The 110,043-nt window shown below is 60.3% G+C and carries 112 protein-coding genes, 1 tRNA gene, 1 other RNA gene and 1 riboswitch (2 of these 115 running past the window's edge); of the genes, 54 read left to right on the top strand and 60 right to left on the bottom strand.

The features are described from left to right. Positions 1-87, bottom strand: partial view of an AraC family transcriptional regulator gene (locus ACP3TA_RS02840; protein WP_033644472.1) — the 5' portion only. Its footprint begins 696 nt before the window's first position; the window shows 87 of its 783 coding nt (coding positions 1-87); it begins with the start codon at positions 85-87; its stop codon lies beyond the left edge, outside the window. A gap of 282 nt (positions 88-369) precedes the next feature. On the opposite strand from ACP3TA_RS02840, the gene ACP3TA_RS02835 reads away from it, so the two are divergent. Genes ACP3TA_RS02835 through ACP3TA_RS02825 form a run of 3 tightly spaced genes read left to right on the top strand, consistent with a single transcriptional unit; the run spans position 370 to position 3,483 of the window. Continuing rightward, positions 370-1,824: an FAD/NAD(P)-binding protein gene (locus ACP3TA_RS02835; RefSeq protein WP_089195224.1), complete on the top strand. Its 1,455-nt coding sequence runs from the start codon at positions 370-372 to the stop codon at positions 1,822-1,824. Next, a complete protein-coding gene (locus ACP3TA_RS02830) occupies positions 1,821-2,702 on the top strand; it encodes a formyltransferase family protein (RefSeq protein WP_206196496.1) in 882 nt (293 codons plus the stop codon). The genes ACP3TA_RS02835 and ACP3TA_RS02830 overlap by 4 nt, the downstream gene beginning before the upstream one ends. Next, a complete protein-coding gene (locus ACP3TA_RS02825; RefSeq protein ID WP_033644477.1) occupies positions 2,695-3,483 on the top strand; it encodes a sulfite exporter TauE/SafE family protein in 789 nt (262 codons plus the stop codon). The genes ACP3TA_RS02830 and ACP3TA_RS02825 overlap by 8 nt, the downstream gene beginning before the upstream one ends. 37 nt (positions 3,484-3,520) lie before the next feature. Here the strand turns inward: ACP3TA_RS02825 and rnk are convergent, their stop codons facing one another. Then, positions 3,521-3,931, bottom strand: coding sequence for a nucleoside diphosphate kinase regulator (gene rnk / locus ACP3TA_RS02820; RefSeq protein WP_004936993.1), 411 nt, complete (start codon positions 3,929-3,931; stop codon positions 3,521-3,523). Positions 3,932-4,375: 444 nt separating this feature from the next. Between rnk and ACP3TA_RS02815 the strand changes: the two genes are divergently transcribed. From ACP3TA_RS02815 to ACP3TA_RS02770, 10 genes are all read left to right on the top strand, one after another. Continuing rightward, positions 4,376-4,702, top strand: coding sequence for a glycine dehydrogenase (locus ACP3TA_RS02815; protein WP_089192640.1), 327 nt, complete (start codon positions 4,376-4,378; stop codon positions 4,700-4,702). Positions 4,703-4,738: 36 nt separating this feature from the next. Beyond that, positions 4,739-5,104 (top strand): glycine-rich SFCGS family protein, encoded by a 366-nt coding sequence (locus ACP3TA_RS02810; protein ID WP_004937000.1) that lies wholly within the window; start codon positions 4,739-4,741, stop codon positions 5,102-5,104. After that, complete coding sequence (locus tag ACP3TA_RS02805; protein ID WP_004937003.1) at positions 5,104-5,400, top strand: DUF4312 family protein; 297 nt, start codon at positions 5,104-5,106, stop codon at positions 5,398-5,400. The genes ACP3TA_RS02810 and ACP3TA_RS02805 overlap by 1 nt, the downstream gene beginning before the upstream one ends. 30 nt (positions 5,401-5,430) lie before the next feature. Beyond that, complete coding sequence (locus ACP3TA_RS02800; protein WP_004937006.1) at positions 5,431-6,207, top strand: DUF4311 domain-containing protein; 777 nt, start codon at positions 5,431-5,433, stop codon at positions 6,205-6,207. A gap of 11 nt (positions 6,208-6,218) precedes the next feature. After that, a complete protein-coding gene (locus tag ACP3TA_RS02795; RefSeq protein WP_197790845.1) occupies positions 6,219-6,869 on the top strand; it encodes a DUF4310 family protein in 651 nt (216 codons plus the stop codon). Between the two features lie 63 nt (positions 6,870-6,932). Then, entirely contained in the window at positions 6,933-8,072 is a 1,140-nt protein-coding gene (locus ACP3TA_RS02790) for an amidohydrolase/deacetylase family metallohydrolase (RefSeq protein WP_206196497.1), read from the top strand. Continuing rightward, the gene (locus ACP3TA_RS02785; protein ID WP_042785440.1) at positions 8,056-9,174 is read left to right on the top strand and encodes a DgaE family pyridoxal phosphate-dependent ammonia lyase; all 1,119 of its coding nucleotides are present in this window, start codon (positions 8,056-8,058) and stop codon (positions 9,172-9,174) included. The genes ACP3TA_RS02790 and ACP3TA_RS02785 overlap by 17 nt, the downstream gene beginning before the upstream one ends. After that, positions 9,171-9,911 (top strand): 2-dehydro-3-deoxy-phosphogluconate aldolase, encoded by a 741-nt coding sequence (gene dagF / locus ACP3TA_RS02780; protein WP_206196498.1) that lies wholly within the window; start codon positions 9,171-9,173, stop codon positions 9,909-9,911. Before ACP3TA_RS02785 ends, dagF begins: the two co-directional genes overlap by 4 nt. 87 nt (positions 9,912-9,998) lie before the next feature. Continuing rightward, on the top strand, positions 9,999-11,213 hold the full coding sequence (locus tag ACP3TA_RS02775; RefSeq protein WP_206196499.1) for a lactonase family protein: 1,215 nt from the start codon (positions 9,999-10,001) through the stop codon (positions 11,211-11,213). Positions 11,214-11,264: 51 nt separating this feature from the next. Beyond that, a complete protein-coding gene (locus ACP3TA_RS02770; protein WP_033644486.1) occupies positions 11,265-13,181 on the top strand; it encodes a BglG family transcription antiterminator in 1,917 nt (638 codons plus the stop codon). Positions 13,182-13,187: 6 nt separating this feature from the next. On the opposite strand, the gene ACP3TA_RS02765 is transcribed toward ACP3TA_RS02770, so the two are convergent. The 13 genes from ACP3TA_RS02765 to ACP3TA_RS02705 all read right to left on the bottom strand — a co-directional run bounded on the left by ACP3TA_RS02765 (position 13,188) and on the right by ACP3TA_RS02705 (position 22,245). Further along, entirely contained in the window at positions 13,188-13,610 is a 423-nt protein-coding gene (locus ACP3TA_RS02765; protein ID WP_033644489.1) for a helix-turn-helix domain-containing protein, read from the bottom strand. Then, entirely contained in the window at positions 13,607-13,918 is a 312-nt protein-coding gene (locus ACP3TA_RS02760) for a type II toxin-antitoxin system HigB family toxin (RefSeq protein WP_004937033.1), read from the bottom strand. Before ACP3TA_RS02760 ends, ACP3TA_RS02765 begins: the two co-directional genes overlap by 4 nt. Positions 13,919-14,212: 294 nt before the next feature. Beyond that, complete coding sequence (gene npr, locus ACP3TA_RS02755) at positions 14,213-14,485, bottom strand: PTS phosphocarrier protein NPr (RefSeq protein ID WP_004937034.1); 273 nt, start codon at positions 14,483-14,485, stop codon at positions 14,213-14,215. Next, positions 14,482-15,336, bottom strand: a complete 855-nt coding sequence (rapZ, locus tag ACP3TA_RS02750) for an RNase adapter RapZ (RefSeq protein WP_015379177.1) — start codon at positions 15,334-15,336, stop codon at positions 14,482-14,484. The genes npr and rapZ overlap by 4 nt, the downstream gene beginning before the upstream one ends. Positions 15,337-15,463: 127 nt before the next feature. Continuing rightward, on the bottom strand, positions 15,464-15,925 hold the full coding sequence (gene ptsN, locus ACP3TA_RS02745) for a PTS IIA-like nitrogen regulatory protein PtsN (protein WP_016930212.1): 462 nt from the start codon (positions 15,923-15,925) through the stop codon (positions 15,464-15,466). A gap of 155 nt (positions 15,926-16,080) precedes the next feature. After that, a complete protein-coding gene (gene hpf, locus ACP3TA_RS02740) occupies positions 16,081-16,368 on the bottom strand; it encodes a ribosome hibernation promoting factor (RefSeq protein ID WP_004937038.1) in 288 nt (95 codons plus the stop codon). A 23-nt stretch (positions 16,369-16,391) separates the two neighbouring features. Beyond that, entirely contained in the window at positions 16,392-17,825 is a 1,434-nt protein-coding gene (rpoN, locus tag ACP3TA_RS02735) for an RNA polymerase factor sigma-54 (RefSeq protein ID WP_206196076.1), read from the bottom strand. A gap of 52 nt (positions 17,826-17,877) precedes the next feature. Further along, complete coding sequence (gene lptB, locus ACP3TA_RS02730) at positions 17,878-18,603, bottom strand: LPS export ABC transporter ATP-binding protein (protein ID WP_004937040.1); 726 nt, start codon at positions 18,601-18,603, stop codon at positions 17,878-17,880. Positions 18,604-18,609: 6 nt separating this feature from the next. Further along, on the bottom strand, positions 18,610-19,149 hold the full coding sequence (lptA, locus tag ACP3TA_RS02725; RefSeq protein WP_025160121.1) for a lipopolysaccharide ABC transporter substrate-binding protein LptA: 540 nt from the start codon (positions 19,147-19,149) through the stop codon (positions 18,610-18,612). After that, the gene (lptC, locus tag ACP3TA_RS02720) at positions 19,118-19,696 is read right to left on the bottom strand and encodes an LPS export ABC transporter periplasmic protein LptC (RefSeq protein ID WP_033644491.1); all 579 of its coding nucleotides are present in this window, start codon (positions 19,694-19,696) and stop codon (positions 19,118-19,120) included. Before lptC ends, lptA begins: the two co-directional genes overlap by 32 nt. Then, positions 19,693-20,247, bottom strand: coding sequence for a 3-deoxy-manno-octulosonate-8-phosphatase KdsC (kdsC, locus tag ACP3TA_RS02715; RefSeq protein WP_004937049.1), 555 nt, complete (start codon positions 20,245-20,247; stop codon positions 19,693-19,695). Before kdsC ends, lptC begins: the two co-directional genes overlap by 4 nt. Before the next feature lie 17 nt (positions 20,248-20,264). After that, positions 20,265-21,251, bottom strand: coding sequence for an arabinose-5-phosphate isomerase KdsD (gene kdsD / locus ACP3TA_RS02710; RefSeq protein ID WP_033644492.1), 987 nt, complete (start codon positions 21,249-21,251; stop codon positions 20,265-20,267). 16 nt (positions 21,252-21,267) lie between these two features. Further along, complete coding sequence (locus tag ACP3TA_RS02705; protein WP_033644493.1) at positions 21,268-22,245, bottom strand: calcium/sodium antiporter; 978 nt, start codon at positions 22,243-22,245, stop codon at positions 21,268-21,270. Between the two features lie 302 nt (positions 22,246-22,547). Between ACP3TA_RS02705 and mlaF the strand changes: the two genes are divergently transcribed. The 7 genes from mlaF to murA all read left to right on the top strand — a co-directional run bounded on the left by mlaF (position 22,548) and on the right by murA (position 27,359). Next, entirely contained in the window at positions 22,548-23,363 is an 816-nt protein-coding gene (gene mlaF / locus ACP3TA_RS02700) for a phospholipid ABC transporter ATP-binding protein MlaF (protein ID WP_206196077.1), read from the top strand. 4 nt (positions 23,364-23,367) lie between these two features. Further along, positions 23,368-24,150 carry a lipid asymmetry maintenance ABC transporter permease subunit MlaE gene (mlaE, locus tag ACP3TA_RS02695; protein WP_033644495.1) on the top strand — a complete coding sequence of 261 codons (783 nt, stop codon included), beginning with the start codon at positions 23,368-23,370 and terminating at the stop codon, positions 24,148-24,150. Positions 24,151-24,154: 4 nt separating this feature from the next. Continuing rightward, entirely contained in the window at positions 24,155-24,703 is a 549-nt protein-coding gene (gene mlaD / locus ACP3TA_RS02690; protein WP_033644497.1) for an outer membrane lipid asymmetry maintenance protein MlaD, read from the top strand. Between the two features lie 14 nt (positions 24,704-24,717). Then, positions 24,718-25,347: a phospholipid-binding protein MlaC gene (mlaC, locus tag ACP3TA_RS02685; protein ID WP_033644498.1), complete on the top strand. Its 630-nt coding sequence runs from the start codon at positions 24,718-24,720 to the stop codon at positions 25,345-25,347. Further along, a complete protein-coding gene (gene mlaB, locus ACP3TA_RS02680) occupies positions 25,347-25,649 on the top strand; it encodes a lipid asymmetry maintenance protein MlaB (RefSeq protein WP_033644499.1) in 303 nt (100 codons plus the stop codon). The genes mlaC and mlaB overlap by 1 nt, the downstream gene beginning before the upstream one ends. Positions 25,650-25,789: 140 nt before the next feature. Continuing rightward, the gene (gene ibaG / locus ACP3TA_RS02675) at positions 25,790-26,044 is read left to right on the top strand and encodes a BolA family iron metabolism protein IbaG (RefSeq protein ID WP_025304370.1); all 255 of its coding nucleotides are present in this window, start codon (positions 25,790-25,792) and stop codon (positions 26,042-26,044) included. 55 nt (positions 26,045-26,099) lie between these two features. Further along, the gene (gene murA / locus ACP3TA_RS02670) at positions 26,100-27,359 is read left to right on the top strand and encodes a UDP-N-acetylglucosamine 1-carboxyvinyltransferase (protein WP_019453131.1); all 1,260 of its coding nucleotides are present in this window, start codon (positions 26,100-26,102) and stop codon (positions 27,357-27,359) included. A gap of 71 nt (positions 27,360-27,430) precedes the next feature. Here the strand turns inward: murA and degS are convergent, their stop codons facing one another. The 3 genes from degS to zapG form a co-directional block, all read right to left on the bottom strand. After that, positions 27,431-28,489 (bottom strand): outer membrane-stress sensor serine endopeptidase DegS, encoded by a 1,059-nt coding sequence (gene degS / locus ACP3TA_RS02665; protein WP_016930201.1) that lies wholly within the window; start codon positions 28,487-28,489, stop codon positions 27,431-27,433. An 88-nt stretch (positions 28,490-28,577) separates the two neighbouring features. After that, the gene (degQ, locus tag ACP3TA_RS02660; RefSeq protein WP_025304368.1) at positions 28,578-29,948 is read right to left on the bottom strand and encodes a serine endoprotease DegQ; all 1,371 of its coding nucleotides are present in this window, start codon (positions 29,946-29,948) and stop codon (positions 28,578-28,580) included. A gap of 173 nt (positions 29,949-30,121) precedes the next feature. Next, complete coding sequence (zapG, locus tag ACP3TA_RS02655; RefSeq protein ID WP_004937074.1) at positions 30,122-30,523, bottom strand: Z-ring associated protein ZapG; 402 nt, start codon at positions 30,521-30,523, stop codon at positions 30,122-30,124. Between the two features lie 231 nt (positions 30,524-30,754). Between zapG and zapE the strand changes: the two genes are divergently transcribed. From zapE to sspB, 5 genes are all read left to right on the top strand, one after another. Next, on the top strand, positions 30,755-31,882 hold the full coding sequence (zapE, locus tag ACP3TA_RS02650; protein WP_033644501.1) for a cell division protein ZapE: 1,128 nt from the start codon (positions 30,755-30,757) through the stop codon (positions 31,880-31,882). Positions 31,883-32,157: 275 nt separating this feature from the next. Next, positions 32,158-32,586, top strand: a complete 429-nt coding sequence (gene rplM, locus ACP3TA_RS02645) for a 50S ribosomal protein L13 (protein WP_004937079.1) — start codon at positions 32,158-32,160, stop codon at positions 32,584-32,586. Between the two features lie 15 nt (positions 32,587-32,601). After that, positions 32,602-32,994, top strand: coding sequence for a 30S ribosomal protein S9 (rpsI, locus tag ACP3TA_RS02640; RefSeq protein ID WP_004937080.1), 393 nt, complete (start codon positions 32,602-32,604; stop codon positions 32,992-32,994). A gap of 325 nt (positions 32,995-33,319) precedes the next feature. Beyond that, positions 33,320-33,961 (top strand): stringent starvation protein SspA, encoded by a 642-nt coding sequence (gene sspA / locus ACP3TA_RS02635; protein ID WP_004937082.1) that lies wholly within the window; start codon positions 33,320-33,322, stop codon positions 33,959-33,961. Between the two features lie 5 nt (positions 33,962-33,966). Further along, the gene (gene sspB / locus ACP3TA_RS02630) at positions 33,967-34,467 is read left to right on the top strand and encodes a ClpXP protease specificity-enhancing factor (RefSeq protein ID WP_033644502.1); all 501 of its coding nucleotides are present in this window, start codon (positions 33,967-33,969) and stop codon (positions 34,465-34,467) included. 61 nt (positions 34,468-34,528) lie between these two features. Here the strand turns inward: sspB and ACP3TA_RS02625 are convergent, their stop codons facing one another. The 3 genes from ACP3TA_RS02625 to gltB form a co-directional block, all read right to left on the bottom strand. Continuing rightward, positions 34,529-35,008 carry a hypothetical protein gene (locus ACP3TA_RS02625; protein WP_206196078.1) on the bottom strand — a complete coding sequence of 160 codons (480 nt, stop codon included), beginning with the start codon at positions 35,006-35,008 and terminating at the stop codon, positions 34,529-34,531. A 164-nt stretch (positions 35,009-35,172) separates the two neighbouring features. Then, positions 35,173-36,591: a glutamate synthase small subunit gene (locus tag ACP3TA_RS02620; protein ID WP_096242621.1), complete on the bottom strand. Its 1,419-nt coding sequence runs from the start codon at positions 36,589-36,591 to the stop codon at positions 35,173-35,175. 14 nt (positions 36,592-36,605) lie between these two features. Further along, positions 36,606-41,066, bottom strand: coding sequence for a glutamate synthase large subunit (gene gltB / locus ACP3TA_RS02615; RefSeq protein WP_089195220.1), 4,461 nt, complete (start codon positions 41,064-41,066; stop codon positions 36,606-36,608). A 691-nt stretch (positions 41,067-41,757) separates the two neighbouring features. On the opposite strand from gltB, the gene ACP3TA_RS02610 reads away from it, so the two are divergent. The 4 genes from ACP3TA_RS02610 to mtgA all read left to right on the top strand — a co-directional run bounded on the left by ACP3TA_RS02610 (position 41,758) and on the right by mtgA (position 46,747). Further along, entirely contained in the window at positions 41,758-42,696 is a 939-nt protein-coding gene (locus ACP3TA_RS02610) for a TIGR01212 family radical SAM protein (protein WP_123061987.1), read from the top strand. 92 nt (positions 42,697-42,788) lie between these two features. Next, the gene (arcB, locus tag ACP3TA_RS02605; protein WP_033644509.1) at positions 42,789-45,128 is read left to right on the top strand and encodes an aerobic respiration two-component sensor histidine kinase ArcB; all 2,340 of its coding nucleotides are present in this window, start codon (positions 42,789-42,791) and stop codon (positions 45,126-45,128) included. 237 nt (positions 45,129-45,365) lie between these two features. Continuing rightward, complete coding sequence (elbB, locus tag ACP3TA_RS02600) at positions 45,366-46,019, top strand: isoprenoid biosynthesis glyoxalase ElbB (RefSeq protein ID WP_089197491.1); 654 nt, start codon at positions 45,366-45,368, stop codon at positions 46,017-46,019. Continuing rightward, complete coding sequence (gene mtgA / locus ACP3TA_RS02595) at positions 46,016-46,747, top strand: monofunctional biosynthetic peptidoglycan transglycosylase (RefSeq protein WP_123061986.1); 732 nt, start codon at positions 46,016-46,018, stop codon at positions 46,745-46,747. Before elbB ends, mtgA begins: the two co-directional genes overlap by 4 nt. Positions 46,748-46,804: 57 nt before the next feature. Here the strand turns inward: mtgA and ACP3TA_RS02590 are convergent, their stop codons facing one another. The 5 genes from ACP3TA_RS02590 to ACP3TA_RS02570 all read right to left on the bottom strand — a co-directional run bounded on the left by ACP3TA_RS02590 (position 46,805) and on the right by ACP3TA_RS02570 (position 52,100). Then, positions 46,805-48,367 (bottom strand): S10 family peptidase, encoded by a 1,563-nt coding sequence (locus ACP3TA_RS02590; RefSeq protein ID WP_123061985.1) that lies wholly within the window; start codon positions 48,365-48,367, stop codon positions 46,805-46,807. 116 nt (positions 48,368-48,483) lie between these two features. Then, positions 48,484-49,059: a division/outer membrane stress-associated lipid-binding lipoprotein gene (gene dolP / locus ACP3TA_RS02585; RefSeq protein WP_021505102.1), complete on the bottom strand. Its 576-nt coding sequence runs from the start codon at positions 49,057-49,059 to the stop codon at positions 48,484-48,486. A 9-nt stretch (positions 49,060-49,068) separates the two neighbouring features. Beyond that, complete coding sequence (gene diaA, locus ACP3TA_RS02580) at positions 49,069-49,659, bottom strand: DnaA initiator-associating protein DiaA (RefSeq protein ID WP_004937103.1); 591 nt, start codon at positions 49,657-49,659, stop codon at positions 49,069-49,071. Between the two features lie 51 nt (positions 49,660-49,710). Next, complete coding sequence (locus ACP3TA_RS02575) at positions 49,711-50,064, bottom strand: YraN family protein (protein WP_089192279.1); 354 nt, start codon at positions 50,062-50,064, stop codon at positions 49,711-49,713. Beyond that, entirely contained in the window at positions 50,061-52,100 is a 2,040-nt protein-coding gene (locus tag ACP3TA_RS02570) for a penicillin-binding protein activator (protein ID WP_426784494.1), read from the bottom strand. The genes ACP3TA_RS02575 and ACP3TA_RS02570 overlap by 4 nt, the downstream gene beginning before the upstream one ends. 62 nt (positions 52,101-52,162) lie before the next feature. Here ACP3TA_RS02570 and rsmI point away from each other — a divergent pair, with 62 nt between their 5' ends. After that, positions 52,163-53,026 carry a 16S rRNA (cytidine(1402)-2'-O)-methyltransferase gene (gene rsmI / locus ACP3TA_RS02565; protein WP_004937108.1) on the top strand — a complete coding sequence of 288 codons (864 nt, stop codon included), beginning with the start codon at positions 52,163-52,165 and terminating at the stop codon, positions 53,024-53,026. Between the two features lie 41 nt (positions 53,027-53,067). Continuing rightward, positions 53,068-53,445, top strand: an RNA gene (rnpB, locus tag ACP3TA_RS02560) — RNase P RNA component class A. A 57-nt stretch (positions 53,446-53,502) separates the two neighbouring features. Here rnpB and ACP3TA_RS02555 read toward each other — a convergent pair. Continuing rightward, positions 53,503-54,204, bottom strand: a complete 702-nt coding sequence (locus ACP3TA_RS02555) for a pirin family protein (protein WP_033651261.1) — start codon at positions 54,202-54,204, stop codon at positions 53,503-53,505. A gap of 107 nt (positions 54,205-54,311) precedes the next feature. Here ACP3TA_RS02555 and ACP3TA_RS02550 point away from each other — a divergent pair, with 107 nt between their 5' ends. Next, positions 54,312-55,208, top strand: a complete 897-nt coding sequence (locus ACP3TA_RS02550; protein ID WP_025304355.1) for a LysR family transcriptional regulator — start codon at positions 54,312-54,314, stop codon at positions 55,206-55,208. Between the two features lie 51 nt (positions 55,209-55,259). On the opposite strand, the gene ACP3TA_RS02545 is transcribed toward ACP3TA_RS02550, so the two are convergent. The 11 genes from ACP3TA_RS02545 to ACP3TA_RS02495 form a co-directional block, all read right to left on the bottom strand. Then, positions 55,260-56,246 carry a glutathione S-transferase family protein gene (locus ACP3TA_RS02545; protein ID WP_033651262.1) on the bottom strand — a complete coding sequence of 329 codons (987 nt, stop codon included), beginning with the start codon at positions 56,244-56,246 and terminating at the stop codon, positions 55,260-55,262. Positions 56,247-56,317: 71 nt separating this feature from the next. After that, the gene (locus tag ACP3TA_RS02540) at positions 56,318-56,713 is read right to left on the bottom strand and encodes a DoxX family protein (RefSeq protein ID WP_033644519.1); all 396 of its coding nucleotides are present in this window, start codon (positions 56,711-56,713) and stop codon (positions 56,318-56,320) included. A gap of 295 nt (positions 56,714-57,008) precedes the next feature. Beyond that, complete coding sequence (locus tag ACP3TA_RS02535) at positions 57,009-57,296, bottom strand: YqjK-like family protein (RefSeq protein ID WP_033644520.1); 288 nt, start codon at positions 57,294-57,296, stop codon at positions 57,009-57,011. Next, positions 57,293-57,694 (bottom strand): phage holin family protein, encoded by a 402-nt coding sequence (locus tag ACP3TA_RS02530; protein ID WP_015379160.1) that lies wholly within the window; start codon positions 57,692-57,694, stop codon positions 57,293-57,295. Before ACP3TA_RS02530 ends, ACP3TA_RS02535 begins: the two co-directional genes overlap by 4 nt. Before the next feature lie 2 nt (positions 57,695-57,696). Then, positions 57,697-58,002 (bottom strand): DUF883 family protein, encoded by a 306-nt coding sequence (locus tag ACP3TA_RS02525; protein WP_004937125.1) that lies wholly within the window; start codon positions 58,000-58,002, stop codon positions 57,697-57,699. Between the two features lie 164 nt (positions 58,003-58,166). Then, on the bottom strand, positions 58,167-58,538 hold the full coding sequence (locus ACP3TA_RS02520) for a DUF1090 domain-containing protein (protein ID WP_033644521.1): 372 nt from the start codon (positions 58,536-58,538) through the stop codon (positions 58,167-58,169). Positions 58,539-58,778: 240 nt separating this feature from the next. Next, on the bottom strand, positions 58,779-59,153 hold the full coding sequence (mzrA, locus tag ACP3TA_RS02515; RefSeq protein ID WP_206196081.1) for an EnvZ/OmpR regulon moderator MzrA: 375 nt from the start codon (positions 59,151-59,153) through the stop codon (positions 58,779-58,781). Beyond that, a complete protein-coding gene (locus tag ACP3TA_RS02510) occupies positions 59,150-59,830 on the bottom strand; it encodes a DedA family protein (protein WP_033644523.1) in 681 nt (226 codons plus the stop codon). Before ACP3TA_RS02510 ends, mzrA begins: the two co-directional genes overlap by 4 nt. Before the next feature lie 136 nt (positions 59,831-59,966). Further along, positions 59,967-60,413, bottom strand: coding sequence for a hypothetical protein (locus ACP3TA_RS02505; protein WP_033644524.1), 447 nt, complete (start codon positions 60,411-60,413; stop codon positions 59,967-59,969). A 186-nt stretch (positions 60,414-60,599) separates the two neighbouring features. Continuing rightward, positions 60,600-61,376, bottom strand: a complete 777-nt coding sequence (gene exuR / locus ACP3TA_RS02500) for a transcriptional regulator ExuR (protein WP_033636102.1) — start codon at positions 61,374-61,376, stop codon at positions 60,600-60,602. A gap of 118 nt (positions 61,377-61,494) precedes the next feature. Continuing rightward, the gene (locus ACP3TA_RS02495) at positions 61,495-62,793 is read right to left on the bottom strand and encodes an MFS transporter (RefSeq protein ID WP_033651266.1); all 1,299 of its coding nucleotides are present in this window, start codon (positions 62,791-62,793) and stop codon (positions 61,495-61,497) included. 284 nt (positions 62,794-63,077) lie between these two features. Between ACP3TA_RS02495 and uxaC the strand changes: the two genes are divergently transcribed. Both uxaC and ACP3TA_RS02485 read left to right on the top strand, forming a co-directional pair. After that, positions 63,078-64,490, top strand: coding sequence for a glucuronate isomerase (gene uxaC, locus ACP3TA_RS02490; RefSeq protein WP_089195213.1), 1,413 nt, complete (start codon positions 63,078-63,080; stop codon positions 64,488-64,490). Positions 64,491-64,510: 20 nt separating this feature from the next. Next, positions 64,511-65,998 (top strand): UxaA family hydrolase, encoded by a 1,488-nt coding sequence (locus tag ACP3TA_RS02485; RefSeq protein WP_096242616.1) that lies wholly within the window; start codon positions 64,511-64,513, stop codon positions 65,996-65,998. A 52-nt stretch (positions 65,999-66,050) separates the two neighbouring features. Here ACP3TA_RS02485 and sstT read toward each other — a convergent pair whose 3' ends face one another. The 7 genes from sstT to ACP3TA_RS02450 all read right to left on the bottom strand — a co-directional run bounded on the left by sstT (position 66,051) and on the right by ACP3TA_RS02450 (position 71,668). Continuing rightward, the gene (sstT, locus tag ACP3TA_RS02480; RefSeq protein ID WP_206196082.1) at positions 66,051-67,286 is read right to left on the bottom strand and encodes a serine/threonine transporter SstT; all 1,236 of its coding nucleotides are present in this window, start codon (positions 67,284-67,286) and stop codon (positions 66,051-66,053) included. Between the two features lie 263 nt (positions 67,287-67,549). Next, positions 67,550-68,518, bottom strand: coding sequence for a TerC family protein (locus ACP3TA_RS02475; protein ID WP_016930179.1), 969 nt, complete (start codon positions 68,516-68,518; stop codon positions 67,550-67,552). Positions 68,519-68,770: 252 nt separating this feature from the next. Then, positions 68,771-69,502 (bottom strand): glutamine amidotransferase, encoded by a 732-nt coding sequence (locus tag ACP3TA_RS02470; protein ID WP_033644531.1) that lies wholly within the window; start codon positions 69,500-69,502, stop codon positions 68,771-68,773. Position 69,503: 1 nt separating this feature from the next. Continuing rightward, positions 69,504-70,484, bottom strand: coding sequence for a Gfo/Idh/MocA family protein (locus tag ACP3TA_RS02465; RefSeq protein WP_122004383.1), 981 nt, complete (start codon positions 70,482-70,484; stop codon positions 69,504-69,506). 50 nt (positions 70,485-70,534) lie between these two features. After that, positions 70,535-71,047 (bottom strand): M48 metallopeptidase family protein, encoded by a 513-nt coding sequence (locus ACP3TA_RS02460; protein ID WP_089197486.1) that lies wholly within the window; start codon positions 71,045-71,047, stop codon positions 70,535-70,537. Beyond that, the gene (locus ACP3TA_RS02455; RefSeq protein ID WP_206196083.1) at positions 71,040-71,363 is read right to left on the bottom strand and encodes a HigA family addiction module antitoxin; all 324 of its coding nucleotides are present in this window, start codon (positions 71,361-71,363) and stop codon (positions 71,040-71,042) included. The genes ACP3TA_RS02460 and ACP3TA_RS02455 overlap by 8 nt, the downstream gene beginning before the upstream one ends. A gap of 14 nt (positions 71,364-71,377) precedes the next feature. Next, positions 71,378-71,668: a type II toxin-antitoxin system RelE/ParE family toxin gene (locus ACP3TA_RS02450; protein WP_016930174.1), complete on the bottom strand. Its 291-nt coding sequence runs from the start codon at positions 71,666-71,668 to the stop codon at positions 71,378-71,380. A 230-nt stretch (positions 71,669-71,898) separates the two neighbouring features. Here ACP3TA_RS02450 and rlmG point away from each other — a divergent pair, with 230 nt between their 5' ends. Further along, complete coding sequence (gene rlmG / locus ACP3TA_RS02445; RefSeq protein WP_069100215.1) at positions 71,899-73,038, top strand: 23S rRNA (guanine(1835)-N(2))-methyltransferase RlmG; 1,140 nt, start codon at positions 71,899-71,901, stop codon at positions 73,036-73,038. 194 nt (positions 73,039-73,232) lie between these two features. On the opposite strand, the gene ACP3TA_RS02440 is transcribed toward rlmG, so the two are convergent. After that, on the bottom strand, positions 73,233-75,254 hold the full coding sequence (locus ACP3TA_RS02440) for an FAD-dependent oxidoreductase (protein ID WP_046687863.1): 2,022 nt from the start codon (positions 75,252-75,254) through the stop codon (positions 73,233-73,235). Positions 75,255-75,678: 424 nt separating this feature from the next. Here ACP3TA_RS02440 and ACP3TA_RS02435 point away from each other — a divergent pair, with 424 nt between their 5' ends. Then, positions 75,679-77,298 carry an ABC-F family ATP-binding cassette domain-containing protein gene (locus ACP3TA_RS02435; protein WP_426784493.1) on the top strand — a complete coding sequence of 540 codons (1,620 nt, stop codon included), beginning with the start codon at positions 75,679-75,681 and terminating at the stop codon, positions 77,296-77,298. 22 nt (positions 77,299-77,320) lie between these two features. On the opposite strand, the gene ACP3TA_RS02430 is transcribed toward ACP3TA_RS02435, so the two are convergent. Continuing rightward, positions 77,321-78,793, bottom strand: coding sequence for a PLP-dependent aminotransferase family protein (locus ACP3TA_RS02430; RefSeq protein ID WP_072626943.1), 1,473 nt, complete (start codon positions 78,791-78,793; stop codon positions 77,321-77,323). 121 nt (positions 78,794-78,914) lie between these two features. Here ACP3TA_RS02430 and ACP3TA_RS02425 point away from each other — a divergent pair, with 121 nt between their 5' ends. Genes ACP3TA_RS02425 through ACP3TA_RS02415 form a run of 3 tightly spaced genes read left to right on the top strand, consistent with a single transcriptional unit; the run spans position 78,915 to position 82,947 of the window. Continuing rightward, entirely contained in the window at positions 78,915-80,180 is a 1,266-nt protein-coding gene (locus ACP3TA_RS02425; protein ID WP_060434610.1) for a 4-aminobutyrate--2-oxoglutarate transaminase, read from the top strand. Between the two features lie 12 nt (positions 80,181-80,192). Continuing rightward, positions 80,193-81,647: an NAD-dependent succinate-semialdehyde dehydrogenase gene (locus ACP3TA_RS02420; RefSeq protein WP_142003138.1), complete on the top strand. Its 1,455-nt coding sequence runs from the start codon at positions 80,193-80,195 to the stop codon at positions 81,645-81,647. A 58-nt stretch (positions 81,648-81,705) separates the two neighbouring features. After that, a complete protein-coding gene (locus tag ACP3TA_RS02415) occupies positions 81,706-82,947 on the top strand; it encodes an aromatic amino acid transport family protein (protein ID WP_004937169.1) in 1,242 nt (413 codons plus the stop codon). Between the two features lie 73 nt (positions 82,948-83,020). Here the strand turns inward: ACP3TA_RS02415 and yfcF are convergent, their stop codons facing one another. Further along, positions 83,021-83,656 carry a glutathione transferase gene (yfcF, locus tag ACP3TA_RS02410; protein ID WP_033644542.1) on the bottom strand — a complete coding sequence of 212 codons (636 nt, stop codon included), beginning with the start codon at positions 83,654-83,656 and terminating at the stop codon, positions 83,021-83,023. Between the two features lie 162 nt (positions 83,657-83,818). Here yfcF and ACP3TA_RS02405 point away from each other — a divergent pair, with 162 nt between their 5' ends. After that, entirely contained in the window at positions 83,819-84,535 is a 717-nt protein-coding gene (locus ACP3TA_RS02405) for an HPP family protein (RefSeq protein WP_033644544.1), read from the top strand. Here the strand turns inward: ACP3TA_RS02405 and aac(6') are convergent, their stop codons facing one another. Continuing rightward, positions 84,536-84,976 (bottom strand): aminoglycoside 6'-N-acetyltransferase, encoded by a 441-nt coding sequence (gene aac(6') / locus ACP3TA_RS02400; RefSeq protein ID WP_206196085.1) that lies wholly within the window; start codon positions 84,974-84,976, stop codon positions 84,536-84,538. A 175-nt stretch (positions 84,977-85,151) separates the two neighbouring features. Between aac(6') and ACP3TA_RS02395 the strand changes: the two genes are divergently transcribed. From ACP3TA_RS02395 to ACP3TA_RS02385, 3 genes are all read left to right on the top strand, one after another. Then, the gene (locus ACP3TA_RS02395) at positions 85,152-85,484 is read left to right on the top strand and encodes a hypothetical protein (protein WP_198809178.1); all 333 of its coding nucleotides are present in this window, start codon (positions 85,152-85,154) and stop codon (positions 85,482-85,484) included. 15 nt (positions 85,485-85,499) lie between these two features. Then, on the top strand, positions 85,500-85,787 hold the full coding sequence (locus tag ACP3TA_RS02390; protein WP_164052767.1) for a hypothetical protein: 288 nt from the start codon (positions 85,500-85,502) through the stop codon (positions 85,785-85,787). A 265-nt stretch (positions 85,788-86,052) separates the two neighbouring features. Next, positions 86,053-86,274, top strand: a complete 222-nt coding sequence (locus ACP3TA_RS02385) for a hypothetical protein (protein WP_033651283.1) — start codon at positions 86,053-86,055, stop codon at positions 86,272-86,274. A gap of 106 nt (positions 86,275-86,380) precedes the next feature. Here ACP3TA_RS02385 and ACP3TA_RS02380 read toward each other — a convergent pair. Continuing rightward, positions 86,381-86,456: transfer RNA gene (locus ACP3TA_RS02380), tRNA-Ile, on the bottom strand. Positions 86,457-86,602: 146 nt separating this feature from the next. On the opposite strand from ACP3TA_RS02380, the gene mug reads away from it, so the two are divergent. Both mug and ACP3TA_RS02370 read left to right on the top strand, forming a co-directional pair. Beyond that, positions 86,603-87,091 (top strand): G/U mismatch-specific DNA glycosylase, encoded by a 489-nt coding sequence (mug, locus tag ACP3TA_RS02375; protein WP_033644588.1) that lies wholly within the window; start codon positions 86,603-86,605, stop codon positions 87,089-87,091. A 16-nt stretch (positions 87,092-87,107) separates the two neighbouring features. Then, on the top strand, positions 87,108-87,560 hold the full coding sequence (locus tag ACP3TA_RS02370; protein ID WP_060660225.1) for a nuclear transport factor 2 family protein: 453 nt from the start codon (positions 87,108-87,110) through the stop codon (positions 87,558-87,560). Positions 87,561-87,615: 55 nt separating this feature from the next. On the opposite strand, the gene rpoD is transcribed toward ACP3TA_RS02370, so the two are convergent. The 3 genes from rpoD to rpsU form a co-directional block, all read right to left on the bottom strand. After that, positions 87,616-89,457, bottom strand: coding sequence for an RNA polymerase sigma factor RpoD (gene rpoD / locus ACP3TA_RS02365; RefSeq protein ID WP_025304326.1), 1,842 nt, complete (start codon positions 89,455-89,457; stop codon positions 87,616-87,618). 157 nt (positions 89,458-89,614) lie between these two features. Beyond that, on the bottom strand, positions 89,615-91,363 hold the full coding sequence (gene dnaG / locus ACP3TA_RS02360) for a DNA primase (RefSeq protein ID WP_025304325.1): 1,749 nt from the start codon (positions 91,361-91,363) through the stop codon (positions 89,615-89,617). Between the two features lie 136 nt (positions 91,364-91,499). After that, positions 91,500-91,715, bottom strand: a complete 216-nt coding sequence (gene rpsU, locus ACP3TA_RS02355; protein ID WP_001144069.1) for a 30S ribosomal protein S21 — start codon at positions 91,713-91,715, stop codon at positions 91,500-91,502. Between the two features lie 325 nt (positions 91,716-92,040). Between rpsU and tsaD the strand changes: the two genes are divergently transcribed. Continuing rightward, entirely contained in the window at positions 92,041-93,054 is a 1,014-nt protein-coding gene (gene tsaD, locus ACP3TA_RS02350) for a tRNA (adenosine(37)-N6)-threonylcarbamoyltransferase complex transferase subunit TsaD (RefSeq protein ID WP_170853261.1), read from the top strand. A 30-nt stretch (positions 93,055-93,084) separates the two neighbouring features. Here the strand turns inward: tsaD and plsY are convergent, their stop codons facing one another. Continuing rightward, positions 93,085-93,729, bottom strand: coding sequence for a glycerol-3-phosphate 1-O-acyltransferase PlsY (gene plsY / locus ACP3TA_RS02345; RefSeq protein WP_426784492.1), 645 nt, complete (start codon positions 93,727-93,729; stop codon positions 93,085-93,087). A gap of 107 nt (positions 93,730-93,836) precedes the next feature. Here plsY and folB point away from each other — a divergent pair, with 107 nt between their 5' ends. Further along, positions 93,837-94,196: a bifunctional dihydroneopterin aldolase/7,8-dihydroneopterin epimerase gene (gene folB / locus ACP3TA_RS02340; RefSeq protein WP_015379095.1), complete on the top strand. Its 360-nt coding sequence runs from the start codon at positions 93,837-93,839 to the stop codon at positions 94,194-94,196. A 132-nt stretch (positions 94,197-94,328) separates the two neighbouring features. After that, positions 94,329-95,153: an undecaprenyl-diphosphate phosphatase gene (bacA, locus tag ACP3TA_RS02335; RefSeq protein WP_033644592.1), complete on the top strand. Its 825-nt coding sequence runs from the start codon at positions 94,329-94,331 to the stop codon at positions 95,151-95,153. A 40-nt stretch (positions 95,154-95,193) separates the two neighbouring features. Here the strand turns inward: bacA and ACP3TA_RS02330 are convergent, their stop codons facing one another. Next, positions 95,194-96,438, bottom strand: coding sequence for a multifunctional CCA addition/repair protein (locus ACP3TA_RS02330; RefSeq protein WP_033644593.1), 1,245 nt, complete (start codon positions 96,436-96,438; stop codon positions 95,194-95,196). 122 nt (positions 96,439-96,560) lie between these two features. Beyond that, the gene (locus ACP3TA_RS02325; protein WP_033644594.1) at positions 96,561-97,181 is read right to left on the bottom strand and encodes a TIGR04211 family SH3 domain-containing protein; all 621 of its coding nucleotides are present in this window, start codon (positions 97,179-97,181) and stop codon (positions 96,561-96,563) included. A 277-nt stretch (positions 97,182-97,458) separates the two neighbouring features. Between ACP3TA_RS02325 and ACP3TA_RS02320 the strand changes: the two genes are divergently transcribed. The 3 genes from ACP3TA_RS02320 (at position 97,459) to hldE (ending at position 103,157) form a co-directional block, all read left to right on the top strand. Beyond that, complete coding sequence (locus ACP3TA_RS02320; RefSeq protein ID WP_033644595.1) at positions 97,459-98,766, top strand: inorganic triphosphatase; 1,308 nt, start codon at positions 97,459-97,461, stop codon at positions 98,764-98,766. A 45-nt stretch (positions 98,767-98,811) separates the two neighbouring features. Further along, positions 98,812-101,649, top strand: a complete 2,838-nt coding sequence (glnE, locus tag ACP3TA_RS02315; protein WP_426784491.1) for a bifunctional [glutamate--ammonia ligase]-adenylyl-L-tyrosine phosphorylase/[glutamate--ammonia-ligase] adenylyltransferase — start codon at positions 98,812-98,814, stop codon at positions 101,647-101,649. A gap of 77 nt (positions 101,650-101,726) precedes the next feature. Next, positions 101,727-103,157 carry a bifunctional D-glycero-beta-D-manno-heptose-7-phosphate kinase/D-glycero-beta-D-manno-heptose 1-phosphate adenylyltransferase HldE gene (gene hldE / locus ACP3TA_RS02310; protein ID WP_033644597.1) on the top strand — a complete coding sequence of 477 codons (1,431 nt, stop codon included), beginning with the start codon at positions 101,727-101,729 and terminating at the stop codon, positions 103,155-103,157. 51 nt (positions 103,158-103,208) lie between these two features. Here the strand turns inward: hldE and ubiK are convergent, their stop codons facing one another. Then, a complete protein-coding gene (gene ubiK / locus ACP3TA_RS02305) occupies positions 103,209-103,484 on the bottom strand; it encodes a ubiquinone biosynthesis accessory factor UbiK (RefSeq protein ID WP_004937216.1) in 276 nt (91 codons plus the stop codon). A 147-nt stretch (positions 103,485-103,631) separates the two neighbouring features. Beyond that, positions 103,632-103,792: riboswitch (FMN riboswitch) on the top strand. A gap of 109 nt (positions 103,793-103,901) precedes the next feature. Between ubiK and ribB the strand changes: the two genes are divergently transcribed. Next, the gene (ribB, locus tag ACP3TA_RS02300) at positions 103,902-104,555 is read left to right on the top strand and encodes a 3,4-dihydroxy-2-butanone-4-phosphate synthase (RefSeq protein ID WP_033636071.1); all 654 of its coding nucleotides are present in this window, start codon (positions 103,902-103,904) and stop codon (positions 104,553-104,555) included. Positions 104,556-104,607: 52 nt separating this feature from the next. On the opposite strand, the gene ACP3TA_RS02295 is transcribed toward ribB, so the two are convergent. Beyond that, entirely contained in the window at positions 104,608-106,140 is a 1,533-nt protein-coding gene (locus ACP3TA_RS02295; protein ID WP_047573624.1) for an alkaline phosphatase, read from the bottom strand. Between the two features lie 325 nt (positions 106,141-106,465). Between ACP3TA_RS02295 and ygiD the strand changes: the two genes are divergently transcribed. After that, positions 106,466-107,248 carry a 4,5-DOPA dioxygenase extradiol gene (gene ygiD, locus ACP3TA_RS02290; RefSeq protein ID WP_033644599.1) on the top strand — a complete coding sequence of 261 codons (783 nt, stop codon included), beginning with the start codon at positions 106,466-106,468 and terminating at the stop codon, positions 107,246-107,248. 48 nt (positions 107,249-107,296) lie between these two features. Here ygiD and ACP3TA_RS02285 read toward each other — a convergent pair whose 3' ends face one another. Further along, the gene (locus ACP3TA_RS02285; RefSeq protein WP_033644600.1) at positions 107,297-108,457 is read right to left on the bottom strand and encodes a glutathionylspermidine synthase family protein; all 1,161 of its coding nucleotides are present in this window, start codon (positions 108,455-108,457) and stop codon (positions 107,297-107,299) included. Positions 108,458-108,460: 3 nt separating this feature from the next. After that, a complete protein-coding gene (locus ACP3TA_RS02280; RefSeq protein WP_033644601.1) occupies positions 108,461-109,129 on the bottom strand; it encodes a DUF1190 family protein in 669 nt (222 codons plus the stop codon). A gap of 353 nt (positions 109,130-109,482) precedes the next feature. On the opposite strand from ACP3TA_RS02280, the gene ACP3TA_RS02275 reads away from it, so the two are divergent. Beyond that, positions 109,483-110,043 carry the 5' portion of a glycerol dehydrogenase gene (locus ACP3TA_RS02275; protein ID WP_426784490.1) on the top strand. The gene runs 540 nt beyond the window's last position, so only the first 561 of its 1,101 coding nucleotides appear in the window; its start codon is at positions 109,483-109,485; its stop codon lies beyond the right edge, outside the window.

Genomic DNA, 110,043 nt, shown 5'->3' with positions numbered 1-110,043 from the left:
CAGCAAATGCCCCGGCGGATAATCGGTGCCGATGGCGATTACCGCGCGCGCTACGTGGTCGATGTCATCAATGCGGACGTTGCGCATGTGTCCCCTTTGGCGGCAGGTTGGCCGAAACGCAATGATAGTTGGCCTTTCATATAAAGCAAGCCAGCGGCGGTCGCCCTACTATCGGGGCAGAAAAATAACGCTTGTCCGGGGCGCCGTTATTTTATCGGCCATAAAGCCCGCGCAAGTTTTCACACCGGGGTGAGAAGAAGGTTTTCGTTCTCGCAATACAAGAAGTTAATAAGGAATAAATCGTCATTTTATTCCAACACCTGAAGCAATAGTTCTTAGCGCAGTTCAATGACTATAAGGTGATATTTCATGTATAAGTTCGGTGTGATTGGCGGCGGAGCCGCCGGCATCTCTTTTGCGTATAACTTTATAAAAAATAAGTCGGTTAATCATTGCAAAAGGCCGCTTTCCCTGACGGTGTTCGACAAGCAGGGCTTCAAGGGCGGTATGGCATACAGCAGCGATTTTGACAGCCATATATTAAATATGACGCCAGAAAATATGTCGGCGGATATTTTCGACGACGCGCACTTCGTTGATTGGATCGCCATGCATTTCCCGCAGTTTTGCCAGGATCGTTATCCGCCGCGTTGGCTGTATCGGGAATATCTCGATTTTATTCGCGACATGACGATGTATATGGCGGCGGACAGCAACGTGGCGCTGAATTTCGTGACCGCCGAAGTGAATGCCATTGCGCCGCACGAGGCCGGCTATCGGCTGACCACCGCCTGCGGCGCCGCCGAACAGATGAACGCGCTGGTGTTGTGTTCGGGGCATAACCCGCCGGAATGTCTCTATCCGGTGGACGGGGTGATCGCTTATCAGGCCCACCGGGATCTGCCGCCGATCAACCCTTACTCAACCATCGGCGTGATCGGCTGCAGCCTGACGGCGATCGACGCCATCGTTGAACTGATGGAGCGCCTGGGGGCCACCGATATCTGCGCCCTGTCGCGTTCGGGCCTGTTCCCCAGCGTGCAACCGGCGTTGATGCGTCCGCCGCCGGAGGCGTTTGTTGAGGGGCTGCGGCGCTTTGTCGCCGGTAACGATTTTATTGATGCGCATCAGCTGGTGCATGCGGTCAACGCCGCGCTGGCGCGTCACTATCCGGGGCCGGAACGATTGACGGTGCTCTCGGCGCTGGGGGAAAGGCGCGATTGCTACCGCGATCTGGCGGACAGCCTCGACCGGGCGCGCTTTGCCCGGGAGCACATCTGCAGCTACCTGGCGGCGATCCATCCGACGGTGTGCGCCGCCTGGGTCAAAATGGATGCCAACAACCGGCAGATCTTCATGCGCTTTTACAACTCCTCCTGGATGCGCAATCGGCACGCCATGCCGATCAAGAACGCCTACAAGATCGTGGCGGCGTTGGAGAGCCAACGCCTGCGCGCCTGCGGTGGCCTGGCGGATATCAGCAAGGGGGCGGACGGATTTATCCTTCGTTGCCATGAGACGCGGGTGCATGCGCAGTATCTGTTCAACTGCACCACGCCTTCTTATCAACTGCCGCCCAACCGCCTGAGCCATCAACTGCTGCAAGACGGGGTGGTGCAGGAGAACCTGTTCGGCGGCGTGAAGTGCAACCCGCACACGCTGAAAATCGCCGATCGCCGCGGCCGCGAGCAGCATCTCTACTCGCTCGGCGCGCCCGCCAAGGGCGACCTTTTTTACACCTCGGCGATGGAATCCATCACGCGAGATATCAGCAAAATCGTGTTTAACAACCCTATTTTCAACGCAAAGAAGGCTGAAGCATGAAAAACGTAGCGCTCTTTGTCGGCAACGACATTTTCTCCTGGCTGGTGTGTCAGGATCTGATCGCCGCCCTGAAAGGCGAGTGTGCTTTTACGGTGTATTTCCCCCTGGCGAAAAGCGGCGGCCGCGCCCAGGAGCCGGCGGTTCGCCGCCTGGGGCTGTATGAGCGCGAGGTGCTGAACGATTTCGTGTTCCCGTTCGTTGGCCGCAACGCCGCCGCCTGTGAGGGCGCCTATCTGCCGCCGGCCCTGTTCCTGGCCGCCGCCGGGGTCAAAGCGCATCGCGTTCTCGACATCAATGACGCCGCGTTTATCAGCAGCCTGGGTCATATGGACGGGGTGATTTCTTTGCGCTGTTATCAGAAATTTTCCGCCGACTATGTGCGCGCCTTCAGCCGGCGCGGCAAGCTGCTGTGGAACCTGCATCCGGGTGACTTGCCGCGCTATCGCGGGGTGATGACGCTGTTCCGCGCGATGATGAACGGTGACAAGGACTGTGCGGTGACGCTGCATGAAATGGACGAACATTGGGATGCCGGCCCGGTGCTCGCCCGCCTGCCCGCCGAGCTGCGCCACGACCTGTCGTTCCTGGAAAACATGATGTTGCTGGGCGTGCAGAGCGGCACCTTCCTGGCGCGCCAGCTGATGCGGGCGGAACGGAGCGAAGCGATAGCGGCGGAAAAGCAGGGCGATTCGCGCTATTGGGGCTTCCCGGATGCGCAGACGCTGGCGCAGGCGGAACAGGCGGGCATTGAGCTGGTGGATCACGACGCCGTGCGCGAGCAGTATCTGGGGCTGTTTGTCGGCGATCGTTTCCACCCGCTGGCGGGGCAGTTCTGCGCCGGGTTCGACGACTTCGTGCGGGCGCACGGCCATGATTGAAATGTTAATCGTTCTGGGTGCCGGTTTTCTGACCGGCATCACCACCATTCTGTTCGGCTTCGGCGGCGGCTTTGTGGTGGTGCCTTTCGTTTACCATTTGATCTCCGCCTCAGGCGAGCAGCCCGGCCAGGCGATGCATATTGCGGTGGCGACCTCGACGGCGGTGATGATCCTCAACGCAGGGTACGCCACGCTGACCAACTGGCGCAGCGGCAACCTGCTGCGGGAAACCATCGTGCCGCTGATCTTTTTCATCGGCATCGGCGCGGCGCTGGGCGCGTTTGCCTCCTCGCTGCTGGCGGACGGCGTGATCCGCGTGTTGTTCGTGGCCTATATGGCGGTGACCATCGCCGACTGTCTGTTCCGCCGGGGGTTCCTGACCAAACCGGCGCGCGCTGAACTTTCCCCTGCCACGCTGTGGGGCGGCGGGCCGCTGATCGGCGGCATCGCCACACTGCTGGGGGTGGGCGGCAGCGTGATGACCGTGCCGCTGCTGCGCCGCCATGGCTATGACATGAAGTATTGCGTCAGCGCCGCCAACCCGCTGTCGATCCCGGTGGCGGTGATCGGGGCGCTGATGTATATCGTGTTGGGGTGGCGCGAGATGAGCGGGCCGCAGTATCTGGGCTACGTCAATCTGAACATTCTGGGGCTGCTGGTGGTGGCGGGGATTGCGGGGATCGTGTTTGCCAGGCGCTGTTTGCCGAAGGTGAGCGATGCGCTGCATGCCAAAATCTATGTGCTGCTGCTGATCGCCGTGCTGATCGCTATCTGCCTCTGAAACAGAAAGGGCGGCCGGATGCCGCCCTGAGAACCGCTTAACGGTGGTATTCGCCCGCCGCTTCCGGCTGGTACAGCAATTCCAGCACTTCAATCCGCGCTTCTTCACCGTTCGGCAATTGCCAGGAGATCTGCTTGCCGACGTGCATGCCGAGCAGCGCTGCGCCCAGCGGCGCCATCACCGACAGCTGATCGTGGCTGTCTTTCAGCGAGGCCGGGTAAACCAGCGTGCGCACGTGCTCTTCATCGGTGTGCAGATCGCGAAAACGCACGCGGCTGTTCATGGTCACCACGTTGGCCGGCATTTTCTCCGGCGGCAGGATTTCCGCGCGATCCAACTCGTCGTTCAGCGCGGCGGCGACGTCGGTGTTGGCAAAGGCCGGTTGTTCCAATAGCGCATCCAGGCGTTCCGCATCCAGCTCATTAATAGTAATGATGGGTTTGGTCATTCCACTCTCCAGTCAAATCAAAGGGCGCCAGTCTGTGCACCCATAAATTCGGAAAAACAACACAAAGCAACACCCCCGCGCCAGAGGAGCGGGGGTGTGGGTAATGTCGATTTGTCCCATTGATAGTAGGCGGTTGGGGCGAGAAAAGAAAGAGATCCCGATCACGAAGGCTTTTATCGTCAATCGAGGCAAAAAAAACCGTTAGCCGGGTTATGTAATTGTTATCTCATTTACTTTTTCGCCTTAACGCCGTTTTGCGAAATGGATCTCCGCGCGTCATTCGATTTCCACTTCGAACTGGAAAAAACCGGTCTCCACAGAAAATCTTACCGGGGGTAGGGTAAAGACATCACAGAAAGCGGGTTATTCAGGTGATGCGCTTTACGGCTTACTGATTAATGTGGGATCTAGGGGTACTGAAAAGTGAATGATGGATCTGCTTCGATAAAAGAAATTGAACAATCCGATATCAGCGAAGCCGGTGAGATCACCGCTCGGGTGCTGGCGGATATTACCGCGATGCTGAATGCTGAGAATATTTATACCAATGCGGTGCAGCAACAGATGCTGGAATCGCATATTCGCGCCATGGTGCTGCGCTCAATAACCGGTGAGCCGTTGCCGGAGGTGGATAAATCACTGTTCGACGAAATTTCCGCCGAGTCCATGCAAATGGCGGAGCGCGTGGTGGATCAGTTTGGCACATTGCCTATCGAAGAAGCCTATTTGCTTTCAGTGCACTTCGAAGTGGCGAAAGATAATAACGCATAGCGGTTAACGCATCGATTTCAATCAGGAGAATATACCATGGGTCAAATTACCGTAGTGATCGGCGATCGTTTGGGCAAAGGGCAAAAAGTCGGCCAGGGCGTTGAAAACGCAGGCGGAAAAGCGGTGGTTATCCCCGGCGTGGCGGCGGATATGAAGCTGGGCGACGTCATGAAAGCGGAAAACGCGCAGCTGGGCATCTCTTTTTGCGGCAGCGGCGGTGCCGGCGCGATTACCGCGCAAACCAAATACGGCTACAAAGCCAAATACGGCATGCGTTCGGTGGAAGAGGGCGTGACGGCAATTAACGAAGGCTGCAACGTGCTGGGGTTCGGCTTTATGGATAAAGAAGAGCTGGGCCAGAAACTGGTGGAAGCCTACGTCAAAAAACATGGCAACCCATAATGAAAGAGCAATATACCACATCGGTAAAGGTGGAGGGTAAAGGCGACAGCAAAGCGAAAGCTTTTGCTTCCGCCTTGGCTAATGTGCAGGGCGCGGTATTAAAGTCCACCAACAATATTCTGCTGCGCATCGAGCCGCAGGACGTCAGCGTGGTGAAAGCGGAAGAGAAAATAACAAAAGAGAAATTTCTTTTCTTCTTTTTGCCGCGTGAAAGAAAGAGCTATGCCGTTTCTCTGGAAATAACCGTGAACGTAACCATTATCAATACCGAGAAGGTTGTCTTCGTCACGAAATAAAAACGTTAGCATAAATGAAAGGGTATACTGATGTTTTTAATCATCTTATTTAAATCGATTATTATCGGTGGGCTGGTGGGGGTCGGCGTAGGGGCCGGCGCCGCACGCATGTTCCACGCGCCGACAACACAGGGCATGGGGGCGTTTCGCACCCTGGGCGAGCTGAACTCCTGCGAGGGCGATCCGGCTTCCCACTTCTCATTCGGTCTGGGCTTCTTCTTCAACGCCTGGGCGTCTTCCGTGGCGGCGGGCTCCTTCACGCAGGACGTCGATCACCGCATCATCCCGCACTGGGGCGCGGCGGCCCTGATGGTCAAGAACCGCAATCTGGCGCAAACGCTGCACGATCCGAAAAAAATGGCCATCGCCTGCGGCATCATCGGCATGCTGGTGGTGGCTTTCCTCAATACCACCGCTTCCGCCGTGCCTGCCGCGCTGCAGGTCACCGCGATCAAGGTGCTGGTGCCGGCGGCCAACCTGCTGGTGAACACCGTGATGCCGGTGATCTTCTGGCTGGCGGCGATCGACGCCGGGCGCCGTTCCGGCTTCTGGGGCACCATTTTCGGCGGCCTGGCGCAGCTGATCATGGGCAACGCCGTACCGGGCCTGGTGCTGGGCATTCTGATCGGCAAAGGCGTGGAAGAGAGCGGCTGGAACAAAATCACCAAGATCATGATGGCGGTGATCGTGCTGCTGTTCGTGCTGAGCGGCTTCTTCCGCGGCTTCGACATGAAAGTTCTCGAGTCCTTCAGCCTCGGCGTGCCGGGCTGGCTGGACGCCATTCACAACACCCTGAGCGGTAAATAAGGAGCGGGATGATGGAAGAGCAAACCCAAAAAGGCTTCTGGTACGCCGACTGGTCATTCCCGATTTTTGTTGGCCTGCTGTCCTCCGGCGTGTTCGCCGGGACGCACATGTACTACCTGTACGGCATCGGCGCCTTTAACGAAGTGGCGTTCGTTTCCATGCTGCGGGCGGGGATGGATACCGGCGTGTATGGCGCGGTGGCGGCGTTCGGCGCCAGCTTCCTGTTCGCGCGCATCATCGAAGGCTCGCTGGTGGGCATCCTGGATATCGGCGGCGCGATCCAGACCGGCGTCGGGCTGGGCGTACCGGCGCTGCTTTTGGGGGCCGGCATCGTGTTCCCGGTTGCCAACTTTGCCGCTTCGCTGGTCACCGGCCTGATCATCGGTCTGGCGATCGGTTACGTGATCATCCTGGCGCGCAAATTCACCATCAATCAGAGCAACTCCACCTACGGGGCGGACGTGATGATGGGCGCGGGCAACTCCTCGGGCCGCTTCCTCGGGCCGTTGATCATCCTGTCGGCAATGACCGCCTCGATCCCGATCGGCATCGGTTCGCTGCTCGGCGCGCTGCTGTTCTATATCTGGGGTAAACCGATCACCGGCGGAGCGATCCTCGGCGCGATGATCCTGGGGGCGATCTTCCCGGTAGCCATTTCTTAAGAGGCCTGCGCCAGGCGCCGCCCGAGGCTGCGGCGGCGCCCGGGCTAACAGGAGCAATGCGGTATGTATGACTTAGTAATCAGAGGCGCCAGACTGGCGGACGATACGCTGATCGATCTGGCGGTGAAAGACGGCAAAATAGCCTCGGTGGGGCGGTTGGCGGCGGACGTCAACGCCGTTCGCCAACTGGATCTGGCGGGCAACTGCCGCCTGAGTGCCGGTTGGATCGATGCGCACGTGCACTGCTATCCCGAATCGCCGATTTACCATGACGAGCCGGATCGGGTCGGCGTCGCTAGCGGCGTCACCAGCGTGGTCGATGCCGGCAGCACCGGCGCCGACGATATCGACGCTTTTTATCAACTGACGCGCAGCGCCAAAACCAACGTTTTCGCCTTCCTCAACATCTCGCGCATCGGCCTGTTGCGGCAGAACGAGCTGGCGGAGTTGACGGACATCGACAAGCGCGAGGCCGGCCAGGCCATCGCCAACCACCCCGGCTTTATCATCGGCATCAAGGCGCGCATGAGCAGCAGCGTGGTGGGCAAGAACGGCACCCGGCCGCTGGTGTTGGCCAAAGAGATCCAGCAGGAAAACCGCCAGCTGCCGCTGATGGTGCATATCGGTAATAACCCGCCGGATCTGGACGAGATTGCCGATTTGTTGACCCGTGGCGACATCATCACCCACTGCTACAACGGCAAACCGAACCGCATTCTGACGCCGGCGGGCACGCTGCGCGAGTCTATCCAGCGCGCGCTGCGGCGCGGCGTATTGCTCGACGTAGGGCACGGCACCGCCAGCTTCAGCTTCGAGGTGGCGCGCCAGGCGATCAAACTGGGCATTTTGCCGCACACCATCAGCTCCGATATTTACTGCCGCAACCGCATGAACGGGCCGGTGCACAGCCTGGCGAGGGTGATGTCCAAATTCTTCAGCGTCGGCCTGACGCTGCCGCAGGTGATCGCCTGCGTGACGGAGAACGCCGCGTCGGCGCTGCAGCTGAGCGGCAAAGGGCAGCTGGAGCCGGGCTATGACGCCGATTTCACGCTGTTTGAGCTGCGCCGCGAACCACAGGTCTTCGCCGACGCCGAAGGGCAAACCGCCGAGGGCGAACGGCTGCTGGTGCCGCTGGCCGCGGTGGTGGCCGGGGAAATCCTATTAACCGAACAAGGGGAGGCAAGCCATGTCTTCGATTTATGAAAAATACGGTTTGAAGCAGGTGATCAACACCTCCGGCCGTATGACCATTCTCGGCGTTTCCACGCCGCGCCAGGACGTGATCGACGCCGTTGATTACGGCCTGAACCACTATTTCGAAATCAAGGATCTGGTCAACAAGACCGGCGCCTACATCGCCGATCTGCTCAACGTGGAGGATGCGGTGATCGTTTCCTGCGCCTCGGCGGGCATCGCCCAGTCGGTGGCGGCGGTGATCGTCAAAGATAACGCCAATCTGCTGGTGAACCTGCATTCGGCGCCGATCGCCGTGCCGCGCGAGATCGTGCTGCCGCGCGGTCACAACGTCAACTTCGGCGCGCCGGTGGACACCATGGTGGCGCTGGGCGGCGGCAAGGTGGTGGAGGCGGGGTACGCCAACGAATGTTCGCCGGAGCAGATTGAAGCCTGCATCACGCCGCAGACTGCGGCGATCCTGTACGTCAAATCGCATCACTGCGTGCAGAAAAGCATTCTGTCCGTCGAACAGGCGGCGGTGGTGGCGCGCAAACATAACCTGCCGCTGATCGTCGACGCCGCGGCGGAAGAAGATCTGATGTGTTACTACCAGATGGGGGCCGATCTGGTGATCTACAGCGGCGCCAAAGCCATCGAAGGGCCGACCAGCGGTCTCGTTATCGGCAAGAAACAGTACGTCGAGTGGGTGAAGTTGCAATCCGGCGGCATCGGCCGGGCGATGAAGGTCGGCAAAGAGGGCATCCTCGGCCTGACCCAGGCGATTGAAAGCTATCTGACGCTTGAGAAAACCACCGGGCAACAGATGGTGGAGCGGATGACGCCGTTCCTCGACAGCCTCAACACCCTGACCGGCGTCAGCGCCAGGACCGTCTGGGACAGCGCCGGCCGCGATATCGCCCGCGCCGAGATCGCCTTTGATGAGGCGGTGCTGGGGCGGTCGACCTATGACATCGTCCAGGCGTTGAAAACCGGCGATATCGCCATCTACTTCCGCGGCTACAAGGCCAACGAAGGCAAGATTGAGGTCGACGTGCGCAGCGTCGACGAGCGGCAACTGATGACCGTCTTTACCTGTATCAAAAACCTGTTTACGGAGAAACAAGCATGAAGCTGCAGCCTAACTACTATCGCGACCGCGTCTGCCTGAACGTGCTGGCCGGCTCCAAAGCCAACGCGCAGGACATCTACGCCGCGGCGGAAGGCCATGTGCTGGTGGGCGTGCTCTCCAAGAACTACCCGGACGTCGACAGCGCGCTGACCGACATGCTGCGCTATGCGCGCCTGATTGAAAACGCGCTCTCGGTCGGCCTGGGCGCCGGCGATCCGAAGCAGTCGGCGATGGTCAGCCTGATCGCTCAGCAGGTGCAGCCGCAGCACGTTAACCAGGTGTTCACCGGCGTCGGCGCCAGCCGCGCGCTGCTGGGCCAGAACGACAGCGTGGTCAACGGCCTGGTGTCGCCGACCGGCCGCGTCGGTTGGGTGAAGATCTCTACCGGCCCATTAAGCGCCGCGGCGCCTGACGGCATCGTGCCGGTGGAAACTGCCATCGCCCTGCTGAAAGACATGGGCGGCAGCTCCATCAAGTATTTCCCGATGGGCGGCCTGAAGTGCAAGGACGAGTACCAGTACGTAGCCAAGGCTTGCGCCGAGCATGACTTCATGCTGGAGCCGACCGGCGGTATCGATCTGGAGAACTTTGAGCCGATCGTCGAGATCGCGCTGGCGGCCGGCGTGAAACGCGTGATCCCGCATATCTACAGCTCGATCATCGACGCCGCCAGCGGCGATACGCGTCCGCAGGACGTGAAAGCCCTGCTGGCGATGACCAAAAAGCTGGTGGGCTGAACGCACAATGGGATGAGGTAAACGCTGGGAGGCGAAGGTTTTCCCGTGGCGCGGCATGCCGCGCCGTTACCTATATTGAGGACTACTATGCGAAACTGGCAGGCTCCAACCCGACGCACCGCGTTGTTTATAGCGCTGCTGGCCGTGACCGGCCCGGCGCTGCATGCTGAGGATGCAATGAACTCCACGTCATCTCATTTTGCCTATATCGGCACCTACAATCCCAACGGCGAAGGCGTTTACCGAGTGCGGGTCGATCCGGCCAGCGGCGCGTTGAGCCAGGTTACGCTGGTCAGCAACGTGCCGAATCCGGCGCAGCTGACGCTGGGCGCTGATGGCAAGACGCTGTATGTCGCCAGCGAAGTGGCCGATTTCAACGGCGGCAAGCACGGCGGCATCACCGCCTACCGGATCAATCCGGCCGATGGCGCACTGACTCAGCTCAACCAGGTGGATTCGCAGGGGGCGGGGCCGGTGTATCTCACCTCGACGCCGGACGGGCGGCATCTGCTGGTGGCGAACTACGTCAGCGGCAGCGTGGCGGTCTTCCCGATTGAAGCGGACGGCAGTCTGGGCGCCGCCAGCTCGGTGCAGCAGCAACAGGGCCCGGCGGGCGCGGCCAAACCGGCGGCGGCGGTGAACGGCAGCTTCGCCGTCAGCGATCACAACGGCCCGCATGCCCATATGATCGCCAGCGATCCGAGCGGCAAGTTCGTGTTTTCCACCGATCTGGGGTTGGATCGCATCTACCAATGGCGTTTTGACGCCGCGAGCGGCCGGCTGACGCCGAACGATCCGCCGTGGATCGCCGCCTCTTCCGCCGGCGCGGGGCCGCGTCACTTTGTGTTCCATCCGGACGGCGAAACCGTGCTGCTGGTGAACGAAGAGGCCTCGACGTTGACCAGCTACCGTTTTGATCGCCAAAAAGGTACTCTGAAACAACTGCATGCGGTTTCCGCGCTGCCCGCCGACTATCAGGGCACCAGCTTCGCTTCGGGGTTGGCGCTCAGCAAGAACGGCGACACGCTGTACGTCGCCAACCGGCTGCATAACAGCATTGCCCAGTTCAGCGTGGGCGCTGGCGGTGAGTTGAAACCGGTAGCGGATACCTGGACGCGCGGCGATTATCCGCGTTCGCTGGCGCTGAGCCCGGATGGCCGCTATCTGTATGCGTTGAACCAGCGCAGCGATAACGTCACCCGCTTCAGCGTCAACCCGACGGACGGCAAACTCAGCTTTGTGGGCGGCTATCTGCCGATCGGCAGCCCCTCGCAAATGGCGTTCCTGCCGCCGCCGAAGTAACCCGTGGCCCGCCCGGTTCACCGGGCGGGCCGCCTGATTGACGGACACAGAATGGTGCGATTTCCTTACCCGCGTTTGGCTTACTTGTTCGATGCTTTGCAAACCGAGACTTTGCCGCAGGATGAGCTGGCGAAGCGTTTCGCCGTGTCTACCCGCACGGTGCGGGCGGATATCACCGCGCTGAACGAGATCCTGGACAAATACGGCGCGCGCTTCGTGCATAGCCGCGGGGCCGGCTATCGTTTGCAGGTCGATAACGCCGCGCTGTTCAGCGCCCTGCAGCATCAGGAGCGCCGCAAACACGCCACCCCGCGCAGCGCGCAGGAGCGGGTGCATTATCTGCTGGTGCGTTTTTTGACCTCAGCCTTCTCCCTCAAACTGGAAGATCTGGCTGACGAGTGGTTTGTCAGCCGCGGCACGCTGCAAAACGACATGGCTGAGGTGAGAGAGCGTCTGGCGCACTATCAATTGACGATCGAAACCAAGCCGCGTTACGGCATGAAGCTGTTCGGCGCGGAGATGGCGATCCGCGCCTGCCTGACCGACCTGCTGTTCCAGCTGCAGCTGGCCGACGCCGAGAACCCGCTGCTCAACAACGAGATCCTGCTGCAGCCGCAGGTGGCGGCGTTCGCCGGCTTGCTGCACCCGCTGCTGTCGCAATACGCCATTCGCCTGACCGACGAGGGCGAGCAGTACCTGATTTTCTACTGCGCGGTGGCGCTGCGGCGCATCAACGATGGCTATCCGCTGTCGGACTTCGAGGTGGAGGACGGCGACGAGGCGGTGCGCCAGGTGTCGACCCGCCTGGCGGCGGAGCTGCGTGCGGCCTCCGGCAAAGAGATCTCGATGGCCGAAGAGGCCTATCTGCGGGTCAATATCGCCGCGCGCCGCGTGCAAGACGTGCAGCCGACCGAAATCAACGCCGACGATGAAGAAGCGCTGGTGGACTACATCCTGTCCTACATCAACGCACACTATAACTACAACCTGCAGGGCGACGAGCAGCTGCGGGCCGATCTGCTTACCCATATCAAGACCATGATTACGCGGGTGAAATACCAGATCAACATCCCCAATCCGCTGTTGGCCAACATCAAGCAGCACTATCCGATGGCTTACGACGTGACGCTGGCGGCGGTCTCCAGCTGGGGCAAGTACACGCCTTATACGCTGAGCGAGAACGAAATCGGTTATCTGGTGCTGCACATCGGCGTGGGGCTGGAGCGACATTACAACATCGGTTATGAACGCCACCCGCAGGTGATGCTGGTGTGCGACACCGGCAACTCGACGGTGCGGATGATCCAGGCGCAGATTGCGCGCAAGTATCCGCAGCTGGTGATGACGCGCATCGTCTCGCTGCGCGATTATGAGATGCTCGCGCACATCGACGAAGACTTCGTGATTTCCAACGCCCGCATCGGCGAAAAGAACAAGCCGGTAGTGGTGATGTCGCCGTTCCCGACCGATTATCAGCTGGAGCAACTGGGCAAACTGGTGCTGGTGGATCGCACCCGACCGTACATGCTGGAGAAGTTCTTCGACGCCGAGCATTTCATGGTGCTCAACGAGCCGCTGACGCAGGCGGAACTGTTCAGCCGGGTGTGCGGCCAGCTGGAGCGGGAAGGGTACGTCGGCGCGGACTTTTATCCGTCGGTGGTCGAACGCGAGGCGATCGTCTCCACGCTGCTGGGCGAAGGCATCGCGCTGCCGCACTCGCTGGGGCTGCTGGCGAAAAAGACCGTGGTGGTGACGCTGCTGGCGCCGCAGGGCGTCGCCTGGGGCGAGGGCGAGGTCGCGCACGTGATTTTCCTGCTGGCGATCAGCAAGAGCGACTATGAAGAGGCGATGGCGATCTATGAGCTGTTCGTCACCTTCGTGCGTGAACGCTCAATGAGCCGCCTGCTGGGCAGCGACAGCTTCGACAGTTTTAAGGCGGTGGCGCTGGACTGCCTGAGCCGGAGTTGAGGGGGATTAATCCGCTTCCGGCAGGAACAGGGCTGGGGGCAGATTGAAGCGTTTGGCCAGCGCCATAATGTGCGGAATGGTCAGCGATCTTTTGCCGTTCAGGATTTGGTTGACCAACGACTTTTTGCCGATCTCATGTTCAAAATCACTTTGGCTGAGTTGGTGCTGTTCCATCAATACGCGAAGCGCGGCCACCCCCTGCGGGAGTTGGGCGATACGCTGGTTGAATGCGGTAAATTCGGCGCTGTTGTCTTCATATTCGGCGATTTTTTTTGCCAACATGTCAATCAGCGGATGGCGTTCATCGTTTTCCAGCAGATATTCCACCAATTCGAGCGCTTCTCGGTAGTCTTGCTGAGCGTGGCTGCCCTGCAATAAGGGTACGGCGCGCAGTAGCGCATCGGCCGCCTTAATGGCATCTGTAATCATGACGAACTCCTTCGATAGTGCTGCATCAGCTTGTCGTATTCGGCGTGGCTAACGATATGCTTTATGAAGACTTTCTGTGTCTCGAAGCTGGCAAAGAACAAGATCCGCAGGTGGTTGCCGCCGACGTCAATGACCCACCATTTCTCTTTGTACTTCATACGATCGAGCGAAGGAAAAAGCGCTTTTAACTCGTCCGGCGTGCGGAACTCGCCCCGTCGCAACGCTTTATAAATGGCCTCGAGAGCAGTGGCTTCATTGGGATATTGCTTCGTTGCGTTATTGAACGGTTCCCTGGAAATGATATGCATCGTTCCTTCGATTCCTACCCGGTGAACATTATAGCGACTGCCGGTGAAGTTCACAAATTGTAAACTTTCTGTTGTCCCGCAAGCAAAGCGTGGGGAAACATCCGCCTGTTGTCTGTTTTTGCGTTACACACTATTGCGATTACCGTGGTGGGGGTAAATCCATGACGTGAATTTACAGGCGGTTACGGCTGATTCTGGAAGCGGATTCGCAAAATGAGAAACGGGAGGGCTACACTATGGGAGGGGCGGAGGCAACACATGCGCCGAGGCGACGCATGGGAAGAGTCTCAGCGACTAATCTTCATCAAACCCGGAGTTGAACAGCTCGACCACCGCCGCCAGCGCGTTGACTTCATCGGGGCCGGTCGCTTCGACTTCGATGTGCCGACCCTGGGCGGAGTCCAGCATCAGCAGCGCGATGACGCTGCTGGCTTCGGCTTCGGTGCCGCTTTCGTTGCGCAGCATCACTTCGGCGTCGAAGCTTTGCACCAGTTCGAACAGTTTCATCGCCGGGCGCGCGTGCATGCCCAGCTTGTTTTTGATTTCAACCGTCTGTTTGACCGTCATTGCTTGCGCTTTTCCAGCGTGCGGTGGCGCGATTGCACGTTCTTGCCGCGCGAGCGGAAGTAATCGGCCAGCTGTTCCGCCACGTACACCGAACGGTGTTTGCCGCCGGTACAGCCGATGGCGACCGTCAGGTAGCTGCGATTGTTGGTTTCCAGCATCGGCAGCCACTGTTCCAGATAGCTGCGGGTCTGGTAAATGAAGTTATGCACTTCGGTATGGCGATCGAGGAACGACGCTACCGGCTTGTCCAGACCGGTCATCGGCCGCAGCTTCGGATCCCAGTGCGGGTTAGGCAGGAAGCGCACGTCGAACACGTAGTCGGCGTCGATAGGAATACCGTGCTTGAAGCCGAAGGATTCGAACACCATCGTCAGTTCGCGCTCGCGCTTGCCGAGCAGGCGGGTGCGCAGCATTTCGGCCAGTTCGTGCACCGACATTTCCGAGGTGTCGATAATCAGGTCAGCCCGCGAGCGCAGCGGTTCGAGCAGATCGCTCTCTTCGTCGATCGCGCTTTCCAGCGACAGGTTTTTGCTGGAGAGCGGGTGCAGGCGGCGGGTGTCGCTGTAACGGCGGATCAGCGTGTTGCGATCGGCGTCGAGGAACAGCAGCTGCGGCGAGAAGCTGTCCGGCAGCTGAGTCATCGCGTATTCGAACACTTCCGGCGATTCCGGCATGTTGCGCACGTCGATGCTGACCGCCGCGGAGATATTGCGTTCCGCCAGCGTATTGGCGAGCTGCGGCAGCAGAACCACCGGCAGGTTGTCAACGCAGTAAAAACCCATGTCTTCCAGCGCCCGCAAGGCGACGGATTTTCCGGAACCGGAACGGCCGCTGACAATCATCAGCACCATGTTGCAACTCCCCTGGCATCGCGGCGGCGTTCATCGCCACCGTTAAACTTTGTTATTCCGGCCGTAGCCGGATCCATCATCGTAAAACAGTATCGTTATCCGGGCTGGAAGTCACGCCGGCCGGGCATCACTCGGTGATGATTTGGTAAAGTTCTTCGTCGCTCTGCGCGGCGCGCAGGCGGCGGCATACGGTTTTGTCTGCCAGGCGTTTGGCGACCAGCGACAGCGTATGCAAATGGGTTTTGCACTGATCGGCAGGCACCAGCAGCGCAAACAGCAGATCGACCGGCTGATTGTCGATAGCGTCGAAAGCGATGGGTTGGTCGAGACGGATAAACACGCCAACGGCCCGCAGTGTGTCCTCTTCCAGTTTGCCGTGGGGAATGGCGATACCGTTGCCGATACCGGTGCTGCCCATGCGCTCCCGGGTGAGAACCGCGTCAAACACCACCTGCGAAGGCAGATTGAGCTGTTTGGCGGCCAGTTCGCTGATAATTTCCAAAGCCCGCTTCTTGCTGGTGCAGTGTACCGAGCTTTTGGTGCACTCGATGTTTAACACCGAGCTTAATTGCATATATTCGTTGTTCATCTCATCTTCACTTAAAACCGCGCCGCCGGGCGAACCCGGCAAGGCGGTTTTTCGTCGGTTTTGACCCTGATTACCGTTCGGCGCGTCACCCATGCGGGTCACGCGCCGAAGGGAGAGGCGGCGACGGATGCCGCCTCACGGAATGGGTCAGGGTGTCAGTGTTGCTTCAATTTGTCTTTATGTTTGTTCAATTGACGTGCCAATTTGTCGATCAGCGTATCAATTGCGGCATACATATTCTCGTCTTCCGAGGTGGCGTGCAACTCGCCTCCATTCACGTGCACCGTTGCTTCCGCAATTTGCTGCACTTTTTCCACACTTAATACAACATACACCTGATTGATGCGATCAAAATACTGTTCGAGTTTGGCGAACTTGTTGTTCACGAACTCGCGCAACGGATCGGTGATTTCGATGTGGTGTCCGGTAATGTTGAGCTGCATAGTGTCTTCCTTCTCAATAGAGGTCAAACCAACTGTTTACGCTGGTTCGACGGCGGGATGGACAAAGACTCTCGGTACTTGGCGACGGTGCGCCGGGCCACGATGATCCCCTGATCGGAGAGCAGGGTGGCCAGCTTGCTGTCGCTGAGTGGTTTGGCGGGGTTTTCCGCCGCAATCAATTTCTTCACCAACGCGCGGATCGCCGTCGAGGAGGCTTCGCCGCCGCTGTCGGTATTCACGTGGCTGGAGAAGAAATATTTCAATTCGAAAATGCCGCGCGGGCTGTGCAGAAACTTCTGCGTGGTGACGCGCGAGATCGTCGATTCATGCATCTCCACGGCCTGGGCGATATCCGCCAGCACCATGGGTTTCATAAACTCTTCACCTTGCTCGAAGAACGCCTGCTGCTGGCTGACGATGCAGCGAGTGACCTTCAACAGCGTCTCGTTACGGCTCTCCAGGCTTTTAATCAGCCACTTGGCTTCCTGCAGGTTGCTGCGGATGAACTGGCCGTCGGCTTCGCTGCGGGCGCTGTTGCCCAGCGCGGCGTACTGCTGATTGATCTTCAAACGCGGCACGCTGTCGCCGTTGAGCTCGACCGTCCACTTATTCTGCGTCTTGCGCACCAGCACGTCCGGGATCACGTATTCCGATTCGCCGGTATTGATCGACTGCCCCGGGCGCGGATCGAGCGACTGAATCAGCAGCATCGCTTCTTTCAGTGTATCTTCTTTTAGCCGGGTTGATCGCATCAGGCTGCGAAAGTCGTGGTTGGCCAACAGATCCAGATGGTCGCTGATGATCAGCCGCGCTTCGGCCAGATAAGGGGTGTCTTTGGCGTATTGGGAGAGCTGCACCAGCAGGCAATCGCGCAGATCGCGCGCGGCGACGCCGATCGGATCGAAACGCTGCACGCGCTTCAGCACCGCCTCGACTTCATCGAGGGTCACGTTCTCGTCGCCCAGGCTTTCCAGAATGTCTTCCAGCGGGACGGTGAGATAGCCGGTGTCATCCACCGCGTCGACGATGGAAGTGGCGATGGCGGCGTCGGTATCGGAAAACGGCGTCAGATCCACCTGCCACATCAGATAATCCTGCAGCGTTTGGGTGGTCTCGCCCTGATAGACCGGCAGCTCGTCGTCGCTGTAGTCGGTGCCGGTGCCGGACGGCGTGCCCGCGGTATAGATTTCATCCCAGGTGGCGTCCAGCGGCAGCTCTTCCGGCATGTCTTTCTGCTCCAAGGCCTCGCGGGTATCGAGCCCCTCGGTCTCCTGGGTTTCTTTGGCGTCGATTTCGTCGTGCAGATCGGTCTGTTCAAGCAGCGGATTGCTCTCCAGCGCCAGCTGGATCTCTTGCTGAAGCTCAAGCGTGGACAACTGCAGCAGGCGGATCGCCTGCTGGAGCTGAGGTGTCATGGCCAGCTGTTGGCTGAGCCTGAGTTGCAAACCTTGCTTCATAGTTTTCTGTCTACTTCCGTTAACGGTGTCGTCCCGCAGGACGCGCCGGCGCTTAGAGGCGGAACTCTTCGCCCAGATAAACGCGTTTAACCTGCTCGTCGGCCAGAATAGCATCCGGCGTGCCGTGGGCAATCAGTTTGCCCTGGCTGACGATGTAGGCGCGTTCACACACGTCCAGCGTCTCGCGCACGTTGTGGTCGGTGATCAGCACGCCCAGGCCGCTGTCACGCAGGTGCTCGATGATTTTTTTGATGTCGATAACGGAAATCGGATCCACCCCGGCGAAGGGTTCGTCCAGCAGAATGAATTTCGGGTTGGCCGCCAGCGCGCGGGCGATTTCGACGCGGCGGCGTTCACCGCCGGACAGCGCCTGGCCGAGGCTGTCGCGCAGATGGGAGATATGGAACTCTTCCATCAGCTCTTTGGCGCGGTCTTCGCGCTGTTCGCTGGTGAGATCGGGACGGATCTCCAACACCGCCATCAGGTTGTCGTACACGCTCAGGCGGCGGAAGATCGACGCTTCCTGCGGCAGGTAACCGATGCCGCGGCGCGCACGGGCGTGCAGCGGCAACAGGCTGATGTCTTCCTCGTCGATCACGATGCGCCCGGCGTCGCGCGGCACGATGCCGACCACCATGTAGAAAGTGGTGGTTTTACCGGCGCCGTTCGGGCCGAGCAGGCCGACGATCTCGCCGGATTTCACTTTCAGGCTGACGTCTTCGACAACTTTACGGCCCTTGTAGGCTTTCGCCAGATTTTCTGCGATGAGTGTTGCCATAAGTGATTAGTTACTCTTTTTTTGCCCGTTTTTGTCTTGCAACTGCGACGGTACCAGAACCGTTGTCACGCGTTTGCCTTTGTCGCTAAACGCCTGCATTTGCTGCTGTTGCACCAGATAGGTGATGCGATCGCCTTTCACGTTGCTGTCGAGCTGCTCCAGATAGGCGTTGCCCGTCAGGGTCACCAGCTGGGTCGCCACGTCGTAACGCACTTTCTGCGCGTGGCCTTTGACCGGCTTGCCGCTGTCCTGCATCTGGTAGAAGGTTACCGGGTTGCCGAACGCTTCAATATAGGTCTTATTCTGATCTCCGCCCGGACGGGTGACCACCACCTTGTCAGCGCGGATATCGATGGTGCCCTGTTTGATCACCACGTTGTCAGTAAAGGTGCTGACGTTGCTTTGCATATCCAACGACTGCTTGAGCGAGTCGATGCTGACCGGCTGGCTGGAGTCGGATTTCAGCGCCAGAGCAGGGGCGCTGGCGGCCAAAACTAAGCTGCCGATCAACAGATTACGGAGTTGGTTTTTGGTTCTGGATTTCATAGTTGGTCTTAACCTTATCAATCAGCTCAGCGGTTTTGGTCCGCAGGTTCCCACGCATTTTCATGCCGTTAGAGGTAAAATTGGTCCCGTAAAGCGTGACTTCGTCATCGGAGGTGACGTCCTGGGTGACCAGGTTTACCTGAGCGTTGTCCGTCTTAATTTTTTCCAGCTGCGAGGTGGTGGTCAGGCTGTTTACCTCGACGTGGCCATACAGATACAGCATCCGGTCTTTCGTCAGTTTGGCGCGATCGGCGCGAACTGACCAGGTGGCCACCGCATTCTCGTCGAACAGCGTCATCACCGGCTGGGTGAACCAGCTCAGCTCGCCGGCGGTGTAATACTTCGCGTCTTCCGCCACCAGCTTATAATTCAGTTTACCGGCCGGATTGTACACCACGGTGACCGTGTGCTGGCTCTGGTAGGTCGGATCCTGATCGTTAGCCGGGCCAGGAGCCGTATCGTCGCTGAAGTCCGTCATGTTCCAGCCGATCAGCGCCAGAACGATCACCGTCAACAGGATGGTGATCCAAAGTTTGGTTTTACTCATATCGACAGCCCTTTGGCGTCCTCCAGCTTATTTTGAGCCAAAAGAATGATGTCGCACAGTTCGCGCACCGCGCCGCGGCCGCCGGCAATGCGGGTGACGTAGTGGGCTCGCGGCGTCAGCAGCGGATGAGCGTCTGCGACCGCGACCGCCAGGCCCACCTGCGCCATCACCGGCCAGTCGATCAGGTCATCGCCGATATAGGCGACCTGATCCGCCGTTAACGACAGTTTATCCAACAGTTCGCGGAAGGCCAAAAGCTTATCGGATTGCCCCTGATACAGATGGGTGATGCCGAGCGTTTGCGCGCGGTCTTCCAGCAGCCTGGCGGAGCGACCGGTAATGATCGCCACCTCGATGTCGGAGGTTTTCAGACAGCGGATGCCGTAACCGTCGCGCACGTTGAACGCCTTCAATTCTTCACCGTTGTTGCCCATGAAGATCAGGCCGTCTGACAGTACGCCGTCAACATCGCAAATCAACAGGCGGATGTTCCCGGCACGCGCCATAACCTCTTGTTCTACCGGCCCGTAGCAGGTTTCTACCATACCCATTCCGTTCTATTCCTTAATTAAACGACGCCGGCGCGCAGCATGTCATGCATATGTACCACACCCAGCAACTGGTCGCCATCGGCAACCAGCAGCGCGGTGATGTGGCGTTGCTGCATCAGATTCAGCGCATCGACCGCCAGGAGGTTGGGCCGCACCCGCACGCCGCCCGGCGTCATGACATCGGCGATCTTGGCTTCGTGCAGGTTGATGCCCATATCGAACACCCGGCGCAGGTCGCCATCGGTAAAGATGCCGGCGATTTTCATCAGATCGTCGCAGATCACCGTCAAACCCAGATTTTTGCGGGTGATTTCCAGCAGCGCGTCGCGCAATGAGGCGTCGGCGCTGACGTGGGGCATTTCGTCGCCGCTGTGCATGATATCGCTAACTCGCAGCAGCAGCTTGCGGCCGAGTGCGCCGCCCGGATGCGACAGCGCGAAATCTTCCGGCGTGAAACCGCGCGCCTTCAGCAGCGCGACGGCCAACGCATCGCCCATCACCAGCGTGGCGGTGGTGCTGGTGGTCGGCGCCAGCCCCAGAGGGCAGGCCTCCTGCGGCACCTTGATGCACAGGTGGATGTCCGCCGCCTTGCCCATCGAACTTTCCGGATTGTTGGTCATGCAGATGAGGGTGATCCGCTGCCGTTTCAACACCGGGATCAGCGCCAGGATCTCGCTGGACTCACCGGAGTTGGAGATGGCGAGCACGATATCCTGCGGAGTGACCATGCCCAAATCGCCATGGCTGGCTTCCGCCGGGTGAACGAAGAATGAGGGGGTGCCGGTGCTGGCGAAGGTCGCGGCGATCTTGCAGCCGATATGGCCGGATTTGCCCATGCCCATCACCACCACTTTGCCGCCGCAGGCGGCGATCGTTTCGCAGGCGCGGGTGAAGTCTGCGTTGATGTAGCTGTCGAGCTGAGCCAGCCCGTCACGCTCTATCTGAAGCACTTCTTTGCCGGCCTGTTGAAAATCGAAGCCCGGTTGCAACTCAATGTTCGACATACTCATTCCCGTCGGTTTAGCCGAAAGTACTGAAAGGGTTAAAGAACAGCACCGCAAGATACGCAATAAAGCCGCATAATAACAGCGCGCCGGCCAGGTGGCCGATGCGGTGTTTGCGGCCGATGCACAGCACGCTCAGCAGCACGCTGGCCGCCAGCATCACCCAGTAATCGCGCTGGAAGGCGGCGGCGTCCACGCTGCCCGGCGACAGCAGGGCGGGGACGCCCAGCACGATCACCGTGTTGAAAATATTGGAGCCGATGATATTGCCAATCGCCATATCATCTTCGCCCTTTAATGCTCCGGCGATGGACGTGGCCAGCTCTGGCAGGCTGGTGCCGATGGCGATAATGGTCAAGCCGACCACCAGTTCGCTCAGGCCGAAATAGTGCGCGATCACCGTCGCGTTATCGACCACCATTCTGGAAGAGAGCGGCAGAATGATAAACGCCAGCACCAGCCACAGCACCGCTACGGTATTGCTGCTGTCCTGCGGCAGTTCAGCGATCTGCTCCATGGTCAGGCTGTCGCTGCCCTCGCGCTGCGCCAGCCGGGCGATTTTCAGCATCAGCAGGATGAAACCGGCGGCGGCGGTCAGCAGCAGCACGCCGTCCAGCCTGCTCAGGGTGCCGTCCATCAACACGAAACCGCACAATACTGTGACCGCTAACATCAGCGGCAGTTCGCGCCGCAGTATTTCCGATCGTGCAGCCAGCGGGTGAATCAGCGCTGCGACGCCCAGGATCAATAAAATGTTGGTGATGTTGGAACCTAATACGTTGCCAACGGCCATATCTATCTGCCCGTTCAGCGCGGCGGTGGTGGACACGATCAGCTCCGGCAGTGAAGTGCCGATGCCGACGATGGTCATGCCGATGATCAACGGCGGCACGCCAAGCGAACGGGAAATCACGGCAGCACCATAAACTAAGCGGTCTGCACCATACACCAGTAGAAATAAACCAACGATTAATAATGCTATTGCGAGAAACATGCAGGGTCCTTTGTCGGGTATTATCCCGGTTCGTTGGTTAAAGCCGTCAATGCGGCGGTATTGCTTGCCCTCCGGTGCGTGCGCTTGAGCGCAGCAACGGTTTTTCCCGGCTAATTGTTGAACACTTTCGTTTTTTTTCGTTATGGCGCCAATTTTGACCGGGTGGCGCGGAAAAGTAAAACCAATGGCATCATTGGTTGCGAAATGGCAGTAAGTTTTTGTAAAGATGAGACGGATTGCGCCCATTGCTTTAACATCACGGGTAGATTCTGCAAAAGATGAGTCGTAAAGGGTCCATTAACATGCTCCAAAAGGCAGATAATTTGGTCGAAGTGCGCGACATGAGCTTCTCGCGCGGCGACCGGCGGATATTTGAAGACATCAACCTGACGGTGCCGCGCGGTAAGATCACGGCGATCATGGGGCCGTCGGGCATCGGCAAAACCACGCTGCTGCGTCTGATCGGCGGTCAGCTGACGCCGGACCGCGGGGAGATTTGGTTTGACGGCGACAACATTCCCGCATTGTCCCGCCGTCAGTTGTACGACGCGCGCAAAAAGATGAGCATGCTGTTCCAGTCGGGCGCGCTGTTCACCGATTTGACCGTATTCGAAAACGTGGCCTACCCGTTGCGTGAGCACAGCAACCTGCCTGAGCCCCTGCTGTGCAGCACGGTGCTGATGAAGCTGGAAGCGGTCGGGCTGCGCGGTGCGGCGCAGCTGATGCCCAATGAACTCTCCGGCGGCATGGCGCGCCGGGCGGCGTTGGCACGCGCGATCGCGCTGGACCCGGAGATGATCATGTTCGACGAACCTTTCGTCGGCCAGGATCCGATCACCATGGGGGTGCTGGTCAAGCTGATCGACGAGTTGAACCATGCGCTGGGCATTACCTGCATCGTGGTGTCGCACGACGTGCCGGAGGTGCTGAGCATCGCCGACTACGCCTATATCGTGGCCGATCACCGGGTGATTGCCGAAGGCACCACGCAGCAATTGCAGAACAATCCTGATGCGCGCGTGCGTCAGTTCCTGGATGGTATAGCGGATGGACCGGTGCCGTTCCGCTATCCGGCCGGGGATTATCAGACTGAACTGCTAGGCTTAGGGAGTAAATAAGCTCATGTTATTAAGAGCGTTAGCGTCTCTGGGGCGCAGTGGCATCAACACCAGCGCCAGCTTCGGCCGCGCCGGGTTGATGCTGTTCAACGCATTGATTGGCCGGCCGGAACCCGGCAAGCAGTGGCCGCTGTTGTTGAAACAGCTTTACAGCGTCGGCGTGCAGTCGCTGCTGATCATCATGGTTTCCGGGCTGTTTATCGGCATGGTGCTGGGCCTGCAGGGGTATATCGTGCTTACCACCTACAGCGCTGAAGCCAGCCTCGGCATGATGGTGGCGCTGTCGCTGCTGCGCGAGCTGGGGCCGGTGGTGACGGCGCTGCTGTTCGCCGGCCGCGCCGGTTCCGCGCTCACGGCGGAAATCGGCCTGATGAAGGCGACGGAACAGATCTCCAGCCTGGAAATGATGGCGGTCGATCCGCTGCGGCGCATCGTGGCGCCGCGTTTCTGGGCGGGGATGATCAGCATGCCGCTGCTGACCATCATCTTCGTGGCGATCGGCATTTGGGGCGGCTCGGTGGTCGGCGTGGATTGGAAAGGCATCGACAGCGGCTTCTTCTGGTCGGCGATGCAAGGCGCCGTAGAGTGGAAAAAAGATCTGCTCAACTGCCTGATCAAGAGCGTGGTGTTCGCCATTACCGTAACCTGGATTGCCATTTTCAACGGGTATGACGCCGTGCCTACCTCTGAAGGGATTAGCCGGGCGACGACGCGTACCGTGGTGCATTCGTCACTGGCGGTGTTGGGATTGGATTTCGTGCTGACCGCACTGATGTTTGGGAATTGATTCGATGCAAACGAAGAAGAGTGAAATCTGGGTTGGGGCATTCATGCTGATCGCGCTGTGCGCCATCGTGTTTATCTGCCTGCAGGTGGCGAACCTTAAATCGATCGGCAGCGAGCCGACCTACCGCGTTTACGCGACGTTCGACAATATCGGCGGCCTGAAACCGCGTTCGCCGGTGAAGATCGGCGGCGTGGTGATCGGCCGCGTGGCGGACATCGAACTCGATCCGAAAACCTACACGCCGCGCGTGGCGCTCGATATCCAGAAAAAGTACGACGAAATCCCGGATACCAGCTCGCTGGCGATCCGCACCTCCGGCCTGCTGGGCGAGCAATATCTGGCGCTTAACGTGGGCTTCGAAGATCCTGATATGGGCACCACCATTCTGAAAGACGGCGGCACCATCCAGGACACTAAATCAGCCATGGTTCTGGAAGATCTGATCGGCCAGTTCCTGTATAAAAGCGGCGGTCAGGACAGCGCCAAACCGGGAGACGCGGCCGCTGAGCCGGCTGCCGGCGCTGCACCGCAACCCGCTGTTCCAAATCATTAAGAGAGGATACCTGCATGTTTAAACGTTTACTGATGGTGGCTCTGCTGGTGGTTGCGCCGCTGGCGAGCGCAGCCGACCAAACCAATCCTTACAGCATGATGCAAGACGCGGCGCAGAAGACCTTCAGCCGTTTGAAGAACGAACAGCCGAAGATCAAGCAGGACCCGAACTACCTGCGCTCCATCGTGCATCAGGAACTGATGCCGTTCGTGCAGGTGAAATACGCCGGCGCGCTGGTGCTGGGCCGTTACTACAAAGATGCGACGCCTGCGCAGCGCGAAGCTTACTTCACCGCTTTCCAGGCTTACCTGGAGCAGGCTTACGGCCAGGCGCTGGCGATGTACCACGGCCAGACTTACCAGATCGCGCCTGAACAGCCGCTGGGCAACGCCGACATCGTGGCCATTCGCGTCACCATCATCGACAACGGCGGCCGCCCGCCGGTGCGTCTGGATTTCCAATGGCGCAAGAACAGCAAAACCGGCTACTGGCAGGCGTATGACATGATCGCCGAAGGCGTCAGCATGATCACCACCAAGCAAAACGAGTGGGCGTCTACGCTGCGTACTCAGGGCATCGACGGCCTGACCAAACAGCTGCAGGCCGCTGCCGCGCAGCCCATCTCGCTGGACAAGAAAAACTGATGTCGGCAGCGCTCAGCTTCGAATCAGAGCAGCAGACGCTGATCCTGCGCGGTGAACTGGACCGTGAAACGCTGCTGCCGTTGTGGCGGCAGCGCGACGCGCTGATGGCGGATAAAACCGCGATCGACGTGGCGCAACTGCAGCGCGTGGACTCCTCCGGGCTGGCGCTGTTGCTGCATCTGCAGGAAGAGCAGCGCCAACGTGGCGTCGCGCTAAAAATTTTCGGCGTCACCGAGCGTCTGAAAACGCTGATCGCGCTCTACAACCTGCAGGCGATAATGCCTGTCGATACCGCCGGTTAGCGGCGTTTTACACCGCCTTTGCGTGGTTAAACGATACAAAGCCCCTGTTATGCAGGGGCTTTTTCTTTAGTTTAAGAAAACATCGTATTCCACTAAGATACTAGGCTGTTTATGATCCTTTAGCGGCAGAACTGGATACTATGGAAACCAACGAGATTAAAGACGTGCTGATGCAGGCATTGGCACTGGATGAAGCGCACGTGACGGGCGACGGCAGCCATTTTCAAGCGATCGTGGTCGGCGAACTGTTCGCCGGCATGAGCCGCGTCAAAAAACAGCAGACGGTTTACGCACCGCTGATGGAATACATTGCGGACAACCGCATTCATGCCTTGTCTATCAAGGCGTACACCCCTGAAGAGTGGCAGCGAGACCGCAAACTCAACGGATTTTAAGGCTGTTTGCCCTGCCGGGCGGGCAGCTTCAGATTAGATAACAGAGAGTAGTCAGATGGATAAATTTCGTGTGCAGGGTCGGACCCGCCTGAGCGGTGAAGTGTCTATTTCCGGGGCCAAAAACGCCGCCCTGCCGATCCTGTTCGCCGCCCTGTTGGCGGAAGAGCCGGTCGAGCTGCAGAATGTCCCCAAGCTGAAGGACATCGACACCACCATTAAACTGCTCAGCCAGTTGGGCACCAAGATTGAGCGCAACGGTTCGGTCTTCGTGGACGCCAGCGGCGTGAACGAGTTTTGCGCGCCTTACGATCTGGTGAAAACCATGCGCGCTTCCATCTGGGCGCTGGGGCCGCTGGTGGCACGTTTCGGCCGCGGCCAGGTTTCCCTGCCGGGCGGCTGCGCGATCGGCGCGCGTCCGGTCGATCTGCACATCACCGGCCTGGAGCAGTTGGGGGCCGAGATCAAGCTGGAAGAAGGTTACGTCAAGGCGTCCGTCGATGGCCGTCTGAAAGGCGCGCACATCGTGATGGACAAGGTGAGCGTGGGCGCGACCGTGACCATCATGAGCGCCGCGACCCTGGCGACCGGCACGACCGTTATCGAGAACGCCGCGCGTGAGCCGGAAATTGTCGATACCGCCAACTTCCTCAATACGCTGGGCGCGAAGATCAGCGGCGCAGGCAGCGACAAGATCACCATCGAGGGCGTCGAGCGTCTGGGCGGCGGCGTGTATCGCGTGCTGCCTGACCGTATCGAGACCGGTACCTTCCTGATCGCCGCCGCGGTTTCCGGCGGCAAAGTGATGTGCCGCAACACCCGTCCGGATACGCTGGATGCGGTGCTGGCCAAACTGCGTGAAGCCGGTGCCGATATCGAAGTGGGCGAAGACTGGATCAGCCTGGACATGCACGGCAAGCGCCCGAAAGCGGTCACCGTGCGCACCGCGCCGCACCCGGGCTTCCCGACCGACATGCAGGCCCAGTTCAGCCTGTTGAACCTGGTGGCGGAAGGCACCGGCGTTATCACCGAGACCATCTTCGAAAACCGCTTCATGCACGTGCCGGAATTGATCCGCATGGGGGCGCACGCGGAAATCGAGAGCAACACCGTGATCTGCCATGGCGTTGAACAGCTGTCCGGCGCTCAGGTGATGGCGACCGATCTGCGCGCTTCCGCCAGCCTGGTGATCGCCGGCTGCATCGCCGACGGCGTGACCGTCGTCGATCGCATCTACCATATTGATCGCGGCTATGAGCGTATTGAAGACAAGCTGCGCGCGCTGGGTGCGAACATCGAGCGTGTGAAAGGCGAGTAAGGCATTAGCGCCGGCGCGGCTGCGTCGGCAGGATGAAAATCAAAGGGCCGGCTATCAATGCCGGCCCTTTTTTAATTGCTGTCTTCCGGGAATTCACCCACCGTCATTTTCAACGTAATGCGTTTGCCGTCGCGCAACACGATAACCGGTATCTCGGTGCCCGGCCTGATCTCCGCTACCTGGTCCATGGTTTCCAGCACGGATACCGCCGGTTTGTTATCCACGTTGATGATGATGTCGTTGATCTGGAAGCCGGCGTTGCTCGCCGGGCCGTTTGGCGTAATCTCGGTCACGATGATGCCTTGAAGGCGATCGATGCCGGAATTGGACGAGCGCAGCGGAATGATCTCTTTGCCCTGAATGCCGAAATAGCCGCGGATGACGCGGCCGTCGCGGATCAGCTTGTCCATGATTTTGGTGGCCAGTTCGATCGGAATGGCGAAGCCGAGGCCCTCCGGCGTTTCGCCGTCGGTAATTTTGTCATAGGTCAGGGTGTTGATGCCGATCAGCTCGCCCAGCGAGTTGACCAGCGCGCCGCCGGAGTTGCCGCGGTTGATGGAGGCGTCGGTCTGCAGGAACGTCTGTCGGCCGGTGGTGCTCATACTGATGCGGCCGGTGGCGCTGAGGATGCCCTGTGTGACGGTCTGCCCCAGGTTATAGGGGTTGCCGATCGCCAGCACCACGTCGCCGACGTGGGCAACGCGATTTTTATTGGTCGGGATCACCGGCAAATTGCCGGGATCGATCTTCAGCACCGCCAAATCGGTCAGGCCGTCCGAGCCGACCAACAGCGCTTCGTAGCGGCGGCCATCCTGCAACACCACGGTGATCTGCTGAGCGTCTTTGATCACGTGGCGGTTGGTGATGATATAGCCGCGTTCATTCATGATCACGCCGGAACCGAGCGACAGCACGTTGGCGGCGCCGTTCAGGTTGCGGTTGTAAATGTTCACCACGGCGGGCGCGGCGCGGCGCACCGCTTTGTTGTAGCTCACTGGCGTTTCGTCGCTGGTATTCTCGGTTTTCTCTGCAAACAGGCCGTTGGAAGAGCGCAGCATGGGCAGGGCGGCCAACAGCAGGCCGGCAACGATGAGACCGATAACGACAGAACGCAAGAGCTTAGCAAACATGGAGTTTTCGTGGTGTGGTGAACGATGTTCGGAGGATAGCATGAGTTAACCGGGCGCAGTATGTCACCGAGCCCGGTTTTTGCACAAATTAACGCAGCAGCAGATAAATGGTTTCGTTGCCGCGTACGATATTGAGCGCCATCACCGGTGGCTTGGCCTCCAGCACTTTGCGCAGCGTAGTGATGTTGTCCACGCGCTGACGGTTGACGCCGATGATCACGTCGCCTTTCTGCAGGCCGATCTGCGCCGCCGTCGAGCCTTTATCCACGTTCTCCACCTTCACGCCCTTGTCGCCGCTCGGCAGCGCGCCGTTGCTGAGGGAAACACCCTGCAGCGCCGGCGACAGCGTTTCGGCATTGGTCGAGGCGCTCTCGCTATTGTCCAGCGTGACCGAGACTTCCTGCGGTTTGCCGTCGCGCAGCAGGCCCACTTTGAGGGTTTTGCCCGGCGCGGTGGTGCCCACCTTGGCGCGTAGCTCGGCGAAGCTGCTTACCGGTTTACCGTCGACGGAAACCAGAATGTCCCCGGCCTTGATGCCGGCCTTGGCGGCGGCGGATTTCGGCAACACTTCGCTGACGAAGGCGCCGCGCTGCGCGTCGGTGTTGAAGGCTTTGGCCATATCCGGGGTCATTTCGCTGCCCTTGATGCCCAGCAGGCCGCGTTTCACTTCGCCGAATTCAATCAGCTGTTGGCTCAGGTTCTGCGCCATATTGCTCGGAATGGCGAAGCCGATGCCGACGTTGCCGCCGCTCGGCGCCAAAATGGCGGTATTGATGCCGATCAGCTCGCCGTTCAGGTTAACCAGCGCGCCGCCGGAGTTGCCGCGGTTGATGGAGGCGTCGGTCTGAATGAAGTTTTCCAGCCCTTCCAGATTCAGGCCGGAGCGGCCCAGCGCCGAGATAATGCCGGAAGTGGCGGTTTGGCCCAGGCCAAACGGGTTGCCGACGGCGACGGCAAAGTCGCCGACGCGCAGCTGATCGGAGTCGGCCATCTTGATGGCGGTCAGGTTTTTGGTGTCGCTGAGCTGCAGCAGGGCGATGTCGGATTGCTCATCGCGGCCGACCAGCTTGGCGTCCAGCTCGCGACCGTCGTTCAACTGCACGCGGATTTTATCGGCGTTGTTGATGACGTGGTTGTTGGTCAGCACATAGCCTTTGGCGGCGTCGATGATAACGCCGGAACCCAGCCCTTCAAACGGACGGGAGCTTTGCTGCTGGCCGGGGAAGTTAGGGCCGAAGAAGCGCCTGAACTCTTCCGGCAGTTGTTGACGCTGCACCTGAGTGCCGGCGACATGCACGCTCACTACGGCGGGCAAGACTTTTTCCAGCATCGGCGCCAGGCTCGGCAGCGGCTGCCCCTGAACGGCGACGGGCAGGGCCGCGTTGGCCACCGGTACGGAGCTGAGCGTCAGGCCGAGGCTCATTGCCAATGCACTAAGAATTAACGACTTTTTCTTCATTGATGATAACTCTCTCAATACCTGCCGATGAAAATTTGATGATAAGGCAATCACCTTGTCATAGTGAAGGGTAAGACCGTGAATTTGCGTGCAAAGTTCAGTAAAGGTAATGCGAGGGAAGGTCAAGACGGTAAACGGAGGAAGCCCGCGGGTGGCCCCGCGGGCGAAGGGGGTCAGTCGCGGCGCGCGCTTTGCCCGCGCAGCAGGCCGGAGGCGCCTTCCGAATAGTCGCGCGGCATTTCCACCGGCGCTTGATCGTTGTCTGCTTCCGCTTCGGTCAGGCGATAGCGGAACGGATTTTCCTGCATCGGCAGATCCGGCAGCAGGTTGTTCGAGCTTTTCGCCATGTGCTGATACAGCTGACGATAATCGCGCGCCATGTTGTCCAGCAGCTCGGCGCTGCGGGCAAAGTGGCCGACCAGCTCCTGACGGTACTCTTCCAGCTCGGTTTTGCTCTTGTCCAGCTCGTTCTGCAGGACTTGTTGTTGACGTAATTTACGGTTGCCAAAACGCATCGCCACCGCACCAATCACGATACCGACGACCAAACCAATCAGCGCATACTCCCAGGTCATGATGACTCCTATTTTGACTTCGTTGTTCCGCAGGGATTTTTCACTTAATAATATCCACTATAACCGTTAACCTTGTCCGAGTGGAATCCTGATGCGCTTCCACCTAATTTTTACAGGGTTTTCAGCGGCGCCCGCAGCGGGCATTTGTGGCGATAACGGTGCGAATCGGCATCAACTTGCCGCCAACGTTGGCTAAATAATTTCTAAGCGTTCTTAGGGAACATCGAACAGATGCAGGCACTATCACCGTTATCTCGCTACCAGCAGGCGCTGGATGCGGGGGAATATCAGGCCGATGAGGTTCAACGCCGGGCCGTCACTCAACTGGATCGCATTTATCAGGCTCTGTTGCAAAAGCCGGCGGCGAGCGCGCCTGCCGGCGGGCTGCGCGGTAAGCTCAGCCGCTTGCTGGGCAAGGGCGGCGACACGGCGCCGCAGCGCCCGGTGCAGGGGCTGTATATGTGGGGCGGCGTCGGGCGCGGCAAAACCTGGTTGATGGATATGTTCTTCCACAGTTTGCCGGGCGATCGCAAAATGCGTCTGCACTTTCACCGCTTCATGCTGCGGGTGCATGAAGAACTGACCGAGCTGCAGGGGCGGGAAAACCCGCTGGAAATCGTCGCCGACGGCTTTAAGGCCGAGACCGACGTGCTGTGTTTCGACGAATTCTTCGTGTCCGACATCACCGACGCCATGCTGCTGGCCACGCTGCTGCAGGCGCTGTTCGCGCGCGGCATTACGCTGGTGGCCACGTCGAACATCCCGCCGGACGATCTGTACCGCAACGGTCTGCAGCGGGCGCGTTTCCTGCCGGCCATCGATCTGATCAACGAGTACTGCGACGTGATGAACGTCGACGCCGGCATCGACTATCGTCTGCGTACCCTGACCCAGGCGCACCTCTACCTGACGCCGCTGAGCGACCAGACGCGCGAGACGCTGGATCGGATGTTCGTCAAGCTGGCGGGCAAGGCGGGGGAGGACGCGCCGGTGCTGCAGATCAACCATCGGCCGCTGCAGGCTATCCGTTCGGTGGACGGCGTGCTGGCGGTGGATTTCCACACGCTGTGCGAAGAGGCGCGCAGCCAACTGGACTACATCGCACTGTCGCGGCTGTATCACAGCGTGATCCTGTATAATGTGCGGGTGATGGGGCCGCTGAAAGAGAATACCGCGCGCCGTTTCCTGGCGTTGGTGGACGAATTCTACGAGCGGCACATCAAGCTGGTGATCGGCGCCGAAGCGTCGATGTTCGAGATCTATCAGGGGGTGCAGCTGAAATTTGAATTCCAGCGCTGCCTGTCGCGCCTGCAGGAAATGCAGAGCGAAGAGTACCTCAAGCTGCCGCATTTGCCCTGAGTCTGCCGGGCTTGCCGCCGCCGTATCGCCGGTTGTCCGCCGCCGGCGATAAATTTATTTTCCATTCAAAAACCGTTCGATCTTTGTGAGCGACTTCTCTATAATCTTGCGACCCCACGTTACAACAAAGTTTTTTTTCCCAAAAACTTTATAGTGCCGGCAATGGCTATTCGAAGGGGTAGGTTTGCTGGACTTGTATGGTCGTGTGAGCCTCAACTGTTTTCGAGCGTTTGGGTGTTCACCAACGTGTAACTAATTATTGGGTAAGCTTTCTAATGAAAACTTTTACAGCTAAACCAGAAACCGTAAAACGCGACTGGTACGTTGTTGATGCAGATGGTAAAACTTTAGGCCGTCTCGCTACTGAACTGGCTCGTCGCCTGCGCGGCAAGCATAAAGCGGAATACACCCCGCACGTGGATACCGGTGATTACATCATCGTTCTGAACGCTGACAAAGTTGCTGTAACCGGCAACAAGCGTACAGACAAAGTGTACTACCACCACACCGGCCACATCGGTGGTATCAAGCAAGCGACCTTTGAAGAGATGATTGCCCGCCGTCCTGAGCGCGTGATTGAAATCGCGGTTAAAGGCATGCTGCCAAAGGGCCCGCTGGGTCGTGCTATGTTCCGTAAACTGAAAGTTTACGCGGGCACCGAGCACAATCACGCGGCACAGCAACCGCAAGTTCTGGACATTTAATCGGGATTAATGGCAATGGCTGAAAATCAATACTACGGCACTGGTCGCCGCAAAAGCTCCGCCGCTCGCGTCTTCATCAAGCCGGGCAACGGTAACATCGTTATCAACCAGCGCAGCCTGGAACAGTACTTCGGTCGCGAAACTGCCCGCATGGTAGTTCGTCAGCCGCTGGAACTGGTCGACATGGTTGGCAAACTGGATCTGTACATCACCGTTAAAGGTGGTGGTATCTCCGGTCAAGCTGGCGCCATCCGTCACGGTATCACCCGTGCACTGATGGAGTACGATGAGACTCTGCGTTCTGAACTGCGTAAAGCTGGCTTCGTCACCCGTGACGCTCGTCAGGTTGAACGTAAGAAAGTCGGTCTGCGTAAAGCACGTCGTCGTCCGCAGTTCTCCAAGCGTTAATTTCCGCTGCTTCGGCAGTGCGATTTACGCAAAAAACCCGGTGCTTCACCGGGTTTTTTTATGCCTGAAATCCGCCGTCCCCGACTAAAATCTGTGGTATATCAGACAATTCAACATGAATTCGCCGCAGCGCCCCCACAAAACAAGCAAAATCTGGTAAACTATCACCCACTTTTGCGCCTGTTCGCCGTGCAGTTGACCTCCTGGGCCGGTTTTTTATGGGTTCGGGTCGCGCTGCGTGCTGCCGGCCTGCGGCAAGATTATTCAGGATAGCAGCCTGTCAGTTGGCTATTCGCAGTATTTTCTAGATAACTTGGAGGTTTTCATGGCTGTCGCTGCCAACAAACGTTCGGTAATGACGCTGTTCTCTGGCCCGACCGACATTTTTAGCCATCAAGTACGCATCGTACTGGCGGAGAAAGGTGTCAGCGTCGAGATCGAGCAGGTCGAAATGGATAACCTGCCGCAAGATCTGATTGACCTCAACCCTTACCAGACGGTGCCTACGCTGGTCGATCGCGAACTGACCCTGTATGAATCCCGCATCATCATGGAATACCTGGATGAGCGCTTCCCGCACCCGCCGTTGATGCCGGTTTACCCGGTTGCCCGTGGTGAGAGCCGTCTGATGATGCTGCGCATCGAGAAGAACTGGTACTCGCTGATGGACAAGATCGAGAAGAGCAGCGGTCAGGAAGCAGAATCCGCCCGCCGCCAACTGCGTGAAGAGCTGCTGGCGATCGCGCCTATTTTCGGCCAGGCGCCGTATTTCATGAGCGAAGAGTTCAGCCTGGTGGATTGCTACCTGGCACCGCTGTTGTGGCGTCTGCCGCAGCTGGGCATCGAGTTGAGCGGCGCCGGCTCCAAAGAGCTGAAAGGCTACATGACCCGCGTCTTCGAACGCGACGCTTTCCTGGCTTCCCTGACCGAAGCCGAGCGTGAAATGCGCCTGCAAACCCGGGGCTAAGCGCGATGGACATGTCTCAGATGACGCCGCGTCGCCCGTATCTGCTGCGGGCGTTCTATGACTGGCTGCTGGATAACCAGCTGACGCCGCACCTGGTGGTCGACGTGACTCGCCCTGATGTTCAGGTGCCGATGGAGTTCGCGCGCGATGGCCAGATCGTGTTGAATATCGCGCCGCGCGCGGTAGGCAACCTGGCGTTGGGCAACGAAGACGTGCAGTTCAACGCGCGCTTCGGCGGCGTGCCGCGCCAGGTTTCGGTGCCGATGGCCGCCGTGCTGGCGATTTATGCGCGTGAGAACGGCGCCGGCACGATGTTTGAACCGGAAGCCGCCTACGACGAAAGCGAAGGCGTGTTCGAAGGTTTGGACAATGAGACGATCCCTTCGGAAACGTTGATGTCGGTGATCGACGGCGATCGCCCGGATACCGCGGAAGATGACGGCTCGGACGACGAACCGCCGCAGCCGCCGCGCGGTGGCCGCCCGGCGCTGCGCGTGGTAAAATAAGCCCGCGTGAACAAACGAAAAAGCACCCCATCGGGTGCTTTTTTTTGCCCGGGCGAAGCGATCAGCCTTTCAAGGCGGCAATGCAGGCATCGCGCGGCGTGCTGAGATCGCCTACGCGCACGGTGGACAGCGCGCGGGCCGCGCGCTCACGGAAGCTGGTGATGGCGGTGTCGCCTTGCACTTCCGGCGGCGCGGTGCAGATGTCATTGAGCGGCAGATCGTTGCCTTTGTTGAGTGCCTGCAATACCGCCGCCGGGTTGTAGATCAGGGCGGCGGAGAGGGCAGATTTAATGCCGGCGGTAAATCCGGCATTGCCGCCGCCGGCCAGCTTGGGCGCCAGGGCAATCCAGTTGTCGTCCCCCAACCGGATACTGTTTTCCACGGCGCTGAACTGCCCGGCCTTGCCCAACTGCGCCACGACCGGCCGCGCGCCGCGCGCTTCGATATTGTAACCGACCTCCTGCGAATCCAGCGCCAGGGCTGAGGCGCTGAAACTGACGGCCAGCAGTGCGCCGGCCAACAGGGAAATGGAGCATTTCATGTTCGCTATCCTTATCTCGGTGTCAGGCGCAGCCGCGCCCTGCAATGGTGCTAACTCAATACTATAGCGCGTTGAGGCAGTGAGTAGGGGGGAGGTTGTTACAAAGCGTGGCCGGTTAAAACAAAGGCCCGGCAATGTGCCGGGCCTTTGGCGGTACGGAAGGTTTACACTTCCAGGTAGTTCATGATGCCGTCTGCCGCTTTGCGGCCTTCGGCGATCGCCGTCACCACCAGGTCGGAGCCACGGACCGCGTCGCCACCGGCAAAGATTTTCGGGTTGCTGGTCTGGAATGCGTTGTCGCTGCCTTCCGGCGCCACGATGCGGCCCTGTTTATCGAGCTGCACGTCGTGCGCCGCCAGCCAGTCCATGCGGTGTGGGCGGAAGCCGAACGCCATCACCACCGCGTCGGCGTCGATCACGTGCTCGGAACCCGGCACCTGCTCCGCCGCCTGGCGGCCGTTGGCATCCGGCGCGCCCAACTGAGTGCGCACCATTTTCACCCCGGCCACGCGGCCGGCGCTGTTCAGTTCGATGCTCAGCGGCTGCAGGTTGAACTGGAAGTCCACCCCTTCTTCCCGGGCGTTCTTCACTTCGCGCTTGGAGCCCGGCATGTTGGCCTCGTCGCGGCGGTAGGCGCAGGTGACCTGCGTCGCGCCCTGACGCACCGAGGTGCGCACGCAGTCCATGGCGGTATCGCCGCCGCCCAGCACCACCACCCGTTTGCCTTCCATGCTGACATAAGGCTCGTGCTGCTCGGTTTCATACCCCATCAGCTGCTTGGTGTTGGCGATCAGGAACGGCAGCGCGTCGTACACGCCCTGCGCTTCCTCATTCTCCAGCCCGCCACGCATCGATTGATAGGTGCCGACGCCGAGGAACACCGCATCGTACTCGCTCAGCAAAGTCTCCATGCTGACGTCTTTGCCCACTTCGGTATTCAGCTGGAACTCGATGCCCATCTCGCTGAAGATGCCGCGGCGTTTGACCATCACTTCCTTTTCCAGCTTGAAGGCCGGGATGCCGAAGGTCAGCAGACCGCCGATCTCAGGATGACGATCATACACCACCGCTTTGACGCCGTTGCGGGTCAGCACGTCAGCGCAGGCCAACCCGGCGGGGCCGGCACCGACGATCGCCACGCGCTTGCCGGTCGGCTGCACGTGCGACATGTCCGGCTTCCAGCCCATTTCGATGGCCTTATCGCTGATGTAACGCTCGATATTGCCGATGGTGACCGCGCCGAACTCGTCGTTCAGGGTGCAAGACCCTTCGCACAGGCGATCCTGCGGGCATACGCGGCCGCACACCTCCGGCAGGCTGTTGGTCTGATGCGCCAGGTCCGCCGCTTCCATGATGCGGCCTTCGTTGGCCAGCTTCAGCCAGTTCGGGATGTAGTTGTGCACCGGGCACTTCCACTCGCAATACGGGTTGCCGCAGGACAGACAGCGGTCCGCCTGGGCTTTGGCCTGGGTTTCCGAAAACGGTTCGTAGATCTCGACGAACTCGATTTTGCGGATCTTCAGCGGTTTCTTAGGCGGATCAACACGCTGCAGGTCGATAAATTGATAAACGTTCTGGCTCATTAATGACCTACCTCTTACTGCGCCTGCACCCGCAGCTCGGCTGCGGAACGGCTACGGTGACCCAACAGCGCTTTGACATCGCTGGACTTCGGTTTGACCAGGGCGAACTTCGGCGCCCACTCGGGCCAGTTGGCCAGGATCTCTTCCGCGCGGGAAGAGCCGGTCGCCTGCACGTGTTCGGTGATCAGGCCGCGCAGATGCTCCTCATGGATCGCCAACTGATCGACATCCAGCACTTCCACCAGCTCCGGGTTCACGCGCTTGCGGAACTCGCCGTCTTCGTCCAGCACGTAGGCGAAGCCGCCGGTCATGCCGGCGCCGAAGTTGATGCCGGTTTTACCCAGCACGCAGACGATGCCGCCGGTCATGTATTCGCAGCCGTTGTCGCCGATGCCTTCCACCACGGTGATGGCGCCGGAGTTGCGCACCGCGAAACGCTCGCCCGCGCGGCCGGCGGCGAACAGCTTGCCGCCGGTGGCGCCGTACAGGCAGGTGTTGCCGACGATGCTGGCTTCATGGCTGCGGAAGGCGGAGCCGATCGGCGGACGCACCGCGATGCTGCCGCCGGCCATGCCTTTGCCGACATAGTCGTTGGCGTCGCCGGTCAGGGTCAGCTCGACGCCGCCGGCGTTCCAGACGCCGAAGCTCTGCCCGGCGGTGCCGGAGAAGTGCGCCTTGATCGGATCGGCCGCCATGCCCTGATCGCCGTGCACGTTGGCGATAGCGCCGGACAGCATGGCGCCCACGGAGCGGTCGGTGTTGCGAATGTCGAAGTAGAAGGTTTTACCCTGTTTCGCTTCGATATGCGGCTGCGCCTGCGCCAGCAGCTCTTTGTTCAGCAGGCCCTTGTCGAACGCCGGGTTGCTGCTTTCGGTGCAGTACACCGCTTTGCCCGGATGCGGCGTGGCGGTTTTCAGCAGCGGCGACAGATCCAGCTTGTTCTGCTTGGCGGAGATGCCGTCCAGCTCGGTCAGGAACTCGGTGCGGCCGATCAGATCCACCAACTGGCTCACGCCCAGTTGCGCCATGATCTCGCGGGTTTCACGCGCGATAAACTGGAAGTAATTCGTCACGCGTTCCGGCAGGCCGTGGTAGTGATCGCGGCGCAGCTTGTCGTCCTGAGTCGCGACGCCGGTCGCGCAGTTGTTGAGGTGGCAGATGCGCAGGTATTTGCAGCCCAGCGCCACCATCGGCCCGGTGCCGAAGCCGAAGCTTTCCGCGCCCAGGATCGCCGCTTTGACGATGTCCACGCCGGTTTTCAGGCCGCCGTCCACCTGCAGGCGGATCTTGTGGCGCAGACCGTTGGCCACCAGCGCCTGCTGGGTTTCCACCAGGCCCAGTTCCCATGGGCAGCCGGCATATTTCACCGAGGACAGCGGGCTGGCGCCGGTGCCGCCGTCGTAACCGGCGATGGTGATCAGATCGGCATAGGCTTTCGCCACGCCGGTGGCGATGGTGCCGACGCCCGGCTCGGACACCAGTTTCACCGAGATCACCGCCTTCGGGTTGACCTGCTTCAGATCGAAGATCAGCTGCGCCAGATCTTCGATCGAGTAGATGTCGTGGTGTGGCGGCGGGGAGATCAGCGTCACGCCCGGCACCGAGTAACGCAGTCTGGCGATGTACGGGGTGACTTTGTCGCCCGGCAGCTGGCCGCCTTCGCCCGGCTTGGCGCCTTGCGCCACCTTAATCTGGATCACGTCGGCGTTCACCAGGTAGGCCGGTGTTACGCCGAAGCGGCCGGAGGCCACCTGTTTGATGCGCGACACCTTGTTGGTGCGGTAGCGCGCCGGATCTTCGCCGCCTTCGCCGGAGTTGGAGAAGCCGCCGAGGCCGTTCATGGCGATCGCCAGTGATTCGTGCGCTTCCGGGCTCAGCGCGCCGATCGACATCGCCGCCGTGTCGAAGCGTTTGAACAGCGATTCCGCCGGTTCGACCTGATCGACCGGGATCGGTTCGCCTTTCGGCGTGATGGCCAGCAGATCGCGTAGCATGGCGACCGGCCGCTCGTTCACCAGCTTGGCGTAAGCCTGATAGTCGCTGTACTCGCCGCTGTGTACCGCTTTTTGCAGCGAGTTCACCACGTCCGGGTTGTAGGCGTGGTATTCGCCGCCGTGCACGAATTTCAGCAGGCCGCCTTGCTCCAGCGGTTTGCGTTTCAGCCAGGCGCGCTTGGAAAGGTTCTGCAGATCCTGCTGGAAATCGCTGAAGCTGGCGCCGCCAATGCGGCTGACCACGCCCTGGAAGCACAGATCCGCCAGATCGCGGTGCAGGCCGACCGCTTCGAACAGCTTGGAGCAGCGGTAAGAGGCGATGGTCGAAATGCCCATCTTGGACATGATCTTGTACAGGCCTTTGTTGATGCCGTTGCGGTAGTTCAGCATCACGTCGCGGTATTTCTTGTCGATCGCCTGGCTGTCCACCAGCTTGGCCAGGGTTTCATAGGCCAGATACGGATAGATGGCGGTCGCGCCGAAGCCGAGCAGTACGGCGAAGTGGTGCGGATCGCGGGCGCTGGCGGTTTCAACGATCAGGTTGGCGTCGCAGCGCAGGCTTTTTTCCACCAGGCGGGTTTGCACGGCGCCGACTGCCATCGGAGCAGGCACCGGCAGGCGGCCGGGCGCGATGGCGCGGTCGGACAGCACCAACAGCACCGCACCTTCACGCACCTTGCGTTCCGCTTCGTCGCACAGGGCGCGAATGGTCTGCTCCAGATCCTGCTGCTGCGGATCGAAGGTCAGATCGAGCGTCTCGGCGCGATAGTATTCGCCTTCCAGCGTGGTGAGCTGTTTGAAATCGGAGTACAGCAGGATCGGCGATTTGAAGCTCAGGCGGTGCGCCTGGCCTTCGGCTTCGCAGAACACGTTCATTTCGCGGCCGATGCTGGTGGCCAGCGACATGACGTGCGCTTCACGCAGCGGATCGATCGGCGGATTGGTGACCTGCGCGAACTGCTGGCGGAAATAGTCGTAAACGATGCGCGGCCGGCTGGAGAGCACGGCGAACGGGGTATCGTCGCCCATCGAACCGGTGGCCTCCTGGCCAATTTCGCCCAGCACGCGGATCACCTGATCCAGCTCTTCACTGCTGTAGCCGAACTGTTTCTGATAGGTTTCGAGCTGCGCGTCGTCGAGCTCGCGGCTGCCGACCTGATCGTCCGGCAGATCTTCGAACGGCACCAGGCGTTTGACGTTTTTCTCCATCCACTCTTTATACGGGTGGCGGCTTTTCAGATCGTTATCGGTTTCCGCCGAGTGCAGGATGCGGCCGCTGCGGGTGTCGATCACCATCAGCTCGCCGGGGCCGACGCGGCCTTTTTCCACCACTTCATCCGGCTGGTAATCCCAGATGCCGACTTCGGAGGCGCAGGTAATCAGCTTGTCTTTGGTGATCACGTAGCGCGCCGGGCGCAGGCCGTTGCGATCGAGGTTACAGGCGGCGTAGCGGCCGTCGGACATCACGATGCCGGCCGGGCCGTCCCACGGCTCCATGTGCATCGAGTTGAAGTCGAAGAAGGCGCGCAGATCGCCGTCCATGTCCGGGTTGTTCTGCCAGGCCGGCGGCACCAGCAGGCGCATGGCGCGGATGAGATCCATCCCGCCCGCCAGCAGCAGCTCCAGCATGTTGTCCAGCGAACTGGAGTCGGAGCCGGTTTCGTTGACGAACGGCGCGGCGGCCTGCAGATCCGGGATCAGCGGTGTTTGGAATTTATAGGTACGGGCGCGCGCCCACTGGCGGTTGCCGGTGATGGTGTTGATTTCGCCGTTGTGCGCCAGGTAGCGGAACGGCTGCGCCAGCGGCCAGCGCGGCACGGTGTTGGTGGAGAAGCGCTGGTGGAACAGGCAAATGGCCGACTCCAGGCGCAGGTCCGCCAGATCGAGATAGAAGCGCGGCAGATCCGCAGGCATGCACAGGCCTTTATAGATCGTCACCAGGTTAGAGAAGCTGCAGACGTAAAAACTGTCGTCCTCCACGCGTTTCTCGATGCGGCGACGCGCCACGAACAGGCGGCGCTCCATATCACGCGGGCGCCAGCCGGCCGGGGCGTTAACGAAGATTTGCTCGATGCGCGGCAGGGAGGAGAGGGCGATTTCACCCAGCACGTCCGGGTTGGTCGGCACTTCGCGCCAGCCGACGATCGACAGCGTTTCGTTTTGCAGCTCTTCTTCCACGATGCGGCGGCTGATGCGCGCTTCCTCTTCATTCTGGCTGAGGAACATCATGCCGACGGCGTAGTTCTTGGCCAAACGCCAGCCGCGCTCTTCCGCCACCATGCGGAAGAAACGATCGGGTTTTTGCAGCAACAGGCCGCAGCCGTCGCCGGTCTTGCCGTCGGCGAGGATCGCGCCGCGGTGCTGCATGCGGGCCAGCGCGTGAATGGCGGTGCGCACCACCTTGTGGCTAGGTTCGCCTTCTATATGGGCGATCAGGCCGAAACCACAGTTGTCCCTCTCTTGGGATTTATCGTACAACATATCGTGAACCTCCCCAGGCTCTGCGTGACTCTCACAACCTACTGCGAGGGGGCTTCCCAATTTCAGGCAGAAGTCCAATCAGCAAGTTAACCCCGCCAATCTGCTTTTCCGCCCTCCATCAATGGCCTCTCGTGACGGTCTCACAAGTGGTATAGGACTTGTTTTAAGAGGGAGTCTTCAATTACTGCATAAATATGACGAGACGTTTGCCCGTCCAGAAAGCTTCCAGCGGACTTCCAACTTAGCGAGAAAGAATTCGCAGGTCAAATGTGGGCTTAAGATAGATTCTTATCGAATTAATGATGTTTATTTATTTGATAAATAAGTAATTTAATGCATTTTTGCACTATCGTGGGGCAACGCCGATCCTTGCAGAAGTGTGAGCTGTCTCACTATAGTGCAACCCCTTAATCTCTGCACCATGCTAGTGCGGGGGGTAATGCCAGAATTTTATTCTATAAGATATTGCTTGGCTGATGTTTATGACTATTTTTCACCGTGTTGTCATATTGCCGTTAACGGTTGCGTGACGATTAGAATAATTCATCAGAATTAGAGTGAATTGATTTGCGTTTATGATGAATAGTTATGCCTGATGACGCCTTGCGGGGAAAGCGTTGATCTCTGTCATCGCGGGAAAAACCGTTTCTTATTAGCATCGCGGCTTTGAACACAGAGAACCACCAAGATTATGCAGTTGCCGCAATTAGTCAATATGTTTGGCGCGGATCTCCAGCGCCGCTATGGCGAAAAGATCCATAAACTCACGCTGCACGGCGGATTCAGCTGCCCTAACCGCGACGGCACGTTGGGGCGCGGCGGCTGTACGTTCTGCAATGTCGCCTCGTTCGCCGATGAAGCGATGCAACGCCAGAGCATTGCCGAACAGCTGGCGCAGCAGGCCGCGCGGGCCGATCGGGCGCGGCGCTATCTGGCCTATTTCCAGGCCTATACCAGCACCTATGCGGAGGTCGAGCGGCTGGCGTCGATGTATCGGCAGGCGTTGGCGCAGAGCGCCATGGTCGGCCTGTGCGTCGGCACCCGGCCGGACTGCGTGCCGCCCGCCGCGCTGGATCTGCTGACGGGATACCGCGAGCAAGGCTATGAAGTGTGGCTGGAGCTGGGGCTGCAGACGGCGCACGAGAAAACGCTGAAGCGCATCAACCGCGGCCATGATTTTCGCTGTTATCAGCAGACTGCGCGACTGGCCCGGCAGCGCGGGCTGAAGGTGTGCTGCCATCTGATCGTCGGGCTGCCGGGAGAAACTCAGCGCGATCATCTGCTCACGCTGCAGCGGGTGACGGAGACCGGCGTGGATGGCATCAAACTGCATCCGCTGCACGTCGTCACCGGCAGTACCCTGGCGCGGGCGTGGCATGCCGGGCGGTTGCCCGAACTGGCGCTGGAAGCTTACGCCGCCAGCGCCGGGGAGATGATCCGCCATACGCCGGGCGAGGTGGTGTACCACCGTCTTTCCGCCAGCGCCCGTCGGCCGACGCTGCTGGCGCCGCTGTGGTGCGAAAACCGCTGGAGCGGCATGCAGGCGGTCGGTGCTTATCTGCAGCAATACGGCGGGCAGGGCAGCGCGCTGGATGAAAAGCGGCGCTACCGCCCCGGAATGCCGCTCTGAAGTGCAATCTTTGCCACACTTCGGCGTTTGCCGCCTTATCTCATTGCGGTTTTACGGTATGATTCAAAAGATTGTGTCTGATGGGAGCCGCTATGAAGCAAATCCGGGTGTTGGCCCAGTACTACGTTGATTTAATGGTGAAACTGGGGTTGGTGCGCTTCTCGCTGCTGCTGGCCTCGGCGCTGGTGGTGCTGGCGATGGTGGTGCAGATGGCGGTGACCATGCTGCTGCGCGGCGAAGTGGAAAGCATCGACGTGGTGCGTTCAATCTTCTTCGGTCTGTTGATCACCCCGTGGGCGGTCTACTTTCTCTCGGTGGTGGTGGAACAGCTGGAAGAGTCGCGCCAACGGCTGGCGCGGCTGGTGGACAAGCTGGAAGAGATGCGCCACCGCGATCTGGAGCTTAATCAGCAGCTCAAAGACAATATCAGCCAGCTGAATCAGGAGATCGCCGACCGTATCAAAGCGGAAGAAGAGCGCCTGCAGGTGATGGAAAAGCTGACGGAAGAGATGGAGCAGCGCGAGCAGGCGCAGATTGAGCTGGGCCAGCAATCGGCGCTGCTGCGTTCCTTCCTCGATGCCTCGCCGGATTTGGTCTACTACCGCAACGAAGATAAAGAGTTTTCCGGCTGTAACCGCGCGATGGAACTGCTGACCGGCAAAAGCGAGAAACAGCTGATCGGCCTGACGCCGTTCGACGTCTACGGCCAGGAGATCGCCGAAAAGGTCATTGAGACCGACGAGAAGGTGTTCCGCCACAACGTTTCGCTGACCTACGAACAGTGGCTGGTGTATCCCGACGGCCGCAAGGCCTGTTTCGAGCTGCGCAAGGTCCCGTTTTACGACCGGGTGGGCAAACGCCACGGGCTGATGGGCTTCGGCCGCGATATTACCGAGCGTAAGCGCTACCAGGACGCGCTGGAGAACGCCAGCAGGGAGAAGACCACCTTTATCTCCACGATCAGCCACGAGCTGCGTACGCCGCTTAACGGCATCGTCGGCCTGAGCCGCATTTTGCTTGATACCGAGCTGAACGACGAGCAGCTGAAATACCTGAAGACCATTCACGTCAGCGCCATCACCCTCGGCAATATCTTCAACGACATTATCGAAATGGACAAGCTCGAGCGGCGCAAGGTGCAGCTCGACAACCAGCCGGTGGACTTCACCGGATTCCTGGCGGATCTGGAGAATCTCTCGGGCCTGCTGGCGCAGCCGAAAGGGCTGCAGTTCATCATGGAGCCGCAGACGCCGCTGCCGCAGCAGATCGTGACCGACGGCACGCGCCTGCGGCAGATCTTGTGGAACCTGATCGGCAACGCGGTGAAATTTACCCAGCAGGGGCAAATTGTGGTGCGCGTGCGGCGCGAGGCGCAGGAGAAGCTGGTGTTCGAAGTGGAAGACTCGGGCATGGGCATCCCGCAGGACGAGCAGGACAAGATCTTCGCCATGTATTATCAGGTGAAAGATCAGCGCGGCGGCCGTCCGGCCACCGGCACCGGCATCGGGCTGGCGGTCTCCAAACGGCTGGCGCAGAGCATGGGCGGCGACATTACCGTGCGCAGCGAACAAGGGCACGGTTCTTGCTTCACTTTGACCATCAAGGCGCCGGCGGTGCAGGAAGCCGTCAGCGCGGCGCCGGAGGAAGAGGAGCTGCCGTTGCCGGCGCTGCACATCCTGCTGGTGGAAGATATCGAACTGAACGTGATCGTGGCGCGCTCGGTGCTGGAGAAGCTGGGCAACAGCGTCGAGGTGGCGATGAACGGCCACGACGCGCTGGCGATGTTCGATCCGGACGAGTTCGATCTGGTGCTGCTGGACATCCAACTGCCGGACATGACCGGGCTGGATATCGCCCGGGCGCTGCGCGAGCGTTACGCCGGGCAGGCGCTGCCGCCGTTGGTGGCCCTGACCGCCAACGTGCTGAAAGACAAAAAAGAGTATCTCGAGGCGGGCATGGACGATGTGCTGAGCAAGCCGCTGTCGGTGCCGGCGCTGACCAAGGTCATCAAACACTATTGGGATCATCAACCTTCTCACACTTCTAAGAAAACGGAGCACAAGGCGATGCAGATTAATGAGTCGTTACTCGATACCGCGATGCTGGAGCAGTACATGGACCTGGTTGGTCCGCAGTTGATCCATCAAAGTCTGGAGATGTTCGAACAGATGATGCCGGGTTATCTGGCGGTGCTGGATTCCAACATGACGGCGCGCGATCAGAAAGGCATCACCGAGGAAGGGCACAAGATCAAGGGCGCCGCCGGTTCGGTCGGCCTGCGTCACCTGCAGCAGTTGGCGCAACAGATTCAAACGCCGACGCTGCCGGCCTGGTGGGATAACGTGCAGGACTGGGTAGATGAGCTGAAGCAAGAGTGGCGTAACGACGTGCAGGTACTGCGGGCTTGGGTAGAGAACGCTGAAAAAAAATGACCCCGACGTGAGCCGGGGTGCGCGAATATTGCGCCAACACCAGGGAAATTGTGAACCTGCGTATTGGTTTCAGTGTTCTGGTCGAGCAGGTTGTAGCGAATTCCTAAACATCATACAGCCAACAACATAGCAAATGTAAGCGCTCTTGTTAGAAGATTCATTAAAATGTGTGATGTAGATTAGTGTTTGTCAACTCCGAGCACGAACCAGTTGACAGCAGCGACAGGAGGAAGAGTGATGAAAAAGGTGGGTGTAGTCCTCAGCGGCAGCGGCGTTTATGACGGTACGGAGATCCACGAAGCGGTGCTGACGCTGCTGGCGCTGGACCGTGCCGGCGCGCAGGCGGTGTGTTTTGCGCCTGATAAACCGCAACGCCATGTTATTAATCACTTATCTGGTGAGGAGATGGCGGAATCGCGCAACGTCCTGATTGAATCGGCGCGCATTGCCCGCGGCGCAGTGCAGCCGTTGGCGCTGGCCGAGGCCGCGCAGCTGGATGCGCTGATTGTGCCCGGCGGCTTTGGCGCCGCCAAGAATCTCAGCAATTTCGCCGAGGCCGGCGCGGAATGTTGGGTCGATGAAACGTTGGCGCGTCTGACGCGCGAGATGCATAAGGCCAACAAACCAATTGGCCTGATGTGCATCGCACCGGCGCTGTTGCCGAAGCTGCTCGATCAACAAGCGCGGCTGACCATTGGCAACGATCCCGACCTGGGAGAAGTGATTGACGCCATGGGCGGCGAGCCGGTGATTTGCCCGGTGGACGACATCGTGGTGGACAGCGAGCACAAGATCGTGACCACGCCAGCCTATATGCTGGCGCCGTCGATCGCGCAGGCGGCCGTCGGCATCGATAAACTGGTGGCGCGGGTGCTGGAACTGGCTGAATGAGCAAATCGGTCGGCGGATGGCGGCGGCTGCGTCCGTGGTATTGGCTGAAACGCGGCGTCATCGCGATTATCGGCCTGTGGGTGTTGGGCATTGTGGTCTTCGCCTTCCTGCCGGTGCCGTTTTCCGCCGTGATGGTGGAGCGGCAGATCAGCGCCTGGCTGAGCGGCGACTTCGGCTACGTCGCTCATTCGGACTGGGTGTCGATGGACGACATTTCGCCGCAGATGGCGCTGGCGGTGATGGCGGCGGAAGATCAGAAGTTTCCAGACCATTGGGGCTTCGATGTGGCGGCCATTGAAAAGGCGCTCAGCCACAACGAGAAGCGCCCGACGCGCATCCGCGGCGCGTCCACGCTGTCGCAGCAGACCGCTAAAAACCTGTTTCTGTGGGATGGCCGCAGCTGGCTGCGCAAAGGGTTGGAGGCTGGGCTGACGTCGGGCATCGAGCTGGTGTGGACCAAGCGACGCATTCTGACGGTGTATCTGAACATCGTGGAGTTCGGCGACGGGGTGTTCGGCGTGGAAGAGGCTTCACAGCGCTTTTTCCATAAGCCGGCCAAGCGCCTGACCGCGGCCGAAGCGGCGCTGCTGGCGGCGGTATTGCCGAATCCGCACCGCTTCAGGGCCGATGCGCCGTCCGGTTATGTGGCGCAGCGACAGCAGTGGATTATGCGCCAGATGCGCCAGTTGGGTGGGGAAGGTTTCCTGAAAGAGAACAAGCTGGATTAACCAAGCGATACCCTGCTTTCGGGCAAGGTATCCCTCTCTTCGGTGGCTAATGCCGCATCAGGGCTTTTCGCTGATAAATGCAGTTAAATCCGCGTGCATCTTTTTAAGCGATAGTTCATCCACGTACGGCATATGCCCGGTGTCATACCAATAGAAACGGATATTGTCGCGTAATTTGGGCGACACGGGCAGATGGCTCATCTCATATTTGGCGACGAAGTAAGGGGTGGCCAGGTCGTAAACCCCGCCAATCACCATCACTCTCATTGTCGGAGTCATTTTCATCACTCGCGACAGGTTCGGCAACACGTTAAATGATCTGTCCCGGCTGTTGCTGGACATGTTCCAGTCATAGACCTCATTGGAAAATGCGCGATAGTTTTGGTCGGCGCTAAAATGCAGCGTTTTGCCAAGATAATCGTGGAATTGCGCGACGTAGGCGGAAGTAATTGCACTGACGTTGGGATCGTAGTTGGACGTTTCAGCGATATTATCCAGCGACGGCCCACGATAGCGGGTATCGATTCTGCCAATGGTCTCGTCTTGGCTGCGCAACAGTTGCTTGGCGAAGACCGGTCCACTCAGGCGCAAATTGGCATTGAGCCAATAATCGGCCGGAATGCCGGTAAATTGGTAAAGCTGCTCGGCGAGCGTTTGGCGATCTTTTTCAGGCAGATTGGCACCTTGCAGCAAGGCTGGGGCATAAGTCTCCAGCGCAAACTGCTCGGCCTGGTCTAACAGGGTTTTCAGGCTCTGGTGTTTGCCCGGCAGCCGCTGGTGGTACCATGCGCTGGCTGCGTAGGTTGGGAGCGCCAGATAGTAAGGTTGATCGACGCCGGGGTTTTGATTGGGATCGTCGACGTTATTGTCGTAGTTCAGAAACTGCGACATCAGGATAATACCGTTAAGATCGATATTCTGATTTTTTAGCGTCTCGGCCAATACCACCGAGCGGGTAGTGCCGTAGCTTTCACCCAATAAATATTTAGGTGAGTTCCAGCGTTGGTAATGCGTTAAAAACTGAACGATAAATTGAGAAAAAGCCTGAGCATCACCGTTGACGCCATAGACGTTGCTGGCACTCTGTGCTTTTTGCTGCGCTCTCTCCGGCTGGCTGGCGGCACTGCTGGAAAAGCGGCTGTAACCCGTTCCGGGGGCATCGATAAACACCAGATCGCTGACGTTGAGCAGACTGTATTGGTTATCGGTGAGTTGGTAAGGCGCCAGCTGTGTTTTCTCTGGCTGAGTAGCGATAACCCGTTTAGGCCCCAGCGCCCCCATATGCAGCCACAGCGAGGCGGAGCCCGGCCCGCCGTTGTAGATAAAGGTAATCGGCCTGCTTTCGTTCTTATTCTCATTCTTTTTGAAATACGCAACATAGAACATGCCGGTCACGGGATCTTCCGGATCCTCTTTACTCAATTCCAGCACCCCGGTTTGCGCCTGATAATTGATTTTTACCTGGTCGACCGTGATCGCGCCTTGAGTAGCAACGGTTTGACCGGTCATCGGGGGCGGGGCATGTTCGGCGCGGGGCGTATCCTGAGTGGGATTGGCGGCGGAAACTCCGGCGGTGAATAAAGAAACGGCAGTGAGAAAACCGATTAAAATTCTGTCCATTTGAATTTTATCCGTAATGAAGTGAGAGATTACTTTAAACGCGGCTCATTAAACCAGGGTAAAACAGCGGGAAGCGTACAGAAAATCGGCAAGGGGAAGCCCCCTTGCCTGAAGGATCATTTCACATAGGTAAAGGCGGTGGTGACGTGCTTCACGCCGCTGACCTGGCTGGCGATCTGCGCCGCCGACTGTCCTTCCTGCTGAGTGACCAGGCCCAGCAAGAACACTTCGCCGTTTTCGGTGGTGACTTTCACGTTGGACGATTTCACCGTATCGCTGGTCAACAGCTGCGAACGCACTTTGGTGGTGATCCAGGTGTCGGAGGACGCGGTGCTCAGGCTGACAGGCGTGCCCTGGCGAATTTCGTTATACACTTCGGTCGTGCCTTCCACGCCCATGGCGATCTGCTTGGCGCGCGCGGTGAGATCGGCGTTAGGCGACTGGCCGGTCAACAGCACCTTGCCCTGATAGGCGGTGGCGACCACCCGGGCCTCTTTCTTCAACTGCTGGTCTTTGCTCAGGGCGCTTTCTACCCTGGCTTCCAGCGTGCCGTCATCCACCTGGGTCCCTACGCTGCGCGGGTCGGTGGCGGTTTTGGTGGCGACGGCCGCACTGCCGACGACGACGCCGGCGATACAGCCTTGCAACAGCAGGGCGCTGGACAGCACTGCAAATGTGGCTTTTAGCTTCATCTCAGTTCCTTAATCGTCCTGGTGGGGGAATAACGTATTGTCTATCAGGTCGCACAGGCAGTTTACGGTCAGCATATGCATTTCCTGAATGCGCGAGCTGCGGTGCGACGGGATGCGGATCTCGACATCCTGCTGGCCGAGCAATCCGGCCAGCTCGCCGCCGTCGTAGCCGGTGAGCGCGACGATGGTCATATCGCGCGTGACGGCCGCCTCGACCGCTTTCACAATATCACGGCTGTTGCCGCGGGTGGAAATCGCCAGCAGCACGTCGCCGGTGTGCCCGAGCGCGCGCACCTGCTTGGCGTACACTTCGTCGTGCAGGCGATCGTTGCTGATCGCGGTCAGCACCACGTTGTCGGCGTTGAGCGCGATGGCAGGCAGGCTGGGGCGCTCGGTTTCAAAACGGTTGATCATGCTGGCGGCGAAGTGCTGTGCGTTGGCGGCCGAAGTGCCGTTGCCGCAGCACAGGATTTTGTTGCCGTTGAGTAAGGATTGAACCAGCGTCATCGCAGCGCGGGAAATGGCGTCAGGTAACGCTTCCGCCGCCGCGATCTGGGTTTGGATGCTTTCGGTAAAACAGACTTTAATTCTATCCAGCACGTTGTATTAATCCACTAAGTCAAAGGGCCGGTCTGCGCCGCAAAACCCCAATTAATCCGCATTGAAGGCGTTGGGTATCCATTCTAACTGGCTACCGGTAATGGCCAAAACATCAAAACGGCAAGATGATGTGTCAAAACTGGCGCCGCGCCCCGCCAGCCAGACGGCGGCGGCGTGCAGCAACCGCTGTTGTTTGCGAGAGGTAACGCTGGCGGCCGCGCCGCCGAAGGCGTCGTTGCGGCGGTAGCGCACTTCGACGAACACCCAGGTGGCGCCGTCGCGCATGATGAGGTCGAGCTCGCCGCCGCGCACCGCAACGTTGGCGGCGCAGAAGGTGAGCCCGGCGCGTTCCAGATGACGGCGGGCCAGTAACTCATAGCCCGCCCCGGCGGCGCGTGGGTTCAAGAGACCGGCACGACCGTACCCTGACGATATTGCAGCCAAGGCAGCTTGCGGTTGATCACGCAGTTCGGCGACGCGCTCAGCGTGCCGGTGGTGCCGGAAACCTGGAAGCCCGGCAGTTGGCGCATTTCAGCAAAGTGGTTGGCCAATGTCCAGGCATCCATCCCCATCGCATACAGGCGCACCAGCGAGTAATCGTTGCGGAAACGCGCGCTGGCCTGCTGCAACAGCTGAGGGTTTGAGCCGGCCAGCAGCGGGATGTCGCTGAACTGCAGACCTTCCATTTCCAGACGGAAGTCCGGGCCGGCGCCGGCCTGGTAGCTGCGCGAGCTGGCGTACATCGCCGGTTTGCCGCGCGAGCTGGTGGCCATGTCGATCATCGGTTTGATCAGCGTCAGTTGGGACTGGGTAGCGACGATATACACCGCGTCGACGCTGCCGCCGGTAGCGGCGGGCACGTCGCTCGGCGGCGCCGGAATGGTCAGCCCGGCGATGGTCACGCTCTGCGGCGCCGGGGCGCTCGACATCGGCGTGCCGGTCATGCGGATGCCGCCGCTGTTCACCATCTGGCGCAGTTCACCGGCGGAGCCGATGTCCTGACGCAGCACGGTTTGCCCGCCTTGCTTCTGCCATTCCTGGTTAAAGGCCTTGGCGACGCGATCGCCGAAGGCGCCGCGCGGCACCAGCAGCAGCGGTTGACGTTTCTGTTGTTCCCAGATGTGGCGGGCGGCGTCGCGCGCTTCATCTTCCGGCGACAGGGCGAAGTAACAGATGTTCAGGTTGTCTTTCGGCGTTTCGGGCTGGTTGAGCGCCAGCACGTTCAGCGTGGTGGTGCTGGCGGACAACTGATCGACGTTCTCTTTCAGCAGCGGCCCGACCACCAGAGTGGCGCCATCCTGCTGCGCCTGGCTCAGCAAGGCGGCCAGCGGCTGGCTGGTGGTGTCGTACACTTTGACCTGCGCATTAGCGGCCTGCAGCGGCGTTATCGGCGCGCTGGACGGCGCAGCGGGTTGCGCGGCGGTCACGGCCGGCTGGCTCTCTTGCGCCGAAGGGCTGACCGCGCCGTTGGCGTTGATGTCACCGGCAGCGGCCTGATCGGCCGGCGCCGTTTGGGCCGGCGCGCCGGCCGGTTGCGCGGCTTGAGGCTGCGGCGCCGGCATGGAACCGCCGTTTTTCGCCGCTTCGAACCCTTGCTGGATGGCGTCGGCGAACACTTTCGCCTGGCCGTTCAACGGCAGCAGCAGGGCGATTTTCGAGGTGGAGGCCTGGGTGAAGTTCAGCACCTGATTCAGGCGAGCCGGCAGCGTTTTGGCCGCCGGGTTCTTCGGATAACGGTTCTGCCAGTCTTTGATGCCGGCCTTCAGCAGATCGGGATCCTGCTTGTTGTCCTGATAGACACGCAGCAGATCCAGCCAGCCTTGCAGCACGTTCTCGTCGGCGTTGATCAGCAGGCTGTTCATCTCCTGCGGCGTCAGCTGCAGCAGGGCCTGCCAGGTTTGATCCAGATTGTCCTGGTGCGCCTTGCCGGTCAGCAACGGCTCCTGAGCGATATAGGCGCGGATCAGCGGCAGCGATGCTTTGCCCTGGTTGGCGGCGATCTGCGCCTGGTAGTAGCGCACCTTTTGATTCGGCGACAGCGCACCGCTGTCCAGGTGGCCCAGCGTGCTGCGGGCGCTGACGTAGCTCTTGTTGGCGATCTGCAGTTCGGCGGTCAGCAACTGGCGTTCGGTCTGCTGTGCGCCGCTGAGGTTTTTCGGCAGCTGATTCAACTGGTCGCCGGCCTGCGGCAGTTTTCCTTCACGCAGCAAGGCGCGAATAGCAAGTAATTGCCAGTCAGCCTTGTTATCATCGCTGCTTTGCTGCAACTGCTGCAGGTAGTAATCGGAGCTGGCGCTCGCTTCGTCCTGTATATTGGCGGGCGGCGTTTGCGGGGCCCGACTCGGACAGCCTGCCAGGAAAAGGGCGGCCGCGATGACTGCGGTAAGTCGGACAGGCTTGGAACGCCCTGCTTTGGTACGAACGAATGTTGAGGAAAGCATACTGTATCCAGTGATGTTTTTTTCAAGATGCTCAATATTAAATCGGCAACCCGGATGAAACAATGAATCAACACCAACAATCAGTCATTTCTGCATCAACGCTGTATGTGGTGCCCACCCCAATCGGCAATCTGGGCGATATTACCCACCGCGCGTTAGAGGTACTGAAAAGCGTTGATCTGATCGCGGCGGAAGACACGCGCCATACCGGATTGCTGCTGCAACACTTCGCGATCAACGCGCGTCTGTTCGCGCTGCACGATCACAACGAACAGCAAAAGGCCGATCAGCTGCTGGCGAAACTGCAGGAAGGCCAGAGCATCGCGCTGGTTTCCGACGCCGGCACGCCGCTGATCAACGATCCCGGCTATCACCTGGTGCGCCGCTGCCGCGAGGCCGGCATTCGCGTGGTGCCGCTGCCGGGCGCCTGCGCCGCCACTACCGCGCTGTGCGCTGCGGGCGTCGCTTCCGACCGTTTCTGCTACGAAGGTTTTCTGCCGGCGAAAACCAAGGGGCGCAAGGATACGCTGATGGCGCTGGCGGAGGAACCGCGCACGCTGATTTTCTACGAATCCACTCACCGCCTGTTGGAAAGTCTGCAGGACATGGTCACCGTTTGGGGCCCGCAGCGTTATGTCGTGCTGGCGCGTGAGCTGACCAAAACCTGGGAATCCATCCACGGCGCGCCGGTGGGTGAGCTGCTGGCGTGGGTGCAGGAAGATGAAGTGCGCCGCCGCGGCGAAATGGTGCTGATCGTCGAAGGCCACAAGGCGCAGGAGGATGCGCTGCCGCTTGAGGCGCTGCGCACGCTGGCGCTGCTGCAAAAAGAGTTGCCGTTGAAAAAGGCGGCGGCGCTGGCGGCGGAAATCCACGGCGTGAAGAAAAATGCGCTGTATAAGCACGCGCTGGAGCAACAACAGCCGTAAAGCGGTTGACCTGCCGCCGCCGCGACGCTACTATCCGCGCCGGAGTTGACCAGACAGTCGCCGCTTCATTGCCGTCCTCTTCGGGGAGACAGATGGAGGGGAGGAAAGTCCGGGCTCCATAGGGCAGGGTGCCAGGTAACGCCTGGGAGGCGCAAGCCTACGACTAGTGCAACAGAGAGCAAACCGCCGATGGCCCGCGCAAGCGGGATCAGGTAAGGGTGAAAGGGTGCGGTAAGAGCGCACCGCGCGGCTGGCAACAGTTCGTGGCACGGTAAACTCCACCCGGAGCAAGGCCAAATAGGGGTTCACATGGTACGGCCCGTACTGAACCCGGGTAGGCTGCTTGAGCCAGTGAGCGATTGCTGGCCTAGAGGAATGACTGTCCACGACAGAACCCGGCTTACCGGTCAACTCCCTCGACAAAAGAAAACCCCGCGCAACGTCAGTTGCGCGGGGTTTTTCGTTTTCCGGCCGGCTTACACCGGCAGATCAATCAGCAGCGCGCGCAGCGGCGTCTCGGCGCGGATCGTCAGGCGATTCTCCTCGCGCACGAAGGCGCCGTCGCCGCAGGTCAGGCGTTGTTCCTCGTGGCGCTCGCCGGTGGCGGCGATGGTGCCGTGTATCGACTGCAGATAAGCGCGCGGCCCGTTAATCGTCAGCGTTTGTTCTTCGCCCGGCTGCAGATCGAGATGATGGATCCAGACCTGTTGACGCAGCTGCAGGCTGCCCTGCGCGCCGTCCGGCGAAGCCAACAGCAGGCTGCCCGCCGCCGGCAGCGCCAGGCGCTGCACCCGTTCGTTGCTGCGTTCCGGGCAGGCGTCCAGCCACAGCTGCAGGCGGGTGAGCGGCGTATCACTGCTGACGTTCTGCTCGCTGTAGCTCAGGCCCGGGTGGGTGGCCAACAGCAACGCTTCGCCGGCTTTAACGCGCGTGGTGTTGCCGTCGCTGTCGCGGTATTCCGCCTCGCCCTGCAGGATCAGGTTCAGGATATCCACGTTGGGATAGGTGCGCGGCTGGAACGACGCGCCCGGCGCCAGCACCTCCTGATTCAGTACCCGCAGCGACGCGTAGCCCATCAGTTTGGGATCGAAGTAGTGACCAAAGGAAAAGGTGTAGCGAGCCTGCAGCCAACCAAAGTCAGCTTGCCCGCATTGTTGTGCTGTTCTGCATGTAATCATGGCAATCGGCTCTCTAAATTCATTATCCAAATGGTAAGCATCTGGACGTCGGATTGTTAGCCAGTTAATCTGGTCGGCATATTCAAATTTCCTGACAGAGGGATGCGATGGCCAGAGATCGGGCGCTCACGCTTGAGGCACTAAGGGTGATGGATGCAATCGACCGGCGCGGCAGCTTCGCCGCGGCCGCCGACGAATTGGGCCGGGTGCCGTCGGCACTCAGCTACACCATGCAAAAATTGGAAGAAGAATTGGACGTGGTGCTGTTCGACCGTTCGGGCCACCGCACCAAGTTCACCAACGTGGGGCGCATGTTGCTGGAACGCGGTCGGGTGCTGCTGGAGGCGGCCGATAAGCTGACCACCGACGCCGAAGCGTTGGCGCGCGGTTGGGAAACTCACCTGACTATCGTCAGTGAAGCGCTGTCGCCGCCGAGCCTGCTGTTCCCGCTGGTTGACAAGCTGGCGCTGAAGGCCAACACCCAGGTGTCCATTTTCACCGAGGTGCTGGCGGGCGCCTGGGAGCGGCTGGAGCAGGGGCGCGCCGACATCGTGATCGCGCCGGACATGCATTTCCGCGCGTCGTCGGAGATCAACACCCGCAAACTGTATAAGGTGATGAGCGTTTATGTCGCCGCGCCGGATCACCCGATCCACCTGGAGCCGGAGCCGCTTTCCGAAGTGACCCGCGTGAAGTACCGCGGCATTGCGGTGGCCGACACCGCCCGTGAGCGCCCGGTATTGACCGTACAGCTGCTGGACAAGCAACAGCGCCTGACGGTGAGCACCATTGAAGACAAACGTCTGGCGCTGCTGGCCGGGTTGGGGGTGGCGACCATGCCGTATCCGATGGTGGAGAAAGATATCGAAGCCGGGCGGCTGCGCGTGGTCGGGCCGGAATACAGCCGCGAAGCCGACATCATCATGGCCTGGCGGCGTGACAGTATGGGGGAGGCGAAAGCCTGGTTCCTGCGTGAGATTCCGCGCCTGTTCGCGCAGCGTTAACGTCGGTTGGATGAGATCCCCTTGCCGGGCGGCAAGGGGATTTTTTTCGCCTTAACCGAAGCGCTGGTCGCGGCCGTGTGGCTCGTCCAGATCCTGCGCCGGCCCGATGGAAATGATGCCGTGCGGGTTGATGGTGGCGTGGCTGCGATAGTAGTGGTTGCGAATGTGCGGCAGGCTGACCGTCTCGGCGATGCCCGGCATCTGGTAGATGTCGCGCAGGAAGCCGTACAGATTGAGGTAGTCGCTGATGCGGTGTTTGTCGCACTTGAAGTGGGTGACGTACACCGGATCGAAACGCACCAGCGTGGTCCACAGACGCAGGTCGGCTTCGGTCAGCCGATCGCCGGTCAGGTAACGATGCTGCCCCAGGATCTGCTCCAGGCGTTCCAGCGCGTTGAATACCCCGTTGACCGCTTCGTCATAGGCTTCCTGGCTGGTGGCAAAACCGGCCTTGTACACGCCGTTGTTCACTTGATCGTAAATCCAACCGTTAAGCTCATCGATCTTGCCGCGCAGCGCGGTCGGGTAGTAGTCGCCTGCCCGAGCGCCGACGCCGTCAAACGCGCTGTTGAACATGCGGATGATGTCGGCGGACTCGTTGCTGACGATGGTTTGCCGCTGTTTATCCCACAGCACCGGTACGGTCACGCGCCCGCTGTAGTGCGGATCGGCCCGCAGGTAGATCTGGTACAGGAAGTCGGCGTGATACAGCGGATCGCCGGTGGTTTCAGGAAAATCCTGGCCGAAGGTCCAGCCGTTTTCCAGCATCAGCGGGTGCACCACCGAGACCGGAATGATCTGCTCCAGCCCTTTCAGTTTGCGCATCAGCAGCGTGCGATGCGCCCAGGGGCAGGCGAGAGAAACATAAAGGTGATAACGGCCCGCTTCGGCCTGGAAGCCGCCCACGCCGTGTTCGCCCGGCTGACCGTCGGCGGTCACCCAATTGCGAAACTGAGCGGTTGAACGTTTGAAACGGCCGCCGGTAGATTTGGTGTCATACCAGATGTCTTGCCAAACGCCATCGACGAGTTGTCCCATGGGAATCTCCTTGGTGTCCGAGTTAAAAAACGACAAGGCCCGGCATGCCGGGCCCTGAATGACAGTTTAGATTACCATTTCTTGTTCAGAAGACGGTCGATGCTGAAGCCGCCCGGGCCTGCGACCGCCAACACGATGAAGCCGCCGGCGATGGTCAGGTTTTTCATGAACATCAGCTGGTTTACTTCGTTCGCAAAATCAGTGTGGAACAGCAGCGCGGTCAGGATGGTGAAACCGGCGGTGAACAGCGCCACGGTGCGGGTCAGGAAACCGAACAGGATCGCCAGACCGCCGCCAAATTCCAGCAGGATGGTCAGCGGCAGCAAGAAGCCAGGCACGCCCATCGATTGCATGTACTGTTGGGTACCGGCGTAGGCGTCACCCATTTTGCCGTAGCCTGCCACGATAAACAGGATTGGCATCAGAATACGAGCAACCAACAAACCTGTATCTTCTAATTTTTTCATCATCTACTCCAAAGTGTTTTTGTATGCCTGTTCGGCGGAAGCCATGTCAACGAGCGGTATATCAGGACATTCGCCCTGTCCGGCTCGTATCGTATTGATGGAGTGAATGTTAAGCGGGAAGTGCTCAGGTTGTTAGCAAGTAAAACTGTCGTAATTTTTCAAAAAATCTGAATCTTTAGCGTGCTAATAAAATGCCGCCGATCAGCAGGTTGCCCGGCCCTGGGGTTGGACGCGTTGTATCAAGGGAGAAAATGCGGGCAGAGCAACAGGAGGTTTGAAGGAAAGACCAAGCGGCTTACTTGGCGGAAAACGTCTTTTTAAACAGACGGATAGCACTCCAGGCGCCGAAAGCGCGACGCGACCAGCGGATCATCTTGCTGGGATGGCGGATGCCGTACAGCGCCATGACGCTGGAACCGAGCACCAGATAGCGGCGCAGGCCAAACACCGTTTGCCAGCCGCGGTCGATGCGTTCGGTCTTTTCCAGCCACAGGGACTTGTTTTCGGCCAGATCCAGACGCTGTTGCTGGATCTGCCGAATCAGCCTCTCTTTTTTCCATTCCAGATAGCGGCGGCGGCTCATGGCTCTCGCTCCAGTTCGGCGCGATCGAGCTCCAGTTGCTTGCGCGTGGCGCCCAGCAGCGTGGTGCGACGGGCCTTGACCAGCGTCCAGATGGTGCCGACCACGGCCAGGAACAGCAGCACGCCGGTTGTTGCGCCCAGCGCCACCAGCCGGTAGACCGGATCGATGGCCCAGAAGATCAGGATCAGCAGGCTCATCAAACCGAAGGCGGTGAACAGCAGCGTCATGCCGGCCATGATCAGCAGCTGAATGAGGTTGGCTTTCTCCTCTTCCAGCTCGACTACCGCCAGCCGGACACGGGTTTCCACCATGCCGACCAGGATCGTGATGATGCGCTGACCGATATCCAGGACCCCTTTAGCGGGGCCCTGTGCGCGCACTTGCGGTTGTTCAGCCATGATTAACGACGCGCGAGCAGCACGCCCAACACCACGCCGACCGCCGCGCCGATACCGATGCCGGTCCATGGGTTGTCGCGCACATAGTCGTCGGCCTGGCCGGCGATCTGTTTGGTTTGCGAAGCCAGCTTGTCACCGGCGTCGCTCAGGCGAGCGCGAGTCTCTTTCAGCGCGCCTTCCGCCTTCGATCGCAGCTTCTCCAGCTCGGCTTTCGGCTTGTCGGTGGAGGAGTTCAGCACTTCCTCCAGCGTATCGGCTAAGGACTTCAGTTCAGCGCGTAAGTTTTCTGCATTTGAATCATGTGCCATGTGATTATTCCTTAACGTTTATTTCGACAGACTTTTAACATAGCGGATTTTTTCGCCGGAGCAAAGGGGTGATGACCAGCAGATAACACCAGACATCAATTCCATATGCTTAAGAAATCCCGTGTGATGGGGCTCTCATCGATAAATCCGCTGGTGTAAAAAAATTATTCCGCCTGGGCGCGTTTCAATTCAGCCTGCGCTTCGGCCAGCTTTTGCTGCTTCTTGGCGACCTTGTCCAGCTTGCCGGTTTGTTGCGCTTCTTTCAGCTCTTCCCGGCGCTCGTCCACCTTGCGCTGTTTCTCTGCGATATTTTTCTGGCGTTCGGCCTGCAGGCCGGCTTCGGTGCAGTGGGTCTGCACTTCGCTCAGCGCTTTTTTCAGCCCATCCACGCGGTGGGTGTTGCCGTGCTGAGTCGCGTAGTCGATTTGCTGCTGGATATTTTGCGCTTTGGCGGCGCAGCCGCCCTCAGCGGCCGAGGACAGCGTCGGCAGCGCGCAGAGTGGCAGCAGCAGTAACAGTGAGTGGCGAAATTTCATTTCTCAGTTCCTTTTCATGGGATGCCTGAACAGGCATCCGCTTTCCTGACTGCCGGAGGCGGCAGCGCGAGAGGAGGGCGTTCATCGCCGGCTGAAGTTATCCTTCAGCATAGCCATGAAACCGGCGCGCCCCCAAAGAATCAGCCGAAATTCGGCGCGACTGATTGTTTTTTGAGCTAAATGATGCGAATGAAAATGAAGATAACGGCAATGAAAGGAATCCCCTTCATTTGAAGGGGATTATCCCAGATTGAGTGGGGAGCGCGCAAATTCGCGCACCCAGTGCGTTGGCACGGGAGATTCGCTCAGCGCGATGTGGTAACCGGGAGGCAGGATGGTTTGCAGCGCTTCACGCGCCAGCAACTGCTGCTCCGGCGAATCCAGACGAATAACCAAGCCATCGCCTTCCGGCGTGATGCTTTTGATGCGGATACCGCGCTCATCCAAGCGCTGGTAGACATAAAAACCGTCGGGCAGCGACAGCCCTTGCTGGCTGGCGCGAATGCGCAGCTCGCTCTCGGTGCGCACCATGCAGGGCACCAACAGCGTCGCCAGCGCCAGCAGGGCGAGCGCGATCATCAGGACGTATTGCCAGCACGGGCGCTTTGCTGTCACGCCCCTTTCCCCGGGTTCTGGCCGCTGGCGCGTTTCTTGCGCCACAGCACGATCAGCGAGCCGACCAGGCCGACCACCAGCAACACCAGCGGCAACATCATCAGGCAGAACATCAGCTGGTCTTCATACTTGCGGAATACCGGGGTTTTTCCGAGGGCGAAGCCCAGCGTCGTCAGGATCAAGACCCACAGCAGGCCGCTCATCCAGTTGAAGAACTGGAAGCGTGCGTTGCTCAGGCCGGACAGGCCGGCGATGGTTGGCAGCAGGGTGCGCACGAAGGCCAGGAAGCGGCCGACCAACAGGGCGGAAAGGCCGTGGCGGTGGAACAGGTTATGCGCACGCTGATGGTAGTGGGCCGGCAGATGCGAAAGCCAGCCTTGCACCGTTCGCGTATTGCCGAGCCATCGGCCCTGTATGTAACTGACCCAGCACCCCAGGCTGGCGGCGACGGTCAGGATAACGATGGTCAATGGGAAGCCCATGGTGCCTTTGGCGATCAGCACGCCGACCAGGATCAGCAGGCTGTCGCCCGGCAGAAAAGCGGCCGGCAGCAGGCCGTTTTCCAAAAACAGGATCATGAACAGCAGGATGTAGAGGGTCCACACCAACGAAGGGTTCGCCAGCGTCTCAAAATCCTGCTGCCATAAGGCATGTATCAGTTCTTTAATGATGTCCATCCGGTGTTCCTAAAACGTCATTGTTTATTTTTATCTCAGCGGCGGAGCGGGCGTGGGCTGAAAGCGCGCGGCGATCCTGAATGCTGATAACGATGAAACGGCGTTGCTTTAAGGTTTCTAAGCGGTGCGACACCGGTCATAGGTGGTAAGTCAGCGTGCCACGGTACTGCATGTTGCTTTCTTTCCAGCCGGCCTGCCGACTTTGTTGCCTGGAGGCGTCCAGCATCCAGTCGACCTGGGCAAGCCGGTTGGGGGCCGGGGTGTCCTGGCGGGGGAAACGAATTCGGTAGCCCGGCTCTGCGGCCAGGGTATAGACCGGCGCCGGCAGGGAGGACGCGAGCAGCGAACCGGGGAAAGAGTACGCTCTGGGCAGCAGCAGCGGCAACTTGCCGGGCGCTTTGCGGCGCGCTTCGGCCGGTGCCCGATACACATGATCATAGGGGGAAAGCGCCGGCTCCGCCAGCAGCGGCAGGCTGCTCAGCGCGCTGGGGGTGGGCTTGGATGACGCCACGCATAGCTGTTGGCCGGAGACCGAACCGGTCCAGCAGAAAAGAGCAATCAGCATGGCAAACAACCAGCGCATTTATTCGCGTCCCGCCCCCGCAGCAATGGGTAAAAAAGTGGGCTAACTCTACCAAAATAGCACGATTGGCAACAGGGAAATCTACGTTGCCGACGGTGAAATAGTACACGGCAAACGGCGGTTCCGGCATCGATTCAGCGGATTTTACATTACCTGACATAAGCCGACGGTTTTTGACCGCCGTGGCTATTTCGGCTCGTGGCTCACGCCGTCCAGATGCACCACCGGGTTCTCGGCGAACAGATAGCGGTCGGCGTTGTATTCGAAGTCGTCGCTGGTGGCGTTGAACAGCATCTGCTTGGTGTTCTCCAGGTGCTGCCACATCGCCAGTTTGGCGGCGTAAGGATCTTTGCGCATCAGCGCCTTGAGGATCTGATCGTGATCGTCGCACCAGCTGGCGATCGAGCGTTCGTCGATATGCTCGTGCAGTTTCTTCCAGTAAGGGTTGTTGACCCGCTGTACCCACATTTTTTCCACGATGGTGGCCATGGCGGTGTTCTGGGTGGCCAGCGCCACCTGCACGTGGAACTTCAGATCCCACTGCGAGTCGCGGAAACGGTCTTCTTTGCGGGCGTGCTCCTGGATCTCCATCAGTTGCACGATATCCTGCTTGGTCACCTGGGTGGCGGCGAATTCGGCGATGTTGCTTTCTATCAGCTGGCGCGCCTGCAGCAGCTCAAACGGGCCGGCGGTGGCGAACTCGATGCTGTCGCCCGGCACCACCAGGTGCTTTTGCTGGTTGGACACCACGTGGATCCCGGATCCCTTGCGCACGTCCACATAGCCTTCCACTTCCAGCATGATGATCGCCTCGCGCACCACGGTGCGGCTGACATTCATCTCTTCGGCGATGTATCGCTCGGCCGGCAGCTTGTCGCCTACCGGGTAACGGCCGCTTTCGATGCGTTGCTTCAGCTCGGCGGCCAGTTGCTGATACAGGCGTCTGGTTTCAGTGAATTCCATAGTGAATGCTCTATACGGTGCGGTGGGAAGGGGCGCGTGGCCATCGGATTTGTTATACCACTTATTCGGCACCGCTGCCAGAGGAGCAAGGGGCCCGGCGCAGCGGCCGGGCGGGGGATCAGCTGCGCGCCGGGGCAGGCTGCAGCGCGGCCGGCTGCGGTTCGGCGGCCGGGCGGTTTTGCAGCACCGTCCAGATGACGATGGCGCCGAGAATGTCGAAGACCGACAGCGCGGCGAACAGCGGGCTGAAGCCGAGGGTGTCTGCCAGGGCGCCGACCACCAGGGCGAACAGCGTGCTGGCGGTCCAGGCCGCCATGCCGGTCAGCCCGTTGGCGGTCGCCACCTCATTGCGGCCGAACACGTCGGAAGAGAGGGTGATCAACGCGCCGGACAGCGCCTGATGGGCGAAGCCGCCGACGCACAGCAGCGCGATAGCCGCGTAAGGGCTGGTGAACAGGCCGATCATGCCGGGGCCGATCATCAACACCGCACCCATCGTCACCACCAGCTTGCGCGAGACGATCAGGTTGACCTTGAAATACTTCTGGAACAGCGGCGGCAGATAACCGCCGACGATGCAGCCGAGATCGGCGAACAGCATCGGCATCCAGGCAAACATGGCGATCTCTTTCAGGTTAAAACCGTAGGCCTTGAACATGAACAGCGGGATCCAGGCGTTGAAGGTGCCCCACGCCGGCTCCGCCAGAAAGCGCGGCAGCGCGATGCCCCAGAACTGGCGGTTGCGCACGATCTGCCAGGCGGACATCTTTTTGGCGTTAGAGGTCTGGTGCTGCGCTTCCTGGCCTTCGAGGATGTAACGGCGTTCTTCCTGGCTCAGTTTCTTCTGATCTTTCGGGTGTTTGTAGAACAGCAGCCAGCAGATAGCCCAGATCAGGCTCAGCACGCCGGTGATGATGAACGCCATCTCCCAGCTGTGCGCGACGATGGCCCATACCACCAGCGGCGGGGCGATCATGCCGCCGATCGACGAGCCCACGTTGAAATAGCCGACGGCGATCGAACGCTCTTTGGCCGGAAACCATTCGCTGCTGGCCTTCAGCCCGGCGGGGATCATCGCCGCTTCCGCCATGCCGACCGCGCCGCGCGCCAACGCCAGCCCGCCCCAACTGTTGGCCAACGCGGTGCCCATGCAGAACAGCGCCCACAGAATGGCGAACATGGCGTAGCCGACCTTGGTGCCCAGCACGTCCAGCACGTAGCCCGCCACCGGTTGCATCACGGTGTAGCACGCGGAGTAGGCGGCGACGATATAGGAATACTGTTGGGTGGTGATGTGCAGCGTATCTTCCAGCGTCGGCGCCGCCACGGCGATGGCGTTGCGGGTCAGATAACCCAGCACGGTGCCGATGGTCACCAGTCCGATCATGTACCAGCGTAACCCTTTAATTTTACGCATCCGAAGTGTCTCCCCGTTTGAAGGTGTGGCCGTCGATGCGGCTGGCGAGACAATAACCTGTCATACAAGTTTAAAAGTTGAGTGATATCACAAAAGGAATTATTCGCCTGAGTGATACTGTGGCCGGTGAAACAGGGCATTTTTGCCGGTAAATTGAGCGAAAAAGGGCGTAGAGAGAGGATGAAAGGCAGACCTCGGGAAAAATTTGCTGGACGCTAGCAAAAATTGGTGTGATAACTTTTGTGATTCGAACCCCGTGCCGCACGGCAAGTAAGGAGCCCGAGATGGCGACGTTTTTAAGCGAAGATTTCCTGCTGGACAGCGAATTTGCCCGGCGCTTGTATCACGACTACGCGGCGCCGCAGCCGATTTTCGATTACCACTGCCATTTGCCGCCGCAGCAGATCGCGGAGAATACCCGCTTCAGCAACCTGTACGATATCTGGCTGCGGGGCGATCACTACAAATGGCGGGCGATGCGCACCAACGGCGTGGCGGAGCGGTTATGCACCGGCGATGCGGGCGATCGCGAGAAATTCGACGCCTGGGCCGCCACGGTGCCGCACACCATCGGCAACCCGCTCTATCACTGGACGCATCTGGAGCTGCGCCGCCCGTTCGGCATCACGGATATGCTGTTATCGCCGGCCACGGCGGATGAAATCTGGCAGCGCGGCAATGCGCTGCTGGCGCAGGATGCGTTTCGCGCGCGCGGCATCATGCAGCAAATGAACGTGAAAATGGTCGGCACCACCGACGATCCGATCGACGATCTGCGTCATCATCGGGCGATCGCCGACGATCGCAGTTTCGCTATCAAAGTGCTGCCGAGCTGGCGGCCGGACAAGGCTTTCACCATCGATGCGCCCGGCTTCAACGACTATCTGCAGCAGCTGGAGGCGGCGGCGGACACCGCCATCGGCCGCTTTAGCGCGCTGTGCGACGCCCTGTACAAGCGCATGGATCACTTTGCCGCCCACGGCTGCAAGGTGGCCGATCATGCGCTGGACGTGGTGGAGTTCGGCGAGGCCGATGAAGCGGCGCTGGATGCGATCCTGCTGCGCCGCCTGAACGGCGAGCTGCCGACGCCGGAACAGAGCGCCCAGTTCAAAAGCGCGGTGCTGCTGTTTTTGGCCGGCGAATACCGGCGTCGCGGCTGGGTGCAGCAGTATCACATCGGCGCGCTGCGCAATAACAACAGCCGCATGTTGGCCGCCGTCGGGCCGGATATCGGCTTCGACTCGATCAACGACCGGCCGCTGGCGGAACCGCTGTCGCGGCTGCTGGATGCTCAGGCGCGGCAGGGCGGTCTGCCGAAAACCATTCTCTATTGCCTCAATCCGCGGGATAACGAAGTGATCGGCACCATGATCGGCAATTTTCAGGGGGAAGGCACGCCGGGCAAGATGCAGTTCGGCTCCGGTTGGTGGTTCAACGATCAGAAGGACGGCATGCAGCGCCAAATGACGCAGCTGGCCCAGCTCGGGCTGCTGAGCCGCTTCGTCGGCATGCTGACCGACAGCCGCAGCTTCTTGTCTTATACGCGCCATGAATACTTCCGCCGCATCCTTTGCCAGATGATCGGCCGCTGGGTGGCGGACGGCGAAGCGCCGGCGGATATCGCGCTGCTGGGCGAGATGGTGAAAAACATCTGCTTCGACAACGCCAAAAACTATTTCGCCATTGAACTGGCGTAGCCGTTATCCGGGACCGGTTTATGCAAAGTACGATAAAGATTCACGAGCAGGATAACGTGGCGGTGGCGCTGCGCGATCTGGCTGCCGGAGAGCGCGTTGAGCTGGAAGGCGCGGTCGTCAAACTGGCGCAGCCGGTGGCGCGTGGGCACAAGTTTGCACTCGGCCCGATCGCCGAGGGTGAAGACATCATCAAATATGGCCAGCCGATCGGCCATGCGCTCGCGGCCATTGCGCCTGGGGAGCATATTCATTCGCAAAACGTCAAAACCAACCTGAGCGATCTGGACAGCTACCGTTACCAGCCGCAGTTCCCGGCGCTGCCGCCGCAGGCGGCGGATCGCGAGGTGCAGCTGTACCGCCGGGCCAACGGCGAAGTGGGGATCCGCAACGAGCTGTGGATCGTGCCGACCGTCGGCTGCGTCAACGGTATCGCTCGCCAGATCCAGCAGCGCTTTTTGCAGCAAACACAGGCGGACGGGATCGACGGCGTGCATCTGTTCAGCCACCCGTTCGGCTGCTCGCAGCTGGGGCAGGATCATGCCAACACCCGCATCATGCTGCAGAACATGGCGCGCCATCCCAACGCCGGCGCGGTGCTGGTGATCGGGCTGGGGTGCGAGAACAATCAGGTGGATGCCTTTCGCGCCACGCTGGGGATAGGGGACGAGCGGCGGTTGCGCTTTATGGTGTGCCAACAGCAGGACGACGAGGTGGAGGCCGGGTTGGCGCTGCTGCACGAGCTGTATCGGGAGATGCGCCACGATCGCCGCGAGCCGGGCCGCCTGAGCGAGCTGAAGTTCGGCCTGGAATGCGGCGGTTCGGACGGGCTGTCGGGCATTACCGCCAACCCGCTGCTGGGGCGCTTTTCCGACTATGCGATCGCCAACGGCGGCACCACGGTGCTGACCGAAGTGCCGGAGATGTTCGGCGCCGAGCGCATTCTGATGAGCCGCTGCCGCGATGGAGAAACCTTCGACAAAACCGTCGACATGATCAACGATTTCAAACGTTATTTCATCGCCCATCAGCAGCCGATTTATGAGAATCCGTCGCCGGGCAACAAGGCCGGCGGCATCACCACGCTGGAGGAGAAGTCGCTTGGCTGCACCCAAAAGGCGGGGCTAAGCCAGGTGGTGGACGTGCTGAAATACGGCGAGCGGCTGCGCGTGCCGGGGCTGAATCTGCTCAGCGCGCCGGGCAACGACGCGGTGGCGACCAGCGCGCTGGCCGGCGCCGGCTGTCATATGGTGCTGTTCAGCACCGGGCGCGGTACGCCGTACGGCGGCTTTGTGCCGACGGTGAAGCTGGCGACCAACAGCGAGCTGGCGGCGAAGAAACCGCACTGGATCGATTTTGACGCCGGCAGCCTGGTTCACGGCGTGGCGATGGAGACGCTGCTCAGCCGCTTCATCGATCTGATTGTCGAGATTGCCAACGGGCGTCCGGCGCGTAATGAAACCAACGACTTTCGCGAGCTGGCGATCTTTAAAAGCGGGGTGACGCTGTAAAGCTGACAAAAAAGGCGCTCGAGGGAGCGCCTTTTTATGAAGCAACGCGCGATTAACGCACCTTCAGCGGGTCTTCGTTCGCCAGCCGCTGGTCTTCCGCCTGGCAGGCGGCGGCGGTGAACAGCACGTCGGTGGAGGAGTTGAGGGCGGTTTCCGCCGAATCCTGCAGCACGCCGATGATAAAGCCGACCGCCACCACCTGCATCGCCACGTCATTCGGAATGCCGAACATGTTACACGCCAGCGGGATCAGCAGCAGCGAGCCGCCGGCCACGCCGGAGGCGCCGCAGGCGCACAGGGCGGCCACCACGCTCAGCAGCAGGGCGGTCGGGACGTCCACCGCGATGCCCAGCGTGTTTACCGCCGCCAGCGTCAGCACGGTGATGGTGATCGCCGCGCCGGCCATGTTGATGGTGGCGCCCAGCGGGATGGAAACCGAGTAGGTGTCCTCATTCAGGTTCAGCTTTTTGCACAGCTCCATGTTCACCGGGATGTTGGCGGCGGAGCTGCGGGTGAAGAAGGCGGTCACGCCGCTCTCGCGCAGGCAGGCGAACACCAGCGGATACGGGTTGCGGCGGATCTTCCAGTACACGATCAGCGGGTTGAGCACCAGCGCTACCAGCATCATGCAGCCGATTAACACCATCAGCAGTTGCGCATAGCCCCACAGCGCGCCGAAGCCGGTTTCCGCCAGCGTGGAGGCCACCAGGCCGAAGATGCCGAGCGGCGCACAGCGGATCACCGCGCGCACCACCAGCGTGACCGCATGGGACATGTCGTTGATCAGCCCCTTGGTGGTTTCGGAAGCGTGGCGCAGCGCCAGCCCCAGCCCGACGGCCCACGCCAGAATGCCGATGTAGTTGGCGTTAATCAGCGCATGGAACGGGTTGGCCACCACGCTCATCAACAGGCCCTTCATCACGTCCACGATGCCGCCTGGCGGGGTGATGTCGGTTGCGCCGGTGGTCAGCGCCAGCGTGGAAGGGAAGATAAAGCTGACGACGACCGCCACCAGCGCCGCAGCGAAGGTGCCCAGCAGATAGAGGAACAGGATGGGGCGAATGTTGGTTTTCTGCCCCTGTTTATGGTTGGCGATCGAGGCCATCACCAGTATCAGCACCAGCAGTGGCGCTACCGCCTTCAGCGCGCCGACGAACAGGGTGCCGAGCAGGCCGACGGCCGCCGCGGCCGCCGGCGAAACCAGCGCCACCAGAATGCCGGCCACCAGGCCGACCATGATTTGTTTAACCAGGCTGCCCTGAGTCATCCTTTGTAGTAGTTTTTGCATAGTGCTTCTCTTCCTGATGTTATCTGGCCGCCGCGGCGGGAACGACGCCGGACAGCTTTATATGATTCTGTAACTAAGTGTGTTTGCCGAATCAGTATTCAGTAATCGAATGATGTTGGAAAGAGGCGAGGGTGAAATTCTGAGCGCGGATCAACACTTGATAACATACTGGTTACATTTGTGTGATCGTAATAACGTTTGGCGTTTTGGGGGAATTGCCAAACAATCGCGGGGCGACTAGCGCCCCGGATAACAGATTATGGTTATTTCTTCGCCAGGCGATCGTTGCGGCGATTGACCCAGGCGTTGATCAGCAAGGTGAGCGTCAGGATGCCCGCCACCACGCCGAGCGAGATACCGATCGGGATGTGGAAGAAGTCGATTATCAGCATCTTGATACCGATAAACACCAGGATCACCGACAGGCCGTATTTCAGCATCGAGAAACGTTCCGCCACGTTGGCCAGCAGGAAGTACATGGCGCGCAGGCCCATGATGGCGAACAGGTTAGAGGTCAGCACGATGAACGGGTCAGTGGTCACGGCGAAAATCGCCGGGATGCTGTCCACCGCGAAAATCACGTCGCTCAGTTCCACCAGGATCAGCACCAGCACCAGCGGGGTGGCGAACAGGATGCCGTTGCGGCGCACGAAGAAACGCTCACCTTCCAGGCTGTCGGTCATGCGCAGGCGGCTGCGCAGCCATTTCACCAGCGGCTTGTCGCCGATTGCCGAGTCGTCTTCCTTCGCCAACGCCATCTTGATACCGGTGAACAGCAGGAAAGCGCCGAACAGATACAGCAGCCACTGGAACTGGCTGACCAGCCAACTGCCGGCGAAGATCATGATGGTACGCAGCACGATCGCCCCCAACACGCCATAGATCAGCACCCGCCGCTGCAGGTTGGCCGGCACGGCGAAGTAGCTGAACAGCATCAGCCAGACGAACACGTTATCCACCGCCAGCGCTTTTTCGATCAGGTAGCCGGTCAGGAAGGCCAGCGCCTGGGTATCGGCGACGGCGCGCCCGGCGGTTTCATTCAGGTAGTACCAGAAACCGAAATTGAACAGCAGAGAGAGGCTGACCCACACCAGCGACCAACTGGCGGCCTGCTTCATAGTCATGGTGTGCGCGCCTTTACGGCCCTGCAACAGGAGATCGATTGCGAGCATCACGACTATGACGGCGGCGAAGCTGCCCCATAACCACGGTGTGCCAACGGAATTCATCATCAGAGGTATCCTTCAAAAACAAAAACGGCCAACGTCGGAAGACGCCAGCCGCTCTGTGAACGCTGCAAGCAAACCTCGCCTTCCGGCAAGGTCTCACTTACAACGTTGATGAAGGTGGTTACACCTTTGACATCAGGTTGCCCGGTAACCGGATGCTTGCGCATCGTAATGACGATTGACCGGCAATGAAGTTACTCCCCTTTGCAGAGCAGAAAGTAATGCAAAATGTGTCGGCGGTCAACGTGAATCGCGTTAGCCGGCCAACGCTTTTTGCGCGCCCAGGCTGACGACGAATCCCTGCAGCAACAGGCGGCTGAACGGCGTGTCGCTAACCTGTTGTTGTTGTTGCTGATAGCGGGCCTGCTGCTCGGGATGCAGCTCGCCGAGCCACTGCAGATACTGGCTCATCACCGCGCCGTTGAATTCCGGGTGGAACTGGGTGGTCAGGGCATGATCGCCATAGCGCAGGATCTGGTGCGCGTCCTGCTGCGAACGCGCCAGCGTCTGCGCGCCGGCGGGCGGCGTCAGCACGCTCTGCGAGTGGATCAGGTTGGCTTTGAAGCGCGGCGGCAGCAGGGTGAGCCGCCGGTCTTCGGCCGCGGCGGGCAGCAGTTCGATCTCCAGCGTGCCCACCTCCATGCCCTGCGGGTGGTAACCCACTTCGCCACCGAGCGCGTAGGCCAACAGCTGGTGGCCGTAGCAGACGCCGAATAGCGGCAGTTTGATCGCCATCGCCTGGCGCAGCCACTCGGCCGCCGCCTCGCTCCACGGCAGCTGTTCGGTCACCATCGCCGGCGAGCCGGTGATGACCACGCCGCAATAGGCGGCCGGCGGCAACGGCCGCTCGCCGGCGGGCAAGTGTACGATGTGCGCGCGTTCGGCGTCGATATTGCCCTGTTGCAGGAACATGCCATCAAAGTTGGCCAATTCCTGACGAATGGCCTGCGGCGCGTCGCCGGTTTGCATCACGAGCAGCGGTTTCATCTCATTCTCCGTCGGCGGGGAAAACGACGCCGGTCTGGCGGCGGATATCGGTCAGCAGGCGGGCGACGATCAGCGAATTCTCCAGCCCCGGATGTTCCACCCGGTGATTTTCCACCAGCTCGGCGAAGGCCAGCGCTTCATACAACATGGTGTTGATGTGCTGCGGCTGGCTCAGATCCTGGCGGTTGCCGCCGCGCGGCGTCAGCGCCACGCCCTGGCACTCGGAAATCTTGTCGATAATCAGCGTGCCTTCCTCTCCCTGGATCTCGCTGGGGATCGTCGAGTCGCTGACCTTGGAATGGGAAAGCGTGACGTCGAAATCGCCGTAGTTCAGGCAGACGGTGCCGTGGGCGTCCACGCCGGTCTCCAGCAGTGTGGCGCTGGCGAGCACCGACTGCGGCGCGCCGAACAGCGCCACCGCGCTGGCCAGGCAGTAGTAGCCGATATCCATGATCGAGCCGTTGGAGAACTGCGGGTTAAACGTGTTGGGGTTCTCGCCGGCCAGGTAGCGCGGGTAGCGCGAAGAGTATTGGCAATAGTTGATGCAGGCTTTGCGCAGCCGGCCGACTTTCGGCAATGCCTGCCGCAGCGCCAGAAAATTCGGCAGATAGGCGCTTTTGAACGCTTCGAACAGCACCACCTGATTTTCCCGCGCGCAGGCCGCCAGCTGTTCCGCTTCGTGCTGGTTGGAGGCCAGCGGTTTTTCGCAGATCACGTGCTTTTTATGGCGCAGGAACAGCAGCGATTGCGGGCAGTGCAGGGAATTGGGGCTGGCGATATACACCGCGTCTATGGCGTCGGACTGGGCCATCGCCTCGAGAGAGTCGAAAAACTGCGTGACCTGATAGTTGGCACCAAACGCCTGCGCCTGTTCCAGCGAGCGTGAATACACGGCGCTCAGCTTGAGTTTGCCGCTTTCATGGGCGGCATCGATAAAACGTTCCGTTATCCAGTTGGTGCCGACGACGGCAAAGCGAATCATGGCGAGCTCCGGTCCAGGCTTAAAACCGCAGATTATCACGCCCTCACTCGCTATGCATACAGCTCGCCGAACAGCGAAAGGTGCGTCAGATACAGCCGGGTATCAAACTCCAATTGGTGGTAATTCGGCTCCATATGGCAACACAGGCTGTAGAACGCTTTGTTGTGATCTTTCTCTTTCAGGTGTGCCAGCTCATGCACCACGATCATGCGCAGGAAGGGCTCGGGCGCGACTTTGAACACCGTCGCCACGCGGATTTCCGCCTTGGCCTTCAGCTTGCCGCCCTGCACGCGCGAGATGGCGGTGTGCAGGCCCAGCGCGTGCTTCATGACGTGGATCTTGCTGTCGTAGGCCACCTTGCTCAGCGGCTGGGCGTTGCGCAGATACTGGTTTTTCAGATCGACGGTAAACTGATACAGCGACTTGTCGGTGGTGCAGTCGTGCACCTGCGGATAGCGCTGCAGCAGCACGTCTCCCAGCCGGTTCTGGTGGATCAATTGCTGCACCTGGCTTTGCAGATGCGCCGGGTAGCCTTGCAGGTAGGCGAGTTCGATGTCATGCATGAGTGATATTGCGTCCCAGTATTTCTTTGATTGGCCGCAGCCGCACACGCTGCGCATCGGCCTGTCTGGCTTCCCAGCGATCGTGTGCCGCCTGCAGGTTTAGCCAAAAGTCGGCGGTCGTTTCGAACAGATCGGCAAACAGATTGGCCTCGGCAACGCTCATGCGTCGATGCCCGTTGCACAGGCGATTGACGGTGGCGCGGGTGACGCCCAATACCTTTGCCAGTTCTTCTTGGCCGATGCCTAACGGCGTTAAATATTCTTCCTGCAGCACTTCTCCCACCGTGCTGGGTTCGCGAGTCGTGGTTTCCAACATAGGTTCCCCCTCGTTCAGGTATCTTGGTGAGGATCGAGGTAAATTTTTTCGGCGGCATCATGCCGCCACTGGAACATCAGCCGCCAGTGCATATTGACGCGCAGACTCGACCATCCCTGAAATGGCCCGGATAGCCGCTTGTAATAGTTACCCGTGGGGTGATGCAAATCACGCTCTTGCTGCGCGGCGGCTAACATATCGAGCTTTCTGGCCAACTGCCGCTCGAGCGCGCCGGGGATAAGACGGCTGCGCCTGCCTTCCAGATAGAACTGCTCCAGATAGCGATCGCGGAAAGATTTAATCATGCTTTCCCCCTTCCATAGGGACTGGCAGTGTAACATTTAAAGTTACACCCCGTCAGGTTAAAAAAACATCGACATGGGTGCTCGGGAGGGAAAGGTTAATGTTGTTGAAGGAGAAAAGGGGCGCAGGTTTTCAGATACGCGGCGCAATACGCAATTTATCCGAAAAAACATTTTACTGACGGGCGTTTTTAGGGGATAAACAGCCCAAATTTTATCAGTCAGGAGGGGCAATGAGCCAACTCGATCTGGGAACACAGCAACTTGAGCTGGAGCGTTATCCCCAACAGGAAGAATCCACCCAACTGCAGGCGTGGGAAGCGGCGGACGAATATCTGCTGCAACAGCTTGAAAACGTAGATATCGGTGGCCGCCCGGTGCTGATTTTCAACGATAACTTCGGCACCCTAGCCTGTGCGCTGCACGTGCATCGCCCTTACAGCGTCAGCGACTCCTACATGAGCCAGCTGGCGACGCGTCACAACCTCAAGCTCAACGGTCTGGATCCTGAGCAGGTCACACTGTTGGACAGCCTGGCCGAGCTGCCGGCGGCGCCGGCGGTGGTGCTGATTCGCGTGCCGAAAGCGCTGGCGCTGCTGGAACAGCAGCTGCGCGCGCTGCGCCACGTCGTGACCGAAGACACGCTGATCGTTGCCGGCGCCAAAGCGCGCGACGTGCACACCTCGACGATGCAGCTGTTTGAAAAGGTGCTGGGCCCGACGCGCACCAGCCTGGCGTGGAAGAAGGCGCGCCTGATTTTCTGCCAGGCGGCGGACATCGTCCCGCCGGCGGCGGCGGAAACCACCAACTGGACGCTGGACGGCACCGATTGGCTGATCCACAACCACGCCAACGTCTTCTCGCGCGGCAGCCTGGATATTGGCGCGCGCCTGTTCCTGGATCATCTGCCGCGCGGCCTGAACGGCCATATCGTCGATCTGGGCTGCGGCAACGGCGTGATTGGCCTGACGGCGCTGGCGCAGAATCCGGACGCGCAGGTGACTTTCGTCGATGAATCCTACATGGCGGTGGCCTCCAGCGAGCTGAACGTGGAGCACAACCTGCCGCAAGAACTGGACCGCTGCCAGTTTGAGGTGAACAACGCGCTGGCGGGCATCGAGCGCGAAAGCGTGCAGGCGGTGCTGTGCAACCCGCCGTTCCACCAGCAACACGCCATTACCGATCACACCGCCTGGCAGATGTTCTGCGACGCCAAGCGCTGCCTGCAAGTGGGCGGCGAACTGCGCATCGTCGGCAACCGTCACCTCGACTACCATCAGAAGCTCAAACGTCTGTTCGGCAACTGCACGCTGGTGGCCTCGAACAAGAAGTTCGTGATCCTTCGAGCGGTGAAATCCGGCGCGCGTCGCTGAGCGTGAATAACAAGGGGCGCGATGCGCCCCTCAGGCTGTAGACAAAGGGGGAAAAAGCGTGGTTTTTCCCCCTTTGTGGTTATCAGCCGAAAATCAATAAATTGATTTTCCTTGTTTTCTATTCGCTGCTCTCTGCCACCCCGGCATAGGGATGAGGTTTGTCATCAATATCAGGGGCGCGATGCGCCCCTTTTTTACAGCGCCATCGCCAGCCGCGTGCCCTGATCGATCGCGCGGCGGGCGTCCAGCTCGGCGGCCACGTCGGCGCCGCCGATCAGATGCACGGTTTTCCCCATCGCCAGCAGCGGCTGCTGCAGTTCGCGGCGCGGTTCCTGCCCGGCGCAAATGACCACCGTGTCCACCGGCAGGCAGCTGTCTTGCTCGGCGCGGGTGATGTGCAGCCCTTCGTCGTCGATCAGCCGATAGCTGACGCTATTGAGCATCTTCACGCCGCGCATCGCCAGGCTGGCGCGGTGGATCCAACCGGTGGTTTTCCCCAGGCCTTCGCCCACCTTGCTGGTTTTGCGCTGCAACAGGTAGATCTGCCGGGCGGCGCGTGGTGCCTGCGGGCCTTGCGCCGCCAGCCCGCCGCGCTGTTCAAGGCGGCCGTCGATGCCCCATTCGCGGTTGAATTCCGCCTGATCCAGGCTGCTGGAGACGCCGTGCTGGCTAAGGTACTCGGCGGTGTCGAAGCCGATGCCGCCGGCGCCGATGATCGCCACCCGCTGGCCGACCGGTTTTTTATCGCGCAGCACATCCAGATAGCTCAGCACCTTGGCGTGCCCGATGCCGGGAATATCCGGGGTGCGCGGCACGATGCCGCAGGCGAGGATCACCTCATCGAATTCGCTTAAATCCGCCGCCTCGACTTTGGCGCCCAGTTTGACCGTCACTTCACGCAGCGCCAGCTGACGGCGGAAGTAACGCAGGGTTTCATGGAATTCTTCCTTGCCGGGGATTTGCTTGGCGATGTTGAACTGGCCGCCGATCTGCTCGGCGGCGTCGAACAGCGTTACCTGATGACCACGGCTGGCGGCGGTGGTGGCAAACGCCAGCCCGGCGGGGCCGGCACCGACCACCGCCAGTTTTTTCGGCTTTTCCGCCATCGTCAGCGGCATTTCGGTTTCACGGCAGGCGCGCGGGTTGACCAGACAGGAAGTCAGCTTGCCTTCAAAGATCTGGTCGAGGCAGGCCTGGTTGCAACCGATGCAGGTATTGATCTCGTCGGCGCGCCCCTCGGCGGCTTTCTGCACAAAGGCGGCGTCGGCGAGGAACGGACGCGCCATCGACACCATGTCGGCGCAGCCGTCCGCCAGCACCTGCTCGGCCACCGCCGGATCGTTGATGCGGTTGGTGGTGATCAGCGGGATGCTGACCTTGCCCATCAGCTTGCGGGTCACCCAGCTGAATCCGGCGCGCGGTACCATGGTGGCGATGGTCGGGATGCGCGCTTCGTGCCAGCCGATGCCGGTATTGATGATCGTGGCGCCTGCTTGTTCGACCGCCAGCGCCAGCTGCTCGATCTCCTGCCAGCTGGAGCCGTCTTCCACCAGATCGAGCATCGACAGCCGGTAGATCAGAATGAATTCCGGGCCCACGGCCTGGCGTACTGCCCTGACGGTTTCGACGGCGAAGCGCATGCGGTTGGTGAAGCTGCCGCCCCATTGGTCGTCGCGCTGATTGGTGCGCGTCGTCAAGAATTGGTTGATCAGATAACCCTCGGATCCCATCACCTCAACGCCGTCATAGCCGGCCTGCTGCGCCAGCGCCGCGCAGCGGGCGAAGTCGGCGATAGTCTGCTCGATCTCCGCTGCGCTGAGCGCGCTCGGCGTAAACGGGTTGATCGGCGCCTGCAGCGCGGAAGGGGCCACCAGCTTGGGTTGATAGCTGTAGCGGCCGGTGTGCAGGATCTGCAGCGCAATTTTGCCGCCCGCCCGGTGGACGGCTTCAGTCACCGGGCGGTGGTGAGGCAATTGCTCCTCGCTGTTGAGGATCGAACCGCCGCGAAACACCACGCCCTGTTCGTTCGGGGCAATACCGCCGGTGACGATCAGCGCCACGCCAGCGGCGGCGCGCTCGGCATAGAACGCGGCCAGGCGCTGCGGGCCGTCGGGCAGCTCTTCCAGGCCGGTATGCATCGATCCCATCAGCACCCGGTTTTTCAGGGTGGTGAAGCCGAGATCCAGCGGCGCCAGCAGGTGAGGGTAATTGCTCATTGCACTCTCCATCGTTCATCCCCCGCCTCTTTCAACCTGCAGCGTTGTTGCCTGCGTTCGCTCGCCCCAGTCACTTACTTGAGTAAGCTCCTGGGAACGCCCGAACTTGCCGCCTAGCTGCAGGTTGAAAGCGATTGGGGATGAGCATCTGTTATTATTATGTGAATACAAGTGGTCGGATGAGATAAATCTAGCCGTTGTCGCGCCGCTTGGGAATTTGCGTTGCGCCGAATGTGATAGATGTCATGAATCTCAGACTCTGTTTGCATAACGAACAAAAGATCGGTTAGCCTTTACGCGTTGTAAATTCCTTCTCTCTGCGGAGCCATTACCGAAAATGAACACCCACACCTGTTGATATCGTGTCCCACGCTGTGCGCTCTCGCGCCCTGTGGGGATATTTTGATCTCATTCAGGAGTGCTTATGGCTCATTCAGCGCAGTCCCCTTATTTCGTTTTACATCAACTGACCTGCCAATTTGCTGACGGCGAAACGCTGTTCGGCCCGCTGGATCTTGCTTTCGACCGGCAGCGCTGCGGCCTGGTAGGGCGCAACGGCGTCGGCAAAACCCAGCTGCTGCGCCTGATCGCCGGGCTGGATCAACCGGGCAACGGGCACGTCGAATCTCAGGCCGCAGTAGCTTACGTTGCACAGCAACCGGAGATCGCCGCGGACACCACGCTGGCCCAGCTGTTGGGCTATGGCGAGGCGTTCGCCGCGCTGGCGCGTCTCGAGCAGGGACGGCCGCTGGCGGACGATATCGATCGTCTGGAAGGGCGATGGGATCTCCACGATCGCCTGCAAAACGCCTTCGCCGCCGCCGGGCTGCCGGCCTTCGATCCGTTGCGATCCGCCAGTTCGCTGAGCGGCGGCGAGCGGATGCGCGCGGCGCTGTGCGGCGCCTTGCTCGGCGAAGCGGATTTTCTGCTGCTGGACGAACCGACCAACCACCTCGACAGCGTCGGGCGCGCCTGGCTGTATCAGCAACTGGATCAGTGGCGGGGCGGGTTGCTGATCGCCAGCCATGACCGGCAGCTGCTGGCGCACATGGAGCGCATCGTCGAACTGACGCCCGGCGCGCTGCGCAGCTACGGCGGCAACTATGATGACTACCGGCGCCAGCGCGATACGGAGCAGCAGGCGGCGCGCGCCGAACTGGAGCATGCGCGCGAGGAGCGCCGCCGCACCCGCGCCCGCCAACAGAAAGAGCACGACATGAGCCAGCGGCGCTCGGCGCAAACGCTGCGCGTCGTCGATACGCTGAATATCGCCTCTTTCGAGCGGGTGGCCTACAAGTCGGCGGCGAAAGAGAGCCTCGGCACGCTGCGCAAACAGCATCAGGATCGGCGCGACAGCCTCGATGCGGCGGTGCGCGAAGCCTACCAGCGGGTGGAAGAGGAACAGCCGGTGTTGCTGGCGCTGCCGGGCAGCGAAGTGAACGCGAACAAGCAGGTGCTGGTGCTCGAGCGGCTGCAGCTGCCGTTCGTCAGTGCGCCGCCGCTCGATCTGCGTATCGACGGCCCGATGCGCGTGGCGTTGACCGGCCCCAACGGCTGCGGCAAATCCACTTTGCTGAAGACTATTCTCGGCCGGCTGGCGGCGCTTTCCGGCCATTGTCATTGTCCGCTGTCGACCGCCTACCTCGATCAAACCCTGTCGCAGCTCGACCCGGGCCTGTCGGTGATGGAGCATCTGGGGCTACAGGATTCGCCGTTGGCGGAAGGCGCGTTGCGCACCCGGCTGGCGCAGTTGCAGCTTGGCGCGGATCGCATCGCGTTGCCGCTGGGCTCGCTGAGCGGCGGTGAACGGCTGAAGGCAGCGTTGGCCTGCGCGCTGTGGCGGCGACAACCGGCGCAGCTGCTGTTGCTCGACGAGCCGACCAACCACCTGGATCTGGCGTCGTCGTTGGCGATTGAAACCGCGCTGGCGGATTTCCCCGGCGCGATGATGGTGGTGTCGCACGACGAAGACTTCCTGCAGGCGCTGCGGCCGACGCACCGCCTGCACCGACAGGCGGACGGCTGGTGGCTTCAGGCCTGGTGAGGCAGGTGGGCGGCGCTCTGACTTAGTGCGGGGCGTTGATGCACGCCAGCAGTTGGGTAAAGGCGGCGGCCATCTGCTCTTCCGGCACGCAGGCAAAACCCATCAGCAGGCCGCGCCGCCGATTGGGCAGCATGTAGTAGCGCGAGAGCGGCCGCACCAGCACCCCTTGCGCGCCGGCGGCGGCGGCGATCGCCACGTCGTCGGCCTCGTCCGGCAGGTTGAGGATCAGGTGCAATCCGGCGTTGCTGTTGAACTCGCTGAGCGCCTGTTTGCCGAGGTGCCGTTCGATCAAGCCGGTCAGGAAGGCGCGCCGCCGGGCGTACAGCAGCCGCATGCGGCGGATATGCGCGGTGTAGTGCCCCGCCTGGATGAACTCCGCCAGCGCGCTCTGGATCAGCAGGTGCCCGCCGCGGTACAGCTCGGCGTGGGCGGTTTTCAGCGCCTGCACCAGTGGCGGCGGCAACACCACATAGCCGAGGCGCAGCGCCGGGTAGAGCGTTTTGCTGAAGGTGCCGATGTAAATCACCGGCGCGTCGGCTTCCAGCCCTTGCAGCGCCGGGATCGGTTGGCCGGAAAAGCGGAATTCGCTGTCGTAGTCGTCCTCGACGATCCAACCGCCGGCGTTGCGCGCCAGCGCCAGCAGCCGTTGGCGGCGCGCCAGGCTCATCACCGAGCCGAGCGGATACTGGTGCGACGGGGTGACGAAGATCAGCCGCGGCGGGTTGGTCGGCTGCTCCGGCGGCACCAGCCCGGCTTCGTCCACCGCCAGCGGGCAGATGTTCAGCGCATTGATGCGCAGGATATTGCGGATCCCCCAATAGCCCGGCTCTTCGATCCAGGCGTCATCCCCCGGATTGCACAACATGCGCGTCACCAGATCGATCGCCTGATGGATGCCCTCGGTGATCAGGATCTGTTCCGGCGAACAGCGCACCGAGCGCGCCACCCGTAAATACTCCACCAACGCATGCTGCAGCTCCGGGCTGCCGCCCTGATTGCTGTAGGTCAGCCGCTGCGGCGTCGGGCGGCGGCTGAGGCGCGCCTGGATCTTGCTGAACAGCTGATGGGGAAAGGCGTTGACGTCAGGCACGCCGGGAATGAACGCCCCCCACTGTTTGGGGCTGGCGCTGGCGTGGTGCAGCAGCGTGGCGCCGCGCGCCGACAGTTCGACGCGTCGCGGTTGCCCGCTGCCGTCCGCCGGGGCGCCGCCGGTGGAGAGGCAGCTGTCCGGCACCGTGTCGGCGACGAAGGTGCCGCTGCCGGCGCGCGCCGACACGTAGCCTTCCGCCAGCAGTTGTTCATAAACGGTTAACACGGTGTTGCGGGACAGGCTGAGCTCCTGCGCCAGATCGCGTGAGGCGGGCAGGCGGCTGGAGGGCGGCAGGCTGCCGTCGAGAATGCTGGTGCGGATCGCGTTGTAAAGCCGCTTGTGCAGCTTGTCATCGGGCTGTTCGCCGAGGCGCTGCAGCAACAGATCACCACTCAATGAGCGCAATTGGATCCCTCAATTATTCGTAACTGGCACTCGATTATAGGGCCACATCCTGTGTAAATAAACGGCATTGTTTCACGAATGTGAACGAAACGTGTAACTGGCACCGACCGGAGAGAACAGCATGAAAAACGCAGAATTGAACCAACGCCGTCAGGACGCCACCCCGCGCGGAGTGGGCGTGATGTGTGGTTTTTACGCCGAGCGCGCAGAGAACGCCACGCTGTGGGATGTGGAAGGCAAAGAAGTGATCGACTTTGCTTCGGGGATCGCCGTGCTGAACACCGGGCACCGTCACCCGAAGGTGATCGCCGCGATTGAAAAGCAGCTGCAGGCCTTCACCCACACCGCCTATCAGATCGTTCCTTACGAAAGCTATGTTTCTTTGGCGGAGCGCATCAACCAGCGCGCGCCGATCGCCGGTCCGTGTAAAACCGCTTTCTTCACCACCGGCGCGGAAGCGGTGGAAAACGCGGTGAAGATCGCCCGCGCTTACACCGGCCGTCCGGGCTTGATCACCTTCGGCGGTGGTTTCCACGGCCGTACTTATATGACCATGGCGCTGACCGGCAAAGTGGCACCTTACAAACTGGGCTTTGGCCCATTCCCCGGCTCGGTGTTTCACGGCCAGTACCCGAACGCGCTGTACGGCGTGACCACCGAAGACGCGATGAACAGCCTGGATCGCCTGTTTAAAGCGGATATCGATCCCAAGCAGGTGGCGGCGATCGTGCTGGAGCCGGTGCAGGGCGAAGGCGGCTTCAACGTGGCGCCGGCCGAATTCATGCAGGCGCTGCGCGCGCTGTGCGACCAGCACGGCATCCTGCTGATCGCCGACGAAGTGCAGACCGGCTTCGCCCGTACCGGCAAACTGTTCGCTATGGAGCACTACAGCGTTAAACCGGATCTGATCACCATGGCGAAAAGCCTGGCGGGCGGCATGCCGCTGTCGGCGGTGGCGGGCCGCGCCGAGGTGATGGACGCGCCGGCGCCGGGCGGGCTGGGCGGCACCTATGCCGGTAACCCGCTGGCGGTGGCCGCCGCGCACGCGGTGCTGGACGTGATCGACGAAGAGCAGCTGTGCCAGCGCGCTCAGCGCTTGGGTCAGCACCTGGTGGAAGTGCTCCAGCAGGCGCGCAAAACCAGCCCGGCGATCGCCGATGTGCGCGCGCAGGGATCGATGGTGGCGGTGGAGTTCAACGATCCGGTTACCGGCAAGCCTTCGGCGGAGATCACCCGTCAGGTGCAGCAGAAGGCGATGGAGGAAGGGCTGCTGCTGTTGAGCTGCGGCGTGAACGGCAACGTGATCCGCTTCCTCTACCCGCTGACCATCCCGGACGATCAGTTCACCAAGGCGATGGGCATTCTGTCCCGCGCGCTGGCCCACTAAGGAGCGATCGGCATGAAATTGAATAATCCCGAGCTGTTGCGCAGCCAGTGTCTGATCAACGGCGAGTGGTGCGATGCCCTGAGCGGCAAACGTGAAGCGGTGATCAACCCGGCCACCGGCGTCGAACTGGCCAGCATTCCGCTGGTCAGCGAAGAGGAAACCCAGCAGGCGATCGCGGCGGCGCAGCGGGCGCAAAACGAGTGGAAACAGCTGACCGCCAAGCAGCGTTCCGCGCTGCTGTTGGCCTGGGCCGACAAGGTGTTGGCCGCGCAGGAAGATCTGGCGCAGCTGATGACCGCCGAGCAGGGTAAATCACTGGCGGAAGCGCGCGGCGAAGTGGCCTACGCCGCGTCGTTCATCACCTGGTTCGCCGAAGAGGCCAAGCGGGTGGACGGCGCGGTATTGCAGGCGCCGCAGGCTTCGCAGCGCCTGGTGGTGGTGAAGCAGCCGATCGGCGTGTGCGCGGCCATCACCCCGTGGAATTTCCCGGCGGCGATGATCACCCGCAAGGTGGCGCCGGCGCTGGCGGCAGGCTGCGCCATCATCGTCAAACCGGCCGAGCAAACGCCGCTGACCGCGCTGGCGCTGGCCAAGCTGGCGCAGGACGCCGGCATTCCCGCCGGCGTGTTGCAGGTGGTGACTGGCGAAGCGGCGCAGGTGGGCAAAGTGCTGTGCGACAGCCCGGTGGTGCGCAAGCTGAGCTTTACCGGTTCGACCGAGGTCGGCCGCATCCTGATGGCGCAGTGCGCGCCGAGCATCAAGAAACTGTCGCTGGAGCTGGGCGGCAATGCGCCGGTCATCGTGTTCGACGACGCCAATCTGGACGCGGCGGTGGCGGGCATCATGGCCTCCAAGTTCCGCAACAGCGGCCAGACCTGCGTCTGTGCTAACCGCATCTACGTGCAGGACGGCATCTACGAGCGGCTGGCGGAGAAACTGGTGGCGGCGGTCGAACAGTTGAACGTCGGCGATGGCAGTCACGAAGGCACCACCCAGGGGCCGCTGATCGACAGCGATGCGGTGGCGAAGGTGCAGAGCCATATCGACGACGCGTTGATCAAAGGGGCGCAGATCGCCACCGGCGGCCAGCCGCACGCGCTCGGCGGCACTTTCTTCCAGCCGACGGTGGTGACCGGCGTAACGCAGAAGATGCGCTTCGCCAAAGAAGAGACCTTCGGGCCGGTGGCGCCGCTGTTCCGCTTCCATGACGAGGCGGAAGCCATCGCCATGGCCAACGATACCGAATTCGGCCTGGCCGCCTACCTGTTCACGCAGAACGCCGCGCGCCAATGGCGAGTCCCGGAGGCGCTGGAGTACGGCATGGTCGGCATCAACACCGGGCTGATTTCCAACGAAGTGGCGCCGTTCGGCGGCGTGAAACAGTCAGGGCTCGGGCGTGAAGGATCGCGCTACGGGATAGAAGAATATCTGGAGCTGAAATATCTGTGTATCGATGTGAGCTGTTGAGCGTCAGGACGTTAACCCATCCCGGCGGCCAGCGTCGCCGGGCGATAAAGGATGATGCATGTCTGATAATATCTCTGTTTCTCCGGCGCTTGCCGCCGGGGTGCGAGCACCTGCACCCGCCAAATCGTTAAGTTTCCTCGAAGGGGTGGCGATGATCGTCGGCACCAACATCGGCGCCGGGGTGCTCTCCATCGCCTACGCCTCCAGCAAGGCCGGTTTCCTGCCGCTGCTGTTCTGGCTGGTGCTGGTGGGGAGCCTGACCACCATCACCATGCTGTACGTCGCCGAATCCACGCTGCGCACCCGCGCACATCTGCAGCTGAGCGGGCTGGCGAAGCGCTATGTTGGCGGCCTGGGCGCCTGGCTGATGTTCGCTTCGGTGTGCGTCAACAGCGTCGGGGCGCTTACCGCCTACATGACCGGCAGCGGCAAGCTGCTGCAATCGCTGTTCGGCATCTCGCCGGCGCTGGGCAGCCTGCTGTTCTTCGTGCCCGCCGCCGGCGTGCTGTACCTCGGTTTGAAAGCGATTGGCCGCGGCGAGAAGTTCATCAGCATCGGCATGGTGGTGATGTTGACCGCCCTGGTGGCGGCGACGCTGCTGAAAGACACCACCCAGATGCGCAACCTGTTGGACGGCGACTGGCGCTATATGGTGCCGGTGTTCAACGTGGTGGTGTTCTGCTTCTCGGCGCAGTACATCGTGCCGGAAATGGCGCGCGGCTTTGCCGACAAACCGGAGCAACTGCCGAAGGCGATCATTGTCGGCATGGTGGTGACGTTCATTTTGCTGGCGGCGGTGCCGATGTCGGTGATTGCGCTCAGCGGGCTGGATGACATCTCCGATGTGGCCACCATTTCCTGGGGCCAGGCGCTGGGGCAGTGGGCGTTCTTCTCCGCCAACATCTTTGCGCTGTGCGCGATGCTGACCTCGTACTGGGGATTGGGCGGCAGCTTCCTGACCAATATTTTCGACAAGTTCCGGCTGGGCAACGACGAGCTGCCGCTGCGCCGCTTCGGCGTGCTGCTGCTGGTGGTGGTGCCGCCGTTCGCGCTGGCCTACAGCGGGCTGGTGTCGTTCGTCAACGCGCTCTACTTCGCCGGGGTGTTCAGCGGGGTGATCCTGTCGATCATGCCGATGCTGATCCTGCGCGGCGCGCGCAAACACGGCGACCAAACCCCACGCTGGCAGTGTAACTGGATCACGCATCCGCTGCTGCAGATCAGCATTGTGTTGCTGTACCTGGCCAGCGCGGTGTACGCCATCGCTTCATTGTTAGGCTATCTGCCCTCTGGATGGTGATTTGCCTTCCCTCAAGCAGTGATGTTGTTTCTCGGCATTGAGAACGGCGGCGTCGTGGCCGCCGATTTTTTTCTCACGCGCGCCGCTTTTCCGACAACGCCAGCCAGGCCTGCACCGACGGGCGCTGCCACTGCTTGTGCGCATAGTGGCGCACGCGCTCCGGCACCGGATCGCCGTGCATCACCAGCCGGTTGAGCATCAGCGCCAGATCGGTGTCGGCGATGCACCACTCCCTGAACAGATTGTCCTGCCCGTGGCTCAGCAGCTTTTCCACGGCGGCGATCAGCTTGCGCGCGGCCTCCTGCGCGGCTTCGGACAGCGGCGGGAACTTGCCGTTGTTGAACACCACCTCGGTCGAGCGCTCGGCGCGGATCGGCAGCAGATCGCTGCGCAGCCAGGCCTGGATCTCGCGCGCCTTGGCGCGCAGCTTCACGTCGCGCGGGTATACGGCGTGGGCCGGGTGGATGTCTTCCAGGTATTCGGCGATCGCCGAAGACTCCGAGAGCTGGAACTCGCCGATCGCCAACGTCGGCACCCGGCGGGTGAGCGACAGCGCCGCGTAGGCCGCCTCTTTGTTCTCTTCTTTCGCCAGATCCACCGGCTTCACGGTGAACGGAATGCCTTTTTCCGTCAGCACGACAAAGGCGGACATGGCGTACGGGCTGAAAAATTCACTGTCGGTGTAAAGTTCGATGATCGGTTGAGACATCGGCGGTTCCTCGGGGTTAAGGGGGGAACATTCATCATTGTCGAGGGGAGGCTAAAAATCAATCTGTTAGCCTAAAAGTTCTTTTATGACGCGGCGGACGGCGGCGCTGGCGCGACGTGATATATTTGTTGCCAACACGTGAATTGAGCCGTATCGGGTAACATGAAGACGCAGTGGATAGAACGGGTAAGAGTGGGAGTTGCGCGCCTGTGGCCGCACCCGCTGGCGGTGGGCAAGCGAGAGATGCTGATTTCCAGCGTCGGCGCCGGTTTGGGGCTGATGCTCGCCGGCTGGATCAGCCACTTTATTTTGGGTGAGGTGAACCTGTGGTTTATCGCGCCGATGGGCGCTTCGGCGGTGCTGCTGTTCGGCGTGCCCAACAGCCCGCTGGCGCAGCCCTGGTCGATCGTCGGCGGCAATGCGCTGGCGGCGACGGTGGGCGTCAGCGCCGGTCTGCTGATCCCCGATCCGGGCCTGGCCTGCGGCGTGGCGGCGGCGGTGGCCATCGGCCTGATGTTCAAGCTGCGCTGCCTGCATCCGCCGGGCGGCGCGGTGGCGCTGACCGCCATCCTCGGCGGCCCCGGCATTCACCAGATGGGCTATCACTTTGTGCTGTACCCGGTGCTGCTGAACTCGGTGCTGCTGGCGGCGCTGGCCATTCTGTTCAATAACCTGGCCGGGCGGCGCTACCCGCACGCGCTGGCGCCGGCGGAGGCCAAGCCGACCAATCTGCCGATCGATGCCGTTGCCATCACCCGCGCCGATCTGCACGAGGCGCTGATGGAGGGGGATCTGTTCGATATCGACGAGGACGATCTGCAGGAGATCCTGCTGCGCGCCGAGCAGCTGGCGCATCAGCGGCAAAGCAAGGCCGCCTGATCAGCCAAGCGTTTTTCGGTAAAACACCACCCGTTCCGTTTCTTCAAAGCCCAGCGCCGCATGCAGGCGCTGGGAGTCCAGATTGGCGATATCGGTATCCGACGCCAGCTCGCTGCACCCCTGCTGCTTGGCCCACTCCTGCACCTGCGCGATCAAACGCGCCGCCCAGCCCTGGCGGCGGGCGCGTTCGACGGTATAAATCCCTTCCAAAAACGCCACCGGCGACGATTCGCAGCCTTTGACATAATCGTAGCGCAGCGCGACCTCGGCAAAGCCAACGAAAGCGCCGTCCAGCCCCCGCGCCATAAACGCGGTGTGGTGCGGCGAAGCCAATATTTCGCGCATTTCTGCGCGGTGTTCTTCCCGCAGGCAGGTGGGCCACAGCGCCGAGCGCAGCGCCAGCCAGGCATCAAGGTTGTCGTGGTCGCAGTTGACGATCATGCAGGGGCCTTATGAGTCGGAATAAATCAGGAATGCCGAGAGGGAAGTGTGGCACGGCAGCGGGAAACAAAAAAGCCATTATGCCGAGGGGCGCCCTTCATTAGGATGAAAGGGGTGTTGATATTTTAAGCGAAGTTAGTATAGGGTACGGCCAGGGCGCTGATAAGGGATTGTTATGGATGCGAAAGCCGTAGCTCAAGGAATTCTTGAGGGAATAGAGTCTTTACCAAGGGGCATTGCCTATAGTGCTCGTAGGACATGGCAGGGAGCAGGGCTCGGCGGTCGAGAGCTTAAGCGCCGCAATGAAATCGAAACGGAACGGTTCATCAAGGTCGTTCGTGCCGGCTATGGTATCGAAGCCCCGCTACGTGAGCTGATAGCGGTGATTATCCGTGACTGCTATCAGCGGATGGATCTGCAAACACAAACCGTGCTAAGCCAAAAATTAAACCATGTAGAGGGTTATCTTACAGGACGTATGGGGACGCAGTTCATTCTGGTTCAGTAAATCACACACCATATTTTGAAAAAGGTTATCGGCAGCACACTTTTCAAATGGGTATTCAAAGGTGTCACCATTGCTGGGCTAAACATCATTCTTTTACAAGGAATTATTGAACAGGCCGCCGTTTCTTCGCGTCGTTTGCGGGAACAATATCCCTCAACGTACCATAAGCTCACGCCACGAAATTTGGACATGATCTACTTTCTGGCGGAGGAGTATCTTGAACCCTTTGTTGCCTATACCAGCAAATCGAAAATGTTCTGTGAAGGTGTGAATCATGAGCTATCTAAAGTCTTGGGGCAGTAAGCTCGGTAAAGGATTGTCGCACCTTGTGGAAGCGATTTTGGGCGGGATATTTTCTGTCGCTGCGTTTGGCTCACTGTTCTGGTTCGACGAATGGTGGCAACGAATTCTGAGCGCGGCAATATTCCTGTTACTGGTGTTTGTCACTATTGCTTTGTGTAGCCTTGTAAGAGGTGACCGATAGCGGATGGATCAATCAAAAGCCAGCGGTTGGATTTTAACTAATGGTTAAGTGATGATGACTTCCTATCGTTAAGTAATAAAATCAATGAACTGGCTAAAATCCTTTCTTGTGAAGTTCGTTAAATTTGTTGGCCGACAAACTGCTGACTTGGCTGAGTCCATAGTCATTGGCCTGTTCTCTATAGCGGCATTTGTTGCCTTGTTCTGGTTTGATGAGTGGTGGAAATCTATCGCTGCGGCTGTCGCGATCTTCTTTGCCGGCTTCCTGGTAAGTCTGGCTATAGGCTGGTTAAGAGGGGAAAGATAGCTGAGAGTGTTGGCATACTGCCGCCATTTTACCGCCACTGTGAGCAAGAAATAAAAAAGCCACTTCGAGAAAAGTGGCTTTTTTATATGATTTTAAAGCAAAAATTTGGTGGCCCCTGTTGGGTTTGAACCAACGACCAAGCGATTATGAGTCGCCTGCTCTAACCACTGAGCTAAGGGGCCAAGCCGCGAGATTATAGGGAATCCTTAAGCGGCGGTCTACTGTTACCCGCCCGTATGTTGCTTTTCTGCGCAGTTCTAGCCTGTTGTAATTGCTGGCGGATTTTGCGATAACCGCAGTAAATCCCTGCAATGGACTCACGATACTCATGGAACTTCTGGCGCCTGGCCTGCGGGTGGTGTTTTGCGGCATCAACCCCGGCCTTTCTTCCGCCCATCAGGGCTACCCTTTCGCCAACGGCAGCAACCGCTTCTGGAAGGTGATCCATCAGGCCGGCTTTACCGAGAGCCAGTTGGCACCGGAGCAGTGGCAGCAGCTGAAGGATAACGGCTGCGGCATTACCGCGCTGGTGGCGCGCCCGACGGTGGCGGCCAGCGAGCTGTCGCGCGACGAGTTGCGCAGCGGCGGTGAGGCGCTGCAAGAGAAGATCCTGCGCTACCAGCCGCGCGCGCTGGCGATTTTAGGCAAGCAGGCGTTCACCACCGCCTTCGGGGTGAAAAACGCGCCCTGGGGCAAGCAGGCGATGATGCTGGGGCAAACCGAGGTGTGGGTATTGCCCAACCCCAGCGGATTGAACCGCGCCACGTTGGAGCAGCTTACCGCCAGCTATCGCGAGCTGTTCCTGGCGCTGCAATGACATAAGGGAGTATGCGATGACATCGATAATGAAAGGCTGTGTGATGGTGCTGTTATTGGTGACCGGCGCTGCACAGGCGGGGCATTCACCACAGGAAGCGCGCAACCAGCAGAACGTGCTGGAGTTTTATCGGCAGGGGCTGAACAACAAGGATTTTGCGGCGGCGCGGCCGTTTTTGGGGGAACAGTACAAGCAGCATAACCCCAACGCCATGGACGGCGTGGCGGGTTTTCGTCAATTTGTCGAGCTGCTGAAAACGCGTTACCCCAACTCGCACAGTGAGGTAAAACAGGCGTTCGTCGACGGTGACTATGTGATTTTGCATGTGGAAGTCAGCGGGCGCGAGGCCGGCAAGACAGCGGCGATCATCGATATCTTCCGTCTCGACGGCGCCGGAAAAATCGTTGAGCACTGGGACGTGACGCAGCCGGTGCCGGAGAAGACCGCCAGCGGCAACAGCATGTTCTGAGGCATAAAAAAACCCCGGCAGGCCGGGGTTTTTGTTTTGAGTGCAACCGCCGGACTTAGTCGTCCAGGAAGCTGCGCAGCACTTCGGAGCGGCTTGGGTGACGCAGCTTGCGCAGCGCCTTGGCTTCGATCTGACGAATACGCTCACGGGTAACGTCAAACTGCTTGCCAACCTCTTCCAGCGTGTGGTCGGTGTTCATGTCGATGCCGAAACGCATGCGCAGCACTTTCGCTTCGCGCGCGGTCAGGCCGGCCAGCACGTCGTGGGTGGCGGAACGCAGGCTTTCCGAGGTCGCGGAATCCAGAGGTAGCTCGAGGGTGGTATCCTCGATGAAGTCGCCCAGATGCGAATCTTCGTCGTCGCCGATCGGCGTTTCCATCGAGATTGGCTCTTTGGCGATCTTCAGCACTTTGCGGATCTTGTCTTCCGGCATCAGCATGCGCTCGGCCAGCTCTTCCGGCGTCGGCTCGCGGCCCATCTCTTGCAGCATCTGGCGCGAAATACGGTTGAGCTTGTTGATGGTCTCAATCATATGCACCGGGATACGGATGGTGCGCGCCTGGTCGGCGATGGAGCGGGTGATAGCCTGACGGATCCACCAGGTGGCGTACGTCGAGAACTTGTAGCCGCGGCGGTATTCGAACTTGTCTACCGCTTTCATCAGGCCGATGTTGCCTTCCTGGATCAGATCCAGGAACTGCAGGCCGCGGTTGGTGTATTTCTTGGCGATGGAAATAACCAGACGCAGGTTGGCCTCAACCATCTCTTTCTTCGCGCGGCGAGCTTTCGCTTCACCGATCGACATGCGACGGTTGATGTCTTTGACCTGCTCGATGGTCAGGCCGGTTTCTTCTTCGATCTGACGCAGTTTCTGCAGGCTGCGCTGCACGTCTTCAGCCACGTCTTTCAGCTTTTCCGACCATGGCTTGGCCATCGCCAGTGCGGCTTCGAACCAGGAATCGCTGGTTTCGTTGCCGGCGAACAGGGTGACGAAGTTTTTCTTCGGCATTTTGCACTGTTCAACGCACAGCTTCATGATGATGCGTTCCTGGGTGCGAACGCGATCCATCATGGTGCGCATGCTGTTGACCAGGAAGTCGAACTGTTTCGGCACCAGGCGGAACTGCTTGAACACTTCAGACAGCTTCAGGATCTCGTCCGCGGCGCTGGCATGGCTGCGGCCGTTCTTTTTGATCACCAGACGCGTCGCTTCATACTGATCGCGCAGTTCGGCGAACTTCTGACGCGCCAGCTCAGGATCGATGCTGTTGTCGTCTTCGGTGTCGTCGTCTTCGGCATCCTCATCTTCTTCGTCGTCGTCTTGCTCTTCGCTCGACAGTTCGGAACCGATGTGGGTCGCGGTTGGGGCGATGTCCTCTTCCGCGTTAGGATCGACGAAGCCGGTGATCAGATCGGACAGGCGCGCTTCGCCCGCTTCGACGCGATCGTACTGCTCAAGCAGATAGGTAATGGCTTCCGGGTATTCGGCAACCGAGCACTGCACCTGGTTGATGCCGTCTTCGATGCGCTTGGCGATGTCGATTTCGCCTTCGCGCGTCAGCAGTTCGACGGTACCCATTTCGCGCATGTACATGCGCACCGGGTCGGTGGTGCGGCCGATTTCGGATTCCACGCTGGACAGAACCTGTGCGGCGGCTTCTTCCGCATCTTCGTCCGTGCTGTTCGAGTTTTCGGCGAGCAGCAGGTCATCGGCGTCCGGTGCTTCTTCCATCACCTGGATGCCCATGTCGTTAATCATCTGGATGATGTCTTCGATCTGATCGGAGTCGACGATATCTTCCGGCAGATGGTCATTGACCTCAGCATAGGTCAGATAGCCTTGCTCCTTACCACGGGTGACAAGTAGCTTCAGCTGTGACTGCGGGTTTTGCTCCATAAGACGGTATCCACACTTCAGAGTATTTAGGTTGGTGTCGGTCGGCGAAACCGCCAACAATAGCATTTGGGGCGTTTTCGTTATCGCCGCGGCCCACTATGGCGGCACTGTGCAGGGCTCTGCCCTCGCAATTATCGGCACTTAAGCCGTTTGGTATTCAGTTTTTCTTCGCTAAAACCTGGTTGAGGGAACGGACTTCTTCACGTTCCTCCGGGCTCAGGCCGCGCGTTCTGGCCTGCGCGATCAGCGTTTCCAGCCGTTGCTCGAGCACCGAGTCGTACAGGCTGGCCAACGTATCCAAAAAGGTCTGTTCGACCATGTCCTCAACGATCATATGGTTCCAGGTCGCCAAGGTTTCAAGCTGCTGGCTGAATTTGTTGTCGCGATACAGCTCCAGCAATTGCCCGGTTGTCAGGCCCGGCTGCGCCAAACAGGTCTGCACCAGTTCGACGAACAGCGGCAATCCCGCCTGTTTGGTCTGCTCCAACCCTTCCAGCGAAGGGATAAGTGTAGCCAACTGCGGATTTTGCACCAGTAACCCTATCAGTATACGCATGGTTGTGCGTTTTAGCTGGGGCGCCTGATAAGGATTCGCATTTTCAGCCTGCTTGGGCATCAGCTTGTCGAGCTGACTGTCGTCCAGCAGCCCCAGCTTGTTGCCGAGCTCCTGACGCAGGTACAAGCGCAACGTTTCGCCCGGCACCTGAGTAATCAGCGGCAGCGCCAGCGTGCTCAGCTTGGCGCGCCCGTCCGGGCTGCTCAAATCCACCTGCGGCAGCAGGCTTTCGAACAGGAAAGTGGACAGCGGCTGCGCCTGCTCCATTCGCTGTTCGAAGGCTTCTTTGCCTTCCTTGCGCACCAGGGTGTCCGGGTCTTCGCCATCGGGCAAAAACATGAACCGCAGCTGGCGCCCGTCGTTCAGGTACGGCAGCGCGGTTTCCAGCGCCCGCCAGGCCGCTTCGCGGCCGGCGCGGTCGCCGTCGTAACAGCAGACGACGTTGTCGGTGGCGCGGAACAGCAGCTGAATGTGTTCAGCCGTCGTCGAGGTTCCGAGCGAGGCGACGGCATAATCGATGCCGAATTGCGCCAACGCCACCACGTCCATATACCCTTCCACCACCAGCAGCCGCTGCAGGGTAGGGTGATTCTGCTGTGCTTCATACAGGCCGTACAGCTGGCGGCCCTTATGGAAAACTTCGGTTTCCGGCGAGTTCAGGTACTTGGGCATGCCGTCGCCCAGCACGCGGCCGCCGAAGGCGATGACGCGCCCGCGCTTGTCGCGGATGGGGAACATCACCCGTTCGCGGAAACGGTCGTACGAACGCCCCTGATCGTTAGTCACCAGCATGCCGGCATCGTTCAATGCGCGGCGCGAGTCGGCGTCGCGGCCGAAACGCTTCAGGGCGTTGTCCCATCCCGCCGGCGCGAAGCCGATGGCGAAATGGCGAATAACGTCGTCACTTAATCCGCGCTGCTGCAAATAGCTGCGCGCCGGCGCCCCGGAGGACTGCTGCAGTGACTGTTGATAGAACGCGCTGAGCTGTTCCATCAGTTGGTATAGGCTCTGGCGCTGATGGCGTTCGATCTGGGTCGGCCCGGTGCCCGCTTCGTAAGGCACTTCCAACCCGTGCATGGTCGCCAGCTCTTCGATGGTTTCGACAAACTCGAGTCGGTCGTAATTCATCAAAAAGTCGACGGCGTTGCCGTGCGCACCACATCCAAAACAGTGATAAAACTGCTTTTCGCCATTAACGGTAAATGAAGGCGTCTTTTCGTGGTGGAACGGACAGCACGCGTGGTAGTTCTTGCCTTGCTTCTTGAGCTTCACGCGGGCGTCGATCAAATCGACGATGTCGGTGCGAGCCAGCAAGTCATTGATAAATACGCGCGGAATTCGTCCAGCCATAAGCCCTTACTTCATTAGCCTATAAACGAGAACAAGCCGCGCATTCCTTTCGGAAAGCACGGCCTTCGTATGCAACTACTCGGTCTGCGCGATTTTGAAAATCAGAAATTCACGCGGTGGGGTTGCCCCCGAAGAATTAATACAGACGAGTGCGGCGTGCGTTTTCGCGAGCCAGTTTCTTCGCGTGACGTTTCACAGCAGAAGCTTTAGCGCGTTTACGTTCGGTAGTTGGTTTTTCATAAAACTCACGACGACGAACTTCAGCTAAAACACCTGCTTTTTCGCAAGAGCGTTTGAAACGACGCAGAGCAACGTCAAATGGCTCGTTTTCACGTACTTTAATTACCGGCATGTGCCTCTCACCTCAATAAAATTCGGTTTGCTGCTGGCCAAGCGCCAGCCTTTTCAAAATGGTGCGGAATTTTACTCCAATGGATGCTGCTTTGTAAAGCATCACCGCAAATTGAAACCCGCGTCGCTCTGCCGCAACGTGCGCAATTTTGCACCGGGCGCTGATTATAGACTAATCAGAAAAAAATGCTCGTGTTTAATCGCTCGGGCATTTTCTGGATGAATCATCGACATAGGCGCAAGCCGGTGACAAGATGCGCCGCATCGGCGGTAAATGCGGCGGAATGTGGTAGACTGGCGGCCGCACGTGAATGATGGGAAATGTAATGCGAGTACTGGGTATAGAAACGTCCTGCGATGAAACCGGAATTGCAGTGTATGACGATCAAACCGGTTTGTTGGCCAACCAATTATACAGCCAGGTGAAGCTGCACGCCGACTACGGCGGCGTAGTGCCGGAACTGGCCTCCCGCGATCACGTGCGCAAAACCGTGCCGCTGATTCAGGCGGCGCTGAAAGAGGCCAACCTGACCCCGGCCGATATCGACGGCGTGGCTTACACCGCCGGGCCGGGCCTGGTGGGGGCGCTGCTGGTCGGCGCAACCGTGGGGCGTGCGCTGGCGTTCGCCTGGAACGTGCCGGCAGTGCCGGTGCACCATATGGAAGGCCACCTGCTGGCGCCGATGCTGGAAGATAACCCGCCGGCGTTCCCGTTCGTCGCGCTGCTGGTCTCCGGCGGCCACACTCAACTGATCAGCGTCACCGGCATCGGTGAATATGAACTGCTGGGCGAGTCGATCGACGATGCCGCCGGCGAAGCGTTCGACAAAACCGCCAAGCTGCTCGGCCTGGATTATCCCGGCGGGCCGATGCTGTCGAAGATGGCGCAGCAGGGCACGGCGGGGCGTTTCGCCTTCCCGCGGCCGATGACCGATCGTCCGGGGCTGGACTTTAGCTTCTCCGGCCTGAAAACCTTCGCCGCCAACACCATCCGCTCCAACGGCAACGACGATCAGACGCGTGCCGACATCGCCCGCGCCTTCGAGGATGCGGTGGTGGATACGCTGGCGATCAAATGCAAACGCGCGCTGGAGCAAACCGGCTTCAAACGCCTGGTGATGGCCGGCGGCGTGAGCGCCAACCGCACGTTGCGCGCCAAACTGGCGGAGATGATGCAGAAACGCGGCGGGGAAGTGTTCTATGCCCGCCCGGAATTTTGCACCGACAACGGCGCGATGATCGCCTATGCCGGCATGGTGCGGCTGAAGAGCGGCGCCAACCCGGAGCTGAGCGTGTCGGTGCGGCCGCGCTGGCCGCTGGCGGAACTGCCTGCGGTATAAAACAAAGGGCCGGATTATCCGGCCCTTACGTTATTCGTCTTTCGGCTGGTCGCCGTTATCCTCATCCGCGTCGTTTTTCTTCTTGCGGAACTTGCCCCAAATCTTGCCTTCCTGGCCGCGCCACAGGCGCTGAATATTGTCGTGATGCCGCATCAGGATCAGGCAGGAGAGCATCGCCACCGGGAAGGTGAACTGCGGTTTGAACCACCAGACGTAGAACGGGGCGATCAGCGCGCTGACGATGGCGCCGAGCGAAGAGTAGCCGCTGAGCAACACCGTCAGCAGCCAGGTGCCGGTCATCAGGCCGGTCAGATCCCAGCCGATAGGCGCGATGGCGCCAAACGCCGTCGCCACGCCTTTACCGCCGCGGAAGTGGAAGAACACCGGATAGATGTGCCCAAGACAGGCGGCGATCGCCGTCAGGCCCAGATACAGCGGCGGCACATTGAGTTTGTAGGCCAGCCAGACCGGCAACATCCCTTTCAGAATATCGAACACCAGCACCGCCGCCGCCGCCAGCCGGCCGCCGATGCGCAGGACGTTGGTCGCCCCGGGGTTTTCTGAGCCATGTTCACGCGGGTCCGGCAGCCTGGCGATCCGGCAAACCAGGATCGCGCTCGAAATCGAGCCGCACAGATACGCGAAGATAATCATGCCAAGCGCGGTAGCACTCATAACGCGGTTCCGTTTAATAATGGTCGTTTTACTCGCAACATCTATGGATAATACGCACATTCCGCTGGAAGTGGTATCCGGCAAGGCCAAAAACAGAGAATGACGTGATGGATATCGTATTTATTGAAGAGCTTACCGTAATTACCACCATTGGCGTTTATGAGTGGGAACAGGGCATTCGTCAGAAGCTGGTGTTCGATATCGAAATGGGCTGGGATAACCGGCCGGCCGCCGCCAGCGACGACGTAAATGACTGTCTGAGCTATGCCGACGTCAGCGATGCCGTGATCCAACACGTGGAGTCGAACCGGTTCGCGCTGGTGGAGCGCGTGGCGGAGGAAATATCTGAAATTTTGCTCCAGCGCTTCAATTCCCCCTGGGTCCGTATTAAGGTCAGCAAACCGGGCGCTGTAGCACATGCCAATCGGGTCGGCGTGATCATTGAGCGCGGCACCCGTCCCGCATGATTTTATGTCATCTGCTTGCAACGAAAGACCGTTAACCTGGTCTTAATCCTGAGAATTGTTTTAGCGGCATTGTCTTTAAGCATTGCCGCTTTTTTATGTGATAGCCGTTATTTTATGGGGTGAGCGAAGCACATGGCAGACATGCATTCACTGTTTATTGCGTTTGTTCTTGGGGTTGTCGAGGGATTAACCGAATTTTTGCCGGTTTCTTCCACCGGGCATATGATCATCGTCGGCGAGTGGCTGGGCTTTACCGGCGACAAAGCCAAAACCTTTGAAGTCATTATCCAGCTGGGGTCGATCCTGGCCGTCGTCGTGATGTTCTGGCGCCGGTTGTTCGGTCTGATCGGCATCCATTTCGGCGGCAAGCCGGTGGAGCACGAAGGCAAAACCAGCGGCCAGCTGAAGCTGGGGCACATCCTGCTGGCGATGATCCCGGCGGTGGTGCTGGGGCTGGCCTTCCATGATTTCATCAAGTCGCTGTTTGCGCCGAAAAACGTGATGTACGCGTTGGTGGTCGGCGGCCTGCTGCTGCTGGCGGCGGAATGGCTGAAGCCGAAGAAGCCTAGCGCGGAAGGGCTGGATGACATCACTTACCGTCAGGCGTTCATGATCGGCTGCTTCCAGTGTCTGGCGCTGTGGCCGGGCTTCTCCCGTTCGGGTTCCACTATCGCCGGCGGCATGCTGGTGGGCGTGAACCGCTATGCGGCGTCCGAGTTCTCCTTCATTCTGGCGGTGCCGATGATGATTGGTGCCAGCGGCCTGGATCTGTATAAGAGCCTGCACTTCCTGACCTGGGGCGACCTGCCGATGTTCGCCGTCGGTTTCGTCACCGCCTTCGTGGTGGCGCTGGTTGCGATCAAGACCTTCCTGTCGCTGATCAAACGCATCTCGTTCGTACCGTTCGCTATCTACCGCTTTATCGTGGCGGCCGTGGTTTACATGGTGTTCCTGTAAGCCTTCACGCCAAGAAAAAACCCCGCTCCGCGGGGTTTTTTTATGCCTGATCGTTGATGATGGTTTGGGTGAGCTTCCACTCGGCCAGCGCCTGCTGGCGGCGGCGTTTGAGCTCGTCGCGGATCGCGGTGCCCTGCAGCCCGCTGGCCACCACCTCTTTAATAGATACCGCGTTCGCCACCTGATACGCCTGGCGCAGATAGTCGCCCTGCGGATAGGGATTCTCCTCAAAGCCGGTACGGCCGCGCGCGTCCGCCTCGCTGGTCAGGATCATCTGCTCCAGCCGGTGCGGCTTGCGCCAGACGTCGATGGCGTCGAACAGCTTCAATAGGGTCTCCGGCCGCAGCTTGTTCACGGTGTGGATCAGATCATGGTACTCGGCCACCAGCTTGCTCAGATCGCGCACCGGGTTAGGCACCCGCAGCCGCTGGCACAGCGCCTCAACCAGCCGCACGCCGGCCGGGCCGTGGCCGTGGTGATGCGGCCAGAACTCTTTTGGCGTCAATCCCTTGCCGAGGTCATGGCACAGGGTGGCGAAGCGCACGTCCACCTCCGGCGTGAGGCGGGCGGCGATCGCCAACGCCATCAGCGTGTGCACGCCGGTGTCGATCTCCGGGTGCCACTTGGCGGGAGCCGGCACGCCGAACAGCGCGTCGATTTCCGGGAACAGCACCGCCAGCGCATCGCAGTCGCGCAGCACCTGAAAATAGACCTGCGGGCTCTGGCTTTGCAGCGCCTTTTCCGTTTCTTTCCAGACGCGTTCGGCGGTCAGCGCGGCCAGTTCACCGCTGTGCGCCATCCGGCGCATCAGGGCGAGCGTTTCGTCGGCGATGCGAAAACCCAGATGGGCGAAGCGGGCGGTGAAGCGCGCCACGCGCAGTACGCGCAGCGGATCTTCGCCGAAGGCGTCGGAAACGTGGCGCAGCACGCGCGCCTGCAGATCGGCCACGCCGCCGTAAGGATCAATCAGCTCCCCCTCGGCGGAACGGGCGATGGCGTTGATGGTCAGATCGCGCCGCAGCAGATCCTCCTCCAGCGTGACGTCCGGCGCGGCATAGCAGGTAAAACCGGTGTATCCCTGGCCGGATTTGCGCTCGGTGCGCGCCAGCGCGTACTCCTCGTGGGTGTCGGGATTGAGGAATACCGGAAAGTCTTTGCCGACCTGCTGGTAGCCCAATGCCAGCAGCTCGGCCGGCGTGGCGCCCACCACCACCCAATCATGATCGACCACCGGAATGTCGAGCAGGCTGTCGCGAACGGCGCCGCCGACCAGATAAATCTGCACTGTTGACTCCTGAATATCGTGTAAGGCTCTGTCTATCAGATTACATGAATTGGCCGCGGGATGTCGGCGCCAATGAAAAGGGCGCCCGCAGGCGCCCATACTCAAACTGAACGATACTGAGATCAGTTCATCCAGCGATTGTTGTTCTTGCGGCGCGGGATCAGGTGCGGCAACAGCAGGCCCAGCAGCAAGCCGACGCCGGCGACGCCGCCGCCGTACATGAACCACTGCAGAATAATGGTGCGCTGTTTGTCGTCGAGCTGCAGGTTAACGGCGTTAACCTTCTTCTGCGCGACCACCAGCTGGTTTTTCAGATCCTGGTTTTCCTTCTGCAGGCTGCTGATGGTGCTGTCGCTGCCCGCGACTTTTTCCTGCATTTCCGCCGTGCGCTGGTTCCAGGTGTTATCGATGTTGGCCAGCTTGTCGGTCAGGGTTTTCACCTGCTGTTCCAGCTCGGGCACGCGGGTGCGCAGGCTCGGCGTCTGGCTGAGCTGATCGAGTGGGATCCAGGTGGTGCGGCCTTTCGGATCGCGGATCTGGCCGTAGTTGGTGCTGTCGTTGACGCTCAGCAGGGTGACTTCTTCACCGGCGTTCAGAGTGCCGACAATACGGTACTGATTACCTGGGCCGCTATGGACGTAAGTGCTTAACTCATCGGAGATATAGCGTTTATCTTCGGCATGTGCGCCCCAAGTGATGCTGAAGCTCAGCGCGGCAAGGCAAATCAGGCGTAATTTCTGCATTAGTTCATCGTTTCTTGGTGAATTTATGGAACGATAGTAGAGCGTTCAGTCTGACGACGCAACGCCAAAACCGGAATGAGAACTATCTTACTGTGGCTGATTCTGTGAGTTGCGCGGCGTTTTATAACGTAACAGGTTTTTTCTACAGTTAGCAGGGTTAAGGCGCCGGGAATCGCGGTAAGATAACGGCAACTGTGCGTCATTGGGCAGTATGCGGCGGCCGAACGCGCCGCGCTGAAACAGACGTGAATGCATAACTTATTGGTGTTAAAGAATTATGACCGTTGAAATTGAACTGAAATTCATCGCCGCGCCGCAAGCGGTGGCCGCTCTGCCGCAATGGCTTGCCGCCTGGCCGCATCAGCATTCCGCGCCGCAAAAACTGACCAACATTTACTTCGAAACGGCCGATAACTTCCTGCGCAATCACGACATGGGGCTGCGCATTCGCGGTTTCGACGATCGTTATGAGATGACCATCAAAACCGCCGGTAAAGTGGTGGCCGGCCTGCACCAACGTCCGGAATACAACGTCGCTATCGCCGAGCCGCAGCTGGCGCTGGCGCAGTTTCCTGCCGACATCTGGCCACAGGATTGTGATATCGCGGCGCTGCAGCAGGCGTTGCAGCCGCTGTTCCGTACCGACTTTGCGCGTGAAAAGTGGGTGGTCACTTACGGCCAAAGCGAGATCGAGATTGGCTTGGATCAGGGAGAGGTGCGTGCCGGTGACCTCAGCGAAGCCCTGAGCGAGATCGAACTGGAGCTGCTGAAAGGCAACACCGCCGATCTGCTGGCATTGGCCGGCGAGCTGGCGGCCCATGGCGGGCTGCGTCAGGGCAGCCTGAGCAAGGCGGCGCGCGGCTACCACCTGGCGCAGGGCAATCCGCCGCGCGAGGTGCGCCCGCTGCGGGTGCTGAAGCCGGCGGCGAAGGCGACCGTGGAGCAGGGGATGATCGCCGCCTTCGAGCTGGCGCTCAACCATTGGCAGTACCATGAGGAGCTGTGGCTGCGCGGCGATGCGCAGGCGCGCGGGGCGGTCCTCGAAGCGGTCGGCACCATCCGCCAGGCGCTGGTGATCTTCGGCGGCCTGGTGCCGCGCAAGGCCAGCGCCGATCTGCGCGCCCGCCTGACCGAGCTCGAACCGCTGTTGGCGGACAAAGCCGCGCAACCGGAAAGCCTGTGCTACAGCGCGGCCTATCTGCAATGTAAGTTGGCGCTCACATCATGGCTGGTGCGCGGCGCCTGGCGGCCGTTTATCGACGCCAAAGGGCAGGCCAAACTGGACGGTTCTTTCAAACGCTTCAGCGACATCATGCTGGGGCGCAGCGGCGCGGAGCTGAAAGAAGCCTTCAGCCGTACGCTGAACGAAGATGAATATCAGGAACAATTGCCGCGCCTGACGCGTCAGATTTCGGCGCTGGTCCTGCTGTCGGGTGCTTACCCCGACGAGCAGACCGAGCCTTATATCGACGCCTGGCGCGAGCTGCAGGCGGCGCTGAGCGAGCGCCGCCAGGGCTGGTATGAAGCCAGCCGCAAACAGGCCTTATCGCATGCGCCATTCTGGTTAAACGGCGCGCTTCGTTAATCCAGCCGGCCCGCCAGCCGTGGGCCGCAGAACGGGTCATACACTATGTCGCCACTTTCAGCCGCGTTACAGGCTCAGGCACAGCAGGTTGTGCAGCGTTTTCAGGAAGTTCACGGCGCGGACTGCGCCTTTAGCGAGCAAGAGCAGTGGGTGCTGGCGTCGAGCGACTTCGTCAGCGACGCGCTGCTCGCCCAGCCGGCCTGGCTGGCGACGCTGCGCGAACAGCCGCCGGCGCCTGGCGAGTGGCAACACTACGCCGCCTGGTTGCAGGACGAGCTGGAAGAGGTGCGCGACGAAGCGCAACTGATGCGCACGCTGCGTCTGTTTCGCCGCGAAACGCTGGTGCGCATCGCCTGGGCGCAGGCGCAGGGGCTGTGTTCGACCGAAGAAACGTTGCTGCAGCTGAGCGGGCTGGCGGAGACGCTGATCGTCAGCGCGCGCGACTGGCTGTACCAAACCTGTTGCCGCGAGTGGGGCACGCCGTGCAATGCCGACGGCGAACCGCAGCCGCTGTTGATCCTCGGCATGGGCAAGCTGGGCGGCGGCGAGCTGAATTTCTCGTCGGATATCGATCTGATCTTTGCCTACCCGGAAAACGGCCAGACTCAGGGCGGGCGGCGCGAGCTGGATAACGCCCAGTTCTTCACCCGTCTCGGCCAGCGGCTGATCAAGGCGCTGGATCAACAGACCATCGATGGCTTCGTCTATCGCGTGGACATGCGGCTGCGGCCGTTCGGCGACAGCGGCCCGTTGGTGATGAGCTTTGCGGCGCTGGAGGATTACTACCAGGAACAGGGGCGCGACTGGGAACGCTATGCGATGGTGAAGGCGCGCCTGATGGGCGGGGCGGAAGACGCCTACAGCCAGGAGCTGCGTAAAACGCTGCGGCCGTTCGTGTTCCGTCGTTACATTGATTTCAGCGTCATTCAGTCTCTGCGCAACATGAAGGGCATGATCGCCCGTGAAGTGCGGCGGCGCGGCCTGAAGGACAACATCAAGCTGGGCGCCGGCGGCATTCGCGAAATCGAATTCATCACCCAGGTATTCCAGCTGATCCGCGGCGGCCGTGAACCGGCGCTGCAGGGGCGTTCGCTGCTGCCGACGCTGCAGGCGGTGGGCGAGCTGGGGCTGCTGGAAAGCAAGCAGGTGCGGGCGCTGAGCGCCGCCTACCTGTTCCTGCGGCGGCTGGAGAACCTGCTGCAGGCGATCGGCGATCAGCAAACCCAGACGCTGCCGCAGGAGGCGCTCGATCAGGCCCGGTTGGCCTACGGCATGGGGTTGGCGGATTGGCCGGCGCTGATGGCGGCGCTGGACGTGCACATGCAGGCGGTGCGCGCGGTGTTCGACGACCTGATCGGTGACGATAGCCCGGATGTCGGCGAAGATCCCGATTACCAGCACTATCACAGTCTGTGGCAGGACGCGCTGGAGGAGAACGAGCTGGCGCCGCTGACGCCGCACCTGGACGAAGAGGCGCGTCGACAGATGCTGCGCACCATCGCCGATTTTCGTCACGACGTCGACAAGCGCACCATCGGCCCGCGCGGCCGCGACGTGCTCGATCAGCTGATGCCGCGCCTGCTGGCGGAGGTATGCCCGCGCCAGGACGCACCGACCGCGCTGGTGCGGCTGGCGCAGCTGCTGCTGAGCATCGTCACCCGCACTACCTATCTCGAGTTGCTGGTGGAGTACCATGCGGCGCTCAGCCATCTGATCCGCCTGTGCGCCGCGTCGCCGATGGTCGCCAACCAGCTGTCGCGTTACCCGCTGCTGCTGGACGAGCTGCTGGATCCGGCCACGCTGTATCAGCCGGTGGCGCTGGACGCCTACCGCAGCGAGCTGCGGCAGTATCTGCTGCGGGTGCCGGAAGACGACGAAGAGCAAAAGCTGGAGGCGCTGCGTCAGTTCAAACAGGCTCAGCAGCTGCGCATCGCCGCTGCGGATATCGCCGGCGCGCTGCCGGTGATGAAAGTGAGCGATCACCTGACTTATCTGGCTGAGGCGATCATCGACGCGGTGGTGCAACAGGCCTGGAGCGACATGGTGGCGCGCTATGGCCAGCCCACCCATTTGCAGGAGCGGGAGGGGCGCGGCTTTGCGGTGATCGGCTATGGCAAACTGGGCGGCTGGGAGCTGGGGTACAGTTCCGATCTCGATCTGGTGTTCCTGTTGGATTGCCCGCCGGAGGTGATGACCGACGGCGATCGCTGCATCGACGGCCGCCAGTTCTACCTGCGGCTGGCGCAGCGGGTGATGCATCTGTTCAGCACCCGCACGTCCTCGGGCATTCTGTATGAGGTGGACGCGCGCCTGCGGCCTTCCGGCGCCGCGGGGATGCTGGTCAGCACCGTCGAGGCGTTCGCCGACTACCAGCAAAACGAAGCCTGGACCTGGGAGCATCAGGCTCTGGTGCGCGCGCGCATCGTGCACGGCGATCCGGCGCTGCATCAGCAGTTCGACGCGATCCGGCGCGAGATCCTGTGCAAAACGCGCGATGCGCAGACCCTGAAGCGCGAAGTGCGCGAGATGCGCGAAAAGATGCGCAACCATCTCGGCAACAAGCAGCGCGATCTGTTTGATATCAAGGCCGATGAGGGCGGCATTACCGACATCGAATTTATCGCCCAATATCTGGTCTTACGCTATGCGCCGGGTGAACCGCGCCTGACGCGTTGGTCGGACAACGTGCGCATCTTCGAGCTGATGGCCAATTACGACATCATGCCGGATGAAGAGGCGCGCGCGCTGACCCAGGCCTATGTCACCATGCGCGACGAGATCCACCACCTGGCGCTGCAGGAACATTCCGGCAAGGTCGGCAGCGGGCTGTTTGCCGCCGAGCGCGAGCAGGTGCGCGCCAGCTGGGCCAAATGGCTGGATTAATACCTTTTTGCGGGTATTCCGGCGGTCTGTGGTAATATCTGCGCCACTAAAATTTTGTTCTTTTTTGGAGTTATCGGATGAAAGTTACGCTGCCTGATTTTCGCCGCGCCGGTGTGCTGGTGGTCGGTGACGTCATGTTGGATCGCTATTGGTATGGGCCGACCAGCCGCATTTCACCGGAAGCCCCGGTGCCGGTGGTCAAGGTCGATACCATCGAAGAGCGTCCCGGCGGCGCGGCTAACGTGGCGATGAACATCGCTTCGCTGGGCGCCACTTCCCGTCTGGTGGGCCTGACCGGCATCGACGATGCGGCGCGGGCGCTGAGCGCCAAGTTGAATGAAGTCAACGTGCGCTGCGACTTCGTCTCGGTGCCGACCCATCCGACCATTACCAAGCTGCGCGTGCTGTCGCGCAACCAGCAACTGATCCGTCTCGACTTCGAAGAAGGCTTCTCCAACGTTGATCCGCAGCCGATGCTGGAGCGCATTCAGCAGGCGCTGCCGCAGATCGGCGCGCTGGTGCTGTCCGATTACGCCAAGGGCGCGCTCAGCCAGGTGCAGGGCATGATCCAACTGGCGCGCGCCGCCAAGGTGCCGGTGCTGATCGATCCGAAAGGATCCGATTTCGAGCGCTATCGCGGCGCGACGCTGCTGACGCCGAACCTGTCCGAGTTCGAAGCGGTGGTGGGCCACTGTAAGGATGAAGCGGAACTGGTGGAACGCGGCATGAAGCTGGTGGCGGATTTCGAGCTGTCGGCGCTGCTGGTTACCCGTTCCGAACACGGCATGACGCTGCTACAGCCGGGCGTTGAGCCGCTGCACTTGCCGACCCAGGCGCAGGAAGTGTTCGATGTGACCGGCGCCGGCGACACCGTGATCGGCGTGCTGGCCGCCTCGCTGGCCGCCGGCAACTCGCTGGAAGAGTCCTGTTTCCTGGCCAATGCCGCCGCCGGCGTGGTGGTGGGCAAGCTCGGTACCTCCACCGTGTCGCCGATCGAACTGGAGAACGCGGTGCGCGGCCGCGCCGAGACCGGTTTTGGCGTGATGACCGAAGCGCAGTTGAAACAGGCCGTCGCGCAGGCGCGTCAGCGCGGCGAAAAAGTGGTGATGACCAACGGCATCTTCGACATTCTGCATGCCGGCCACGTCTCTTATCTGGCCAATGCTCGCAAGCTGGGCGATCGCCTGATCGTGGCGGTGAACAGCGATGCGTCGACCAAACGCCTGAAAGGGGAAAAACGCCCGGTCAACGCGCTGGAGAACCGCATGATTGTGCTGGGCGCGCTGGAAGCGGTGGATTGGGTGGTGCCGTTCGAGGAGGACACGCCGCAGCGCTTGATCGCCGACATCTTGCCGGATCTGCTGGTCAAAGGCGGCGATTACAAGCCGGAAGAGATTGCCGGCAGTGCGGAAGTGTGGGCCAACGGCGGCGATGTCAAAGTGCTGAACTTTGAAGACGGCCTGTCGACCACCAACATCATCAAAGCGATCAAAGACGGGCGCGGCTAACGCCGGGCGACGTAAAGAACAAGGGCGCGCGGTGCGCGCCCTTGGCGGGAATTATTCGTCTTCCTGTTTGGCGGCCGGCGCCGCGCTCAGCTTGCTTTCCAGCTCGGCCATGCGCTGTTCCAACAGCGCCAGCTTTTCGCGGGTGCGCAACAGCACCTGAGTCTGCACGTCGAACTCTTCGCGGTTAACCAAATCCAGGCGGGTCAACTGCGACTGCAGCACCTGACGGATTTTTTTCTCAACGTCTTCCCCGAATTCACGAACGCCTTTAGGCATGGACTCATGAACCTGGCGTGCGATTTGTTCGATTTTTTTCGGGTCAATCATGGCGTATCCCTTTCAGAGTTTAATAGCTGCCGCTTAGTGTAATGCGAGTTGCCCGCCGGATAAACACCATTAAGCGCATTCGCCGCGCGTGGCCGAATTGTGCTTTTGCCAATTGCCCTGTCTATCCATTAGCGTTATAGTCATCTTGCTTATTCTCAGGGCGGGGTGAAAGTCCCCACCGGCGGTAAATCACCTTCTACGGTGAAAGCCCGCGAGCGCTCAGCCAGCCTGTAAAGGCCGGTTAGAGGTCAGCAGATCCGGTGTAATTCCGGGGCCGACGGTTATAGTCCGGATGGGAGAGAGTAACGGTATCTGCCGGGCATGCGCCCGCTTGCGTTATTTTTTTAGCTATTGCTAGCTACTCCTCAAGATCGCCCTGGTTCTGGTAATCCATAATTTTTAATGAGGTTTTTTACCATGAATCAGACGCTACTTTCAGACTTCGGCACGCCGACAGAACGCGTTGAACGCGCGATCGACGCACTGCGCAACGGGCGCGGCGTGATGGTGCTCGATGATGAAAACCGTGAAAACGAAGGTGACATGATCTTCGCCGCGGAAACCATGACCGTTGAGCAGATGGCGCTGACCATTCGCCACGGCAGCGGCATCGTGTGCCTATGCATCACCGAAGAACGCCGTCAGCAGCTTGAGCTGCCGATGATGGTGACCAACAACTCCAGCCAGTTCCAGACCGCCTTCACCGTGACCATCGAAGCGGCGCAGGGCGTGACCACCGGGGTTTCCGCTTCCGATCGCCTGACCACCATCCGTGCGGCGGTGGCAGACAGCGCCAAGCCGAGCGACCTGAACCGTCCGGGCCACGTGTTCCCGCTGCGCGCGCAGCCGGGCGGCGTGCTGAGCCGTCGCGGCCACACCGAAGCGACTATCGATCTGGTCTCCATGGCCGGTTTCAAACCTGCCGGCGTGCTGTGTGAACTGACCAACGACGATGGCAGCATGGCGCATGCGCCGGAAGTGATCGCCTTCGCCAAACAGCACGACATGGTGGTGCTGACCATCGAAGATCTGGTGGCCTACCGCCAGGCGCACGAGAAAAAAGCCAGCTGATAGCCGGCCGCTTTCAACGATAAAAAAGCCGCGTAATGCGGCTTTTTTGTATCTACCGTTCTGACAGGCGTTCGCTGATGCGGCTGGCGTAATTCATCACGTGGAAGGTGTAGTTCTCCTCAACCGTACCCTGGAACAGATGTGCCCAGGGGCCGATGGCGTAGATGCCGAGATCTTCCCCGCCGTGCGTCTCGCTTTTCAGCGGCACCAGCGCCGGCTGAATAAAGTCGGGCGCGGTGGTTTGCTCCATGGTCAATGCCGGGCGCTCGGTCAGCGGGATCGCGCCGCCGGGGCCGTTGGCGAAACCGAGGGTGGTGTAGGGCTTGCCGTCGCTGCCCAGCCGAGGTTTACCGTCGACGCCGACGGAAATGCCGAGGATAGGATTGCCGCGCTTGGCATAGCCGGCGATGGTCAGCGTGTGGCTGTGATCGCCGGTCACGATCACCAGCGTTTCGTCCAGGTTGACCTTGCCGACAATGGTTTTCACCGCCTCGTTCAGGGCGACCGCGTCGCTTAGCGTGCGGTAGGCGTTGCCGTTATGGCTGCCGTGATCGACGCGCCCGCCTTCCACCAGCAACAGATAGCCTTCGGGATTCCTGGCCAAAATATCGATGGCCTTGCCGGTCATTTCCGCCAGCGAAGGCTCTCCCGCCGCGTCTTGCCGCCGGTCATGCTCGAAGTTCATGTGCGACGGCTCGAACAGGGCCAGCAAATGGTCGACGTTGCCCGGTTCGATTTTGTCGAACTGGGCCTGATTCCAGACGTATTGTCCGCGCTCGCCGTAGCGTTGCAGCCAGGCCTGCGTCAGGTCACGGCCGTCCCTTCTGGCGCCTTTCTTGCCGGGATATTCCGGATCGCTCACGCTGTCGGGCAGGAAGTTGGCGCGCCCGCCGCCCATCGCCACGTTCAGGCCGTTGCCGTATTTCATTTCCACCAGCTGGCGCGCGATGTCGCGGCAGCCTGCGGTCAGGGCATCCGCCGGCATTTTGGCGTCAGACTCCCAGTCGCGGTTGGCGATATGGGCATAGGTGGCGCCCGGCGTGGCGTGGGTAATGGTCGCGGTCGTCACGGCGCCGGTGGACATGCCGAGCGTTGCGGCCATCTCCCACAGCGTGGTGACGGCCTTGGTTTGCTGATCCTCGCAGTTGTTGAGGGCGGCCGTATGGTTGAGACCCATCAGATCGTTGATGGTTTTGACGCCGGTGGTCATCGCCACCGCGCTGGGCGCGGAGTCGGTGATTTGGGCGTCGGCAGAATAGGTTTTGGCTGCCGCCAGATAGGGGAAGGCTTCCCAGGCCAGCACGTTGGATTCGCCGTCCACGCCGCGCTGCTGTCCTTCAAAAATACGGGCGGCGGTCACGGTGGAAAAACCCATGCCGTCACCGACCACCAGAATGACGTTTTTGGCGCGGTTGGTGTTTGGGGTCTGTTTCAGTCGCTGTTGCAGCTGAGCTTGCGCCTGAAGAAAGTAAGGGTCTTCGCGCTGCGTCAGCGGCGCGTTGTCCGTCGCTTTGGCGGCTGCCGCCCCGGTGGCTAACAAGGACATGGAAAGCGCCAGGCGGGTTGCCAGTGTGAGTCTGAACATGAATTCCTCCTTGGTGAGACGTGATTCCCGTAGCGCCGACGGGCTGCCAACACCCTGTCGACGGCAGGAGGAGTGTATCGATTGTGTTAACAAAAAATACATAAATTGTTCACAATTTAGATCTGTGTGGCAGTAATGCCATGGTATTCATGATTTTTATTAATCATTTGAAAATCATGCATTTTTTAACTTTTTGTTTGCCGGTGCATTTTTGCGATTTTTAATTCAAATTTATTGAATATCTTCATCACGGTTATCCGGCTGTGTTGCTGCGGCAAAGCGCGTAATGTAACGCCATAGCACAATTTGAACTAAGGATCGCTCTATGAACACCTCTCGTATGCCGGCACTGTTTCTTGGCCACGGTAGCCCGATGAACGTGCTGGAAGACAACCGCTACACCCAGGCATGGCGTGCGTTGGGTGAGTCATTGCCGCGTCCGAAGGCGATCGTGGCGGTTTCTGCGCATTGGTATACCCGCGGCACTGCGGTCACCGCGATGGAAAAACCCAAAACCATTCACGACTTCGGCGGGTTCCCGCAGGCGCTGTTTGATACCCGCTATCCTGCGCCGGGTTCCCCCGCGCTGGCTGCGCAGCTGCAGCACATTCTGGCGCCGGTGCCGGTAACGGCGGATCTCGGCGAGTGGGGGCTGGATCACGGCACCTGGGGCGTATTGATCAAGATGTATCCCAATGCCGATATCCCGGTGGTGCAGCTCAGCGTCGACGGCACTCAGCCGGCGGCTTACCACTATGAGCTGGGCCGCAAACTCGCGGCGCTGCGCGATGAGGGCGTGATGATCGTCGCCAGCGGCAACGTGGTGCACAACCTGCGCATGGTGAAATGGCAGGGCGATACCAGCGCCTATCCGTGGGCGGAGTCTTTCAATAACTTTGTCCGGGATAACCTGCGTTATCGGGGCGATAACCACCCGCTGGTGGATTTCATGCGCCATGAGGGCGCGGCGCTGTCGAACCCGACGCCGGAACACTATCTGCCATTGCTGTATGTGCTCGGCGGCTGGGATGGAAAAGAGGCCATCAGCGTGCCGATCGACGGTATCGAAATGGGGGCGCTGAGCATGCTGTCGGTACAGGTGGGGTAAAGAAAGAACGCCAGTCAGAGACTGGCGTTTTTGCTTTCAGCGGGGCGATCAGCCGAGGATGGTGTGCGGATAGAAGCGCGACAGATCCTGCGTGATCAATTCGCGATCTTCGCGCAGGCCGATGCCGCAGGGTTGATCGTTCACCAGCCAGCTGCCGATCAGCGTGTAGCTGTCTTCGAACTTCGGTAGCGGATGGAACTGCTGCACGATCATGCCTTCTTCACCGTACGGCCCATCGACGCGCGCCACTTCCTGACCGTTTTCGACGATCTGGATATTGGCGCCTTCGCGTGAGAACAGCGGTTTGGTGACGTAATGATCCATCGGCGGATGATCGTCTTGCGCGAAATAAGCCGGCAGCAGGTTAGGGTGATTCGGGAACATTTCCCACAGCAGCGGCAGCAGCGCCTTGTTGGAGATGATGCTTTTCCAGGCCGGCTCCAGCCAGCGCACGCCGGCGTCTTCCAGCTTGGTGGAGAACATCTCGCGCAGCATGAATTCCCACGGATAGAGCTTGAACAGGTTGCCGATCACCTGATCCTGCAGATCGGTGAACTGGCCTTTCTCGCCGAGGCCGATCTCTTCCATGAACAGGAACTCGGTCGGCAGACCGGCTTCCTGCGCGCAGTCCTGCAGGTATTGCACCGTGCCGCGATCTTCTTCGCTGTCCTGGCAGCAGGCCAGGTGCAACAGGCCGAAGCCGTGATGCGCTTTCAGCTCGGCGAAACGCTCGATCAGTTTCTCCTGCAGGCTGTTGTACTGATCCGATTCCGGATCCAGCTTGCCGGCGTTGATCTGGTCTTCCAGCCACAGCCATTGGAAGAAGGCCGCTTCATACAGTGAGGTGGGCGTATCGGCGTTGTTCTCCAGCAGCTTCGGCGGATTGACGCCGTCGTAGGCCAGATCGAGACGCGAATACAGCGACGGCTGGTTGGTGCGCCAGGAGCTGCGCACGAATTCCCAGGTGTGTTTCGGGATGCAGAACTTGGCCATCAGCTCGTCGCTGGCGACCACTTTCTCCACCACCTGCAGGCACATCTGATGCAGCTCGGCGGTGGCATTTTCGATCTCTTCAATCTGCGCCAGCGTGAACTGGTAATAGGCGTCTTCACACCAGTACGGCTCGCCGTACATGGTGTGGAAACGGAAGCCGAACTCGGTCGCTTTTTCGCGCCAGTCCGGGCGCTCGGTAATGGCAATACGTTTCATGCATCAACCGCCCATGCTGCGAGAGCCGGAGTTGGAGGTGGCGCTGCTGCGCTGCATGCTGGTCTGCTTGGCCACGGTCTCGCCGAAACCGCCGCGGGTCACGGTGTTGGTGACCGCAGGCTTCGGCGCCATGGCGGTTTTCGGCACCGTCATGGTGCGGCCGCCGGCGGTGGCCGGGCCGTAGCTCTTGCCGCTGGCGTCGACAAACTTGCCGTTCGCCGGGCTGGCGGCGTTCTTGGAGGTGAACAGCGGCTGCTGCGCGAAGCCGGAACCGCCCATCAGGCGGCCCATCATGTAGCCCGCCATCAGCGGCATCCAGAAGCTGCCGCTGCTTTGCGATTCCGCCGCCATGCCGGCCTGCGCCGGAGCCGGCGCCTGGGTGCATTGCGCTTCGCCGAACTCGGCGACGCAGTCTTCGCGGGTGGCGTATTTCGGCGCGGTTTTCGCCGCTTCTTTCAGGGCGTTGTTGTAGGCGGTGGTGCACTGCTCGCTCATCGAAGGGTTGGCGCGCGAACAGTCATCGGCATTCTGATACAGGGAGACCGTTTCATCGCTCTTCTCGCAGCCGGCCAGCATAAAGACGGCGCTGATCGCCAAGGCCACGGGCGCGACACGGTAGCTGCGCCAGGATTTGCGGAACGTCTCTTGGTTGATGTTTTTTGTCCGTTTCATCGTTATCAATCCCATCATGCGGGCTGTTTTCGCCCTTTCCCAGTAGTGGCGCTAAGGATAGGGGAAACATGGTCAAAATTAAAGCTGAAACGCCCGCAGAATCCACTCTTTACGCAGTTATACGTTGGGGTGTGCGCCAGTTCGCTTTCGCGGCGAAAAAACGCGCGTTGGCGTTTCATCATGAAACGTTATCGCTATGATGATGTTCCATAATGGAACAAAAATCGCGTGGCTCGCCAGGCGGGCGGCAGACGCTCATAGTCGAAGCACAACAACAAGCCGGCGGCGAAGTCGGCGCGTCATCACCTGATATCTGAACGTTACCATCGCCAACTCCCTACAAGGATCCGGTTATGTTGAGAATCATCCAGTCACCAGGCAAATACATTCAGGGCGCCAATGCGCTGGCCGCCGTCGGCGAATACGCCAAATCCCTCGCCGACCATTATTTCGTGATCGCCGACGACTTCGTGATGCAGTTGGCGGGCGACACCCTGATGGGCAGCCTGCAGCAGCACGGCGTGAAACATCATGCGGCCCGCTTCAACGGCGAGTGCTGCCGTAAAGAGATAGACCGGCTTGGCCGCGAGCTGCAGACCCACGGTTGCCGCGGGGTGATCGGCGTCGGCGGCGGCAAGACGCTCGACACCGCCAAGGCCGTCGCCCACTACCAACGGCTGCCGGTGGTGCTCATTCCCACCATCGCCTCCACCGATGCGCCGACCAGCGCGCTGTCGGTTATCTACACCGAACAGGGCGAATTCGCCGAATACCTGATCTACCCGCGCAACCCGGACATGGTAGTGATGGACAGCGCCATCATCGCCAAAGCGCCGGTGCGCCTGCTGGTAGCCGGCATGGGCGACGCGCTCTCCACCTATTTCGAAGCGCAGGCCTGCTTCGACGCTCAGGCC

The organism is Serratia sp. 2C06, from assembly GCF_050037615.1.
Classification (GTDB): Bacteria; Pseudomonadota; Gammaproteobacteria; order Enterobacterales; family Enterobacteriaceae; genus Serratia; species Serratia ureilytica.
Note: the sequence above shows the minus strand (reverse complement) of the source record. Positions and strands in the feature narration are given on the sequence as shown.

Bases quoted from the DNA above. Each gene is read 5' to 3' on its own strand.
- ACP3TA_RS02835 (WP_089195224.1), top strand. From the start codon at position 370: ATGTATAAGTTCGGTGTGATTGGCGGCGGAGCCGCCGGCATCTCTTTT.
- ACP3TA_RS02830 (WP_206196496.1), top strand. From the start codon at position 1,821: ATGAAAAACGTAGCGCTCTTTGTCGGCAACGACATTTTCTCCTGGCTG.
- ACP3TA_RS02825 (WP_033644477.1), top strand. From the start codon at position 2,695: ATGATTGAAATGTTAATCGTTCTGGGTGCCGGTTTTCTGACCGGCATC.
- rnk (WP_004936993.1), bottom strand. From the start codon at position 3,931: ATGACCAAACCCATCATTACTATTAATGAGCTGGATGCGGAACGCCTG.
- ACP3TA_RS02810 (WP_004937000.1), top strand. From the start codon at position 4,739: ATGGGTCAAATTACCGTAGTGATCGGCGATCGTTTGGGCAAAGGGCAA.
- ACP3TA_RS02805 (WP_004937003.1), top strand. From the start codon at position 5,104: ATGAAAGAGCAATATACCACATCGGTAAAGGTGGAGGGTAAAGGCGAC.
- ACP3TA_RS02800 (WP_004937006.1), top strand. From the start codon at position 5,431: ATGTTTTTAATCATCTTATTTAAATCGATTATTATCGGTGGGCTGGTG.
- ACP3TA_RS02795 (WP_197790845.1), top strand. From the start codon at position 6,219: ATGGAAGAGCAAACCCAAAAAGGCTTCTGGTACGCCGACTGGTCATTC.
- ACP3TA_RS02790 (WP_206196497.1), top strand. From the start codon at position 6,933: ATGTATGACTTAGTAATCAGAGGCGCCAGACTGGCGGACGATACGCTG.
- ACP3TA_RS02785 (WP_042785440.1), top strand. From the start codon at position 8,056: ATGTCTTCGATTTATGAAAAATACGGTTTGAAGCAGGTGATCAACACC.
- dagF (WP_206196498.1), top strand. From the start codon at position 9,171: ATGAAGCTGCAGCCTAACTACTATCGCGACCGCGTCTGCCTGAACGTG.
- ACP3TA_RS02775 (WP_206196499.1), top strand. From the start codon at position 9,999: ATGCGAAACTGGCAGGCTCCAACCCGACGCACCGCGTTGTTTATAGCG.
- ACP3TA_RS02770 (WP_033644486.1), top strand. From the start codon at position 11,265: ATGGTGCGATTTCCTTACCCGCGTTTGGCTTACTTGTTCGATGCTTTG.
- ACP3TA_RS02765 (WP_033644489.1), bottom strand. From the start codon at position 13,610: ATGATTACAGATGCCATTAAGGCGGCCGATGCGCTACTGCGCGCCGTA.
- ACP3TA_RS02760 (WP_004937033.1), bottom strand. From the start codon at position 13,918: ATGCATATCATTTCCAGGGAACCGTTCAATAACGCAACGAAGCAATAT.
- npr (WP_004937034.1), bottom strand. From the start codon at position 14,485: ATGACGGTCAAACAGACGGTTGAAATCAAAAACAAGCTGGGCATGCAC.
- rapZ (WP_015379177.1), bottom strand. From the start codon at position 15,336: ATGGTGCTGATGATTGTCAGCGGCCGTTCCGGTTCCGGAAAATCCGTC.
- ptsN (WP_016930212.1), bottom strand. From the start codon at position 15,925: ATGAACAACGAATATATGCAATTAAGCTCGGTGTTAAACATCGAGTGC.
- hpf (WP_004937038.1), bottom strand. From the start codon at position 16,368: ATGCAGCTCAACATTACCGGACACCACATCGAAATCACCGATCCGTTG.
- rpoN (WP_206196076.1), bottom strand. From the start codon at position 17,825: ATGAAGCAAGGTTTGCAACTCAGGCTCAGCCAACAGCTGGCCATGACA.
- lptB (WP_004937040.1), bottom strand. From the start codon at position 18,603: ATGGCAACACTCATCGCAGAAAATCTGGCGAAAGCCTACAAGGGCCGT.
- lptA (WP_025160121.1), bottom strand. From the start codon at position 19,149: ATGAAATCCAGAACCAAAAACCAACTCCGTAATCTGTTGATCGGCAGC.
- lptC (WP_033644491.1), bottom strand. From the start codon at position 19,696: ATGAGTAAAACCAAACTTTGGATCACCATCCTGTTGACGGTGATCGTT.
- kdsC (WP_004937049.1), bottom strand. From the start codon at position 20,247: ATGGGTATGGTAGAAACCTGCTACGGGCCGGTAGAACAAGAGGTTATG.
- kdsD (WP_033644492.1), bottom strand. From the start codon at position 21,251: ATGTCGAACATTGAGTTGCAACCGGGCTTCGATTTTCAACAGGCCGGC.
- ACP3TA_RS02705 (WP_033644493.1), bottom strand. From the start codon at position 22,245: ATGTTTCTCGCAATAGCATTATTAATCGTTGGTTTATTTCTACTGGTG.
- mlaF (WP_206196077.1), top strand. From the start codon at position 22,548: ATGCTCCAAAAGGCAGATAATTTGGTCGAAGTGCGCGACATGAGCTTC.
- mlaE (WP_033644495.1), top strand. From the start codon at position 23,368: ATGTTATTAAGAGCGTTAGCGTCTCTGGGGCGCAGTGGCATCAACACC.
- mlaD (WP_033644497.1), top strand. From the start codon at position 24,155: ATGCAAACGAAGAAGAGTGAAATCTGGGTTGGGGCATTCATGCTGATC.
- mlaC (WP_033644498.1), top strand. From the start codon at position 24,718: ATGTTTAAACGTTTACTGATGGTGGCTCTGCTGGTGGTTGCGCCGCTG.
- mlaB (WP_033644499.1), top strand. From the start codon at position 25,347: ATGTCGGCAGCGCTCAGCTTCGAATCAGAGCAGCAGACGCTGATCCTG.
- ibaG (WP_025304370.1), top strand. From the start codon at position 25,790: ATGGAAACCAACGAGATTAAAGACGTGCTGATGCAGGCATTGGCACTG.
- murA (WP_019453131.1), top strand. From the start codon at position 26,100: ATGGATAAATTTCGTGTGCAGGGTCGGACCCGCCTGAGCGGTGAAGTG.
- degS (WP_016930201.1), bottom strand. From the start codon at position 28,489: ATGTTTGCTAAGCTCTTGCGTTCTGTCGTTATCGGTCTCATCGTTGCC.
- degQ (WP_025304368.1), bottom strand. From the start codon at position 29,948: ATGAAGAAAAAGTCGTTAATTCTTAGTGCATTGGCAATGAGCCTCGGC.
- zapG (WP_004937074.1), bottom strand. From the start codon at position 30,523: ATGACCTGGGAGTATGCGCTGATTGGTTTGGTCGTCGGTATCGTGATT.
- zapE (WP_033644501.1), top strand. From the start codon at position 30,755: ATGCAGGCACTATCACCGTTATCTCGCTACCAGCAGGCGCTGGATGCG.
- rplM (WP_004937079.1), top strand. From the start codon at position 32,158: ATGAAAACTTTTACAGCTAAACCAGAAACCGTAAAACGCGACTGGTAC.
- rpsI (WP_004937080.1), top strand. From the start codon at position 32,602: ATGGCTGAAAATCAATACTACGGCACTGGTCGCCGCAAAAGCTCCGCC.
- sspA (WP_004937082.1), top strand. From the start codon at position 33,320: ATGGCTGTCGCTGCCAACAAACGTTCGGTAATGACGCTGTTCTCTGGC.
- sspB (WP_033644502.1), top strand. From the start codon at position 33,967: ATGGACATGTCTCAGATGACGCCGCGTCGCCCGTATCTGCTGCGGGCG.
- ACP3TA_RS02625 (WP_206196078.1), bottom strand. From the start codon at position 35,008: ATGAAATGCTCCATTTCCCTGTTGGCCGGCGCACTGCTGGCCGTCAGT.
- ACP3TA_RS02620 (WP_096242621.1), bottom strand. From the start codon at position 36,591: ATGAGCCAGAACGTTTATCAATTTATCGACCTGCAGCGTGTTGATCCG.
- gltB (WP_089195220.1), bottom strand. From the start codon at position 41,066: ATGTTGTACGATAAATCCCAAGAGAGGGACAACTGTGGTTTCGGCCTG.
- ACP3TA_RS02610 (WP_123061987.1), top strand. From the start codon at position 41,758: ATGCAGTTGCCGCAATTAGTCAATATGTTTGGCGCGGATCTCCAGCGC.
- arcB (WP_033644509.1), top strand. From the start codon at position 42,789: ATGAAGCAAATCCGGGTGTTGGCCCAGTACTACGTTGATTTAATGGTG.
- elbB (WP_089197491.1), top strand. From the start codon at position 45,366: ATGAAAAAGGTGGGTGTAGTCCTCAGCGGCAGCGGCGTTTATGACGGT.
- mtgA (WP_123061986.1), top strand. From the start codon at position 46,016: ATGAGCAAATCGGTCGGCGGATGGCGGCGGCTGCGTCCGTGGTATTGG.
- ACP3TA_RS02590 (WP_123061985.1), bottom strand. From the start codon at position 48,367: ATGGACAGAATTTTAATCGGTTTTCTCACTGCCGTTTCTTTATTCACC.
- dolP (WP_021505102.1), bottom strand. From the start codon at position 49,059: ATGAAGCTAAAAGCCACATTTGCAGTGCTGTCCAGCGCCCTGCTGTTG.
- ACP3TA_RS02570 (WP_426784494.1), bottom strand. From the start codon at position 52,100: ATGCTTTCCTCAACATTCGTTCGTACCAAAGCAGGGCGTTCCAAGCCT.
- rsmI (WP_004937108.1), top strand. From the start codon at position 52,163: ATGAATCAACACCAACAATCAGTCATTTCTGCATCAACGCTGTATGTG.
- ACP3TA_RS02555 (WP_033651261.1), bottom strand. From the start codon at position 54,204: ATGATTACATGCAGAACAGCACAACAATGCGGGCAAGCTGACTTTGGT.
- ACP3TA_RS02550 (WP_025304355.1), top strand. From the start codon at position 54,312: ATGGCCAGAGATCGGGCGCTCACGCTTGAGGCACTAAGGGTGATGGAT.
- ACP3TA_RS02545 (WP_033651262.1), bottom strand. From the start codon at position 56,246: ATGGGACAACTCGTCGATGGCGTTTGGCAAGACATCTGGTATGACACC.
- ACP3TA_RS02540 (WP_033644519.1), bottom strand. From the start codon at position 56,713: ATGAAAAAATTAGAAGATACAGGTTTGTTGGTTGCTCGTATTCTGATG.
- ACP3TA_RS02535 (WP_033644520.1), bottom strand. From the start codon at position 57,296: ATGAGCCGCCGCCGCTATCTGGAATGGAAAAAAGAGAGGCTGATTCGG.
- ACP3TA_RS02530 (WP_015379160.1), bottom strand. From the start codon at position 57,694: ATGGCTGAACAACCGCAAGTGCGCGCACAGGGCCCCGCTAAAGGGGTC.
- ACP3TA_RS02525 (WP_004937125.1), bottom strand. From the start codon at position 58,002: ATGGCACATGATTCAAATGCAGAAAACTTACGCGCTGAACTGAAGTCC.
- ACP3TA_RS02520 (WP_033644521.1), bottom strand. From the start codon at position 58,538: ATGAAATTTCGCCACTCACTGTTACTGCTGCTGCCACTCTGCGCGCTG.
- ACP3TA_RS02510 (WP_033644523.1), bottom strand. From the start codon at position 59,830: ATGGACATCATTAAAGAACTGATACATGCCTTATGGCAGCAGGATTTT.
- ACP3TA_RS02505 (WP_033644524.1), bottom strand. From the start codon at position 60,413: ATGCGCTGGTTGTTTGCCATGCTGATTGCTCTTTTCTGCTGGACCGGT.
- exuR (WP_033636102.1), bottom strand. From the start codon at position 61,376: ATGGAATTCACTGAAACCAGACGCCTGTATCAGCAACTGGCCGCCGAG.
- ACP3TA_RS02495 (WP_033651266.1), bottom strand. From the start codon at position 62,793: ATGCGTAAAATTAAAGGGTTACGCTGGTACATGATCGGACTGGTGACC.
- uxaC (WP_089195213.1), top strand. From the start codon at position 63,078: ATGGCGACGTTTTTAAGCGAAGATTTCCTGCTGGACAGCGAATTTGCC.
- ACP3TA_RS02485 (WP_096242616.1), top strand. From the start codon at position 64,511: ATGCAAAGTACGATAAAGATTCACGAGCAGGATAACGTGGCGGTGGCG.
- sstT (WP_206196082.1), bottom strand. From the start codon at position 67,286: ATGCAAAAACTACTACAAAGGATGACTCAGGGCAGCCTGGTTAAACAA.
- ACP3TA_RS02475 (WP_016930179.1), bottom strand. From the start codon at position 68,518: ATGATGAATTCCGTTGGCACACCGTGGTTATGGGGCAGCTTCGCCGCC.
- ACP3TA_RS02470 (WP_033644531.1), bottom strand. From the start codon at position 69,502: ATGAAACCGCTGCTCGTGATGCAAACCGGCGACGCGCCGCAGGCCATT.
- ACP3TA_RS02465 (WP_122004383.1), bottom strand. From the start codon at position 70,484: ATGATTCGCTTTGCCGTCGTCGGCACCAACTGGATAACGGAACGTTTT.
- ACP3TA_RS02460 (WP_089197486.1), bottom strand. From the start codon at position 71,047: ATGCATGACATCGAACTCGCCTACCTGCAAGGCTACCCGGCGCATCTG.
- ACP3TA_RS02455 (WP_206196083.1), bottom strand. From the start codon at position 71,363: ATGTTGGAAACCACGACTCGCGAACCCAGCACGGTGGGAGAAGTGCTG.
- ACP3TA_RS02450 (WP_016930174.1), bottom strand. From the start codon at position 71,668: ATGATTAAATCTTTCCGCGATCGCTATCTGGAGCAGTTCTATCTGGAA.
- rlmG (WP_069100215.1), top strand. From the start codon at position 71,899: ATGAGCCAACTCGATCTGGGAACACAGCAACTTGAGCTGGAGCGTTAT.
- ACP3TA_RS02440 (WP_046687863.1), bottom strand. From the start codon at position 75,254: ATGAGCAATTACCCTCACCTGCTGGCGCCGCTGGATCTCGGCTTCACC.
- ACP3TA_RS02435 (WP_426784493.1), top strand. From the start codon at position 75,679: ATGGCTCATTCAGCGCAGTCCCCTTATTTCGTTTTACATCAACTGACC.
- ACP3TA_RS02425 (WP_060434610.1), top strand. From the start codon at position 78,915: ATGAAAAACGCAGAATTGAACCAACGCCGTCAGGACGCCACCCCGCGC.
- ACP3TA_RS02420 (WP_142003138.1), top strand. From the start codon at position 80,193: ATGAAATTGAATAATCCCGAGCTGTTGCGCAGCCAGTGTCTGATCAAC.
- ACP3TA_RS02415 (WP_004937169.1), top strand. From the start codon at position 81,706: ATGTCTGATAATATCTCTGTTTCTCCGGCGCTTGCCGCCGGGGTGCGA.
- yfcF (WP_033644542.1), bottom strand. From the start codon at position 83,656: ATGTCTCAACCGATCATCGAACTTTACACCGACAGTGAATTTTTCAGC.
- ACP3TA_RS02405 (WP_033644544.1), top strand. From the start codon at position 83,819: ATGAAGACGCAGTGGATAGAACGGGTAAGAGTGGGAGTTGCGCGCCTG.
- ACP3TA_RS02395 (WP_198809178.1), top strand. From the start codon at position 85,152: ATGGATGCGAAAGCCGTAGCTCAAGGAATTCTTGAGGGAATAGAGTCT.
- ACP3TA_RS02385 (WP_033651283.1), top strand. From the start codon at position 86,053: ATGAACTGGCTAAAATCCTTTCTTGTGAAGTTCGTTAAATTTGTTGGC.
- mug (WP_033644588.1), top strand. From the start codon at position 86,603: ATGGAACTTCTGGCGCCTGGCCTGCGGGTGGTGTTTTGCGGCATCAAC.
- ACP3TA_RS02370 (WP_060660225.1), top strand. From the start codon at position 87,108: ATGACATCGATAATGAAAGGCTGTGTGATGGTGCTGTTATTGGTGACC.
- rpoD (WP_025304326.1), bottom strand. From the start codon at position 89,457: ATGGAGCAAAACCCGCAGTCACAGCTGAAGCTACTTGTCACCCGTGGT.
- dnaG (WP_025304325.1), bottom strand. From the start codon at position 91,363: ATGGCTGGACGAATTCCGCGCGTATTTATCAATGACTTGCTGGCTCGC.
- rpsU (WP_001144069.1), bottom strand. From the start codon at position 91,715: ATGCCGGTAATTAAAGTACGTGAAAACGAGCCATTTGACGTTGCTCTG.
- tsaD (WP_170853261.1), top strand. From the start codon at position 92,041: ATGCGAGTACTGGGTATAGAAACGTCCTGCGATGAAACCGGAATTGCA.
- plsY (WP_426784492.1), bottom strand. From the start codon at position 93,729: ATGAGTGCTACCGCGCTTGGCATGATTATCTTCGCGTATCTGTGCGGC.
- folB (WP_015379095.1), top strand. From the start codon at position 93,837: ATGGATATCGTATTTATTGAAGAGCTTACCGTAATTACCACCATTGGC.
- bacA (WP_033644592.1), top strand. From the start codon at position 94,329: ATGGCAGACATGCATTCACTGTTTATTGCGTTTGTTCTTGGGGTTGTC.
- ACP3TA_RS02325 (WP_033644594.1), bottom strand. From the start codon at position 97,181: ATGCAGAAATTACGCCTGATTTGCCTTGCCGCGCTGAGCTTCAGCATC.
- ACP3TA_RS02320 (WP_033644595.1), top strand. From the start codon at position 97,459: ATGACCGTTGAAATTGAACTGAAATTCATCGCCGCGCCGCAAGCGGTG.
- glnE (WP_426784491.1), top strand. From the start codon at position 98,812: ATGTCGCCACTTTCAGCCGCGTTACAGGCTCAGGCACAGCAGGTTGTG.
- hldE (WP_033644597.1), top strand. From the start codon at position 101,727: ATGAAAGTTACGCTGCCTGATTTTCGCCGCGCCGGTGTGCTGGTGGTC.
- ubiK (WP_004937216.1), bottom strand. From the start codon at position 103,484: ATGATTGACCCGAAAAAAATCGAACAAATCGCACGCCAGGTTCATGAG.
- ribB (WP_033636071.1), top strand. From the start codon at position 103,902: ATGAATCAGACGCTACTTTCAGACTTCGGCACGCCGACAGAACGCGTT.
- ACP3TA_RS02295 (WP_047573624.1), bottom strand. From the start codon at position 106,140: ATGTTCAGACTCACACTGGCAACCCGCCTGGCGCTTTCCATGTCCTTG.
- ygiD (WP_033644599.1), top strand. From the start codon at position 106,466: ATGAACACCTCTCGTATGCCGGCACTGTTTCTTGGCCACGGTAGCCCG.
- ACP3TA_RS02285 (WP_033644600.1), bottom strand. From the start codon at position 108,457: ATGAAACGTATTGCCATTACCGAGCGCCCGGACTGGCGCGAAAAAGCG.
- ACP3TA_RS02280 (WP_033644601.1), bottom strand. From the start codon at position 109,129: ATGAAACGGACAAAAAACATCAACCAAGAGACGTTCCGCAAATCCTGG.